Origin of the sequence: Streptomyces sp. NPDC001851, assembly GCF_040297165.1 — a bacterium.
In the GTDB taxonomy this organism is placed as follows: Bacteria; Actinomycetota; Actinomycetes; order Streptomycetales; family Streptomycetaceae; genus Streptomyces.
The window spans coordinates 57,672-170,569 of sequence record NZ_JBEOYR010000013.1 but is presented as its reverse complement, the minus strand read 5'-3'; the positions used below and the strand labels follow the sequence as shown (position 1 = coordinate 170,569).

Annotated in this window: 102 protein-coding genes, 1 tRNA gene and 3 pseudogenes (2 of these 106 cut by a window edge); 48 read left to right on the top strand and 58 right to left on the bottom strand. The window is 72.4% G+C overall.

The genetic code is table 11. The features are described 5' to 3' along the window. From pepN (ABT171_RS20895) to ABT171_RS20885, 3 genes are all read left to right on the top strand, one after another. Positions 1–1,796: the 3' portion of an aminopeptidase N gene (gene pepN / locus ABT171_RS20895; protein WP_351245866.1), read on the top strand. It extends 790 nt beyond the left edge of the window; the window shows 1,796 of its 2,586 coding nt (coding positions 791–2,586); its start codon lies off the left edge, out of view; it ends in the stop codon at positions 1,794–1,796. A gap of 207 nt (positions 1,797–2,003) precedes the next feature. Beyond that, positions 2,004–3,041: a hypothetical protein gene (locus ABT171_RS20890; RefSeq protein ID WP_351245864.1), complete on the top strand. Its 1,038-nt coding sequence runs from the start codon at positions 2,004–2,006 to the stop codon at positions 3,039–3,041. Between the two features lie 175 nt (positions 3,042–3,216). Next, the gene (locus tag ABT171_RS20885) at positions 3,217–4,020 is read left to right on the top strand and encodes an SGNH/GDSL hydrolase family protein (protein ID WP_351245862.1); all 804 of its coding nucleotides are present in this window, start codon (positions 3,217–3,219) and stop codon (positions 4,018–4,020) included. 17 nt (positions 4,021–4,037) lie between these two features. Here the strand turns inward: ABT171_RS20885 and ABT171_RS20880 are convergent, their stop codons facing one another. The 6 genes from ABT171_RS20880 to ABT171_RS20855 all read right to left on the bottom strand — a co-directional run bounded on the left by ABT171_RS20880 (position 4,038) and on the right by ABT171_RS20855 (position 10,416). Next, positions 4,038–5,231 carry a glycosyltransferase gene (locus ABT171_RS20880; protein WP_351246013.1) on the bottom strand — a complete coding sequence of 398 codons (1,194 nt, stop codon included), beginning with the start codon at positions 5,229–5,231 and terminating at the stop codon, positions 4,038–4,040. A gap of 151 nt (positions 5,232–5,382) precedes the next feature. Beyond that, positions 5,383–6,519 (bottom strand): serine hydrolase domain-containing protein, encoded by a 1,137-nt coding sequence (locus ABT171_RS20875; protein WP_351245860.1) that lies wholly within the window; start codon positions 6,517–6,519, stop codon positions 5,383–5,385. A gap of 95 nt (positions 6,520–6,614) precedes the next feature. Further along, a complete protein-coding gene (locus tag ABT171_RS20870; protein ID WP_351245858.1) occupies positions 6,615–8,378 on the bottom strand; it encodes a TIGR03767 family metallophosphoesterase in 1,764 nt (587 codons plus the stop codon). A 200-nt stretch (positions 8,379–8,578) separates the two neighbouring features. After that, positions 8,579–9,067 (bottom strand): NUDIX hydrolase, encoded by a 489-nt coding sequence (locus tag ABT171_RS20865; protein ID WP_351245856.1) that lies wholly within the window; start codon positions 9,065–9,067, stop codon positions 8,579–8,581. 9 nt (positions 9,068–9,076) lie between these two features. Continuing rightward, on the bottom strand, positions 9,077–9,967 hold the full coding sequence (locus ABT171_RS20860) for a pyridoxamine 5'-phosphate oxidase family protein (protein WP_351245854.1): 891 nt from the start codon (positions 9,965–9,967) through the stop codon (positions 9,077–9,079). Positions 9,968–9,969: 2 nt separating this feature from the next. Beyond that, positions 9,970–10,416 carry a VOC family protein gene (locus ABT171_RS20855; RefSeq protein ID WP_351245852.1) on the bottom strand — a complete coding sequence of 149 codons (447 nt, stop codon included), beginning with the start codon at positions 10,414–10,416 and terminating at the stop codon, positions 9,970–9,972. A gap of 113 nt (positions 10,417–10,529) precedes the next feature. On the opposite strand from ABT171_RS20855, the gene ABT171_RS20850 reads away from it, so the two are divergent. Then, the gene (locus tag ABT171_RS20850) at positions 10,530–11,072 is read left to right on the top strand and encodes a CGNR zinc finger domain-containing protein (RefSeq protein ID WP_351245850.1); all 543 of its coding nucleotides are present in this window, start codon (positions 10,530–10,532) and stop codon (positions 11,070–11,072) included. Between the two features lie 240 nt (positions 11,073–11,312). Further along, positions 11,313–12,332, top strand: coding sequence for an aspartate-semialdehyde dehydrogenase (locus tag ABT171_RS20845; protein ID WP_351245848.1), 1,020 nt, complete (start codon positions 11,313–11,315; stop codon positions 12,330–12,332). Between the two features lie 180 nt (positions 12,333–12,512). On the opposite strand, the gene ABT171_RS20840 is transcribed toward ABT171_RS20845, so the two are convergent. Continuing rightward, positions 12,513–12,992 carry a DUF1203 domain-containing protein gene (locus ABT171_RS20840; RefSeq protein WP_351245846.1) on the bottom strand — a complete coding sequence of 160 codons (480 nt, stop codon included), beginning with the start codon at positions 12,990–12,992 and terminating at the stop codon, positions 12,513–12,515. A gap of 112 nt (positions 12,993–13,104) precedes the next feature. On the opposite strand from ABT171_RS20840, the gene pepN (ABT171_RS20835) reads away from it, so the two are divergent. Then, positions 13,105–15,678: an aminopeptidase N gene (pepN, locus tag ABT171_RS20835; protein ID WP_351245844.1), complete on the top strand. Its 2,574-nt coding sequence runs from the start codon at positions 13,105–13,107 to the stop codon at positions 15,676–15,678. 80 nt (positions 15,679–15,758) lie between these two features. On the opposite strand, the gene ABT171_RS20830 is transcribed toward pepN (ABT171_RS20835), so the two are convergent. The 6 genes from ABT171_RS20830 to ABT171_RS20805 form a co-directional block, all read right to left on the bottom strand. Next, on the bottom strand, positions 15,759–16,520 hold the full coding sequence (locus ABT171_RS20830) for an SDR family NAD(P)-dependent oxidoreductase (protein WP_351245842.1): 762 nt from the start codon (positions 16,518–16,520) through the stop codon (positions 15,759–15,761). 69 nt (positions 16,521–16,589) lie between these two features. Then, positions 16,590–17,951, bottom strand: coding sequence for an RNA polymerase subunit sigma-70 (locus ABT171_RS20825; RefSeq protein WP_503075885.1), 1,362 nt, complete (start codon positions 17,949–17,951; stop codon positions 16,590–16,592). Positions 17,952–18,116: 165 nt separating this feature from the next. Beyond that, positions 18,117–19,025 (bottom strand): LysR family transcriptional regulator, encoded by a 909-nt coding sequence (locus tag ABT171_RS20820; RefSeq protein WP_351245838.1) that lies wholly within the window; start codon positions 19,023–19,025, stop codon positions 18,117–18,119. 17 nt (positions 19,026–19,042) lie between these two features. Continuing rightward, a complete protein-coding gene (locus ABT171_RS20815; RefSeq protein WP_503075884.1) occupies positions 19,043–19,957 on the bottom strand; it encodes a DMT family transporter in 915 nt (304 codons plus the stop codon). Positions 19,958–19,991: 34 nt separating this feature from the next. Continuing rightward, positions 19,992–20,921 (bottom strand): EamA family transporter, encoded by a 930-nt coding sequence (locus tag ABT171_RS20810; RefSeq protein WP_351245836.1) that lies wholly within the window; start codon positions 20,919–20,921, stop codon positions 19,992–19,994. Next, a complete protein-coding gene (locus ABT171_RS20805; protein ID WP_351245834.1) occupies positions 20,918–22,285 on the bottom strand; it encodes an MFS transporter in 1,368 nt (455 codons plus the stop codon). Before ABT171_RS20805 ends, ABT171_RS20810 begins: the two co-directional genes overlap by 4 nt. Positions 22,286–22,389: 104 nt before the next feature. Here ABT171_RS20805 and ABT171_RS20800 point away from each other — a divergent pair, with 104 nt between their 5' ends. Both ABT171_RS20800 and ABT171_RS20795 read left to right on the top strand, forming a co-directional pair. Then, positions 22,390–22,896, top strand: coding sequence for a MarR family winged helix-turn-helix transcriptional regulator (locus ABT171_RS20800; RefSeq protein WP_351245832.1), 507 nt, complete (start codon positions 22,390–22,392; stop codon positions 22,894–22,896). 38 nt (positions 22,897–22,934) lie between these two features. After that, entirely contained in the window at positions 22,935–23,105 is a 171-nt protein-coding gene (locus ABT171_RS20795; RefSeq protein ID WP_351245830.1) for a hypothetical protein, read from the top strand. A 499-nt stretch (positions 23,106–23,604) separates the two neighbouring features. Here ABT171_RS20795 and ABT171_RS20790 read toward each other — a convergent pair whose 3' ends face one another. Genes ABT171_RS20790 through ABT171_RS20780 form a run of 3 tightly spaced genes read right to left on the bottom strand, consistent with a single transcriptional unit; the run spans position 23,605 to position 26,263 of the window. Continuing rightward, entirely contained in the window at positions 23,605–23,880 is a 276-nt protein-coding gene (locus ABT171_RS20790; protein WP_351245828.1) for a hypothetical protein, read from the bottom strand. 58 nt (positions 23,881–23,938) lie between these two features. Next, positions 23,939–26,029 carry a 4-alpha-glucanotransferase gene (gene malQ / locus ABT171_RS20785; protein ID WP_351245826.1) on the bottom strand — a complete coding sequence of 697 codons (2,091 nt, stop codon included), beginning with the start codon at positions 26,027–26,029 and terminating at the stop codon, positions 23,939–23,941. Then, entirely contained in the window at positions 26,030–26,263 is a 234-nt protein-coding gene (locus tag ABT171_RS20780; protein WP_351245824.1) for a hypothetical protein, read from the bottom strand. It lies immediately after the preceding gene. 127 nt (positions 26,264–26,390) lie between these two features. Here ABT171_RS20780 and ABT171_RS20775 point away from each other — a divergent pair, with 127 nt between their 5' ends. Next, the gene (locus tag ABT171_RS20775) at positions 26,391–26,969 is read left to right on the top strand and encodes a hypothetical protein (protein ID WP_351245822.1); all 579 of its coding nucleotides are present in this window, start codon (positions 26,391–26,393) and stop codon (positions 26,967–26,969) included. Positions 26,970–26,984: 15 nt separating this feature from the next. Here the strand turns inward: ABT171_RS20775 and ABT171_RS20770 are convergent, their stop codons facing one another. Continuing rightward, entirely contained in the window at positions 26,985–27,521 is a 537-nt protein-coding gene (locus ABT171_RS20770) for an HNH endonuclease (protein ID WP_351245820.1), read from the bottom strand. 325 nt (positions 27,522–27,846) lie between these two features. Between ABT171_RS20770 and ABT171_RS20765 the strand changes: the two genes are divergently transcribed. The 8 genes from ABT171_RS20765 (at position 27,847) to ABT171_RS20730 (ending at position 37,461) form a co-directional block, all read left to right on the top strand. Then, positions 27,847–28,956, top strand: a complete 1,110-nt coding sequence (locus ABT171_RS20765; RefSeq protein ID WP_351245818.1) for a mechanosensitive ion channel family protein — start codon at positions 27,847–27,849, stop codon at positions 28,954–28,956. A gap of 134 nt (positions 28,957–29,090) precedes the next feature. Next, a complete protein-coding gene (locus ABT171_RS20760; RefSeq protein ID WP_351245817.1) occupies positions 29,091–29,711 on the top strand; it encodes a Uma2 family endonuclease in 621 nt (206 codons plus the stop codon). Between the two features lie 206 nt (positions 29,712–29,917). Continuing rightward, the gene (locus tag ABT171_RS20755) at positions 29,918–31,129 is read left to right on the top strand and encodes an ROK family transcriptional regulator (protein ID WP_351245815.1); all 1,212 of its coding nucleotides are present in this window, start codon (positions 29,918–29,920) and stop codon (positions 31,127–31,129) included. Between the two features lie 110 nt (positions 31,130–31,239). Next, positions 31,240–32,505, top strand: coding sequence for a 6-phospho-beta-glucosidase (locus ABT171_RS20750; RefSeq protein ID WP_351245813.1), 1,266 nt, complete (start codon positions 31,240–31,242; stop codon positions 32,503–32,505). After that, positions 32,496–33,482, top strand: a complete 987-nt coding sequence (locus ABT171_RS20745; RefSeq protein WP_351245811.1) for an N-acetylglucosamine kinase — start codon at positions 32,496–32,498, stop codon at positions 33,480–33,482. Before ABT171_RS20750 ends, ABT171_RS20745 begins: the two co-directional genes overlap by 10 nt. Before the next feature lie 173 nt (positions 33,483–33,655). Next, positions 33,656–35,089 carry a GlnX family signal transduction membrane protein gene (locus ABT171_RS20740; RefSeq protein WP_351245809.1) on the top strand — a complete coding sequence of 478 codons (1,434 nt, stop codon included), beginning with the start codon at positions 33,656–33,658 and terminating at the stop codon, positions 35,087–35,089. 14 nt (positions 35,090–35,103) lie between these two features. Beyond that, on the top strand, positions 35,104–36,135 hold the full coding sequence (locus ABT171_RS20735; RefSeq protein ID WP_351246009.1) for a glutamate ABC transporter substrate-binding protein: 1,032 nt from the start codon (positions 35,104–35,106) through the stop codon (positions 36,133–36,135). 51 nt (positions 36,136–36,186) lie between these two features. Beyond that, positions 36,187–37,461 carry a coiled-coil domain-containing protein gene (locus ABT171_RS20730; RefSeq protein WP_351245807.1) on the top strand — a complete coding sequence of 425 codons (1,275 nt, stop codon included), beginning with the start codon at positions 36,187–36,189 and terminating at the stop codon, positions 37,459–37,461. A 19-nt stretch (positions 37,462–37,480) separates the two neighbouring features. On the opposite strand, the gene ABT171_RS41925 is transcribed toward ABT171_RS20730, so the two are convergent. Further along, positions 37,481–37,792 carry a hypothetical protein gene (locus ABT171_RS41925; protein WP_503075883.1) on the bottom strand — a complete coding sequence of 104 codons (312 nt, stop codon included), beginning with the start codon at positions 37,790–37,792 and terminating at the stop codon, positions 37,481–37,483. On the opposite strand from ABT171_RS41925, the gene ABT171_RS20725 reads away from it, so the two are divergent. From ABT171_RS20725 to ABT171_RS20710, 4 genes are all read left to right on the top strand, one after another. Then, positions 37,758–40,184, top strand: a complete 2,427-nt coding sequence (locus ABT171_RS20725) for a serine/threonine-protein kinase (RefSeq protein ID WP_503075880.1) — start codon at positions 37,758–37,760, stop codon at positions 40,182–40,184. The two genes, ABT171_RS41925 and ABT171_RS20725, sit on opposite strands and share 35 nt — an antisense overlap. A 3-nt stretch (positions 40,185–40,187) precedes the next feature. After that, positions 40,188–41,537, top strand: coding sequence for a PP2C family protein-serine/threonine phosphatase (locus tag ABT171_RS20720; RefSeq protein ID WP_351245803.1), 1,350 nt, complete (start codon positions 40,188–40,190; stop codon positions 41,535–41,537). 108 nt (positions 41,538–41,645) lie between these two features. Further along, a complete protein-coding gene (locus ABT171_RS20715) occupies positions 41,646–42,986 on the top strand; it encodes a vWA domain-containing protein (protein WP_351245801.1) in 1,341 nt (446 codons plus the stop codon). Positions 42,987–43,021: 35 nt separating this feature from the next. Further along, positions 43,022–44,503 carry an FHA domain-containing protein gene (locus ABT171_RS20710; protein ID WP_351245799.1) on the top strand — a complete coding sequence of 494 codons (1,482 nt, stop codon included), beginning with the start codon at positions 43,022–43,024 and terminating at the stop codon, positions 44,501–44,503. A gap of 23 nt (positions 44,504–44,526) precedes the next feature. Here ABT171_RS20710 and ABT171_RS20705 read toward each other — a convergent pair whose 3' ends face one another. Continuing rightward, positions 44,527–45,504, bottom strand: a complete 978-nt coding sequence (locus ABT171_RS20705; RefSeq protein WP_351245797.1) for a methyltransferase domain-containing protein — start codon at positions 45,502–45,504, stop codon at positions 44,527–44,529. A gap of 79 nt (positions 45,505–45,583) precedes the next feature. On the opposite strand from ABT171_RS20705, the gene ABT171_RS20700 reads away from it, so the two are divergent. Continuing rightward, a complete protein-coding gene (locus ABT171_RS20700) occupies positions 45,584–45,988 on the top strand; it encodes a globin (RefSeq protein ID WP_351245795.1) in 405 nt (134 codons plus the stop codon). Positions 45,989–46,015: 27 nt separating this feature from the next. On the opposite strand, the gene ABT171_RS20695 is transcribed toward ABT171_RS20700, so the two are convergent. Genes ABT171_RS20695 through ettA form a run of 3 tightly spaced genes read right to left on the bottom strand, consistent with a single transcriptional unit; the run spans position 46,016 to position 48,774 of the window. Further along, the gene (locus ABT171_RS20695; RefSeq protein WP_351245793.1) at positions 46,016–46,693 is read right to left on the bottom strand and encodes a DUF8185 domain-containing protein; all 678 of its coding nucleotides are present in this window, start codon (positions 46,691–46,693) and stop codon (positions 46,016–46,018) included. After that, positions 46,690–47,103 carry an acyl-CoA thioesterase gene (locus tag ABT171_RS20690; RefSeq protein WP_351245791.1) on the bottom strand — a complete coding sequence of 138 codons (414 nt, stop codon included), beginning with the start codon at positions 47,101–47,103 and terminating at the stop codon, positions 46,690–46,692. Before ABT171_RS20690 ends, ABT171_RS20695 begins: the two co-directional genes overlap by 4 nt. A gap of 6 nt (positions 47,104–47,109) precedes the next feature. Beyond that, positions 47,110–48,774 (bottom strand): energy-dependent translational throttle protein EttA, encoded by a 1,665-nt coding sequence (ettA, locus tag ABT171_RS20685; RefSeq protein ID WP_351245789.1) that lies wholly within the window; start codon positions 48,772–48,774, stop codon positions 47,110–47,112. A gap of 243 nt (positions 48,775–49,017) precedes the next feature. Between ettA and ABT171_RS20680 the strand changes: the two genes are divergently transcribed. Beyond that, the gene (locus ABT171_RS20680) at positions 49,018–49,500 is read left to right on the top strand and encodes an HAD domain-containing protein (protein ID WP_351245787.1); all 483 of its coding nucleotides are present in this window, start codon (positions 49,018–49,020) and stop codon (positions 49,498–49,500) included. A 4-nt stretch (positions 49,501–49,504) separates the two neighbouring features. On the opposite strand, the pseudogene ABT171_RS20675 reads toward ABT171_RS20680, so the two are convergent. Continuing rightward, positions 49,505–49,624 (bottom strand): annotated as a pseudogene (locus ABT171_RS20675) (GntR family transcriptional regulator); the annotation flags it as partial. On the opposite strand from ABT171_RS20675, the pseudogene ABT171_RS20670 reads away from it, so the two are divergent. Next, a pseudogene (locus ABT171_RS20670) lies at positions 49,625–49,959 on the top strand (hypothetical protein). It abuts the pseudogene before it with no gap. A gap of 123 nt (positions 49,960–50,082) precedes the next feature. On the opposite strand, the gene ABT171_RS20665 reads toward ABT171_RS20670, so the two are convergent. Next, positions 50,083–50,457 carry a hypothetical protein gene (locus ABT171_RS20665; protein WP_351246007.1) on the bottom strand — a complete coding sequence of 125 codons (375 nt, stop codon included), beginning with the start codon at positions 50,455–50,457 and terminating at the stop codon, positions 50,083–50,085. A 155-nt stretch (positions 50,458–50,612) separates the two neighbouring features. On the opposite strand from ABT171_RS20665, the gene ABT171_RS20660 reads away from it, so the two are divergent. Further along, positions 50,613–51,884, top strand: a complete 1,272-nt coding sequence (locus ABT171_RS20660; RefSeq protein WP_351245785.1) for an alanine racemase — start codon at positions 50,613–50,615, stop codon at positions 51,882–51,884. A 285-nt stretch (positions 51,885–52,169) separates the two neighbouring features. Here the strand turns inward: ABT171_RS20660 and ABT171_RS20655 are convergent, their stop codons facing one another. Beyond that, positions 52,170–52,667, bottom strand: a complete 498-nt coding sequence (locus ABT171_RS20655) for a hypothetical protein (protein WP_351245783.1) — start codon at positions 52,665–52,667, stop codon at positions 52,170–52,172. 125 nt (positions 52,668–52,792) lie between these two features. On the opposite strand from ABT171_RS20655, the gene ABT171_RS20650 reads away from it, so the two are divergent. Continuing rightward, entirely contained in the window at positions 52,793–53,185 is a 393-nt protein-coding gene (locus ABT171_RS20650; RefSeq protein WP_351245781.1) for a hypothetical protein, read from the top strand. 189 nt (positions 53,186–53,374) lie between these two features. Here ABT171_RS20650 and ABT171_RS20645 read toward each other — a convergent pair whose 3' ends face one another. From ABT171_RS20645 to ABT171_RS20630, 4 genes are all read right to left on the bottom strand, one after another. Beyond that, positions 53,375–54,781, bottom strand: coding sequence for a Cys-Gln thioester bond-forming surface protein (locus tag ABT171_RS20645; RefSeq protein ID WP_351245779.1), 1,407 nt, complete (start codon positions 54,779–54,781; stop codon positions 53,375–53,377). Between the two features lie 267 nt (positions 54,782–55,048). Next, on the bottom strand, positions 55,049–55,531 hold the full coding sequence (locus ABT171_RS20640) for a single-stranded DNA-binding protein (protein ID WP_351245777.1): 483 nt from the start codon (positions 55,529–55,531) through the stop codon (positions 55,049–55,051). A 397-nt stretch (positions 55,532–55,928) separates the two neighbouring features. After that, positions 55,929–57,989, bottom strand: coding sequence for a YfjP family GTPase (locus ABT171_RS20635; protein WP_503075900.1), 2,061 nt, complete (start codon positions 57,987–57,989; stop codon positions 55,929–55,931). Positions 57,990–58,881: 892 nt separating this feature from the next. Further along, positions 58,882–60,492, bottom strand: a complete 1,611-nt coding sequence (locus ABT171_RS20630) for a dynamin family protein (protein WP_351245775.1) — start codon at positions 60,490–60,492, stop codon at positions 58,882–58,884. Between the two features lie 319 nt (positions 60,493–60,811). Here ABT171_RS20630 and ABT171_RS20625 point away from each other — a divergent pair. Next, positions 60,812–60,884 (top strand) — tRNA-Arg (locus ABT171_RS20625). A 176-nt stretch (positions 60,885–61,060) separates the two neighbouring features. Here the strand turns inward: ABT171_RS20625 and ABT171_RS20620 are convergent. Together ABT171_RS20620 and ABT171_RS20615 are read right to left on the bottom strand one after the other, a co-directional pair. Beyond that, positions 61,061–61,336, bottom strand: coding sequence for a hypothetical protein (locus tag ABT171_RS20620; protein ID WP_351245773.1), 276 nt, complete (start codon positions 61,334–61,336; stop codon positions 61,061–61,063). 71 nt (positions 61,337–61,407) lie between these two features. Beyond that, positions 61,408–62,178: a hypothetical protein gene (locus ABT171_RS20615; RefSeq protein ID WP_351245771.1), complete on the bottom strand. Its 771-nt coding sequence runs from the start codon at positions 62,176–62,178 to the stop codon at positions 61,408–61,410. Between the two features lie 509 nt (positions 62,179–62,687). Here ABT171_RS20615 and ABT171_RS20610 point away from each other — a divergent pair. From ABT171_RS20610 to ABT171_RS20600, 3 genes are all read left to right on the top strand, one after another. Further along, complete coding sequence (locus ABT171_RS20610) at positions 62,688–63,164, top strand: hypothetical protein (protein ID WP_351245769.1); 477 nt, start codon at positions 62,688–62,690, stop codon at positions 63,162–63,164. Between the two features lie 266 nt (positions 63,165–63,430). Next, positions 63,431–63,727, top strand: coding sequence for a hypothetical protein (locus ABT171_RS20605; protein WP_351245767.1), 297 nt, complete (start codon positions 63,431–63,433; stop codon positions 63,725–63,727). Between the two features lie 223 nt (positions 63,728–63,950). After that, positions 63,951–64,244, top strand: a complete 294-nt coding sequence (locus ABT171_RS20600) for a hypothetical protein (protein ID WP_351245765.1) — start codon at positions 63,951–63,953, stop codon at positions 64,242–64,244. A 169-nt stretch (positions 64,245–64,413) separates the two neighbouring features. Here the strand turns inward: ABT171_RS20600 and ABT171_RS20595 are convergent, their stop codons facing one another. From ABT171_RS20595 to ABT171_RS20570, 6 genes are all read right to left on the bottom strand, one after another. Then, positions 64,414–64,803 (bottom strand): hypothetical protein, encoded by a 390-nt coding sequence (locus tag ABT171_RS20595; RefSeq protein WP_351245763.1) that lies wholly within the window; start codon positions 64,801–64,803, stop codon positions 64,414–64,416. 342 nt (positions 64,804–65,145) lie between these two features. After that, positions 65,146–65,427, bottom strand: coding sequence for a hypothetical protein (locus tag ABT171_RS20590; RefSeq protein WP_351245761.1), 282 nt, complete (start codon positions 65,425–65,427; stop codon positions 65,146–65,148). Positions 65,428–65,573: 146 nt separating this feature from the next. Beyond that, complete coding sequence (locus ABT171_RS20585; protein WP_351245759.1) at positions 65,574–65,903, bottom strand: hypothetical protein; 330 nt, start codon at positions 65,901–65,903, stop codon at positions 65,574–65,576. Between the two features lie 173 nt (positions 65,904–66,076). Then, positions 66,077–66,322: a hypothetical protein gene (locus tag ABT171_RS20580; RefSeq protein WP_351245757.1), complete on the bottom strand. Its 246-nt coding sequence runs from the start codon at positions 66,320–66,322 to the stop codon at positions 66,077–66,079. A 359-nt stretch (positions 66,323–66,681) separates the two neighbouring features. Then, positions 66,682–67,548: a tyrosinase family protein gene (locus tag ABT171_RS20575; RefSeq protein WP_351245755.1), complete on the bottom strand. Its 867-nt coding sequence runs from the start codon at positions 67,546–67,548 to the stop codon at positions 66,682–66,684. Then, positions 67,532–68,029: a tyrosinase family oxidase copper chaperone gene (locus tag ABT171_RS20570; RefSeq protein ID WP_351245753.1), complete on the bottom strand. Its 498-nt coding sequence runs from the start codon at positions 68,027–68,029 to the stop codon at positions 67,532–67,534. Before ABT171_RS20570 ends, ABT171_RS20575 begins: the two co-directional genes overlap by 17 nt. 766 nt (positions 68,030–68,795) lie before the next feature. Between ABT171_RS20570 and ABT171_RS20565 the strand changes: the two genes are divergently transcribed. After that, positions 68,796–69,440: an LPXTG cell wall anchor domain-containing protein gene (locus ABT171_RS20565; protein ID WP_351245751.1), complete on the top strand. Its 645-nt coding sequence runs from the start codon at positions 68,796–68,798 to the stop codon at positions 69,438–69,440. A 113-nt stretch (positions 69,441–69,553) separates the two neighbouring features. Here the strand turns inward: ABT171_RS20565 and ABT171_RS20560 are convergent, their stop codons facing one another. Both ABT171_RS20560 and ABT171_RS20555 read right to left on the bottom strand, forming a co-directional pair. After that, the gene (locus tag ABT171_RS20560) at positions 69,554–70,426 is read right to left on the bottom strand and encodes a beta-1,6-N-acetylglucosaminyltransferase (RefSeq protein WP_351245749.1); all 873 of its coding nucleotides are present in this window, start codon (positions 70,424–70,426) and stop codon (positions 69,554–69,556) included. A gap of 168 nt (positions 70,427–70,594) precedes the next feature. Continuing rightward, a complete protein-coding gene (locus tag ABT171_RS20555; RefSeq protein WP_351245747.1) occupies positions 70,595–71,215 on the bottom strand; it encodes a PIG-L deacetylase family protein in 621 nt (206 codons plus the stop codon). A 312-nt stretch (positions 71,216–71,527) separates the two neighbouring features. On the opposite strand from ABT171_RS20555, the gene ABT171_RS20550 reads away from it, so the two are divergent. Genes ABT171_RS20550 through ABT171_RS20540 form a run of 3 tightly spaced genes read left to right on the top strand, consistent with a single transcriptional unit; the run spans position 71,528 to position 74,587 of the window. Next, positions 71,528–72,889, top strand: coding sequence for a sugar transferase (locus ABT171_RS20550; protein ID WP_503075899.1), 1,362 nt, complete (start codon positions 71,528–71,530; stop codon positions 72,887–72,889). A gap of 13 nt (positions 72,890–72,902) precedes the next feature. Then, positions 72,903–73,469, top strand: a complete 567-nt coding sequence (locus ABT171_RS20545) for a DapH/DapD/GlmU-related protein (protein ID WP_351245743.1) — start codon at positions 72,903–72,905, stop codon at positions 73,467–73,469. Beyond that, positions 73,466–74,587, top strand: a complete 1,122-nt coding sequence (locus tag ABT171_RS20540; protein ID WP_351245741.1) for a glycosyltransferase — start codon at positions 73,466–73,468, stop codon at positions 74,585–74,587. The genes ABT171_RS20545 and ABT171_RS20540 overlap by 4 nt, the downstream gene beginning before the upstream one ends. 42 nt (positions 74,588–74,629) lie before the next feature. On the opposite strand, the gene ABT171_RS20535 is transcribed toward ABT171_RS20540, so the two are convergent. Together ABT171_RS20535 and ABT171_RS20530 are read right to left on the bottom strand one after the other, a co-directional pair. Next, the gene (locus ABT171_RS20535; protein ID WP_351245739.1) at positions 74,630–75,871 is read right to left on the bottom strand and encodes a glycosyltransferase family 4 protein; all 1,242 of its coding nucleotides are present in this window, start codon (positions 75,869–75,871) and stop codon (positions 74,630–74,632) included. Between the two features lie 28 nt (positions 75,872–75,899). Then, positions 75,900–76,880 (bottom strand): NAD-dependent epimerase/dehydratase family protein, encoded by a 981-nt coding sequence (locus tag ABT171_RS20530; protein ID WP_351245737.1) that lies wholly within the window; start codon positions 76,878–76,880, stop codon positions 75,900–75,902. A 209-nt stretch (positions 76,881–77,089) separates the two neighbouring features. On the opposite strand from ABT171_RS20530, the gene ABT171_RS20525 reads away from it, so the two are divergent. Genes ABT171_RS20525 through ABT171_RS20505 form a run of 5 tightly spaced genes read left to right on the top strand, consistent with a single transcriptional unit; the run spans position 77,090 to position 83,814 of the window. After that, positions 77,090–78,568 (top strand): hypothetical protein, encoded by a 1,479-nt coding sequence (locus ABT171_RS20525; protein WP_351245735.1) that lies wholly within the window; start codon positions 77,090–77,092, stop codon positions 78,566–78,568. Next, positions 78,565–80,148 carry a YveK family protein gene (locus ABT171_RS20520; protein ID WP_351245733.1) on the top strand — a complete coding sequence of 528 codons (1,584 nt, stop codon included), beginning with the start codon at positions 78,565–78,567 and terminating at the stop codon, positions 80,146–80,148. The genes ABT171_RS20525 and ABT171_RS20520 overlap by 4 nt, the downstream gene beginning before the upstream one ends. Continuing rightward, the gene (locus tag ABT171_RS20515) at positions 80,145–81,689 is read left to right on the top strand and encodes a lipopolysaccharide biosynthesis protein (RefSeq protein WP_351245731.1); all 1,545 of its coding nucleotides are present in this window, start codon (positions 80,145–80,147) and stop codon (positions 81,687–81,689) included. Before ABT171_RS20520 ends, ABT171_RS20515 begins: the two co-directional genes overlap by 4 nt. Before the next feature lie 46 nt (positions 81,690–81,735). Further along, positions 81,736–83,289 (top strand): fibronectin type III domain-containing protein, encoded by a 1,554-nt coding sequence (locus tag ABT171_RS20510; protein ID WP_351245729.1) that lies wholly within the window; start codon positions 81,736–81,738, stop codon positions 83,287–83,289. A gap of 3 nt (positions 83,290–83,292) precedes the next feature. Next, positions 83,293–83,814, top strand: a complete 522-nt coding sequence (locus tag ABT171_RS20505) for an FAD synthase family protein (RefSeq protein ID WP_351245727.1) — start codon at positions 83,293–83,295, stop codon at positions 83,812–83,814. On the opposite strand, the pseudogene ABT171_RS20500 reads toward ABT171_RS20505, so the two are convergent. Beyond that, positions 83,698–84,405 (bottom strand): annotated as a pseudogene (locus ABT171_RS20500) (CDP-alcohol phosphatidyltransferase family protein); the annotation flags it as partial. The gene ABT171_RS20505 and the pseudogene ABT171_RS20500 sit on opposite strands and share 117 nt — an antisense overlap. 42 nt (positions 84,406–84,447) lie before the next feature. Here ABT171_RS20500 and ABT171_RS20495 point away from each other — a divergent pair. Then, the gene (locus tag ABT171_RS20495) at positions 84,448–85,815 is read left to right on the top strand and encodes a glycosyl hydrolase family 28-related protein (RefSeq protein WP_351245725.1); all 1,368 of its coding nucleotides are present in this window, start codon (positions 84,448–84,450) and stop codon (positions 85,813–85,815) included. 113 nt (positions 85,816–85,928) lie between these two features. Here ABT171_RS20495 and ABT171_RS20490 read toward each other — a convergent pair whose 3' ends face one another. Next, on the bottom strand, positions 85,929–86,231 hold the full coding sequence (locus ABT171_RS20490) for a hypothetical protein (protein ID WP_351245723.1): 303 nt from the start codon (positions 86,229–86,231) through the stop codon (positions 85,929–85,931). Positions 86,232–86,795: 564 nt separating this feature from the next. On the opposite strand from ABT171_RS20490, the gene ABT171_RS20485 reads away from it, so the two are divergent. Next, the gene (locus ABT171_RS20485; protein ID WP_351245721.1) at positions 86,796–88,313 is read left to right on the top strand and encodes a fibronectin type III domain-containing protein; all 1,518 of its coding nucleotides are present in this window, start codon (positions 86,796–86,798) and stop codon (positions 88,311–88,313) included. Between the two features lie 15 nt (positions 88,314–88,328). Here ABT171_RS20485 and ABT171_RS20480 read toward each other — a convergent pair whose 3' ends face one another. Beyond that, positions 88,329–89,471, bottom strand: a complete 1,143-nt coding sequence (locus ABT171_RS20480; RefSeq protein ID WP_351245719.1) for a glycosyltransferase — start codon at positions 89,469–89,471, stop codon at positions 88,329–88,331. Positions 89,472–89,727: 256 nt separating this feature from the next. Here ABT171_RS20480 and ABT171_RS20475 point away from each other — a divergent pair, with 256 nt between their 5' ends. After that, entirely contained in the window at positions 89,728–90,021 is a 294-nt protein-coding gene (locus tag ABT171_RS20475; protein WP_351245717.1) for a hypothetical protein, read from the top strand. Between the two features lie 121 nt (positions 90,022–90,142). On the opposite strand, the gene ABT171_RS20470 is transcribed toward ABT171_RS20475, so the two are convergent. From ABT171_RS20470 to iolC, 12 genes are all read right to left on the bottom strand, one after another. Continuing rightward, the gene (locus ABT171_RS20470; RefSeq protein WP_351245715.1) at positions 90,143–90,472 is read right to left on the bottom strand and encodes a hypothetical protein; all 330 of its coding nucleotides are present in this window, start codon (positions 90,470–90,472) and stop codon (positions 90,143–90,145) included. A gap of 92 nt (positions 90,473–90,564) precedes the next feature. Beyond that, positions 90,565–90,894, bottom strand: coding sequence for a hypothetical protein (locus tag ABT171_RS20465; RefSeq protein ID WP_351245713.1), 330 nt, complete (start codon positions 90,892–90,894; stop codon positions 90,565–90,567). 59 nt (positions 90,895–90,953) lie between these two features. After that, positions 90,954–91,286 carry a hypothetical protein gene (locus ABT171_RS20460; RefSeq protein WP_351245711.1) on the bottom strand — a complete coding sequence of 111 codons (333 nt, stop codon included), beginning with the start codon at positions 91,284–91,286 and terminating at the stop codon, positions 90,954–90,956. Between the two features lie 346 nt (positions 91,287–91,632). After that, positions 91,633–92,055: a hypothetical protein gene (locus ABT171_RS20455; RefSeq protein ID WP_351245709.1), complete on the bottom strand. Its 423-nt coding sequence runs from the start codon at positions 92,053–92,055 to the stop codon at positions 91,633–91,635. A 182-nt stretch (positions 92,056–92,237) separates the two neighbouring features. Further along, a complete protein-coding gene (locus ABT171_RS20450) occupies positions 92,238–93,092 on the bottom strand; it encodes an ABC transporter permease (protein ID WP_351245707.1) in 855 nt (284 codons plus the stop codon). After that, positions 93,089–95,737, bottom strand: coding sequence for a CocE/NonD family hydrolase (locus ABT171_RS20445; RefSeq protein ID WP_351245705.1), 2,649 nt, complete (start codon positions 95,735–95,737; stop codon positions 93,089–93,091). Before ABT171_RS20445 ends, ABT171_RS20450 begins: the two co-directional genes overlap by 4 nt. A gap of 115 nt (positions 95,738–95,852) precedes the next feature. After that, complete coding sequence (locus ABT171_RS20440; RefSeq protein WP_351245703.1) at positions 95,853–97,271, bottom strand: APC family permease; 1,419 nt, start codon at positions 97,269–97,271, stop codon at positions 95,853–95,855. Positions 97,272–97,572: 301 nt separating this feature from the next. After that, entirely contained in the window at positions 97,573–99,075 is a 1,503-nt protein-coding gene (mmsA, locus tag ABT171_RS20435; protein WP_351245701.1) for a CoA-acylating methylmalonate-semialdehyde dehydrogenase, read from the bottom strand. A 16-nt stretch (positions 99,076–99,091) separates the two neighbouring features. Next, complete coding sequence (gene iolD / locus ABT171_RS20430) at positions 99,092–100,969, bottom strand: 3D-(3,5/4)-trihydroxycyclohexane-1,2-dione acylhydrolase (decyclizing) (protein ID WP_351245699.1); 1,878 nt, start codon at positions 100,967–100,969, stop codon at positions 99,092–99,094. Next, on the bottom strand, positions 100,966–101,790 hold the full coding sequence (iolB, locus tag ABT171_RS20425; RefSeq protein WP_351245697.1) for a 5-deoxy-glucuronate isomerase: 825 nt from the start codon (positions 101,788–101,790) through the stop codon (positions 100,966–100,968). Before iolB ends, iolD begins: the two co-directional genes overlap by 4 nt. 7 nt (positions 101,791–101,797) lie before the next feature. Then, positions 101,798–102,667 (bottom strand): Cgl0159 family (beta/alpha)8-fold protein, encoded by an 870-nt coding sequence (locus ABT171_RS20420; RefSeq protein WP_351246003.1) that lies wholly within the window; start codon positions 102,665–102,667, stop codon positions 101,798–101,800. A 443-nt stretch (positions 102,668–103,110) separates the two neighbouring features. Then, entirely contained in the window at positions 103,111–104,061 is a 951-nt protein-coding gene (gene iolC / locus ABT171_RS20415) for a 5-dehydro-2-deoxygluconokinase (protein ID WP_351245695.1), read from the bottom strand. 305 nt (positions 104,062–104,366) lie between these two features. Between iolC and ABT171_RS20410 the strand changes: the two genes are divergently transcribed. Together ABT171_RS20410 and ABT171_RS20405 are read left to right on the top strand one after the other, a co-directional pair. Continuing rightward, the gene (locus ABT171_RS20410; RefSeq protein WP_351217265.1) at positions 104,367–104,567 is read left to right on the top strand and encodes a helix-turn-helix transcriptional regulator; all 201 of its coding nucleotides are present in this window, start codon (positions 104,367–104,369) and stop codon (positions 104,565–104,567) included. Between the two features lie 52 nt (positions 104,568–104,619). Further along, positions 104,620–105,183 carry a GNAT family N-acetyltransferase gene (locus ABT171_RS20405; RefSeq protein ID WP_351245693.1) on the top strand — a complete coding sequence of 188 codons (564 nt, stop codon included), beginning with the start codon at positions 104,620–104,622 and terminating at the stop codon, positions 105,181–105,183. Here ABT171_RS20405 and ABT171_RS20400 read toward each other — a convergent pair. Further along, on the bottom strand, positions 105,131–106,207 hold the full coding sequence (locus ABT171_RS20400) for a zinc-dependent alcohol dehydrogenase family protein (RefSeq protein WP_351245691.1): 1,077 nt from the start codon (positions 106,205–106,207) through the stop codon (positions 105,131–105,133). The genes ABT171_RS20405 and ABT171_RS20400 overlap by 53 nt on opposite strands. Positions 106,208–106,250: 43 nt before the next feature. Beyond that, complete coding sequence (locus ABT171_RS20395; protein ID WP_351245689.1) at positions 106,251–108,458, bottom strand: MMPL family transporter; 2,208 nt, start codon at positions 108,456–108,458, stop codon at positions 106,251–106,253. A 159-nt stretch (positions 108,459–108,617) separates the two neighbouring features. Between ABT171_RS20395 and ABT171_RS20390 the strand changes: the two genes are divergently transcribed. The 4 genes from ABT171_RS20390 to ABT171_RS20375 all read left to right on the top strand — a co-directional run. Then, entirely contained in the window at positions 108,618–109,292 is a 675-nt protein-coding gene (locus ABT171_RS20390) for a TetR/AcrR family transcriptional regulator (protein WP_351245687.1), read from the top strand. Positions 109,293–109,445: 153 nt separating this feature from the next. Continuing rightward, on the top strand, positions 109,446–110,396 hold the full coding sequence (locus ABT171_RS20385) for a PrsW family intramembrane metalloprotease (protein WP_351245685.1): 951 nt from the start codon (positions 109,446–109,448) through the stop codon (positions 110,394–110,396). A 74-nt stretch (positions 110,397–110,470) separates the two neighbouring features. Then, positions 110,471–110,710, top strand: coding sequence for a heavy-metal-associated domain-containing protein (locus ABT171_RS20380; protein ID WP_351245683.1), 240 nt, complete (start codon positions 110,471–110,473; stop codon positions 110,708–110,710). 82 nt (positions 110,711–110,792) lie between these two features. Further along, positions 110,793–112,898, top strand: partial view of a heavy metal translocating P-type ATPase gene (locus ABT171_RS20375; protein WP_351245681.1) — the 5' portion only. The gene runs 147 nt beyond the window's last position; the window shows 2,106 of its 2,253 coding nt (coding positions 1–2,106); the start codon lies at positions 110,793–110,795; its stop codon lies beyond the right edge, outside the window.

The window sequence follows — 112,898 nt, the reverse complement described above, 5'->3', positions numbered from 1 at the left end:
ACCAGGCGTTCGTGCCCGAGTACAACCTGGGCGCGATGGAGAACCCGGGTCTGGTGACCTTCCGCGAGGAGTTCATCTTCCGCGGGAAGGTGACGCAGGCGTCGTACGAGGGCCGGGCCAACGTCATCCTGCACGAGATGGCGCACATGTGGTTCGGCGACCTGGTCACCATGGAGTGGTGGGACGACCTGTGGCTGAAGGAGTCCTTCGCGGACTTCATGGGCGCGTTCGGATGCGTCGGCGCGACCCGCTTCAAGGACGCGTGGATCACCTTCGCCAACCGCCGCAAGGCCTGGGCGTACCGCGCGGACCAGCTGCCGTCGACGCATCCGATCACGGCGGACATCCGCGACCTGGAGGACGCCAAGCTGAACTTCGACGGCATCACCTACGCCAAGGGCGCCTCGGTGCTCAAGCAGCTGGTGGCGTACGTCGGCCAGGACGCGTTCCTGGAGGGCGCCCGCCGCTACTTCAAGCGCCACGCGTACGGCAACACGCGCCTGGGCGATCTGCTGGCGGTGCTGGGCGAGACCAGCGGCCGGGACATGAGCGCGTGGGCCGGCTCCTGGCTGCAGACGGCCGGGGTGAACGCGCTGACGCCGCAGGTGCTGCTGGACGCGCAGGGCCGGGTGGCCGAGCTGGCGGTGCTGCAGGAGGCGCCGGAATCGCACCCCGCGGAGCGTCCGCACCGGGTCGCGGTGGGCCTGTACCGGCGTACGCCCGAAGGCGCGCTGGAGCGGTACGCCCGCGTGGAGGCGGATGTGGAGGGCCCGCGCACGGTCGTCGCGGACCTGGCGGGTGCCGAGGCCCCGGAGCTGGTCCTGGTCAACGACGACGACCTGACGTACTGCAAGATCCGCTTCGACGACACCTCGCTGGCCACGCTGAAGGAGCACCTGGGCGCGCTGACCGACCCGCTGGCCCGTGCCCTGTGCTGGTCGGCGCTGTGGAACCTGACCCGGGACGCGCTGCTGCCGGCGCGGGACTTCGTGGATCTGGTGCTGCGGTTCGCGGGCCGCGAGTCCGTCATCGGGGTACTGCAGATGCTGCACACGTGGGCGAACTCGGCGCTGGTGCACTATGCCGCGCCCGAGTGGCGGGAGACCGGCGGTGAGCTGCTCGCGGAATGCGCGCTGCGTGAGCTGCGGGCGGCCGGGGCGGGCAGCGAGCACCAGCTGGCCTGGGCCCGGTTCTTCGCGTCCGTGGCCTGCGCGGAGCCGGACCTGAAGCTGCTGCGGGAGCTGCTGGACGGTACGTCGGCGGTGGAGGGCCTGGAGGTGGACCAGGAGCTGCGCTGGGCGTTCCTGGAGCCGCTGGCCGCGCACGGGGTGGCGGACGAGTCGGTGCTGGCGGCCGAGCTGGCCCGGGACGACACGGCGTCCGGCAAGCGGCACCAGGTGCGCTGCCTGGCCGCCCGTCCGTCGGCCGCGGTGAAGGCGCAGGCGTGGGCGCAGGTGGTGGAGTCCGACGCCCTCTCCAACGCCCTGGTGGAGGCGACGATCGCGGGCTTCGGCCAGCCCTCGCAGCGGGAGCTGACCGCGCCGTACGCGGAGAAGTACTTCGCGGCGATCGAGCGGCTGTGGCGGGAGCGGTCGATCCAGATCGGCATGGACGTCGTGCAGGGTCTGTTCCCGGCACTCCAGGACCGTCCGGAGACGCTTCGGGCGACGGACGCGTGGCTGGACGCGCACCGGGACACGGCGCCGGCGCTGCGCCGGCTGGTCCTGGAGGCCCGGGACGACCTGGCGCGGGCGCTGCGCGCACAGGAGTGCGACGCGGCGGCCGCCGGCCGTTGAGCATTGGCCTGGGCTTTCCCGGCCGGTGACCGTTACGAAATTCGGGCAAGAATAGCCGTAACCCCTGGTCCGCACCCGATCGGACCAGGGGTTTTGCTTCCCTACTCGGCACCCGAACACCTGACCTTTAGTCCCACCTTGTCCGTATTTCTCGACGGGCTTGTAACAACGGTTAAAGCGGGCACCCGGCGCGGGAACTTCGACGCCATGACGCACAACACCCCGCTCTCCCCCCGGCCCCTCCGCCACCTCTCCGAGGTCCACCGCCGCGTCCTGACGGCGGCTCAGCTCCGTGCCCACGGCGTGACGACGGCCGAACTGACCGAGCAGTGCCGCCCCGGCGGCCCCTGGCAGCTGCTGCTGCCGAACGTGGTCCTGCTGCACCCCGGACCGCCGACGAGCGAGGAGCGTCTGCACGGGGCGCTGCTGTACGCGGCCCGCGAGTCCACGCCGGGCGTCCCGGCCCAGCCGACGGCGGAGGAACCGCACCGCCCGGTCTACGCGGAGGCGATGATCACGGGCCTGGCCGCCCTCACCCTCCACGGCTTCTCGGCCACCCCGCCGCTGCTCTCCCTGGACCGCGTCGACGTCCTGGTCCCGCGGCTGCGCCGGCTGCGTTCCACGGGCTTCGTCCGGGTCCTGCGCACCCCCACGCTGCCCAGGCCCAGGTCGGTGACGGGACTGCCGGTGGCGCCGGTGCCGCGGGCGCTGGCGGACGCGGTGGCGGAACTGACGGACGCCCAGGCGGTACGGCGGCTGCTGACCGAGGCGGTACGCGGCGGCCACTGCGAACCCGCTGCGGTCGTACGGGAGTTGAGCCACGCCAAGCTGCTGAACCGCCCGCACGTGGTGGACGCGGTCGACGCGCTCGTGGCGGAGGGCCGCGCGATCGCCGAGGACCGGCTGTACCGGATGGTCGCCGAGTACGGGCTGCCCGACCCGGTCTGGAACGTCGACCTGCGCCTGCCCGGCGGCCCGCACCTCGGCGGCGTGGACGCGTACTGGCCCGACCAGGCGGTGGCGGTGGAGCTGGACACCCGGGCCCCCCGGCAGGACGACGACGCGCTGTGGTCGGAGTACGCCCGCAAGCGCGAACACCTGGAACGCCTGGGGATCACGGTCGTGTACATCACCCCGAGGAAGCTGCGGGACGGGATGGAACAGCAGGCCGCGGTGGTCCGTACTGCTCTGATGGCGTCGGCCGACCGCGACCCGGCCGCCTATGTCGTGGTGCTTCCCCGGTAGTGACGGCCGGGGAGGACACCAGGAGGGGAGAGGAGGGGCCGCCGGGCCGCAACCGGCGGCCCCTCCTCGTGCGTGCCCCCGTCCGCGACTTCTGCTGCGCCGACCGGGTGGGGGGTCACCGGAACGGACGAGCACGGCGGGCGGGCCCGGGCGGGCCCGCGATAGGAGGGGACTCATGAGACAGTCCCGAACAGCGGCGGGTGCCTGCTCCCTCCTCCTGGCGGCTGCCTGCGCCTTCGCCGACCCCGCGACGGCGGACGTGGCACTCGCGCCCACCGGCTACGTGGCCCTCGGCGACTCCTATTCGGCCGGCGTCGGAGCCGGCGACTACCTGTCCTCCGGCAAGGAGTGCAAGCGCAGCGCCCGGGCGTACCCGGTGCTGTGGGCCGAGGCCCACGCGCCGTCGTCGTTCACCTTCGCCGCCTGCAACGGCGCCCGGACGACCGACGTCCTCGCCGACCAGCTCGGCCACCTCAGCGCGCGCACCGGCCTGGTCACCCTCACCGCAGGCGGCAGCGACTCGGGCTTCGCCGCGGTCATGACGACCTGCGCGCTGGGCGGCGACACCCGGTGCCGGGCCGCCGTCTCCCGCGCCCGTACCGCGATGGACCGGACGCTCGCACGCGACCTCGACCGTCTGTACACCGCGATCGGAAACCGGGCGCCCGCCGCCCACGTCGTGGTGCTGGGCTATCCGCACCTGTACCACCTGAGGGGCACCTGCCGTCTGGGCCTCGCGGACAGGGACCGCGCCGCCGTCAACGACGCCGTGGACCACCTCAACGAGGTGATCGCCAGGGGCGCCGCCGCCCACGGCTTCACGTTCGCCGACGTCACCGCCGCCTTCGCCGGCCACGAGATCTGCTCGGCCAGCCCCTGGCTGCACGGCGTCGACGTGCCGGCGATCACCGAGTCGTACCACCCCACAGCACCGGGCCAGTCCCTCGGCTACCTCCCGGCCCTCACCCGGGTGTCGTGACCGGGCCCGGGGCGTCCCTAGAGCGGTCCGGGCAGCGTCGGCAGGTGCACGGTGCCGGTGTGGACGCCGTCCAGCAGTGCGGCGTACGCCGCGATCATGCGCGTACGGCTGAAGCGCTCGCGGCTCGCCGCCAGGGCCGGGGCGAGGCCGGCGCGATCGGCGACCGCCGCCGCCCAGGCCAGGGCGATGGCGTCCGGGTCCTGCGGGGTCACGAAACCGTGGCCCCGGACGATCTCCGCGCTGTCGCCCACGTCCGTCGTCACGGGCACGGCGCCGCACATCATGCCCTCGATCAGGCACAGCGGCGCCGCCTCCCCCGAGGCGGAGGTCAGCGCGACGACGTCGGCGCCGGCGTAGACGGTCTCCATGTCGCGGCGTACGCCGAGCAGGCGGATCCGCTCCGCGAGGTGCCGGTCCGCGCCGAACGCGATCTCGATGTCGGCCCACAGGGCCGGGTTGGTGTCGTTCATGCCGGCGCCGCACATCAGGACCCGGCCCTCGGGCTCGCGGGCGAGCCAGGCGCGGGCGGCGCGCAGCAGGAGCGGGATGTTCTTCATCGGGGCGTAGCGGGCCGCGAAGACGACCACCGGTGCGGCGGCCGGGATGCCCAGCGACGCGCGGAACGCCTGCCGGGCCGCCGCGTCCGGGCGGAAGCGGAGCAGGTCGACGCCGTTGGGGATGACGTGCAGCAGCCGGCCCGGGATGCCGGCGGCCTCATAGGCGGCCCGGGTGGACTCGGCGCAGCACACGCACGCGGCCACCGTGCCGTCGGCGATGGCGGCCTTCAGCTCGTCCAGGGCCGGGCCCTGGTTCTCCGGGTCCGAGCGGTGCAGGCAGACCACGACCGGACGGCGGGGCAGGCCGGCCTGGTTCAGCAGGGCCAGCGGCTGTTCCTTCAGGGAGAGGATCACATCGGCCCCGGCCATCGCCCGAGCCGTTTCGGCCATCTCGGGGCCGCTGAAATCGTTCGCCGCGAGCGCCCCGTCCACCAGGCCGGCGCTGCGGCCGAGCGAGGTGACGCCGATGCCGTCGGCGGTCAGCGCCCGGTAGCAGGCGTCGTCCTCCATGCGCTGCCGGGTGGCCTCGCGCCGGACCTCGCCGTGGATGCTGAGTACCTGGTGGGACTGGCCGCCCTCGGCCAGTCCCCGTATGACGTCGCTGTGCACGATCCGGGCTCCTCCGGAGAAGAAGCCCTCGTAGACCGACAGCACCCGCAGTCCGTGCCGCTGCCGCACGTGACCACCCGCCTTGCATAAATGATCGAGAAGATCGAGCCATCCCCGTCCAAAGCGGGTTAGCCGATATGAGGCGGTACGGACATTGCGTACGGGTTAACACGGAATGTCGCGCGTGAAACGGTGGCTAACAGAATTCCTTCTCGATCACGGCATCGGCGTCCCCCGACCAGTCACCGTTGAAATTCAGCGCCAGGGAATGCCGGCCGTCGGGCGTCGTCACCGCCGCAGAGGCGGAGCCGTGGATGCCTCCGCCATGCCCCCAGACATGAACGCCGCAGGTCAGCCGGGTGTCCATCAGGCCGAGGCCATAGCGGGCGTCCGGGATTCCCCTGGCCTCGACGGTGGTCTTCATTTCCTTCAGCTGCTCGGGCGGCAGGAGCTTTCCGCGGAGCAGGGCGCTGTAGAAGCGGTCGAGGTCGGCGGAGTCCGAGATCATTTCACCCGCGGCGGAGGCGAAGGACGGGTTGAGGGTGGTGACGTCGTACGCCGGGCTGTTCGGATCGGTGAATTTCGAGTAGGCGCGGCTGCTCGGCCGCGGCACGGTGACCTTCGTACCGGGCAGGGACGTGGCCCTCAGACGCAGGGGGCGGATGATGCGGCGCTCGATCTCGGTCGCGTACGAGTGTCCCGTGACCTTCTCGATCACCATGCCCGCCACCACGAAGTTGGTGTTGGAGTAGCGCCAGGACGTGCCCGGCGCGAAGGACGGCTCGTGCCGCATCGCGACCGCCACCAGTCGGCGCGGGCCGACGGTCTCGTAGCGGTGCCGGGCGAAGCCCGCCTCGGTGAAGTAGTCACGGCCGAAGTCCGCGTCCTCGGTGTAGTTGGCGATGCCGCTGGTGTGGTTCAGCAGCTGCCGTACGGTGATGTGCCGGCCGTCGTGACCGTGGCCGTGGACGACCCCCGGCAGCCACCTGTCCACCGTGTCGTCCAGGGACAGCCGGCCCTCCGCCTCCAGTTGGAGCAGAACGGTGGCGACGAAGGTCTTGGTGATGCTGCCGACGCGGTAGCGGTCGGCGGTGGAACGCGGCTCGCCCGTGCGCAGGTCGCCCACGCCGGCGGTGGCGGACCAGGTGCCGTGGGCGTCCTTCGCGGTGGCGGTCGCGCCGGGCACACCGGCCGCGACCGCCGCCTCGATGGCCTTGCGGGTGCCGGCGTGGCCGCCGTGCGCCCGCGTGCCGGTGGCGGCCACGGCCGGTGCCGCCAGGGCCGCCGAGACGAGCAGGGCGGTGGCGCCCACCAGGGTCGTGCGTACGCGCATGTCTTCCCCCAACCTGGAATGTTCGGTCCGGTCGGGGAAGAGAACCTGTGGCGGATGCGCGAAGGTTGCTTGCAGGTACCCCAGTTGAGTGAATTTCAGCCCTTCTTCAGCACCAGTTCCGTGTTCCGGTCGGCCGGGCCGCCCGCGAGGGTCTTGTTGGCGCCGGGGGCGTTGCAGGCCAGCTCGCGGTAGAGGGCGGCGAGGCCGGTCTGGGAGAGGTCGGCGTAGTCGGTGCGGTGCGGCGCGGCGGACTCGATCAGGGTGGTGAACACGGAGACCGTGCCGTCCTTGTTGTCGGTCAGCTCGATGATGCGGGCCAGGTGGGGGTAGTCGATGTGGGAGGCGGTGGAGATCTCCCAGAAGGACCGGCCGCCAAAGGCCTGGTGCGGGGTGATGACGTTCCTGTGGACGTGGCCGTTCACCCAGGCGAGGACACGGGGGTGGGCGGAGAGGACGGAGAGCACCTCGGCACCGGTGTGGCGCTTCTCGCCGGGGCGGGCCGGATCGGGGCGGGTGTTGTTCATGGAATCGCTGGTGTGGTGGCTGAAGACGACCGCGTAGGAGTCCTTGTTGTCCTTGAGCGTCCGGTCGAGCCACCTGAGCTGGGCGGTGCCGATCGAGCCGTTGTAATGGCCGCCGGGGTCGGTGGTGTCGAGGCTGATGCCGATGACGTCCTCGGAGACACGGAAGGCGTAGTACTGGGTGCCCGCGTCGAGGTTCGCCGAGGAGTAGCCGTGGCCGACCGGGCCGTGGCCCTGGTGGGCGGGGTCCAGGTGGGCCTTGAGGTAGTCGCCCTGGGTGTACGGGGCGCGCCGCTCGTCCGGGGTGACCGAGCGCATGGAGCGGGCGTGGGCCTTGAGGAAGTCGCGGTAGCCGACGCCCTTGGGGTCGGTGGCGTTGTTGATGCTCTCCAGGAGCTTCTTCGCGTCGGCGGCGGGGACGTCCATCAGCTTCTTCCCCCCGATGGCCGCCTCGGCGAGATAGGGGTCGCCGTGGGAGCCGTACGCGCCGAGCGGGAGGGCGTCGTGGTTGCCGACGGTGGAGTACCAGGGCAGGTTGAGGCCGGGGCTCCGCACCTCGCGGATCGCGGCGGCCAGGAAGCCCTGGAGGTGCGGGAAGCCGAGCGCCTTGTCGCCGTCCCGGGTGGTGGAGTCGGGCTGCCAGTACAGCTTCAGACCGCTGTTCTGCACGCCCTCGTAGTGCCTGGGGTCCCCGGAGTTGGGGCTGATGCGGCCACCGCTCATCACCTTCATGAACCACTCCAGCTCGGAGTGGGCGTTGTTGTCGGTGTTGTCGCCGGTGGTCATGACGAAGTGCAGCGGGGCGCCGGTGACCGGGGCGCCCCGCAGCGCGTTGACCCGCTCGACGAGCGAGACGGCGCCGGGCACGGTGAGCGCCTCGTGCGGGCGCCAGGAGTGCTGGTCGGCCGCGCGCAGGAACTCCCAGCGCAGGGGATGCTGAACGTCCATCAGGTGCAGGTCGGTGAACTGGACGAACGCGGCGAGGGTCGTACGGCGGCCCGCGCGGCCGGACCTGGGGGCGGCCAGCTCGCCGCGCACCACCCGCTGCCAGCCCGGGCCGTCGGCCAGACGCCGGTAGCCGGAGCTGTTCCGGGGGGTGGCGACGGAGGCGAGGGTGGTGCCCTTGGTGTACGGGGCGAGCGAGGCAGCGGCGGAGACCCTCCGGGAGGCGGCGACGGGTGCCTCGGCGGAGGAGGTGGCGGTGGTGGCGGCCCGGCTGTCGGCGGGGCGCACGGCGTAGCCGACGCCCGCGGAGAGCGAGACCGCTCCGGCGGCGGCGAGGACGGTACGGCGGTTGACCTCCGAAGCGGAGGTGGTGACAGAGCGTGAGCGCGACATGGCGCGATCTCCCCGAGTGCGAACGCGTCGGCAGTGGTCACGGGACGTCGCCTGCGCGAACGCCCCGCTCACTCTGGATGCTTGGTACCCGGGATGACCTGCGCGTGAACGCGGCGGCAACACGCAGCACCGATCGCCGTACGTGGATCACGGAGTACGGGACGCGGTCACGGAGTGGATTGCGCGTGGCCGAGGGGCGGTTACTCCTTGTTCATCTCCCGGGGTAGGAGACGGGTCCCGTCGACCAGATGGCCGTCCGCGGGGCGCTCCCGCCGCAGCCGCAACGCGATGTCCACCAGACGCACCCGGTTCAGGTCCGGGACGGCCGAAAGGTCCTGCCACGCGGCGAAATCGGTGGATCCGCCGACCTCGTACCGGAGTTCACCGCCGGTGACCTCTCCTTCGTAGAGGAGACGCAGGGCGTGGTGGGCGGTGGGGCGACGCAGCCCTCGGCGGGGGAAGAGATGGCGCCGGGAGTCCACGCCGAGGAGACCGGTCACCTCGATGCGGTAGCCGGTCTCCTCGGTGACCTCGCGGCGGACGGTGTCGTACGGATCCTCGCCGTGCTCCATGCCGCCGCCGGGCAGCACCCATTCGGGGGTTCCGTCGGGGGCTGGTGAACGAGCGAGCAGGATCTGTCCGTCCCGGACGCATACGGCGTAGGCCGCCACCCTCAAGTTCCGTCGCATCCCTGGACGTTAGCCCGGCACGTCCGGATTGGCCGGGGAATACTCGGGCGCGGACCAGCGCAGGGGCAGGGCGGCCGGGGCCCACCGGGCCTCGGTGAGCCTGAAGCGGACCCTGCGGTCGCCTCCGGCGGTGATGTCGGTGTGCGCCTCGCCGGTGAGCTGGAGGGTGGTGCCGGTGGTCCAGTCGAGGAAGAGGAGGCCGGCGCGGGGATCGGTGCGCAGGTTGCCGAGGGTGAGGAACATGGCGTTGCCGGGGTAGTCGGGCCAGGTCAGTTCGCGGGGTGAAGCGACCTGGACGAAGCCGGGGTTGCCGCCGCGGTGGCTGGCGTCGACTCCTGCGGAGTGGATCGTGGCCAGGAAGAAGGTGTCGGCCGAACGGATGAACTCCGTCGCCCGCGGGCCGAGTCCGGCGAGCCTGCGGGGGCTGCCCGGTGTGCGGTCGCCGACCGTCTCGTACGTCTCCCTGCGCTGGATGTGTCTGGGGCAGTTGGAGAACACCCGGTCGGCCTCGATGGCGAACCCCCGGGGTGTCGGTCTCAGCCGGCCGTTGAGACGCATGCGGCGACGGGTTCGGGGGTCCAGGGCGATGGTGCCGATGTGGCCGCCGGGGGCTTTGAGGGCCGCGGCGAGGGGGTCGGACCCGGGCCCGGCACCGGTGACGACGGACACCTGCCTCGGACCCGTGGCCCGGACGAAACCCGGTGCGCCCGTGAGCGCCGACGCCCACACCCTCCCCGTTCCCGGATCCGCCGCTCCCACCACCAGCAGCGGCTGGAGTTCCAGGAAGGCCGCCGCCACCGGCTTGATGTCCTGGCCGAGGGAGCGGCCCACGTGGTCGGCGCGGTCGCGTACGCCCATCAGTTCCTGCACGGCGAGTGAGCCCGCGTGATAGGCGCCCATGGCTAGAAGAAGCCGCAGGTCGGGGCGGAGGCGTGGGGGGCGGGGGCGCCGTCGGGGCCGAGCGGGGCGGCGATCTCCAGGCGGGTGCCGTCCGGGTCGTGGAAGAAGATCCCGCCCGAGGTCCCGCCCTCACGGTGGGCGACCACGCCGTCGTGGGCGAAGTGCACCCCGGCGGCCCGCAGCGCGGTCTCGTACTCCCGGACGCGGTCGATCGAGTCGACCGTGAAGGCGAGGTGGTGCAGTCCGGGGCGACCGCTGTCGTACGACCCCTGCGCCTGCTGCCAGAGCGTGACGAGCGGGGCGCCGCCGCTCTCGCCCAGCATCGCCCAGCGCTGGCCCTCCTCCTTGCCCTCGGCGAGCACGGTGAAGCCGAGGAGGTCGCGGTACAGGGCGAGGGAGCGGTCGAGGTCGGTGACGTTGAGACCTGCGTGCGCGATGCGCGGAGCCATGGTGTTCTCCTCCGAGGCGACTATCTAACCTTCTTTATCCACGTTAAGAGGTTAGAGACCCGACGGTCAACCGCTCACCTACAATTGAGTGGTTAGGAGAGAAGGAGTGCCCGATGACCGCCGCCCGCGACCCCAGGCCCCTCACCGGCGAGCCTCTCGCCCTCGACCTGCTCAACACCCGGTGGAACCGGGAAGGCGTCACCCAGGACCTGCTCGACGGCACCGCGGGGCTGGCGGTGTGGCTCGCGGGCAACGGGCTGGCCGGGACCCAGGCGCCCGACGCGGAGGTGCTGGAGCATCTGCGTGAGGCGCGCGAGGCGATCAGGGCCGCGGTGCACGGGTCACCGCGGGAGGCGGCGCCGCTCGTGGACGCCGTACTGGCGCACGGGCGGATCCGGGCCCGGCTGACGCCCGAGGGCCCCGCCGAGGAGCCGGAGTTCGCCGATCCGTCGTGGGGGCCCGCCTGGCTCGCCGCGCGGAACTACCTGGACCTGATCACGCGGGCCCCGGAGCGCATCCGGACCTGCTCCGGTGGCGGCTGCATCCTGCACTTCTTCGACACCTCACGGAACGGCACCCGCCGCTGGTGCTCGATGGCCGTGTGCGGCAACCGCGCGAAGGCGTCCCGGCACTACGCGCGCTCGAAGGAGAACTGACGGCGAAGGGGAACCGACGGCCGAAGGGGAACCGGCGGCGCCGACGCGCGGAGGCGTACGTCACACCGCCGTGTGGCCGTGCCCCGGACGGGCAGGGGCGGGACGGCACGGCAACCGTCGCCGGGGTGATCGCGTCCCACCCTTCGGGCACGCCGCGCAAAGAATTGGACAGGTGGACCGGGGTCGGCCGCATGATGGAAACGCCCCGGTCATGCAAAGAGACACATAGAGGGAGTCACTGTGAGGGTCGGAATCGTCGGAGCCACCGGTCAGGTCGGCACGGTCATGCGCAGGATCCTCACGGAGCGGAACTTCCCGGTCACCGAGCTGCGCCTGTTCGCCTCGGCCCGCTCGGCCGGGTCCGTGCTGGACGGCGTGACGGTGGAGGACGCGGCGAGCGCCGACTACACCGGCCTGGACATCGTGATCTTCTCCGCCGGCGGCGCGACCTCCAAGGCGCTGGCCGAAAAGGTCGCCTCCCAGGGCGCCGTCGTGATCGACAACTCCTCGGCCTGGCGCCGGGACCCCGACGTACCCCTGGTGGTCTCCGAGGTGAACCCGCACGCGGTCGCCGACCGTCCCAAGGGCATCATCGCCAACCCGAACTGCACCACGATGGCCGCGATGCCGGTCCTGAAGCCGCTGCACGAGGAGGCGGGCCTCGAAGCGCTGGTCGTCGCCACCTACCAGGCGGTGTCCGGTTCGGGTCTCGCGGGCGTGGCCGAGCTGCACGGCCAGGTGCAGAAGGTCGCCGCCGAGGCCGACAAGCTCACCCACGACGGCCGGGCGGTCGACTTCCCCGAGCCGAACGTCTACCAGCGCACCATCGCCTTCAACGTGCTCCCGCTGGCGGGTTCGATCGTCGACGACGGTCTGAACGAGACCGACGAGGAGCAGAAGCTGCGCAACGAGTCCCGCAAGATCCTGGAGATCCCCGCCCTGAAGGTCTCCGGCACCTGCGTGCGCGTGCCCGTCTTCTCCGGCCACTCCCTCCAGGTCAACGCCCGCTTCGCGCGCCCGCTCTCCCCCGAGCGAGCCACCGAGCTCCTCTCCGGCGCCCCCGGCGTGGCCCTGTCCGACATCCCGACCCCGCTGCAGGCGGCCGGCCAGGACCCGTCGTACGTCGGCCGCATCCGCCGCGACGAGACGGTGGACAACGGCCTCGCCCTGTTCATCTCCAACGACAACCTCCGCAAGGGCGCCGCGCTGAACGCGGTCCAGATCGCGGAGCTGGTGGCGGCGGAGCTGTCCGCCCAGTAGGTCACCCGCGCGGAAGGGGCGGTCACGGTCACGTGGCCGCCCCTTCCGCGCACCGGCCCGGGGTGAGCGCCGCCGGCCCGGCGAGAGCGGCCCCCGCCGGCCCGTGGACGGCATGCGGCGGGGCCGGCCGCGGGGCGCGGGGATCGCCGCCCCGGAGCCCCGCGGGAGGCCGGCGGCGGCTCAGCCCCGCCGTACCTCGTAGAGAAAGCACCCGAACTCCACCGCCCGCACCTGAACCAACGCCACCTCGGGGCCGGCGAAGGCGTCCGCGAAGGCCTCGTCGAAGCGCTCCGGGGGCTCCACCAGACGACCGCCCAGGATCCGTCCGTCCGCCGCGTACCGGCGGAGCACCCGGTGGGCGTTGGTGAAGGGCAGGCCGGTGCCGGACGGCCCCGGGCAGTCCCCGGCATGGATGAAGACCGGGCCCTGCTCGTCGTACGCGCCGGGATCGGCGCCCGTCTCCGCGGCCCAGCGGCGCAGCGGGGCGTACGAGACCAGGGCGATCCGCTCGCCCGGCGCGCTGTGGCGCAGGCAGCAGCGCAGCGGGGCGCCGCCCTCCTCGTCGGTGAGGGGAACCGGGGTGCGGCCCGCGTCGTCGGCGGTCCGCAGCTCCTTCAGCACCCGGGGCGGGACGGGACGCGGGGTGTGTGTCGTCGTCATGCGTCCAGCGTCCTGCCGCGGCGCCCCGCTGACCGGCGGGAACCGGACATCGCGTTCCCCGTGGGTCCCATGGAAGGATGGCGCAACCGACACATAACGAGGAGATGACCGCGTGCCTGGCACAAACCTGACTCGCGAAGAGGCGCAGCAGCGGGCCGAGCTGCTCACCGTTGACTCGTACGAGATCGATCTCGACCTCTCCGGTGCGCAGGAGGGCGGTACCTACCGGTCCGTGACCACGGTGCGCTTCGACGTCGCCCGCACGGGCGCGGAGTCGTTCATCGACCTGGTGGCGCCGGCCGTCCACGAGGTGGTCCTCAACGGCGACCAGCTGGACCCCGCCGAGGTCTTCAAGGACTCGCGGATCGCCCTGCCGGGGCTGCTGGAGGGGCGCAACGTCCTGCGGGTCGTCGCGGACTGCGCCTACACCAACACCGGCGAGGGCCTGCACCGCTTCGTCGACCCGGTCGACGAGCAGGCCTACCTCTACACCCAGTTCGAGGTCCCGGACGCCCGCCGCGTCTTCGCGTCCTTCGAGCAGCCGGACCTGAAGGCCACCTTCCAGTTCACCGTGCGCGCGCCCGAGGGCTGGACGGTGATCTCGAACTCGCCGACGCCCGAGCCCCAGGACAACGTCTGGGTCTTCGAGCCGACCCCGCGCATCTCGTCGTACATCACCGCGCTGATCGTCGGCCCGTACCACTCCGTGCACAGCGTGTACGAGAAGGACGGGCAGTCCGTGCCGCTGGGCATCTACTGCCGCCCGTCCCTCGCGGAGTTCCTGGACTCGGACGCGATCTTCGAGGTGACCCGGCAGGGCTTCGACTGGTTCCAGGAGAAGTTCGACTACGCGTACCCGTTCGCGAAGTACGACCAGCTGTTCGTGCCGGAGTTCAACGCGGGCGCGATGGAGAACGCCGGCGCGGTGACCATCCGCGACCAGTACGTCTTCCGGTCCAAGGTGACCGACGCGGCGTACGAGGTCCGGGCCGAGACCATCCTGCACGAGCTGGCCCACATGTGGTTCGGCGACCTCGTCACGATGGAGTGGTGGAACGACCTGTGGCTGAACGAGTCGTTCGCCACCTACACCTCCATCGCCTGCCAGGCCGCCGCGCCCGGCTCGCGCTGGCCGCACTCGTGGACGACGTTCGCCAACTCGATGAAGACCTGGGCGTACCGGCAGGACCAGCTGCCGTCCACGCACCCGATCATGGCGGACATCCGCGACCTGGACGACGTCCTCGTCAACTTCGACGGCATCACCTACGCCAAGGGCGCGAGCGTGCTGAAGCAGCTCGTCGCGTACGTCGGCGAGGACGAGTTCTTCAAGGGCGTGCAGGCTTATTTCAAGGCGCACGCGTTCGGCAACACGCGCCTGTCGGACCTGCTCGGCGCGCTGGAGGAGACCTCCGGCCGGGACCTGAAGACCTGGTCGAAGAAGTGGCTGGAGACGGCGGGCATCAACGTCCTGCGGCCCGAGGTGGCCACGGACGCCTCCGGCGTCATCACCTCCTTCGCCGTCCGCCAGGAGGCGCCCGCCCTGCCCGCCGGCGCCAAGGGCGAGCCGGTCCTGCGCCCGCACCGCATCGCGATCGGCCTCTACGACCTCGACGCCGGGTCCGGCAAGCTGGTGCGCACCGAGCGCGTCGAGCTGGACGTCGACGGCGAGCTGACGGCCGTACCGCAGCTGACGGGCAAGCGCCGCCCGGCGGTGGTCCTGCTCAACGACGACGACCTGTCCTACGCGAAGGTGCGTCTGGACGAGGAGTCGCTGGCCTTCGTCACCGAGCACCTGGGCGACTTCGACGCCTCCCTCCCCCGCGCCCTGTGCTGGGCCTCGGCCTGGGACATGACCCGGGACGCCGAGCTGGCCGCCCGCGACTACCTCGCCCTGGTCCTGTCCGGCATCGGGAAGGAGTCCGACATCGGCGTGGTGCAGTCGCTGCACCGCCAGGTGAAGCTCGCGATCGACCTGTACGCCGACCCGGCCGCCCGCGAGTCCCTGCTGGCCCGCTGGACCGATGCCACGCTGGCCCACCTGCGTGCGGCCGAGCCGGCGAGCGACCACCAGCTGGCCTGGGCCCGTGCCTTCGCGGCGACCGCCCGCACCCCCGAGCAGCTGGACCTGCTGGAGGCGCTGCTGGAGGGCACCCAGACCGTCGAGGGCCTGGCCGTGGACACCGAGCTGCGCTGGGCGTTCGTGGAGCGCCTCGCGGCGGTCGGCCGCTTCGACGAGGCGGAGATCGCGGCCGAGTACGAGCGGGACAAGACCGCGGCCGGTGAGCGGCACGCGGCCACCGCCCGCGCGGCCCGCCCGACGGAGGAGGCCAAGGCGGAGGCCTGGGCCTCGGTGGTCGAGTCCGACAAGCTGCCGAACGCCGTGCAGGAGGCCGTGATCGGCGGCTTCGTCCAGACCGACCAGCGCGAGCTGCTCGCGCCGTACGCGGACCGCTACTTCGAGGTCGTCAAGGACATCTGGGACGCGCGCTCGCACGAGATCGCCCAGCAGATCGCCATCGGCCTGTACCCGTCGGTCCACGTCTCCGAGGAGACCCTGGCCAAGACGGACACCTGGCTGGCCGCGGCCGAGCCGAACGCGGCCCTGCGCCGCCTCGTCTCGGAGTCCCGCGCGGGCATCGAGCGGGCGCTGAGGGCCCAGGCGGCGGACGCGGCGGCTTCCTAGCCGTCGCCACGGCCACGAGGGCGCCCGGCATCCGTGCCGGGCGCCCTCTGCCGTGCTCAGCCAGGGCACATCCCCCGTGCTCAGCCGGGGAACATCCCCCCGGTCACGTTCACGAACGTGCCGGTGATGCCCGCCGCGTGGTCGGAGGCGAGGAAGACGGCCGTGGCGGTGATCTCGGCCAGGGTGGGGTTGCGGCGGGTCATGCGCAGGCTCGCCAGGTGGTCGAGGATGCCGGCGACGTTCACGTTCGGGTCGACGGTGCGGAGCTTGTCCCCGCTGAGCGTCTCCGGGACACCGGCCGCCCACAGGCCCACCGCGCGCACCCCGCGCGGGCCCAGTTCCATGGCGAGGTTGCGCACCAGGGCGTCGGCGGCGGCGTCGGCCGGGCCGGTGCCGCCCATCATCGGACTGCCGTGCGCGGAGCCGCTGTTGAGGGTGAGGATCACCCCGGAGCCGCGCTCGGCCATGCGGCGGGCGGCGGCGCGGGCGGTGAGGAAGGCGGCGCGGGTGCCGTCGAGGACGGGGCGCAGGAAGTCGTCGGCCGGCATCTCCGTCAGCGGTGCGCCCTGGACGTCCCCGCGGCTGACGAGGTTGAAGGAGATGTCGATCGTGCCGACCCGGCCCGCGTGCTCCTCCACGGCCGCCTCGTCCAGCGCGTCCACGACCGCCGTCTCGGCGTGCCCGCCGGCCGCCGTGATCTCCTTCGCCACCGCGTCCAGAGTGTGGCGGGTACGGCCCACGAGGTGCACCCGCGCGCCCTCGCGGGCGAAGGCGCGGGCCACCGCACCGCCGATCGAGCCACCGGCGCCGTAGATGATCGCGGTCTTGTCGGTGAGCAGCATGGTGAACTCCCTGTCGGTGTGTCGTCACGTTCACCGGTACTGACGTACGGCGCCCCGCGCGCTCATCGCTCACAGCCGCAGCGGCAGCCCGAACGCCGGGAACAGGTGCGGTTCGAAGGAGGTGATCTCCGCGACGCGGTCCTCGGCGTCGAAGCGGAGCACGTCCAGGACCTGGGCGCGGTAGACGTTCGTACCGGGGCGGCGGACGTAACCCCCGGCCGCGAGCTGCCCGTTGGCGCGGGCGGGCAGGTGGCGCCAGTGGCCCAGGAACAGGGGGGACGCGGGGTCGAGGCTGGGGCGGAGGAAGGCGAGCAGCGCCGCGCGGCCCGTGAACCAGAACGGGTTGGGTGGCATCGTCAGCGTGACGTCCTCGGCCAGCAGCCCGGCCATCGCGTCGAAGTCCAGCCGCTCGGCGGCCGTCATGTACCGCTGGAGCGTGGCCCGCTGGGCGTCCGTGGGCGGGGTGGCCGTCCAGTCCGTACGGCTCGCGGGCAGATGCTCGCGCAGGGCCGGGCGGGCGCGTTGCAGCGCGCTGTTGACCGAGGCCACGGAGGTTTCGAGGGCCTGCGCGGTCTCGGCGGCGGTGAGTCCGAGCAGGTCGCGCAGCACGAGCGCGGCGCGCTGCCGGGCCGGCAGGTGCTGGAGCGCGGCCAGCAGGACCAGCTCCACGGTCTCGCGCGCCTCCGCGGCGCTGTCCGGCAGCTCGTCGTCCGGGCAGGGCTGCAGCCAGGTGATCCGGCCGGGCGGCTCGCCGGGGCCGTGGTCCATGCCGGGAAGCGGCTCGTAGTGCTGCGGGCGGCGGGCCGTACGGCGCTGGAAGTCCAGGCAGGCGTTGGTCGCGATGCGGTACAGCCAGGTACGGGCACCCGCCCGCCCCTCATAGCCGTCCCGGGCCCGCCAGGCCCGCAGGAACGTCTCCTGGACCAGGTCCTCGGCGTCGTCGTAGGAGCCGGTCATGCGATAGCAGTGGGCGCGGATCTCCCGGCGGTGCGCCTCCGTGAGCGCGGCGAAGGCGCTCTCGTCGAACGGCGGACCGGCGACGGTCGTCCCGCCTGATTCCGTCACGGGGGATTCCGTGACGGGGGATTCCGTGACGGAAACCGGGCTGCCGCCCCCGGGGGTTTCCGTCACGCCGGTCTCCGTGACGGATCGCTCCGCCGTCTCCTGCGCGAGCCGCGCGATCCGGCGCAGCCGGGCCACGGAGGCGGACAGCTCGGTCACGCCCGCGTACAGGGCGGAGGCCGGCCTCGGCACCAGCGCACCCGCCTGCCGGCCGACCGACTCGATCAGCTCCTCCAGGTCCCCGCCGCCCTGCCGCCCCCGGTACGCCCGCTGCCGGCAGGCCGCCGAGCAGTACACCGAGCTACGCCCCCGCCGACCGGCCCGCGCGGGAAGAGGACCGCCACAGCTGGCGCACGTGTCCACGGCCACCCCTCCCACCAGAACCACTCGCACTCCGGGTCAGCGATCCTCGCGCACCGGCACGGTCCCCGCCAGCCCGGGCGGCGGACGCGGCGGCCGAGTAGCCGCCTGTACGGCCATGGGGGGCGCCCAGTGCCACCACGGCGCCCCCAAGTTGTGAGGTCCAGTACGAGTTCACCCCCGATTGACACCGGCGGCCGCCGCCCCCAGCGCCTCCAGCACCCGGGCCACCGCCCGCCCCGTCTCCCCGCCCCTGCGCACCGCGGCCGTCACATGCCGCACCGGCCCGCCCGGGCCGAGGTCGCGCAGGACCACCCCGTCGCGGCGGCCCGCGGCCATGCGCGGGACCAGGGCCACTCCCATGCCGGCCGCGACCATGGCGAGGATCGCGGTCCAGCCGGAGGCCGAGTGGCCCTGGTGGGGGCTGAAGCCGGCCGCCTCGCAGGCGCGGCGGGTGATGTCGGACCAGGGGCCGCTGCCGCCGAAGATCCAGGGTTCGGCGGCGAGGTCGGTGAGGGTCAGGGCGGGGGCTGCGGCCAGCGGGTGGCCGGGGGGCAGGGCGACGTCCAAGGGGTCGGCCAGCAGGGGGACCTGGGTGAACCGGGCGTCCGCCGCGCTGGGGGCCGACGCCGCGAGGGACAGGGCGAGGTCGGCCTCGCCGGCGGTCAGCAGGTCGTAGGCCTCGGCGGCCTCCGCCTCTCGTACCCGGACCGTCACCCGGGGGTGCGTGGTCCGCAGGGCCTGTACGGCCGGTACGACCAGGGCGGGTACGGACGTCGGGAACGCGGCGACCCGGACCTCCCCCGCCTCCCCCTGGACGTACGCCGCCAACGCGGCCTCCGCGCGCTCCAGTTGCTCGAAGACCGGCTCGGTGTGGGCCAGCACCAGCCGGGCCGCGTCGGTGAGCCGGACCCGGCGGCCGCGCGCCTGGAGCAGGGGCACGCCGAGCTGCCGGGCGAGGTTGGTGAGCTGCTGGGACACCGCGGACGGGGTCATGTGCAGGGCCTCGGCCGTCGCGGTCACGGTGCCGCGCTCGCGCAGGGTGCGCAGGATCTGCAGCTTCCGGATGTCCCACTCGGCCATGCCGGGAAAGCTACACGTCACCTGCGGGATCCCGCGCCCAGCACCACCCCGCCCAGGATCAGCGCCATCGACAGCAGTTGCGGCAGGCCGGTCGTCTCGCCGAGCACGGCCCAGGACAGCAGGGCCGAGCAGGCCGGCTGGAGGTGGTAGACGATGCCCGCGCGGGTCGCGCCGATCAGCGCGACGGCCTTGTTCCAGGCGAAGAAGGCCACCGCGGAGGAGGCGACGCCGACGTAGAGGAGGGGCAGGACGGTGGCGGGGGTGGGGTGGAAGGAGCCCTGCACGGTCACGCTCACCGCCTGCGCGGGCAGCAGCAGGACCGTGCCGGTCAGGAAGGTGGTGAAGAGGAAGCCGGTGCCGCTCAGTCCGGCGGGCCGGCGGCGCAGCAGCGCGCTGTAGCCGGCGAAGCAGCAGGCGGCCGCGATCATCCACAGGTCTCCGGTGGCGAAGCCCGCGCCGCCGCCGACGAGCAGCGTCGCACCCGCGCAGGCGATGAGCAGCCCGGTGGTGCGGCGGGCACCGAGCCGTACGCCGCCCAGCCGTTCGAAGACCGCCATGAGCACCGGCGACGCGGCCATGATCATGCCCATGGTGGCGGCGGGCGCGGTCAGTCCGGCCTGGTTGACGAGGGTGTTGTACACCGCCACACCGAGGAAGGACGCGAGGAGGACGTAGCGGGCGTGGCGGCGGATCAGCGCCCGCTGCCGCCAGGCCTGCCGGGCGCCGAAGGGGGCTACGGCGAGCAGCGCGACGACCCAGCGCCAGAAGGCGTGCTGGACGGGCGGGACGCTGTCGTGCAGACCGCGCGAGGTGACGAAGCTGCCGGACCAGACGAGGGTGGCGAGGGCGGCGAGCGCGAGGCCTGCCGCGGGAGCGGCGCACGTGCGGGCGGACGGGGCGGAGGTGGTGGTCCTGGGCAGGACGGCTGCCACGGGGCTCCTTTCGGCGGCGGGTGTTCCGTGTCCCCTACCGTCGCAGCGCCGGATCCGTCAGGTCCATCGAATCTTTTCGACGATTCTTTTCAGCTGAACTGAAAGATCGGCGCCTGCCTCCGCCCAGCTGCCCCGCCAGCGCCGCGCCGAACGCCAGCGCCATGCCCGTCACCTGCACGGGGGTGAGCGTCTGACCGAGGGCCGCCCAGCCGACGACGGCCGCGGTCAGCGGGGAGAGCGGGCCCAGGAAGGCGACCTGGGGGGCGGTGAGCCGGTCGATGCCGCGGAACCAGAGCCAGTACGCCACCGCGGTGTTGGCCAGCGCGAGGTAGGCGTAGCCGCCGACGGCCCTGACGTCCAGGGCGGGCGGGGCGCCCTCGGCCAGGACGGCGACCGGCGCGATGAGCAGGCCGCCCGCGGTGAGCTGCCAGCCGGTGAGCGCCAGCGGGCCGACCCCGTCCGGCCGGCCCCACCGCTTGGTCAGGACCGTACCGGCGGCCATCGAGGCGGTGGCGGCGACGGCCGCGAGCACCCCGACGGCGTCGAGCGTGCCGGTCCCCTGGAGGACGACGAGGCTGACACCGAGCGCGGCGACGACGCCGGTGACGAGCGTGCGCGGGGCCGGTCGCCGCCCGAGCAGCAGCGCCGCGAGACCGACGACGAACAGCGGCTGCACCGAGCCGACGACGGCGGCCATACCGCCGGGCAGCCGGTACGCCGACACGAACAACAGCGGGAAGAAGGCACCGATGTTCAGCGCGCCGAGCACCGCCGACCTCCACCACCAGCCGCCGCGCGGCAGCACCCGGGTCACCGCCAGCAGGACGAGCCCGGCGGGCAGGGCGCGCAGCAGTGCCGTGAACAGGGGGCGGTCCGGGGGCAGCAGTGCCGTGGTGACCGCGTAGGTGGTGCCCCAGGAGACCGGGGCGAGCGCGGTGAGCAGGACGGTGCCGGATCGCCTCATGACCGGATCCCTTCGGGCTCGGCGACGACGGGAGCGGACGCGAGGGCCTGGACGGGGACGGTGGCCCGGGCCGGGGTGGGGGCGCCGGTGCGGACCACCGGCGTCGGCACGCGTACCGCCTCGGCCGGCCGCGGGCGCACCGCCTCCGCCGGCAGGTGGCGTTCCGCGCGGATCAGGAGGGCGGCGGCCACCGCCGAGGTCAGCACGAGGACGGCCCACGGTGCCCGGCCGTCCAGCGCGAGCAGGGACGTGAACAGGGAGGGCGCCACCGCCTTCGCCAGCGACCAGGACATCTGGTACGCCGCCAGGTACCGTCCGCGCACCGCCTCGGGCGCCGCCTCGACCGCGAGCACCTGGGCGGCGGGGCTGTGGATCAGCTCGCCGAGGGTGTAGACGAGGACCACGGCGACCATGGCGCCGCCCAGGACCGTGTCCGACGTCGGCCGCACGGTGCCGAGCACGATCAGCGCGGCGAAGGCGGCGGCGAACAGCGCCCCGCCCAGCGCCGCCGCGCGGGTGCGCCGGGCACCGGCCCTGCGGACCCGCGCACCGACACCGACCCCGGCGACCGCGCACAGCACGGTGTTGAGGGTGAAGGCGGTACCGGTGAGCACCGAGGGCCCGTGCAGCCACTCCACCATGAACAGCGGGAAGAGGACCGACAGCGCCGAATAGCTCAGCGCGTTCAGGAAGTTGGCGCCGGTGACGACCAGGAAGGACCGGTCGGCGAGGACGAGCCGGTAGCCGGCGCCGGCCCGGTGCGGGACCGGGGTCTCCTCCCCTGCCGCGGGCGCCGGCCGCAGGGGCCGCAGCAGCAGCGCGGCGAGCGCGAAGGAGAGGGCGTTGCCCCAGGCCGCGTACGTGTAGCCGGCGCTGCCCGCCAGGGAGATGACCAGTGTGGCGAGCAGTGCGCCCGCCCCGTTTCCGGCGTTCTGCAGCGCGCGCGTCGACGCCTGCAGCCGGTCCCGCCCCGTTCCGCGCGCCACCTCGCCGATCAGGGCCTGCTGGGCCGCCGGGAAGGCCCGGTCGGCGGCGGCGGTGACCAGGGCCACGGCCGCGAAGGCGGGGAGGGAGTGGGCGAAGGGGTAGAGGGCGAAGCCGGCGACCCGGACCCCGGACAGCACATACAGCACGCGCTTGGCGCCGTACCGGTCCACCGTCGTCCCGGCGAGCGGCAGTACGGCGATGCCCGCGAGGCCGGTGGCGGTGAGCACGGCGCCGACGAGCGTGAAGGACAGCCCGGTCACGGCGTGGAAGAAGACCAGCGTGAACGGGACGTACATACCGGTGCCGACGCCGTTGACGGCGGCGTTGAGCGGCAGCGCCCATGCGCCGGGGATGCGTTCGCTCTTCGGTGTTCCCATGCGTGCCCCCTGGAAGTGACTTGATGGAAAGTAGCTTAGCACTAAGCAACTTTCCATCAAGCTACTTTCTTGCTGGCGACCGTCCCGCACGGGATACTCGGCACATGAGTGCAGGCAAGGATTCCGTCGACGCGATCGTCGACCAGTGGGCGGCCGTGCGGCCCGACCTCGACTCCAGGGCGATGGAGGTCTTCGGGCGGATCTACCGCCTGGCCCGGGCCATGGGCGACCGCATGGAGAAGACGTACCAGTCGTTCGGCATCTCCCGCGGCGAGTTCGACGTCCTCGCGACCCTGCGCCGCGCCGGTGAGCCGTACACCCTCTCGCCGCGCCAGCTGTCGGGCACCCTCATGCTCACCACCGGCGGGATGACCGGTCGCCTCGACAAGCTGGAGAAGGCCGGACTGCTCCGCCGCTCCCCCGACCCGCACGACCGCCGGGGCCTGAAGGTGACGCTGACCGAGAAGGGGCTGGACGTCATCGACCGCGCGGTCGGCGCGGGCCTCGCGGTCCAGACGGAGGCTCTGTCGTTCCTCGACGACGAACAGGTCGGCCAGCTGAACGGCATGCTGAGGGAGTTGCTCGCGGGGACACTGGAGGCGCCGCACTGACCGCCGACGTGCGCGGCGGCCGTCGCGCTGGATCCGCGGTGCCGCTGCCGGTGGCCCGGCAGGTGCACCCCGACCCCGAGCAGGCCCGCACCCTGGCCGTACCGTGTGCCGCCGAGCCGCTCGGGCCGGCCCTGAGCCGCCATGTGCCGCGACCGCCGCCGGCCCGGAACCTGCCGGCCGGCGCGGGCCGACCGCACAGCGGTACCTGACGGCACCGAACCTCTCCGGCACCGGCCGGGGGCGAGGGCGGCGCCGTGTCGACCGGTGGCCGGCGAGGCGTGCGGGGACTTGCCGAGGTGCCGACGCGTCCGGAGCCGGAGCAGCGCGCGACCGGACGGCGCCACCGGGCGGCACGGCTCGGCGAGACGGCCGCGTCAGGCGGTGGCGCAGTCGGGGAGGGCGGGCTCCAGCCGGCCCGAACGGGGCGCCGACCGCGTCGGGCACATCACCGCGAGCGGCGGGATCGCCGCGTACGAGCTGCCCTCACCGTCGCCCGAACCGCACGGCATCGCCCCGGCCCCGACGGCGCTCTGTGGGCCGCCCCTGAGACGGGCGGAGTCGCGCGGGTGGCCCCGTGGGACACGCCGTGGCGACGGGCCGGTATCCCCTCGGCGGGAAAAACACCGAGGGCACCCGTCTCACCCGGGTACGGCGGTGTGCGCGTACCGGCGGGAGGAGGGCGCCCCCGGCGACAGAACCGGTGTCCGGTCAGGCCTTGGCCCGGGCCTCGGACTTCGCCTTGGACGAGGGGGCAATGACCCTGATCTTGGACTTGTCCAGCGCCATCACCAGTCCGGTGATGACCACGAACAGCGCGAGCGGGATCAGCACGTAGAGGCCCAGCGTCTGGATGACGCTCAGGCCATGGCCGGGGTCGTCGCCGTCGTCGCGGGTCAGCGCGAGCGCGGGGGACGACATGAGCAGCATCATCAGCGTCGTACCGGCGGCCAGGGCGCCGGCGCGCAGGGCGTTCTTCTTGTCCACGATCTCAAGTTAGCGAACCACCCGGAAGGCCGCGCGCGCGGGGTCCGGTACCGGGCGTTCACCCGTCTCCGAGCTGTGCGAACACAGCGAGCAGGGCGCGCAGCCGGGGTGCGGCCGTCAGTTCCTCCAGCGGCACCGGCCGGCCCTCGCGGTCCGCGATCGGCAGCCGCCAGTTCGGGTACTGGTCCCAGGTTCCCGGCAGGTTCTGCGGGCGGCGGTCGCCGACGCCGTCCGGGAGCCAGACACCGATCAGCCGGGCCGGGGTGCGCAGCAGGAAGCGGTGGACGGCGCGGATCTCCTCCTCCTCGTCGGTGCCGGGCGGCCCGGCGGCCGTCAGGTCCAGCAGGCCGAGGCTGCCGAGCAGGGCGAGCCACTCGGCGGTGTCGGCGACCGCCTCCGCGCGTTCCTCGACCGCCGGGCGGGTGAGCAGGCCCAGGCGGTCGCGCAGGTCGACGTGGTCGCCGGTGAGCCGGGCGGCGGTGGGCGGCAGATCGTGGGTGGTGGCGGTGGCCAGGCAGTCGGCGCGCCACCGGTCGGGCGGCAGCGGGCGGCCGTCGCCCTCCCAGTCGCGTTCGAACCACAGCACCGAGGTGCCGAGCACCCCGCGCCGCTGCAGGGTCTCGCGGACGCCGGGCTCGACGGTGCCCAGGTCCTCGCCGATGACGACGGCCCCGGCGCGGGTGGCCTCCAGGGCGAGGATCGCGAGCATGGCGTCGGCGTCGTAGCGGACGTAGGTGCCCTCGGTGGGCGGGCTGCCCTGCGGGACCCACCACAGCCGGAACAGACCCATGACGTGGTCGATGCGCAGGGCTCCGGCGTAGCGGAAGAGGGCGCGCAGGAGATCGCGGTAGGCGGTGTATCCGGAGGCGGCGAGGCGGTCGGGGCGCCAGGGCGGCAGACCCCAGTCCTGGCCGCGGGCGTTGAAGGCGTCGGGCGGGGCGCCGACGGACATGCCGGCGGCGAACACGTCCTGCTGCGCCCAGGCGTCGGCGCCGGCCGGGTGCACACCGACGGCGAGGTCGTGCACGATCCCGACCGGCATGCCGGCCTCGCGGGCGGCGCGCTGGGCGGCGCGCAGCTGGCCGTCGGTGAGCCAGGCGAGGCGGGCGTGGAACTCGATCCGGTCGGCGAGCTCGGCGCGGGCGCGGGCGGTGGCGGCCGAGCCGGGGTCGCGCAGGCCCTCGGGCCAGGTGTGCCAGTCGGAGCCGTGGGCCTCGGCGAGGGCGTACCAGGTGGCGTGGTCGTCGAGGGCCTGGCCGTGGGCGGCGCGGAAGTCGTCGTAGGCGGCCCGGCGGCCGGGGCCCAGGGGGACGGCGAGCACCCGTTCCAGTGCCTCCCGCTTCAGCTGCCACACCGCGTCGCGGTCGATGAGGGCGCCCTTGTCGAGGACGGCGGCGCGCAGCCGCCCGGCCCGCTCCAGCAGGCCGTCGAGCCGCTCGCGGTCCGCGACGTACGCGTACTCGGGGATGTCCTCGATCCGCAGGTGCACGGGGTCGGGGAAGCGGCGGGAGGAGGGGCGGTACGGGGAGGGGTCGGTGGGGGCGCCGGGTACGGCCGCGTGCAGTGGGTTGACCTGCACGAATCCGGCGCCGGCGGTGCGTCCGGCCCAGCCGGCCAGCTCGGCGAGGTCACCGAGGTCGCCCATGCCCCAGGAGCGGCGGGAGAGCAGGGAGTACAGCTGGACGAGGAGGCCGTGGGAGCGGCCGGGCGGGGCGGGCAGCCGGTCGGGCGCGACGACGAGGTGGGCGTGGCCGGTGCGGCCGTCGGGGGCGGCGGCGGTGAGGCGGTGCACGCCGAGCGGGAGGTTCCAGGTCCCGTCCCGCTCCTCCCCCTCCTCGGTCCGCACGCGCAGGCGGGTGCCGGGCGGCAGCGCGGCGAGGGCGGCGGGGCCCTGCGCGTCGCCGGCCCAGTGCACGACCGTGGGCGGCAGCAGGCGCTCGCGCAGTGCGCGTTCGCGGGCGGCGAGCCCGGTGCGTACGGCGTCGGGTCCGGCCGCGTCGACGCCGAGGGCGGCCAGCGCGGCGACCACGGCGGAGGCGGGGACCGGGACGCTGCGGCCCGGGGCGGGGCTGTAGGAGGTGGCGACCCCGTGCAGCTCGGCGAGCCGGGACAGCTCCGCGCCCGCGAGGTCCTCGAACGCCGCGGCCATCTACAACCCCGCGCCGAAGCCGTCGGACTCGCTGGTCAGCGGGGTGGCCTCGGCGAGCGGCGGCTCGCTGGTCAGGGGCTCGGCGTCGGGCAGGGGCGGTTCGCTGGTCAGCGGGGCCTGGGCGCAGGCGCTCTCGGCGCTGAAGACGCACAGCGGTGCCTCGGCGGTCGTGGCGGACGGCTCCGCCACGGGTTTCCACTGGGCCGGGATCGAGAGTCGAGCCGGTGCGGCCACGGGGGTCTCCTTCGGGTGGGTCGGTCGGTCGCGTCGGATGGTGCGGCTTTGAACGGGTTACGGCAGGCCTACCCCGAGACGGCGTCCGCACGCGCGGCCGTTTTCGGAGCACCCGTGAGGGCGGGCTGTGATCCGGCACCGGACCGGTGATCGGCAGAGAGGGCGTGAGACGGGTCCGCCCCCTGGGGGCCGGCGGGAGAGCGACGGGGGCGCCGACGGGGACGCGGCGCTGCCGCGGGCCGTCGCCGCGGGGGACGCGGCCGCGATGGCCGCGCCCGCCGGGACCACCGTGTTCGCGGTGTGGTCCGCCGGTCGGCTGGACAGCTATCGGGACCCCGACCGCCGGGTGCCGGTCGTGGCGCCGGCCCCGCTGCCGGACTCGGCCGTGACCGGGGGGAGCCGGTACAGCCCCTCGGCGGAGCTGGACCGTACGGCCGTACGCCCCTGGTGGCCGCGCCGCCTGGCCCGGCTCGTGCTGCCGACCGTCCTAGGCCTGTCTGACAATTCGAGCCGGCTGCCGGCCTCCGGCTGTGTCTCGGCCGTGTACAGGGGCGGCCACGGCGTGCAGGGGAGCGCGCCGACGGTGTGGGCGTGGCCGATGCAGCCGGGCGTGGAGAGGGGCGCGTGGGCGGCGGCGCCGGGCGCGTTCGCGCCGGGCGCCGCCCGGTACGCCGTGCGCGGCGCACGCCCTGGGGGACCCGGCTGAACACCGCCCCGGATCTCAGGCGGAGATGCCGTCGATCCGGGCCAGAGCGTCATCCGCACCATACGGCTGCAGATAGGGCAACCACCGTGGGTCCCGGTGCCCCGTACCGATGATCCGCCAGGCCAGCCCGGTCGGCGGAGCCGGCTTGTGCCGCAGCCGCCACCCGAGTTCGACGAGGTGGCGGTCGGCCTTGACGTGGTTGCAGCGGCGGCAGGAGGCCACCACGTTGTCCCAGACGTGCTTGCCCCCGCGGCTGCGCGGGATGACGTGGTCGACGCTGGTTGCGACGCCACCGCAGTACATGCACCGGCCGCCGTCGCGGGCGAAGAGCGCGCGCCGGGTGAGCGGAACGGGCCCCCGGTAGGGAACCCGTACGAATCGCTTGAGCCGGACCACGCTGGGTGCGGGGACTGTGACGGTCGCGCTGTGCATGAAGGCGCCGGATTCCTCCAGGGAGACGGCCTTGTTCTCCAGGACGAGGACGAGCGCGCGGCGGAGCGGTACGACGCCGAGCGGCTCGTACGACGCGTTGAGGACCAGGACATGCGGCACGGGTGCCTCCTTGGGCGTCGGCGGCGCGTGGCTCGCGCCGGGACGATCTGCAGTCAGTCTCCCCTCAGGCCTGGTGGAAGCGCCACCATCTCCCGGTAACGGGCTGGGAGTGTTTTCGACCACATCCGATTCATCCCCCGGATCATGGCCGGTTCAAGCCAGGTGAGCCCTGTCTCTCCTGCGCCCCTCCTTGGCTGATCCGCGCGGGGCACACACAATGCCCCGTTAGTGTGGTGGTCCTGTCCGTCCGGTGACCTTTTCGTGACCTTGAAGACCGTGACCACCCCGCCGGTACGGACCGCGCAGCACCTTGGAGGTACCTGCCGTGTCGTCCTTGCCCGCCGTCCTCGTGGCCGCCGGTGCGTCGCCGACCCCGTCCCCGTCACCCTCCCGGTCGACGCCGACCGTGCCGTCGATCCAGGACGCCCAGCAGAGCGCGACGAACGCGGCGAGCTGGGTCGAGCAGAACTGGTCGACCTGGCTCGCGATGGGCCTGCAGATCCTGCTGATCGTGGTCGTGGCGGTGGCACTGCGCGCGGCGGTGCGGCGGGCGATCACCAAGCTGATCGACCGGATGGGCCGCACCGCGCAGGCCGTGGACGGCACGGCGCTGGGCGGGCTGCTGGTCAACGCCGAGCGGCGGCGGCAGCGGTCGGCGGCGATAGGTTCCGTGCTGCGGTCGGTGGCGAGCTTCCTGATCATGGGCACGGCCGCGCTGATGGTGCTGTCCACCTTCAAGATCAACCTGGCGCCGCTGCTGGCGTCGGCCGGTGTGGCCGGTGTGGCGATCGGTTTCGGCGCGCGGAACCTGGTCACGGACTTCCTCTCCGGCGTGTTCATGATCCTGGAGGACCAGTACGGCGTCGGGGACGTGATCGACGCGGGGGTGGCCACCGGCGAGGTGATCGAGGTCGGGCTGCGGGTGACCAAGCTGCGCGGGTCCGACGGCGAGATCTGGTACGTCCGCAACGGCGAGGTCAAGCGGATAGGCAACCTCTCGCAGGGCTGGGCGACGGCGGGCGTGGACGTCACCGTGAGGTCGTCCGAGGACCTGGACCAGGTCAAGGCCACCCTCGACGACGTCGCCGAGCACATGAGCAAGGAAGAGCCCTGGAACGAGATGCTGTGGGGCCCCGTGGAGGTGCTCGGCCTGGACTCCGTCCTGATCGACTCCATGGTGGTGCGGGTGTCGGCCAGGACGATGCCGGGCAAGGCGCTGACGGTCGAGCGGGAGCTGCGCTGGCGGATCAAGCGGGCGTTCGACCGGGCGAGCATCCGCATCGTGGGCGGCGCGACGGCGACGGAGGACGTCGAGGACGTCCCGGACCCGACGGCGGCGGTGGCGGCGCCGTCGGTGTACGCCAACGCGGACTCCACGCAGTCGGTTGCGGCAGCACCCATCGTTTCCCAGCGGTCGGCACCTCCGGCGAAGTAGCGGAACGGTTCGGCACACACGTTCGAGTGAACAGGTGGGGCATTCCGGCGCCGAGGGCGCACGGGGTGCCCCATCGTTCTGCACGGGGCGCCCGGCGTGGGCTTAGCCTGGCATCAGTGCGACAAGGAGAAGCGATGAGCGCCGAACCGATCATGGAGCCGGTCATGACGCAGGTGGACCCCATTGACCTGTTGATCGCATTCGAAGAGGCCTCGCCGATGCCGATTCGACCGGAGTATGTCGAGGGTACGGTCATCGTGCCGCCGCAACCGAACGACAATCACAACCACGGCGCCGGGGAAGTGTTCTACCAGTTCCGGACAGCCGGATTCGGCCTTGTGGGTTTCGGCAACGGATATCGCGCCGCCCACGAGGACGGCAAGACCATGGCTTTGATCATTCCGGACTTCTACGTCCGCCGTCGCCGAGCTACAGAACTCGACGAGTCGTACCGCAAGGCCAACAAGGGCTGGTACCCCGTCGACATGATCGCCCTCGTCGGTGAAGTCACCTCCACCAACCACGAGACCGACACCGGCCCCAAGTTCCGCACCTACGCCGCTGCCGGCATTCCCGTCTACGTCCTGATCAACCGCCACTCCAGGACGGCCCACTGCTACACCGACCCGATCCTCCCTGGTGACGACCCCACCGAGGCGTACTACGCCACCGACACCAAGGTCACCCTCGGCGATCCCCTCCCCCTCCCAGCGCCGTACCCCACCCTCGACACCACCCCCTTCCTGGACCGCTGAACCCGAGGGCCCCCGGCTCCGAGACAACAACCCCGTCACCTCGGGGCCGCTGTCTATTGACGCCCCCTTCCTCCTGGGCATACGTTCCTCGCACCACAATAGGAAACTTTCCTAACAGTGATCTCCCCACGGCCGGTGATCAAGGCTGGACGCCGTGCCCGGGTCACTGAAGAGCTGAGTGGCTGGAAAGGCAGGTGTCGCACTCCATGGCAGGAACCGCCGGTACGCCGGGCACCCCGCGCGTGCTGCGCGCCATGAACGACCGTGCCGCACTGGACCTCCTGCTGGAGCACGGGCCGCTCTCGCGCACCCGGATCGGCAAGCTCACCGGCCTGTCCAAGCCCACCGCCTCACAGCTGCTGGCCCGCCTGGAGGCGGCCGGACTGGTCCGGGTGACCGGCACCAGCGAGGGCCGGCCGGGCCCCAACGCCCAGCTGTACGCCGTCAACCCCACCGCCGCGTACGCCGCCGGGCTCGATGTCACCCCCGACCGCATCCGCGCCGCCGTCGCCGACATCACCGGCCGGACGGTGGGCGAGTCCGAGCTGCCCACACCCGGGCGGCACCCGGCACAGCCCGTCGTCCAGCAGGTCGGCGACGCGCTCGACGGTGCCGTGAAGGCCGCCGGGCTCGCCCGGTCCGATGTGCACCGGCTGGTCATCGGCACCCCGGGCGCCTTCGACCCCCACACCGGCCGGCTGCGCTACGCCTCCCATCTGCCGGGCTGGCACTCCCCCACCCTGCTCGGTGACCTCGCGGCGGCGCTCCCCATGCCCGTCGAGTACGAGAACGACGTCAACCTCGTCGCCCTCGCCGAACAGCGGCTGGGGGCCGCCCGGGGCCACCGGGACTTCGTGCTGCTGTGGAACCAGGAGGGGCTCGGTGCCGCCCTGGTCCTCGGCGGCCGGCTGCACCGCGGCTGGACCGGCGGCGCCGGCGAGGTCGGCTTCCTGCCGGTGCCGGGTACGCCCCTGGTGCGCCAGGTGGCCAAGGCCAACACCGGCGGCTACCAGGAGCTGGCCGGCTCCCGGGCCATACCGGGGCTGGCCCGCGAACTCGGCATCGAGGACGTGCCGTCGGGGCCGTGCACGGAGGTCGCCGCCGAACTCGTCGCGCGTGCCGCCGACCACGCGAGCGGCCCCTACCGGACGCTGCTGCGGAGCTACGCGACACGGCTCGCCATCGGTCTCGCCTCGCTCGTCTCCGTCCTCGACCCCGAACTCGTCGTGCTCAGCGGCTCGGCGCTGACGGCCGGCGGCGAGGTGCTGCGCGCCCTCGTCCAGGCCGAGCTGGAGGAGCTGGCCGCGACCCGCCCCCGGCTGGTGGTCGGTCACGTCCAGGAACACCCCGTCCTGCGCGGCGCGCTGGAGTCCGCGCTCGTCGCCACCCGCGACGAGGTCTTCGACACCTCGCGCTGACCCCGGCGGCACCCCCTCCTGTCCCTCGGGGACACGGCTCCGCACGCGGTACAGGTGTCCGTACGCCTGGCGGAAGTCCCCGCAAGAACCAGCGAAGGGTCAACCCCGATATGAAACTCACCGTGGTCGGCGGAGGCTCGACCTACACCCCCGAACTCGTCGACGGCTTCGCACGCCTCAGGGACACCCTGCCCATCGGGGAACTGGTCCTCGTGGACCCGGCCGCCGAACGCCTGGAGCTGGTCGGCGGCCTGGCCCGGCGCATCTTCGCCCGGCAGGGCCACGGCGGCCGGATCGTCACCACCGCCGACCTGGACGCGGGCGTCGACGGCGCCGACGCGGTGCTGCTGCAACTGCGCGTCGGCGGGCAGGCGGCCCGGCAGCAGGACGAGACCTGGCCGCTGGAGTGCGGGTGCATCGGCCAGGAGACCACCGGCGCGGGCGGCCTCGCCAAGGCGCTGCGCACGGTCCCGGTGGTCCTGGACATCGCGGAGCGGGTCCGCCGTACCAACCCGCGCGCCTGGATCATCGACTTCACCAATCCGGTCGGCATCGTCACCCGCGCCCTGCTCCAGGCGGGGCACCGGGCGGTCGGGCTGTGCAACGTGGCGATCGGCCTCCAGCGGAAGTTCGCGGGGCTGCTCGGCGTGACGCCGGCGGATGTGCACCTCGCCCATGTGGGACTCAACCACCTCACGTGGGAAACCGGTGTGCGCCTGGGCGGCCCGGAGGGTGACGACGTCCTGCCGAGGCTCCTCGCCGACCACGGCGACGCGATCGCCGGCGACCTGCGCCTCCCACGCCCCCTGCTGGACCGCCTGGGCGTGATCCCCTCCTACTACCTGCGCTACTACTACGCCCACGACGAGGTCGTGGGCGAACTGCGCACCAAGCCGTCCCGTGCCGCCGAAGTCGCCGCGATGGAACGGGAGTTGCTGACGATGTACGGCGACCCGGCGCTGGACGAGAAGCCCGCGCTGCTCGCCAGGCGCGGCGGCGCCTACTACTCGGAGGCGGCCGTGGACCTGGCGGCGGCGCTGCTCGCCGGTGGTGGCAGCCCGTACCAGGTGGTGAACGCGTACAACCGGGGCACGCTGCCCTTCCTGCCCGACGACGCGGTGATCGAGGTGCAGGCGGCGGTCGGTCCGAACGGTCCGGTCCCGCTGCCGGTACCGGAGCCGGACCCGCTGTTCGCCGGGCTGATCGCCAACGTGACGGCGTACGAGGACCTGGCGCTCCAGGCGGCGCTGCGCGGCGGCCGCGACCGGGTCTTCCGCGCCCTGCTCGCCCACCCGCTGATCGGCCAGTACGGGTACGCCGACACCCTGACCGACCAGTTGATCGCACACAACCGGGAGCACCTCGCGTGGGCCTGACCTCGACCGTGCTCGCGGTGGACGCGGGCAACAGCAAGACCGACGTGGCCGTGGTCACCGCCGCCGGGGAGGTCCTGGCCACGGCACGCGGCGGCGGCTTCCGCCCGCCCGCGGTGGGCGTGCCGGCGGCGCTGGACGCGCTGGGCGAACCGGTCGCGCGGGCCCTCGCCGACGCGGGCGTCACGTCGGTGGCGCATGTGTCGGCCTGCCTGGCCAACGCGGATCTCCCCGTGGAGGAGGAGCGGTTGGCGACCGCGCTGGCGGAACGCGGCTGGGGTGCGTCCGTGGAGGTCCGCAACGACACCTTCGCGATCCTGCGGGCGGGCGTCGCCGAGCCGCGCGGGGTGGCCGTGGTGTGCGGGGCGGGCATCAACTGCGTCGGCATGCGCCCCGACGGCCGTACCGCGCGATTCCCGGCCCTCGGCCGTATCTCCGGTGACTGGGGCGGCGGCTGGGGGCTGGCCGAGGAGGCGCTGTGGCACGCGGCCCGCGCGGAGGACGGCCGGGGCGGCCCGACGGCCCTGGCCCGCACCCTGCCCGCGCACTTCGGCCTGCCCACGATGTACGCGCTGATCGAGGCGCTGCACCTGGAGCACATCCACAGACACCGCCGGCACGAGCTGGCTCCGGTGCTGTTCGCGACGGCCGCCGCGGGCGATGCGGTGGCCCGCGCGATCGTCGCCAGACTCGCGCAGGAGGTGGCCGTGATGGCCACGGTGGCGCTGACCCGCCTGGAGCTGCTCGACGAGGAGACGCCGGTGCTGCTCGGCGGCAGCGTCCTGACGGCCGGCCACGCCCTCCTCGACGACGGCCTCCGCGCCCTGCTGACGGCCCGTGCCCCGAAGGCCGACGTCCGCGTGGTGACGGCGCGCCCGGTCCTGGGCGCGGCCCTGCTGGGCCTGGACCGGCTGGGCGCGGGGGCGGCGGCGCGGGCGCGGGCGCGGGAGCACTGGGAGCTGTCCGGAAAACGCCCCTGAGCCAGCGGAACCGATCCGCCCCGGCCGGCGTGTTCATTCGCAGGGGGTGGTGCGCCGGGCACCGCGCGCCGCCGGACACACTGCGATCCGATCAAGATCCAGTGAAGGCCGGTGCGGATGTCAGTCCCGGCGGCGATACTTGGCGGCGAACGGATGACCATGGGGGAGGTCAGGTGACACACCCGCCGAAGAGCGCAGCACCGCCGATGGCGGGCCCCGGTGCGCCCGCCGCCCCCGGCATCCCCGCGCAGCCCGCCCGGCCGGCCCCCGCGGGCTCCCCCGCGCCGCCCGCCCGGCGGACCGCCTTCGCCGAGGGTGTCGACCGGCTGCGGACCGCGGCGACCACCGAGCCGGGGCGGCTGCGGATCATCGGGGCCGTCCTCGCGCTGCTGGTCGTGGCGTTCGGCGCGGTCACCGCCTGGCAGGCCAGTGAGCGGGCGGCCGCCGCCGACGACGTGCTGCACCGCAGCCAGCCGCTCAGTTCGGGCGCTGCGGACATCTACCGGTCGCTGGCGGACGCCAACACGGCCGCCTCCAGCGGGTTCCTGGCGGGCGGCCAGGAGACGGCCGCCGCCCGGGACCGGTACGAGAAGGACATCCGGACCGCCGCCGCGGGGCTGGTGACCGCCGCCGCCAACGCCGAGCCGGGCTCGGCCTCCGAGACGACGATCGCCAAGCTGAACAGGCTGCTGCCCGAGTACAAGGGCCTCGTCGAGCGCGCCCGGACGTACAACCGGCAGGGATATCCGGTCGGCGGCGCCTATCTGCGCTACGCCAACGAGAAGATGCAGAAGGAGATGCTCCCGGCGGCGGAGGATCTCTACACCAAGGAGAACGCCCGGCTCGACGCCGACTACGCGGACGCGACGCCGTATCCGTGGATCGCCATCGCGCTCGGTGTGCTCGCGCTGGCCGCGCTCGGCTGGGCCCAGCACCGCTCGTACCGGCGGACGAACCGCGTGCTCAACCACGGTCTGGTCGCGGCCAGCGCCGCCACCACGGTCGCCCTGCTGTGGCTGGTCGTCGGCCACGCGGTGGCCCGCGCGGAGCTGAACGGCTCCTACGACCACGGAGTCCGCTCGCTGACGGTGCTGCACGACGCCAGGATCGCCTCGTTGAAGGCGCGGGGGAACGAGAACCTGAGCCTGGTCGCGCGCGGCGCCGAGACGATCACGGTGGGCGGAAAGACGTACGACGCCTACTACCACGACTTCGACAAGGACATGGCCGTGCTCGGCAAGGGCCTGACCGGGGCGGAGAAGCTCGCCGACGACCAGGGCGGGCGTACGCCGGTGAAGGCGGCCGAGGGGAACATGGCGGTGTGGAAGCAGCGCCACGCCTCCGCCCGCAGCGAGGACGAGGACGGCAACTACCAGCAGGCGCTGGACAAGGTCATCGGCGCCAAGGGCGCCACCGGTGAGTGCTTCGACAGCGTCGACCGCAATCTCGCCCAGGCCATCGACCATGAGCAGGGCGAGTTCCAGCGGGCCGCCGGTGACGGGCGGGACGCGATGGCGGGGCTGCCGGTGGGCGCGGCCGTGCTCGCGGTGCTCGGCGCGGCCGTCGCGCTGGCCGGCATCGGGCGCAGACTCTCGGAGTACCGGTGACAGGGGGCATGACGATGTACGCGGCGCGTGTACGGGCCTCCCTGCGGGGCTGGGGCGGGGTCGGCGCGATGGCGGTGCTGTGCGCGCTCGCCCTCGCGTTCGCCCTGCTGCTGCCGTGCACCCAGAAGGCACCGGCCGAAGGCGGGGCCGGCGGGCAGCGGGTGGCCGCCGGCATCCAGGCCCGCGCCGGGGGCTGCGACGCCTCCGAGGCGCAGGACCAGACGCTGTCGCCGTCCGGTGCGGACGGCCCCACCATCGACGCGATCAAGGCCCGTACGGGCGCCAGGCGCAAGCTGATCGTCGGTGTCGACCAGAACAGCTACCACTGGGGCTACCGCAACCCGAACACCGAGGGCGCGGAGCTGGAGGGCTTCGACATCGACCTGGTGCACCGGATCGCGCAGGACCTCCTCGGCGACCCGGAGGCGGTGCAGTTCAAGGCGATACCGACCAGCCAGCGGATCTCCGCGATCCAGGACGGGCGGGTGGACATGGTCGTGCGCACGATGACGATCACCTGCGAGCGGTTGTCCCAGGTCGCGTTCTCGGCGCCCTACTTCAAGACCGGCCAGCAGGTCCTGGCGCCCAAGTCGTCGTCCATCACCGGCTACAACGACACCCTGGCGCACAAGCGGATCTGCACGGCCGCGGGTTCGACGGCGTACACCAAGCTGGACGCCGACCGGAAGAGCGGTGCCCTGCCCTCCTCCACGGACATCTCCACCACCGTCCCGAACCAGCTGGACTGCCTGGTCAGGCTGCAACTCGGCGAGGTGGACGCGGTGGTGACCGACGGCGCGCTCGCCGCCAGCCAGGCCGCACAGGACCCGACCGTCGAACTGAAGGGCCGGGCGTTCACGACCGAGTACTACGGCGTGGCGATGAAGAAGGACGCATCCGATCTGGTACGCCGGGTCAACCGCGTTCTGGTGGACTACCGCTCCAGCGGCTGGCAGGCGTCGTACGACACCTGGCTTTCGGCGACACTGGGGAAGGACCCGAGCGCGTCCAAGCCGCCCGCGCCGCGGTATCTGCGGACGAGTTGAGCCACATCCGACCGGAAGACCGGAACACTGAAACGCAGCGAGAGGTGATCGATGGGCGTCACGGACCCCGCCGGGCCGGTGATGGACCGGGACGAGGTGGACCGTGCGCTGGCGCGGCTCGGCCAGGAGCACGAGGCGATCGAGACCTCGCTGCTGGCGCTGCAGGACCACGCGGGCCGCAGACTCCTCGAAGGCGCCGAACTGACCGGCGTGACCAAAGAGCGCTGGCAGGCCACGGAAGCCCGGATCACCCTGCTCTGGGGGTACTTCGACGCCTACGCCGACGCGCTGCGCACCGCCCGCGAGATCCGCGCCCGGCGCCGCTGGTCCAGCCGTGAGGACCTGCAGGAGCTGACCGAGCTGCTGCGCGGGCAGTCCGTCACCGTCGCCGGGAACGGCCGGCTCAGCGAGTCCTTCTCACTGGCCGCGCTGGTCGACCGGATGAACGAGCTGTACGCGACGAGCCTGGACCTGGTCGTCGCCGCCGACGCGGTGTGGTCGGCGCTGCCCGCGCGGATCGATCTGCTCGCCGCGGAACTCCAGCGCACCCGGGCGCTCGCGCACTCCGTCGGCGTACGCCCCGGCGAGCACCCGGCGGGTGACGACCTGGAGCGGATCACGCGCACCCTGGCCAGGCTGCGGGAGGACGTCATCGCGGACCCGCTCGCCTTCTGGGTGCCGGCCGAGGGCAGTTCGGCGCCGGGCGGCGGCCGTCCGGACACCCTGGTGTACGACCGTGAGGCGCGCGCCCTGGAGGACGTGCGCCGGGAGATCGACGCCGTGCTGACCGTCCGGCAGGACGCGGAGGCGCGGCTGATCCGGCTGCGGGACGTGCTCTCGCGCGCGGACCGCACCCTCGCCGAGGCCCGCACCGCGCGCGGCGAGGTGCTGGCGAAGATCGCGGCGACCGAGGTGCCGGTGGTCAGCGGCCCGCCGACGGTGCTGCAGGAGCAGCTGGCGACGGCGGCCGAGTACCGTCGGCAGGCCCAGTGGCACCGGCTCTCCCCGCTCCTGGAATCCCTGGAGCAGAAGGCCGAGGACGAACTGCTGCGTGCCCGCGAGTCGTTGACCGCGGTCACCGCACCGCTCGCGGTCCGCGCCGAACTGCGCGGCCGGCTCGACGCGTACAAGGCGAAGGTGGCCCGGCACGGGCTCGCCGAGGACCCGTTCCTGGTCGAGCGGTACGACGCGGCCCGGCGGATGCTGTGGAGCGCGCCCTGCGACCTGCGGGTGGCCGAGCAGGCCGTGCTGCGCTACCAGCAGCTGGCGGCCGAGCTGCTCGGCGGCGCCGGTGCGCCCGAGGACCGCAAGGGGGAGCAGTCATGAGCCAGCCGGGACAGAGCTGTCAGCGGCCGGGCTGCGAGGGGTCGTACGAGGACGTCGGCGGCGGTGAGCTGTACTGCGACACCTGCGGCCTGGCACCGGTGGTGTCGGCTGGGGGTCCCCCGTCGGGGACGGGCATGGTCGGCTCGCTGCCCACCGGGCTGACCAAGGGCGCGGCGGACAGCGGCAGTTCCCGCAGCAGCTCGCCTACGTCCTCGCAGTCGTCGAGGTCGCGCCGCTCGGTGTCCGGCCGGCTCTCCCGGTCCCTGTCGGGCCGGTCCACCGGGCACTCGGTGTCGGTGCGCAGCTCCGGCTCCTCCTCCGGCCCGTCCACGCGCGGCCGGCTCGGCGCCGGGCTGGTGAACGTGCCGCAGGTGCCCCGGCCCGACCCGCGCGCCATGGTGCTGGAGAACCCGGAGGTGCCCGAGCGGAAGCGGTTCTGCTCGCGCTCGGCCTGCGGGGCACCGGTGGGCCGGGCCCGGGGCGACCGGCCGGGGCGCACGGAAGGTTTCTGCACCAAGTGCGGGCACCCGTACTCCTTCGTGCCGAAGCTGAGGGCCGGGGACGTGGTGCACGGGCAGTACGAGGTCGCCGGCTGTCTCGCGCACGGCGGGCTCGGCTGGATCTATCTCGCCGTGGACCGGGCCGTCTCCGACCGGTGGGTGGTGCTCAAGGGTCTGCTGGACACCGGTGACCAGGACGCGATGGCGGCGGCGATCTCCGAGCGGCGCTTCCTCGCGGAGATCGAGCACGCCAACATCGTGCGGATCTACAACTTCGTGGAACACCTGGACCAGCGCACCGGCTCCCTCGACGGCTACATCGTCATGGAGTACGTCGGCGGCAAGTCACTGAAGGAGATCGCCAACGCCCGCCGCACGCCGGACGGCCGGCGCGATCCGCTGCCGGTGGAGCAGGCGTGCGCGTACGGCATCGAGGCGCTGGAGGCCCTCGGCCACCTGCACAGCCGCAACCTCCTCTACTGCGACTTCAAGGTCGACAACGCCATCCAGACCGAGGACCAGCTCAAGCTGATCGACATGGGCGCGGTGCGGCGCATGGACGACGAGGAGTCGGCGATCTACGGCACGGTCGGCTACCAGGCGCCGGAGGTCGCCGAGGTCGGCCCGTCGGTGGCGAGCGACCTGTACACGGTGGGCCGCACCCTCGCCGTCCTCACCTTCGACTTCCAGGGCTACACGAACGTCTACGCCGACTCCCTCCCTGATCCCGACACCATCGACGTCTTCCGCCGCTACGAGTCCTTCTACCGGCTCCTGGTCCGCGCCACCGACCCCGACCCCGCCCGCCGGTTCTCCTCCGCGCAGGAGATGGCCGAGCAGCTGACCGGCGTGCTGCGCGAGGTGGTCTCCCTGCAGACCGGGCACGCGCGGCCCGCCCTCTCGACCCTGTTCGGCCCCGAGGTCAAGGTCATCGACCGGGAGGTGTTCCCCACGCTGGACGGGGACGTGTCCCTGCTGGGAGCGCGCGAGGTACGGCGCCGGAAGCGGACGACCACGGGCACGGGCACGCGGGGCGCGACGGCCGCTCCCGCCGGGGCACCGGGCCACGGAACCGGCGGGCTCACACCGGAGGCGGCCGGCTACGGAGGCCTGCCCGCACCGGGGGCGGCCGGAGCCCCGGCGACGGCGGGCGGCGCGCCCACAGCGGGCGCGGCCGGTCCCGGAAGCGGGGCATCCGCGGCGGGGGTTCACGGGTCCGGAGGCGCCGGGGGCGTCGTGGCGTCCGTGTCGCCCGGCGTCCCGGTGCCGCTCGCGGCGGCTCTCGTCAAGCCCGTCGACACCCCCGCCACCGCACTCGCCCTGCCGGTCCCGCTGGTCGACCCGGGCGACCCCAACGCGGGCTTCCTGGCCGGTCTGCTGGCCTCCGGGCCGGCCGAGCTGATCAGCGCGCTCGACGCGGCGCCCGCGCAGACCGTGGAGACCCGGCTCCGGCGGATCCGCGCCCGGCTGGAGAGCGGCGACCACCAGGCCGCGCTGATGAGCCTGGCCACCCTGGACGAGGAACGGCCCGACGACTGGCGGGTGGTGTGGTGCCGGGGTGTGGCCGCCCTGGTCACCGGCGACTTCGCGGGCGCCGCGCTCGCCTTCGACGCGATCTACGACGCCTTCCCCGGCGAGGCCGCGCCCAAGCTCGCGCTCGGCCTGTGCGCGGAGGTGCTGGGCCAACTGGACAACGCGGCCGAGTACTACCACCTGGTGTGGTCGACCGACCCGAGTTATGTGAGCGCCGCCTTCGGGCTCGCCCGGGTGCAGTTCGCGGCCGGGAACCGGCACGGCGCCGTGCGGACCCTGGAGTCGGTGCCGGAGTCCTCCATCCACTACACGGCCGCCCGGGTCGCCGCCGTCCGGGCGCGGCTCAGACAGCGCACCGCGACAGCCGGTGACGTACCGTTCCTGGACGACCTGACGGCCGCCGCCGGGCAGGTCGAGGCGCTGGACGCGTACGGCCTGGATCCGGCGCGGCGCGCTCGGTTGGCCGCGGAAGTGCTCGGCTCGGCGCTGGACTGGATACTCTCCGGGGGCCAGGGCACCCGGCAGGCCGCCGGCGGACGGGTGCTGCTGGGCAGCGGTCTGGACGAGCGGGGCCTCCGCTTCGGCCTGGAGCGTGCCTACCGCACGCTGGCCCGGCTGGCGCCCGGCGGCGAGGAGAGGATCGAACTGGTGGAACGGGCGAACCGTTACCGCCCCCGGACGTGGGTGTAGTTGATGTCGCAGATGCCCCAGCAGGCCGCACTGCCGAAGTGCCCGAGCTGCGCGGAGCCCGTCGAGTCGGGTGACCTCTTCTGCGGAGCGTGCGGGTACGACCTCTCCGTCGTACCCGAGCCGCCGCAGGACCATCCGACGCTCACCATGACCGGCTCCGCGACGGGCTCCCGCGGGGACGGCGTGGACTGGCCCGCCCCCGAGCCGGAGAGCTCCGGCGCCCCGCCGGCGGTGCATCTGCCGGCCGATCTGCCCGGCACCGACTCCGGCGGCACACCGCTGCCCGAGCACGCGTCCGGCCCTCAGGGGGGCGCGGGGCAGCAGACCGGTTCCGGGGTGTGCTTCGACCGGCCCGCCGAGCCCGAGGAGTACCCGCTGCAGGCGCCCGACCCGCGCGTGGCCGACAGCCCCGGGAACACAGCCGCGCCCGAGGAGCCCGCGCAGATGTGCGTGGCCTGCCGGGCGGGCCGGGTGGACAGCGACGGCTACTGCGAGAACTGCGGGCACGCCCAGCCCCGTGAACGCGACCACGTGGAGCGCGAGTCGGGCCCGGTGGCCGCCGTCAGCGACCGGGGCCTGCGCCACCACCGCAACGAGGACGCGTTCACCGTCGGCCGGACCACGCTGCCCGACGGCACCCCCGCCGTCCTGGCGATCGTCTGCGACGGCGTGTCCTCCGCGACCCGCCCCGACGACGCGTCGACGGCCGCGTCCCAGGCGGCCGGTGACAGCCTGCTGGCCGCCCTGCCGCGCGGCACGCATCCGCAGACGGCGATGCACGAGGCGATCGTCGCCGCCGCGCAGGCCGTCAACGCGCTCGCCGAGGAACCCGCCACGGCCCGCGAGCACGCCCCGCACCAGAACGCCCCGGCCTGCACGATCGTCGGCGCGGTGGTCACCGCCGGGCTGCTGGTCGTCGGCTGGGTCGGCGACAGCCGCGTCTACTGGGTGCCGGACGACCGCGGCGCACCGGCGGCCCGGCTGACCGAGGACGACTCCTGGGCCGCGCAGATGGTCGCCGCCGGCCTGATGAGCGAGGCCGAGGCGTACGCCGACGAGCGCGCCCACGCGATCACCGGCTGGCTCGGCGCGGATGCCTACGAACTGGAGCCGCACACCGCGTCCTTCAAGCCGGACCGGCCCGGTGTCGTGGTGGTGTGCACCGACGGCCTGTGGAACTACGCCGAGACGGCCGAGGAGATGTCCGAGGTCGTCCCCCCCGACGCGGCCGCGCGCCCGCTGCACAGCGCCCGGGTGCTGGTCGGTCACGCCCTGGACGGCGGGGGCCACGACAACGTAACAGTGGCCGTCGTACCGTTCCCGGCACCGCCCCAGGGGGCAGGATCGGCCTGAGGCCGCAGACGCGCGGACGCGCGGAAGCCTCAAAGGACCGGAGGGGACCGGTCCGTTCACAGTCATCGCCCTGTGCCATCAGGGCGGTCTAGGGGGATTTGAGTACGCATGGCCAATTTCGCGAAGTCGCATGTGCCGCAGTTCTCGATGGACGTCTACCAGAACGCGTACCTGCCCGAGGGCGGGCGCGAGGTCAACGCCATCGTCACCGTGACGGCGACCGGCGGCGGCACCGTCGGCAGCACCGTGGCCCCGGTGTACCCGCAGGGCCACGGCCCGTCCGCCGCGGTGGCGGTCATGGTCGACTGCTCCGGCTCCATGGACTACCCGCCGACCAAGATGCGGGGCGCCCGGGACGCCACGGCCGCCGCGATCGACGCCCTGCGCGACGGCACGCACTTCTCGGTGATCGGCGGCACGCATGTGGCCAAGGAGGTCTATCCGGGCGGCGGACGGCTCGCGGTCGCCGACCCCGCCACCCGCGAGCAGGCCAAGCAGGCGCTGAGGCGGCTCAGCGCGGGCGGCGGTACGGCCATCGGCACCTGGCTGCGCCTGGCGGACCGGCTGCTGAACTCGGCGGACGTCACCATCCGGCACGGCATCCTGCTCACCGACGGCCGCAACGAACACGAGTCGCCCCAGGATCTGAGGGCCGCGCTGGAGTCCTGTGCCGGACGGTTCACCTGTGACGCGCGGGGCGTGGGCACCGACTGGGAAGTGAAAGAAGTCACAGGGATCGCCTCGGCGCTGCTCGGCACGGCCGACATCGTCGCCGACCCGGCCGGCCTCGCCGCCGACTTCACGCGGATGATGGAGACCGCGATGGGCAAGGAGGTCGCCGACGTCTCGCTCAGGGTGTGGACGCCGGTCGGCACGGCCATCCGGTTCGTCAAGCAAGTCGCCCCCACCGTCGAGGACTTGACCGCCCGCCGCGCCGAGGCCGGGCCGCGTGCCGGGGACTATCCGACCGGGTCCTGGGGCGACGAGTCCCGCGACTACCACCTGTGCGTCCAGGTGCCGCCGGCCGGCCTCGGCCAGGAGATGCTCGCCGCCCGGGTCTCCCTGGTCGTGCCACAAGCGGACGGATCGGTACAGAACCTGGGCGCGCAGGGTCTGGTACGGGCCGTGTGGACCGACGACATGACGGCCTCGACCTCGATCAACCCCCAGGTCGCCCACTACACCGGGCAGGCCGAACTGGCACAAGCCATCCAGCAGGGGCTCGACCTTCGCAAAGCGGGCGATTTCGATGGGGCAACGGCCAAACTGGGGCGCGCTGTTCAGCTCGCCAGCGCCTCCGGGAACGCCGATACTGCGAAACTGCTTGCGAAGGTGGTGGACGTGGTCGACGCCGCGACAGGTACTGTGCGGTTGAAGACGAAGGTCACGGAGGCGGATGAGATGACTCTGGAGACCCGGTCCACCAAGACTGTTCGTGTAAAGAAGTGACCCAGTAGGACATCCGGAGAAGGGGAAGCGCCGACATGCCGACCTGCCCGAACGGACACCAGTCGGGTTCCGACGACTGGTGCGAGGTCTGCGGTCACCGCATGGCCGGTGCCGTACCTCCGCCCCCTCCGCCGCCCCCGCCCGCGGGCGGCTACGGCTTCCCGCCGCCGCAGGGCGGTCCGGCCGGCGGACGCCCGCCGGCCGCGTCGGCCCCGGAGCCGGAGCTGTGCCCGCAGTGCCGTACGCCCCGCGAGGGCGGCGCGCCCTTCTGCGAGGAGTGCCGGTGGAACTTCCTGACCAACACGGCCACCTCGTACACCCCGGCAGCGCCGCACTCGCCGCAGCCGCGGTTCCAGCCGCCGAGCGCGACGTACGGCGGCGGTGACGGATACGAGTACCGGGGCTCGCGGCCCTCGCAGGTGAACCGGCCCGCCGAGCCGATCCCGTCCTTCGGCAGCGAGCCGTCGGGCCCGACGCCGTTCGGCGGCGGCCCGGGTCAGGGTCCCGGTGCTCCCGGCGGGCCCGGTGGTTTTGGTGCTCCCCCCGGCTTCGGCGGCGGTCCGGGGCAGGGTCCCGCGCAGGGGCAGGGCCCGGCCGGCGGGCCCGCCGGTCCGCCGCCCTTCGGTCGTGAGCCGTCCGGCCCGTCCGGTCCGTCCGGCCCGTCGGCTCCGGGTGGCCCGTACGGCCGTGAGCCCTCCGGCCCCGGTGGCCCCCGGCCGCCCGCGCCGACCCAGGGCGGCCCCGGCACGCCCGGCCCCTCCGGCTTCGGCGGCGCCCCGTCGCGTCCGGTGCCCCCGCCGCCCGGCCCCACCCCGCCCACCGGTCCCGGCGGTGCCCCGCAGGCGTACCAGCAGTCCGGTCCGCCCGCGCCGCCCGCGTTCCCGCAGGAGACCGGCCGGCCCCCGGCCGGTGGTCCGCCCTCCGGCGGCCCGTCCTTCGGTGGCCGTGAGGACGACTGGGTGATCTCCCCGCCGTCGTCCGCCGGCCCCGCGGGACCGGGACAGCCGCAGGGTCCCGGCGGCGGGCAGGCCGGCGGATACGGCTACCCGCAGCCCGGCGCCGCACAGGCCCCGCCCGGCGGCCCCGGCTTCCCGCACCAGCCCGCGGGACCGGCCACCTGGACGGTGACCATCGGCCCGGACCGCGCGTACTTCATGGCGATGATGCACCGGTCCGGCCCCGAGGCCGCGGGTCTCAACCTGCCCGCGTACTCGCCCGAGCAGCAGCGCACGCTCAGCGGCAACCAGATCACCATCGGCCGCCGCCGGCACTCCACCGGCGACACCCCCGACATCGACCTGGCGGTGCCCCCGGAGGACCCGGGTGTCTCGCACCAGCACGCGGTGCTGGTGCAGCAGCCGGACGGCAGCTGGGCGGTCGTCGACCAGAACTCGACCAACGGCACCACGGTCAACATGTCCGAGGAGCCGATCCAGCCGTTCGTGCCGGTTCCGCTGCAGGACGGCGACCGGGTGCACGTGGGCGCCTGGACGACGATCACCATCCGGCGCGGCTAGCAGGGATCAGGTGCCGGCGGGAGTCAGGGCAGGGGCCAGGCGTACGGCCCCTCCGGCTCGTCCAGCCACGCCCAGGTGTGCTCGCCGGCGACCGTGACGCCGTACCGTTCGCGCTCCGGCGTGCCCTCGCGCTCCCACAGCGCGTAGGCCTCCTGCGGATCGAGGGTGCCCCGGGTCAGGGCGAGCAGGAAGCGGAACGTCTCCTGCTCCCGGGCCCGGGCCGGCAGCCCGGCGAGCGACACGCCCTCCGGCTGCGGCCTGCCCCCGCCGCGCAGCGGTACGAAGTAGGCGGCCGAGGACAGGAAACGGCCCTCGGCGTGTGCCGCGTCCCGCGCCGTGAGCGCGAGCAGACCGGTGGCCAGCGGGGTCAGGATCCGGGCGCCGGGACGGCACTGGGCGAGCCAGGCGCGCGGGACCGTGGACAGTTCACAGGTGGCGATGACCCGGTCGAACGGGGCGCGTTCGGGCACCCCGCGCGCGCCGTCGCCGGTGACGACGGCCGGGTGGTGTCCGGCCGCGGCCAGGTGCCTGCGGGCCGACTCGGTGATCTCCGGTTCCAGGTCGATGGTGGTGACGAGGTCGTCGTCGCCGAGCCGGTGGGCGAGCAGGGCGGCGTTGTAGCCGGTGCCGGCGCCCACCTCCAGGACCCGGTCGCCGTCCTCGACCGCCAGCGCGACCAGCATCAGGGCCATCAGGGAGGGCTGGCTGCTGGAGGAGACCAGCTCGCCGTCGCGCAGCCGGGTGGCGAGCGGTACGTCCGCGTAGGCGCCGCGCACCCAGCGGGCGCGGGCCTCGGGGTCGGGGCTCTCGCCCCAGCGGCGTTCGAAGCCGTGTGCACCGGCGACGTAGTAGTACGGCACGAACAGGTGCCGGGGCACCGCCGCGAACGTCTCCCGCCACACCGGGTCCCCGGCGAAGGCCCCGTCGGCGTCGATCTCCCGCACCAGCGCGGCCCGTGCGACGGCGGCCAGGCGGTCGGTCTCGGTGTCGTAGGCGCCCATGGCTCCACAGTAGGGCCGCGCCGCCTCCCTGGGTCCTAGGCCTTGAGTCCTGGGTCACCGGGTCTGAGACCATGGACGGGTGAATGAGATTCGGCGCGGCACGCTTCAGGAGCAGACCTTCTACGAGCAGGTCGGCGGGGAGGAGACCTTCCGCCGGCTGGTCCACCGTTTCTACGAGGGAGTCGCCGAGGACCCGTTCCTGCGGCCGATGTACCCGGAGGAGGACCTGGGCCCGGCCGAGGAGCGCCTCGCCCTGTTCCTGATGCAGTACTGGGGCGGCCCCACCACCTACAGCGACAACCGCGGCCACCCCCGGCTGCGCATGCGGCACGCCCCGTTCACCGTGGACCGGGCGGCGCACGACGCCTGGCTGCGGCACATGCGGGTGGCCGTCGACGAACTCGGTCTGTCCGAGGAGCACGAGACGACGCTGTGGAACTACCTGACGTACGCCGCCGCGTCGATGGTCAACACACCGGAATGACGAACGGCCGTCGGTGAACGGGCTGGTTCAGCGCACGCTGACGCCGAGGGGCCCCAGCCCGGCCCGCCGTACCGCGACGGACCCGTAGGGGGTGCGCAGCCGCAGCCACGGTCCGGAGGAGAACAGCCCGGTGTCGGCCGGATCGGCGCCCGGCCGCAGGAAACCCAGGGACTGGGCGGCGTGCACGGCCCGCACCGGAAGCCCGGTCCGCCCTATCTCCCGGGACCAGATGTCCCGCCCGATCCGGTCCAGCTCCGCGCGGGTACGGCCGTCCGGTGCCAGTTCCTGCGTACGGGACCGGAACTCGGTGACCGCCGCGGCGACGGTCGCCCGCAGCGTGTCCGGGGCGGGCAGCCCCGGCTCGGCCTGCCAGCCGCCGCGCGGCGGCAGCACCCCGGCCCACGGGGGACCGGTCACCGCGGCCGGTACGGCGGCGGTGGCCGCGCGTTCGTCCACGGACTCCAGGAACTCACCGGCGGAGACGGTCACGTCGAGGGTGACGTCGAGCCCGTTCTCGTACGGCTTCGCCAGCCGTACCGCGCGTACGGCCAGGACCTCGAAGGACGGCGGGCGGCCGAAGACGGCGAGCGCCGTGCCGGCCGCCTGCAGGCGCACCGCGGCTCCACGGTCGTAGTGGAGCAGCCGGGAGAGGAAGGCGGCGAGGTCGGCCGCCTCCGTCTCGTCGGCCAGGTGCAGCACCGTCATGCGGCGACGGCCTCCTCGTCGGCGTCGTCCTGGTACTTCCGCAGGAACTCCCGCTCCTCGGCGGTGATCCGGCGCGGCCGCTGCCCCTCGAAGTCGAACGGCACCACGACGGTGCGGGCGCGCACGTACACGGCCTCCTCGTCCTTCACCTCGTAGGAGACGGTGAAGGACGCGGCCTTGATCTCCGTGACCCACAGCTCGATGTCCACGGGCGTGGGCCGGTGGACGAGCTGCCGTTTGTAGTCGATCTCATGGCGCGCCACCACGGACCCCTGCTTGGACTCCTTGCCGCGGTGGGACAGGAAGTCGATGCGAGCCTCCTCCAGGTAGCGGAGGAAGATCGCGTTGTTGACATGTCCGTACGCGTCCATGTCCGACCAGCGCAGCGGGCAGCGGTAGATGTGGCGCAAGTTCGATCAGCCCCGGGTCAGCTTCTTGTAGGTGGCGCGGTGCGGACGCGCGGCGTCCGGTCCGAGCCGCTCGATCTTGTTCTTCTCGTACGACTCGAAGTTGCCCTCGAACCAGAACCACTTCGACTCACCCTCGTAGGCGAGGATGTGCGTGGCGACTCGGTCGAGGAACCACCGGTCGTGGGAGACGACCACGGCGCAGCCGGGGAAGTCCAGCAGCGCGTTCTCCAGGCTGCTGAGGGTCTCGACGTCGAGGTCGTTGGTGGGCTCGTCGAGGAGCAGCAGGTTGCCGCCCTGCTTGAGGGTCAGCGCCAGGTTGAGGCGGTTGCGCTCACCACCGGAGAGGACGCCGGTCGGCTTCTGCTGGTCCGGGCCCTTGAACCCGAACGCGGACACGTACGCCCGGCTCGGCATCTCGACCTGGCCGACGTTGATGTAGTCGAGCCCGTCGGAGACGACCTCCCACAGCGTCTTCTTCGGGTCGAGGTTCTCGCGGCTCTGGTCGACGTAGGAGATCTTGACGGTCTCGCCGACCTTGATGTCACCCGAGTCCGGCGTCTCCAGGCCCTGGATCATCTTGAACAGGGTGGTCTTGCCGGCGCCGTTCGGGCCGATGACACCGACGATGCCGTTGCGCGGCAGGGTGAAGCTGAGGCCGTCGACGAGGACCTTCTCACCGAAGGCCTTGCTGAGCTTGTCGACCTCGACGACGATGTTGCCGAGCCGCGGGCCCGGCGGAATCTGGATCTCCTCGAAGTCCAGCTTCCGCATCTTGTCGGCCTCGGCGGCCATCTCCTCGTACCGCGCGAGACGGGCCTTGGACTTGGCCTGGCGCCCCTTGGCGTTGGAGCGCACCCACTCCAGCTCCTCCTTGAGGCGCTTCTGCCGCTTGGCGTCCTTCTGGCCCTCGACCTTCAGACGGGTGGCCTTGGTCTCCAGGTACGTGGAGTAGTTGCCCTCGTACGGGTAGGCACGGCCGCGGTCGAGTTCGAGGATCCACTCGGCGACGTTGTCCAGGAAGTACCGGTCGTGGGTGATCGCCACGACGGTGCCCGGGTACTTGGCCAGGTGCTGCTCCAGCCAGTTCACCGACTCGGCGTCGAGGTGGTTGGTGGGCTCGTCGAGGAGCAGCAGGTCGGGCTGCTCCAGCAGGAGCTTGCAGAGCGCGACGCGGCGCTTCTCACCACCGGAGAGGTTGGTGACGGGCCAGTCGCCGGGCGGGCAGCCCAGGGCGTCCATGGCCTGCTCCAGCTGGGCGTCGAGGTCCCACGCGTTGGCGTGGTCGAGCTCCTCCTGCAGCTTGCCCATCTCGTCGAGCAGCGCGTCGGAGTAGTCGGTCGCCATGAGCTCGGCGATCTCGTTGAACCGGTCGAGCTTGCCCTTGACCTCGGCGACACCCTCCTGGACGTTCTCCAGGACGGTCTTCTCCTCGTTCAGCGGGGGCTCCTGCAGCAGGATGCCGACGCTGTAGCCCGGGGACAGGAACGCGTCGCCGTTCGACGGCTGCTCCAGGCCCGCCATGATCTTCAGCACGGTCGACTTACCGGCACCGTTCGGACCGACGACGCCGATCTTCGCCCCCGGCAGGAAGTTCAGGGTGACGTCGTCGAGGATCACCTTGTCGCCGTGCGCTTTGCGCGCCTTGCGCATGGTGTAAATGAACTCAGCCAAGAGAAACCGTCCGGCAGCTTGAAATCTGGCAGTGGGCAGATACACCCCATCTTGCCTGACGGCCAGCCCTGGACGGAAACCCGTTCCGCCCAGGGGCTGTGACCTGGGGGTTCCGGGACTGGCCGCGAGGGCTCGTCTGTCGCTGTCGGTCGCCGCTGGGCGGCGTCGGGCACCCTCGCACGGCCCGGGGACGGCCCAGGAAGCAGAGTCCCCGCCGCCACCGCGCCGGGCTATCGTGCCGCTGTGACCAGCGCAGCAGAGCGCCCCATCCTCTTCCTCGACGTCGACGGTCCGCTCATCCCGTTCGGGGCGTCGTACGGCTCCTCGACGTCCGTCGATCAGGGCAACCCGCTGCTTGATCGGCTGGACCCCGGCATCGGATCGCGCCTCCTCGCCCTGGACTGCCCTCTCGTGTGGGCCACGACGTGGATGGAGGATGCGAACGAGGCCGTAGCTCCACGCCTGGGACTGCCGAAGCTGCCCGTGGTGGAGTGGCCGGACGCCAGTGCCGACGACGGACCCCGCGGCCTGCACTGGAAGACCCGCCCCTTGGTCGAGTGGGCCGATGGTCGCCCCTTCACCTGGGTCGACGACGAAATCGGCGCCATGGATCGCTTGTGGGTCGACGCCCAACATCCTGGGCCGTCGCTGCTTCATCGCGTCGACCCGAGCAAAGGACTCGTAGACGCCGACTTCTCCACGCTCGCCGATTGGCTCGGCTGCTGAGGGCCATGCCGAGTATCGACGCTTCCTCGGCGGTCGCCTGCCTCGGCTCCGGCTGCTCCACGGCATGGCTGACGGTGACGCCGATCGGGGCCATACGGTTCACGACGCCTGCCCCGGCGTGCGGCTGGCACCGAACGAACCACGGCTCCTCCCGTGGTCGGGGCCGGAAGGAAGCCCTGCTGCCTGAACACCGACGACAGGGGCGGCTCCATGTCCGGCCTGGCGGACACCATCGAAGCGGTACAACTGGGAACGGCAGTCGAGCTGCTGCGGCATGCCTCGGACGCCGTCGATGACCACGATCGGGGTCCGGAGGAACTGCGACGGTTGGCCAAGGAACTGACCGGAGCGTTGCGAGACGTGCTCCGCGTCGCAATCAGCCGCGGTCGCCTTCTGGCGGTGGGCGACGCGCAACTTGCCGGTCTACTGATCACGGGTCTCGCTGGCCAGCGGGACTGACGAAGCCCACGGCTCTGAGCTGCTCAGAGCCGTGGGCTTCTGTCATCGTCGGTTGGCGTCGGCCGGCCTTGGACGGCCCAGGGCCGGCTGGCACCAACGCCGGTCGCACCAGGCCTTCCCGTGCTACTCGTCGATCGGGCGCACGAATTCCAGGGTCCACGTCTGCTGGAACTCAGGCCTGGGTGTGGCGAGTTCGATCTGCGCGCCGCGGTGGCTGGCGGACCAGGCGAGGCCCTTCTCCGAGATGATCTTGACGCCCCCGAGAACCGGCTCGAAGGTGAACCTCGCCCGCTCGCTGCTGGGGACGCTGTTGACCCAGAGTTTGTCCTCGGCGATCACCAGCCCCGCGGTCTCGTGGGCGGCGAGGCGAATCATGTAGGGCGCTCCCGGCTCCGGCTCGACGGGCTCGACGACCCACTCCTGTTCGATCGGGAGGGGATTGAGGCGGTCGGTGATGACGGGGGCGCCGTACTTCACGGCGTACTCGGTGGCAGTCACCAAGGAGCTCGGGCCAATGATGTGGGCGTGAAGCTTGTAGATGCCAGGTTTCAGTGGGATCGGAGGCATGGGCAGGATTCCCTCTCTCACGCTGCTGTGAATCAGTGACTTGCTGCCACCAATGCAGTCCCAACGTCACCATGCATCCAGCGCCCATGCACGAGGGGTTAAGCCAGGCTGGGTACGGCAGGCGCTGGGCTGTCACGTTCGGCGTATCGCTCGCCTTGGAGGTCGTCTCGATTGGTACGTGGGATCTGGGGCGATGGCCCAGTGGCCCTGGTCTGCCGACCTGTCATGATCATCTCGACGTGCTCCATGGCGGGAGGCAAGAGATGGCGATACTGCTGCCCGACGGGCTGGCCACGCCGGCGCTCGTGGTCGATCCGGATGTACTGGAAAGCAACATCGAGCGGATGGCCGAGGCTTCGCGGGTCCGAGGGTTTGCCCTGCGTCCGCACGCCAAGGCCCACAAGTGCGCGCAGATCGGGGACCTTCAGCTCCAGGCCGGCGCGCGCGGGCTGTCGGTGGCCACGATCGGCGAAGCCGAGGCATTTGCCCGGGTGGGCGTGGACGACCTGTTCATCGCGTACCCCGTGTGGCTCGATGTCGACAAGGCGCGGCGGCTGCGCCGGTTGGCTGACGACGCTGCTCTGAGGGTCGGCGTCGAGTCGGTCGAAGGCGCGCAGCGGCTGGGGAACGCCGTGCGCGGCAGCGCCCGGCCCGTCGAGGTACTTGTCGAGGTCGACAGCGGGAGCCGCCGCACAGGAGTGCAGCCTCACATGGCTGGTGAGGTGGGGAAGGCGGCCGCCGACGCGGGACTCGATGTTGTCGGCGTGTTCACGTTCCCGGGACACGGCTACGGTCACGACGCGCAGGCACGTGAGCGCGCCGCACGGGACGAGGAGCGCACGCTGGGCCAGGCCGCACAGGCGCTGCGGGATCTCGGGCTCGATGTCCGTACGGTCAGCGGCGGGTCGACTCCGACGGTGGGACAGTGGCGGCCCGGCGCGGTGAACGAGTTGCGGCCCGGTGTCTACGTCTTCAATGACGCCACACAGCTGGCCATCGGCACCTGCGGGGTGGAGGACCTGGCGCTGGTCGCCGCGGCGACGGTGATCAGCGTTCCCGCCCCGGACCGCTTCGTACTGGATGTCGGCAGCAAGGCCCTCGGCTCCGACCGGTCGTCGTGGGTGACGGGCCACGGCTACCTGCCCCGGTTCCCACAGGGATCCATCACCGGGTTGTGGGAGCACCACGCCGTGGTCCGCCTTCCGGAAGGCGTGAGGGGGCCACGCCTCGGGTCGGTGGTCGCTGTCGTCCCCAACCACATCTGCACGCCGGTGAATCTCGCCGATGAGCTGCTGGTCGTCCGAGACCGCAAGGTGATCGACCGCTGGCAGGTCACCGCACGAGGGGCCAATACCTGAGCATCACTTCAGGCGGGCCGATGGTGGGTCGTCGGTCGCCGTTGGACGGCCTCGGGCATCCTCGCAGGGCCCAGAGCTGCTCACGAGGAACCCGCCCGGTCGGCCGCGCGGCCGCCATCGATCGGTGCCGCGCCCCGTGGGCCGTGCTTCCGGCCCGCGCGAGTCTCGTGTGCGGCCAGGTGGGTCATGATCGAAATGCGGTCGGCGTAGGACGCCTCGACGATGGCGCTGAGGGGCGGAGCGCGAGGCGTGTCGTGTCGGCCGGGCGCTCCGCCGAGTCATGCGTCAGAGAAAGAGGAAACCATGACGGCAGCGACGGAGACTCCCACTCGTGAAAAGGCCGGAGTAGGCCAGGAAGAGTTCGGCGAGGAATCCGCCATCGGTCCGCTTCTGCTGGCAGCCTTGCTGTCCCGGCGTGAGGAGCGCGGAGAGGAACCGATCATCGAACACCCGCTCCTCCTCGCCGCGCTCGCGCGCCGCCGACGGGAAGGCGGAGAAGAGTCGATCATCGAACACCCGCTCCTCCTCGCCGCGCTCGCGCGCCGCCGACGGGAAGGCGGAGAGGAATCGATCATCGAACACCCGCTCCTCCTCGCCGCGCTCATGCACCGCCGACGGGAAGGCGGAGAAGAGTCGATCATCGAACACCCGCTCCTCCTCGCCGCGCTCATGCACCGCCGACGGGAAGAGGGCGGAGAGGAATCGATCATCCAGCACCCGCTCCTCCTCGCCGCGCTGATGCGCCGCCGACGTGAGGACCGCGGGGAACAGCTGATTCAGCATCCTCTCCTCCTTGCGGCGCTCATGCGCCGGTGAGCAGGAAAGAACGACGCTCTGCCCCCCGGTCCGGCACTCGCCGGCATCGGGGGGCAGGTCCCGTACGGCAACCGCAGACCTGGGGAAACACAATGGCAGCTGAGTCCGGAGAAAAATCGGAACGGGATCCCCTGGGGTCCTTCATCGACGAGATCTTCGAGGAGATCGTGCGCGATGCCGGGATCCCCCATACCGGCACCGGTGGCAGGCACGGAAAGGACCCATTGGCGGGAGCTCTGATGGATGCGGCCGTGGCACTCCTCTCCCAGCCGCCTTCCCGTTCTTCGGAGCTGGAACGGGTGCTGCTCGCGCAGGCCCTCGCGACCGCACTGGCAGAATCCCTCGCGCCCGCTCTGGCAGATGTGCTGGCCTCGGAGATCATGAAGGTGCTGAACCACCACGCGGCCTCCCAGAGAGGCGGCTCCCACGAAACCGTCGGCGGATCAGGCCCCAGCCACCGCTCTCCCGGCGGGGGCGGCCGGTAGCGGCCTGGTGACGCTGACAACCGAGGTCGACGGAACGGCTTAGGGCTGGAGCTGCTTTGGCGGGGTTGCCTGAAGCCGCGGGCCGGGCGCCCCGGCCACGGCGTCCCCCCTCTCCGTCCGTCGGGCGGCCGACGGCCGAGGGCAGGGCGATACAGGTCGGGGCAGCGGCGCCGGGACGGCGCCGGACCGTCAGTCGCCCGGCTGCTCGCGCTTGCGCAGCACCACCAGTACCGCGCCGCCGATCACCACGAACCCGATGGCCACGCCGGCGATCAGCGGGGTGATCGCGGAGCCGCCCGTCGCGGCGAGGTCGGTGCCGGGTGCTGCGGTGCCGCCTCCCACCGTGGCGGGGCTGGGGTCGTTGTGGACCTTGGCCGTGCGCGTCGTGATCGTGCCCTGCGTCCGGCAGTCGAGGACGCCGGTGAAGCGGTGGCTGAAGCCGTGCGGCCCGGTGATCGTGAAGTCGTAGGCCTGGTCCTCCTGGAGCGGGACGGTCACCGTGCGGGAGGCGCCCGCGGGGATGGTGTGCGCGGCGCCCATCAGCTCGAAGGTGAAGGGCTTGTCGCCCTTGTTGGCCGCGACGACGTCCACGCCGCCTCTGACGCAGTCCTTGTGGGCCGACAGCTCCGGTATGGCGCCCTCGGCCGCCCAGGTGGCGGTCGCGTTCGCGGAGACCGTGGACTCGCTGGAGCCGGCCAGGATCTGGGTCTGGCTGCGGCTGTCGGAGGCGAAGGCACGGCCCACGGGCACGGTGGTCGACGCCTGCACGGTCAGCTGGGCGGTGCCGGCGGAGGCGCCCCCGGGGATGGCGAAGTACAGCCGGCTGCCGTCCTTCGCGGTGCTGATCGCCTTGCCGGTCTTGTCGGTGATCCGCACCCCGCTGGTGGTCGCGTCCACCGGCGGGCTCACCGCGACCGTGCCCGCGTTGGTGTGCACGGTCACCGGTCCGAGCAGGCCGCCCGGCCGGCCGGAGACCGCGGGCGGGTCCAGGGTGAGCGAGGCCTGCGGTTCGCCGAGGTCGCGGGCGCTCTTCTGCAGGTAGTCGGCGAGCTTCTCGGCCTGCGGGTCGACGGCGTCGACCTTCGCGCCGTCGGAGTAGCGCCAGATGGCCACCTGGGTGCCGGCCGCCGCGTCCTGCTCGGTCAGGGTGCCGGCGCCCGCCTGGCGGGCGAGCGCGGCGAGGTCGTTGACCTGGGGGTAGGAGTGCTGCAGGATCCAGCCGATCCGGCCGGCGTCCTTGTTCGCGCCCAGCGAGGTGCCGCTCCAGGGCGTCTCCTGGTAGTGGGCGTCGCGCTGGGTGGGGTTGTGGAGGTCGACGCAGTACGTCTGCAGGGTGCCGCCGCCGTCGACGGACATCTCGAACAGGCCGGCCTCCACGCGCTGGTCGCCGCCGTCCCCGTGGATCACGGCCTCGCCGTAGGTCTTCAGGCCGTTGATCGTGGCCGTCGCCCCGCCCTGGCTCTGCGGTGTCTCGTCGGCCGCGGCTCTGCCGGCGCCGGACAGCGCGCCGGCCGCCACAAGGCCGGACACCGTCGCGGCGGCGGCCAGACGGCCCGCTCCGGCGGAACGGCGGAACCCAGAGAACGCAGCAAGCACAGAATTCCCCTTCGAGCAGGACCCGTTGGACGTGGGGGACGGTCCCACCAGCAGAATCGGCAGCCCCTAGGGGCACGCCCGGCATCCTATGGATCAGCGGGAGCCTCTCCGGCCGGTCGGATGATCCGATGGGTGATCCGATCCGCAATCGTTATCGCCGGGGCCGTCCATGAGCTGGGCATATCGACAAATCAACCCGTTCGTACGGGGAGTTCGCCAACCGGGCGGGCGGTGTCCTGGCCACGGTCGCTGTCGCGGCCTCTGACGTCACGTCACGGCAACGGGCTCGGGAGCCTGTTGGGCCGTGGCCCCGTCCGGTACGCCCGCGGGTCCGGGTGGCGGTGTCTCCCAGTTCGGCTCCGGCCGGTTCGCCGTAGCGGGTGCCTCCGGCCTGGCCGCGCGCTGGAAGACGGCCGTACCACGGGAGAGGTCGTGGCCGATCGCCACGGCGTCGATGTCGGCGGAGGCCCACTGCTGTTGCCCCTCGCGGACCTCCGTGCGCACCTTCAGCCGGCCCTGTACGACGACCGGCTGGCCGACCTCCACGCACGCGGCCACGTTGACCGCGAGCTGGCGGTTGGCCCACACCGTGAAGAAGTTGGTGTGCCCGTCCGTCCAGGTGCTCTTCTCCCGGTCCCAGTACCGCGCGGTCACCGCGAGCCGGAACCGTGCCGACGGGCCCGACGCCGCCTCCCGGTACATCGGCTGGGTCGCCACGTTGCCCACCACACAGACGACGGTCTCGTTCATGTCCTCGCTCCCCTCCCCCGCCCGGCGCGTCACGGCCGGGCGGACACACGTACGGGCCCGTCCCGTACGGCTGCGTCTGCCGCGCCGGCACGTACGACCGCCGTACGTGCCCACGCGTCCCGCCGATCGCGCGCCGCTTCCGCCGTCCCTCCGGCCGGACCCGCCGTGCGATCGCCGCGACCCCAGACTGCCTCCGCCGGGCCGGGCCCGCTGAGCGCTGTGGACGGCCATCCGCCTGTGGAAAACCCCGCCACCCGCACGGGTGACGCCCTCCCCCGCCACCGCCTTCACCCCCGGTGACCGGCACCGCTCTTCGACCGGCCGTCCGGGCGGGCCTTCAGACAGGCCTTCAGCTGGGCCTTCAGGCGGGCCTTCAGGCGGCTCTTCAGGCGGCTCTTCAGCCGACTCGCACGCCCGAGCCGGTCCGCGCGACCCGTGCGTACTGCTCGCGCACCTCCCGGTAGCGCAGCAGTTCCGCCGCCACCGGGTCGAGCACCCGGGCCCGGCCGCAGCCGGCGGCAGCCTCCCGCAGGCGCCGTTCCGCCTCCTGGCCGTAGCGCCGGGCCGGTCCTCTGGCCGCCATCCGGCAGCCCCACTCCACCAGCGGCCCGCCGATGATCCCGCAGAGCATCAGCAGCACCGGGACGCCGAGATTGGGCGCCATGACGCCGGCGATCTGGCCCGCCAGCCACAGGCCGCCCACGATCTGCAGCAGGGTCATGGACGCCTGGACCAGCACCGCCGCCGGCCACCAGCCCGGGCGCGGCGGCCGGCCCGGCGGCAGCCCGGCCCGCGCCGCCAGCTCGTCCAGCGCCTCCGACAGCCCCTGCGAGCCGCGTACGGCCGCCTCGCGCACCGCCTGCGCCCATGGCCCCGGCAGCCCGGCCGAGGCGCGGTCGGCCACCGTACGGACCGCCTGCTCGACGCGCTGCCGTGCCGTGGCCTCCTCGTCGGCCTGCGGGCGCACCGCGTGGCGGCCCGTCGTGGAGTCGCCGCGCCCTTGGTACCAGCGCCACAGCCGCAGCCAGGGCGTACCGCAGGCGCGGTTGGCGTTGCGCAGCCAGGCGCGCTCGGCGGCCTCGCCCGCCGCGGTGGCGCCCACCGCGTCCGCGAGCCGCGCCCCGAACTCCTCGCGTGCCTCCTCACTGAGGCCGACCCGCCGTTCGGCGGCGTAGACGGGCCGCAGTTCGGCCGCGGCGGCGTCCACGTCGGCCGCGACCCGGCGGGCCGCCGCGCCGCGCTCCGCGACGAACTGGCCGAGCGCCTCGCGCAGTTCACCGACGCCCTCGCCGGTGAGCGCGGACAGCGCGAGCACGGTCGCGCCCGGCTCGCCGTGCTCGCCGAGCGCGACGCCGTCCTCGTCCAGCAGCCGCCGCATGTCGTCCAGGACCTGGTCGGCGGCGTCCCCGGGCAGCCGGTCGACCTGGTTGAGGACGACGAACATGACCTCGGCGTGGCCGGCCATGGGCCGCAGATAGCGCTCGTGCAGGATGGCGTCGGCGTACTTCTCCGGGTCGACCACCCAGATCACCGCGTCGACCAGCTTCAGGATCCGGTCGACCTGCTCGCGGTGCTGTACGGCGGCGGAGTCGTGGTCGGGCAGGTCGACCAGGACCAGCCCGCGCAGCTCCGCCTCGGTCTCCGGGTTGTGCACGGGGCGGCGGCGCAGCCGGCCCGGGATGCCCAGCCGGTCGATCAGGCCCGCCGCGCCGTCGCTCCAACTGCACGCGATGGGGGCGGCCGTGGTCGGGCGCCGTACGCCGGTCTCCGAGATGGCCACGCCGGCGAGGGCGTTGAACAGCTGCGACTTGCCGCTTCCCGTGGCGCCCGCGATGGCGATGACGGTGTGCCGGCCGGAGAGCTTGCGGCGGGCGGCCGCCTCGTCCAGGACCCGGCCGGCCTCGGCGAGGGTGCGCTTGTCCAGCCGGGCGCGGGAGAGGCCGACGAGTTCGCGCAGGGCGTCCAGGCGGGAGCGCAGGGGTCCGTCGTACGCCAGGGGGGCCGGCGGGTTGGCGCCCAGGGCCCGGGTGGTGGTCTCGCGTTCGGCGGCGAGGGCGGCGGCCGCGGCGTCCGTGACACGCCGGGCGATGAGGCCGTCGTCCCACGTCTCCGTGGAGTCGGTGCCGGCGTGGGCGTCGGCGTCGGCGTGGGCGTCGGCGTGGGTGCCGGGACCGGTGCCGGTCCCGGTGCCGGTGTCGGGCGTGCGTCGGGGGGCCGCCTCGTCGCTGGGGCCGGGCTGCCGGGGCGTACGGTGCGGCGGGCGGGAGCGCTGCCCGCCACCCGCCTCGGCGCTCTGGCCAAGGGCGGCCCTGTCCCGGCCCGCGCCCTGGTCCGCCACCCGCGCATCGGCTCCCTTCCCGAGCGCGGCCCTGTCCCGCCCCACCCCCTCCGCCTCAGCCCCCGCGCCGAGCCCCGTCCTGCCCGGCCCCCGGTCCCCCGCGCCCGCGCTCTTCCCCAGGACAGACCTGCCCGGCGCCTTGTCCCCCACCCCCGCATCCGCGCCCTTCCCCAGCACCGGCCTCCCCGGCCCCCGGTCCGCCGCGCGCGCGTCGGGGCTCTTCCCCGACAGGGCCCCGTCCGGCCCCGCCAACCCCGCATCCGCATCCTGGCCGAGCGCGGACCTGCCCGACCGCCTGTCGGCCACGTCCGCATCCGCCCCCGTCCCCGTCCCCGTCCCCGGCACGGGCCTGACCGCGCCCTGGCCGGTCACACGCGCATCCGCACCCTTCCCCGGCACAGCCCCGTCCCGCCCCGCCAAACCCGCATCCACACCCCGGCCGAGCACAGACCTGCCCGCCCCACTGTCGGCCACGTCCGCACCCGTCCCCGTCCCCGTCCCCAGCACCGGCCTGCCCGACCTCCCGTCCGCCACGCGCGCGTCGGGGCTCCTCCCCGGCGCAGAGCCGCCCGCGCCCTGGTCCGCCGGGCGGGCCTCGTGGCCGGCGGGCGGTTCCGGCGGCATCGCGGGGGTCTGTGGACCGGGGCCCGCGTCCGCACGGCCCACGCGTGCGTGCCACCCCCGCTCGTGGTCCTCGCCCTCGGCCGCGCCCGCGTCACCGCCCCGGTCGTCGGTCTCGGCCGGATTCTTCGCCGCGTCCGCGTCCGCCGTCGAGGCGGGCGGTTCGGAGTTCCGGCCCGCGCCCTCGGGCCGGTTCCCGGGGGTGCCCTCCTCCGGCCGCCCGGCGCCGGCGTCGCCGGGCACGCCCGGGCTCGGGGGCGGCAGCTCCCCGCGCCGGTCGCCACGTTCCATTGGTCTCCTGACCTCGGCATCCATGGGACCGCTGTGCTCGGTACGCGCCATGCGGTCGGTGTGCTCCCTGTGCTCCTGATCAGTGGCGGCCGTCACCGGCTCACCTCTCCTTCTGCAGTACGGACAGCGCGGCGATGAGTTCGGCCTGTGGCCCGGGGTTGACGCCGAGGGCGTCCAGCGGGGCGAGGCGCCGCTCCCGTTCGGCGTGCATGACCCGGTCCACGCAGTCGGCCAGCAGGCGCGCCGCCCGGTCACGCAGCCGCAGCGCGCCATGGGCGCCGAGCTTGTCGGCCAGTCCCTCGCCCACGTTGCGCGTCCGGCGCCCGCCCAGCAGCGAGGTGGCGACGACGGCGGCGACGACCTCGGGGTCGGGTGCGGAGGTGCGCTCCAGTACCCGCACCTCGTCCTCCGCGTACTCCTCCAGCTCCCGCCGCCAGCGCCGTACGGCGAGGCCGATGCGGTGCTCGGCGCTCTCCGGGGAGTGGTCACGGCCGGCGAGGCTCGGGGCGTCGGCCGCCGGCTCGTGCCGCCAGGCCTCCTCGACCCGCTCGTCGGCGGCGGTGACGGAGCACAGCAGCAGGGCGGCCAGGCTCTCCACGAGCGCGTCGAGGAGTTCCCCGGGAGTGCAGTCCAGGGGGAAGGCCCGCCAGCGTTTGAGGGCGTCCCCGGCGAGTACGGCGCCGGCCTGCAGACGGCCGCGCACGCGCGCGTGCTCGCCGTCGTAGGCGGTCTCCACGGCGGCGGTGAGCCGCAGGGCGGCCGCGTACTGGGCGGCGACGGCGCTGGCCAGCTCGGGCATGCGCGACTTGAGCGAGTCGAGGAGGCCGTAAGCCGTACGGGCGATCACCTGCTGCCGGGCGGCGGGGTCCTGGGCGTGGTGCACCAGCCAGGTCCTCAGGGGCGCGACGGCGGTGGCGGGCAGCAGCCCGGCTCCCCACGCCGACTCGGGCAGCTCGGGCACGGTGAAGCGGGGTACGTCGCCCAGCCCGGCCTTGGTGAGCAGGGCGCCGTACTGCCGGGAGACCTCGTTGACGACCTGGTGGGGCACCCGGTCCAGGACGGTGACGAGGGTGGCGTCGTACTCCTTGGCGGTGCGCAGCAGGTGCCAGGGGACGGCGTCGGCGTAGCGGGTCGCCGTCGTCACCATGATCCAGACGTCGGCGGCGCAGATCAGCTCCGCGGCGAGGACCCGGTTGTCGGCGATCAGCGAGTCGATGTCGGGCGCGTCGAGGAGGGCGAGCCCGCGCGGGATGGTCTCGGTGGTCTCGATGCGCAGCTGGCGCGCGGGGGTCTCGCGATCGGGCAGCAGCAGGTCCTCGACGGGATCCTGCTGGTGCGCCCACACGCGCGTGAGCTCGGGGAGCACCCGCATCCCGCTGAACCAGTGATGATCGTCCGGGTGGCAGACGAGGACCGGCGTCCGGGTCGTCGGCCGCAGTACGCCCGCCTCGCTCACGCGCCGCCCGACGAGGGAGTTGACGAGCGTCGACTTGCCCGCGCCGGTGGATCCGCCGACGACGGCGAGCAACGGCGCCTCGGGCTCTCGCAGGCGGGGTACGAGATAGTCGTCGAGCTGCGCGAGGAGTTCGTCGCGGTTGGCACGCGCGCGTGCGGCCCCGGGCAGGGGCAGCGGAAAGCGTGTGGCGGCGACACTGTCGCGCAGAGCGGAGAGTGTGTCGAGCAGCTGAGGCCGTACGTCCAAGGTCACCACATGCGAAGAATGCCCAATTTTAGGGGAATTCTGAAGCATATAGACATGTCTGCGCGCCGAGGGGACGGAACGGACGGAAGGAATCATTGGGACACGGGCGCAGGCGAGGGATAACGAGTGCACAACACCCGGTGCGTCGGAGGCCAAAAGCGATGCACGAATCGCACCTGCCTGCGATTATCAGGACCGCTTCACCGAACCTCCACATCGAGCCACGGAGGGGAAGCGACAGGGACGGGGAACCGGGAGCCCTATCCTTGTCCCGGGCAACGTCAGGGATCAGCCTCTCGGGGCACCCGGCACGAGGCCACCACACCAGGCCCCCGTAGCTCAGTGGATAGAGCAGGCGCCTTCTAAGCGCTTGGCCGCAGGTTCGAGTCCTGCCGGGGGCGCCGGTTTCCGCCCTCCCCTCCGGGAGGGCGTCGCGTCGTTCAGGGCGACATCCGGTCACGGCGACATCCGGTCACGGCGACATCGGCTCAGGGCGATCAAGGCGACGCGGCCGCACACGGAAAAGCGCCGGACCCTCCCGGCGTTCGCGGGGAGGGTCCGGCGCTGTACGGGCGGGTCAGAGCGCCTTGCTGTTGCAGCCCATGTCCGAGCCGAGGTGGCTCTGCTGCGCGCCCGGGTTGCCTTCGCCGTTCAGCAGGTTGCCCGCCAGGCCGTTGACGGCGCCGACGCTGCCGAGCACATCGATGTTCATGTCGTGCGAGCGGCACTCGATGCCCTGCGTGACATCCAGGTCGTGTCCCGGCTCCCCGTGCGCGGAGGCGGGGTTGACGCCGAAGGTGCCGACGCTGCCGAGGACGGCGCCCACGAGGACGGCCTTGTGAAACGTGCGCATTACTTCTCCGATGGTCTGGCTGATGCGATCTGCGGCAGATCGAGAGGGGGCGGCGGAGCGCGGCTGAGCGATCAGCCGAGGCGGGGAAGGCCCAGCTGGCCGACCGGAGGCGCCGCGACCTGTCCGAGGCCGAGCCCGGGAACCTGCGGCGTGCCGGTACCCGCGACCAGCGGGTTGACGAGCGGGTTCACCTGGGGATTCACCTGGGGGTTCACCTGAGGCGCGACACGCGGCGGGGCCTCCGTGGCGCCGAACGTCTGGGGCACGGAGACCTGCGGGGCGACCCGCGGCATGACCTCCGGCGCGGACTGCGGGCTGACCTGGGGCATGACCTGCGCCGCCGGCTGCGGCGCGGCGACCTGCTGGGGAGCGGCCTGCGGGGCGTACGGCGAGTTGGAGGCCTGCGCGGAGCCACCCGACGTGGCCGTCGCGGCGGCGTAACCGGTCTGCTGCGGCGGCGCGGGCGGTGCGGGGGGCGCGGGGGGAGGCGGCATCATCGGCTGGACGTACGGCTGCGGAGCGGCGACCTGGGCCACGCCCCGCGAGTTGGCCGTCGCCGCGGCCTGCGGACCGCTCGGCGGGGGCGGCGCGTACTGGGGAACCGCGTACTGCGGTGGCGCGTACTGGGGCATGGCGTACTGCGGTGGCGCGTACTGGGGCGGCGCGTACTGCGGTGGCGCGTACTGGGGAGCCGCGTACGGCGCGGGGTACTCGGGAGCCGGCGCTGGAGCGGCACCACCGCCGTATCCGACGGGAGTGTCGGCATGGCTGACGCCGGCGCCGATGGCGGACAAGCCGCCGGCCGCCGCTACGACGAGCGCGGCCTTGTGAATCTTGCGCATGGAACCCTCGGCCCTTCAATACCTGAACAGGGAAATCCGTTGTATTCGGTGCGGTCGCGTGCTGCACTCAGCCCGATGTTCGTATGGTCGTACTGCGCCGTAACGGGGGTAACTACCGGGCTGCACACGGACTTACGCCAGAGCTGGCAGCGAACTCCCTTTACCCCTCCGTGATCCATGATCGCTGCCCTCTCCCAGCTGGCAACGACAATTGCCCCGCCCCGGTCACGGGACCCGGAACTCCGTCACCCATTTGCCATTGACGGACGGACGCCCGAGGTCAGGATTGCAGGGGATTCCGGAACGCGGCACCGAGGCGCACACCCCTGGGGCAAATGGGTGACCAGGGCCCGACACCCGTATCCGGCCGCGCACTTGTGTCGTTCCCCCCGGGGACAGAGCGATGGTCCATCGCAGCCGCCCAGGGCAGTGAGAACAGCAAGAGCTGCACCCAGACATCCGTATTCCGACACGTTCCGTGCACAGGTCAATGAAGGGCCGAGGGTTCCATGCGCAAGCTTCAGCAAGTCGCGCTCGTCGTCGCAGCAGCCGGGGGTCTGTCCGCCGTCGGCGCCGGCCCCAGCTCCGCCGCGGCTCCCGCCTACAACGGCTACAACGGCGCTGCGCCGCCCCCCGTTTCGCAGCTGGACGCCCAGGCCGACTCGGCCACCTCCGCCCAGGCCAGCACGCAGTCCTACGGAGGAGCGCCGCAGGCCCCGCAGCGCGGCGCGGAGGTCACCCCGCAGGTCAACCCGACACTGAGCCCGTCGATCAGCCCGCAGATCAGCCCGCAGGCCACCCCGGGGCAGGGCGACTCCTCGTCCCTGCAGAGCAACCTCTTCCGCCCGTCCCAGGAGTGCAGCCCCCAGTCCCTGCTCAACGCGGCCGTCCCGGTAGCCGTGCTCGCCGCCGCCGACACGCACGGCATCGACTGCGGCCAGTCCAACATGCAGTCGAACGCCCTCGCCCACGCGACCGCGCACTAGGCCCTTCGCCCTCGGACCGGCGCCGCGCACCAGGCCAACAGGCCTGGAAACACCGGTCGTTCCGCACACCGACGCCCAGCACGGGCCCTTCGGGGATCGCCCCGGAGGGCCCGTTCGCGTGCGTTGCGGCTTTCGGGTGCTTTTGCCCAGCGATCATCAAATCGGCGCGTCGCTGTCCGTTTTGAGCTATTTCTGATTAACCTCCCGTAACTGTAAGAAGTCGATCTGCCACAGATCGCAACTCACTTCACTCCACCGGAGATGACATGCACAAGCTTCGCAAGGCTGCCGTCCTGGTCGCGGCCGTCGGCAGCATCGCCCTCATGAGCGGCACCGCCCACGCCGGCCAGGACGGCTGGGGAGGCAAGGGCGGCGAGAAGAGCGACAAGTTCAGCGTCCTGCAGAGCTCCAACTGCAGGTCGCACGACCTGAACCTGGACGTCCTCGGCGAGGTCGGCATCCTCAACGGCCTGCTGGGCAACGCGCTCAACGGCGAGGGCGACCCGGGTGCCCAGTCGACCCACATCGGCTCGACCATGGGCTGCAACAACAGCGCCTTCTGAGCACACGAGCGCACGGGCGACTAAAAAGCGGGAAATAATACCGGCCCCGAGCCTCAGGCTCGGGGCCGGTTCCTTTTTTCGTACCCATGGGCATTCAGAGTGACAGGAATTCCGAATTCGGCGCGTCGCCGATTGGCCTTGGTTATTTCCTATTAACCTCCATAACCGTACGAAGTCGATCTGTCACGGATCGCATCCACTTCATCACCCCACCGGAGATGACATGCACAAGCTCCGCAAGGCTGCCGTCCTGGTCGCCGCCCTCGGGAGCATCGGGCTCCTGAGCGCCGGCGCCGCCCACGCCGACCAGGGCTGGCGCAAGGGCGGCGACAGCGACCGCTTCAGCGTTCTGCAGAGCACCACCTGCAGGTCGCACGACGGCAACGCAGACGTCCTCGGCGAGGTCGGCATCGCCAACGGCCTGGGCGGCAACCTGCTGAACGGCGAGGGCAACCCGGGGGCGCAGCAGTCGTCCCTCGGCTCGACCATGGGCTGCAACAACGCCGTCGGGAAGTAAGCAGAAAAGTCGGAAAGTAAGCAGTAAAGCAAGTAGGGATATTTCCCCGGTGTTCCGGCCACAGACCGGGGCGCCGGGGAATTCCATGCCGCCAGAAAACCCATGCGGTCGCATAAAGCCGAAATGCCGGACCGGGAGCGCTCCCGGTCCGGCATTTCCTGATCGTGCGTCAGAACCTGATGTGGGGCTTCTTGAACTTCAGCTGCGGCACCTGGGGCTTCTTGACCTGGGGCTTCTTGAAGCCCTTGGGCAGCTCCATTTTGTTGGAGCAGTCCACGGCCGGCCCGACGTTCTTGGTTCCGCCGCCCAGCAGGTCGTCGTCGGCGAACAGCACGCGCGGCCGGTCGTCGACCAAGCAGTCCCGCGTCTGCTTGATGGCGTGGGTGCCGCGCTTGTCGGCCTGGGTCTCGCTCTTGCGCACGCAGATGGTGTCGCCCAGAACGGTGTTCCGGCAATCGCTCCTGGGTTCATCGGCGTGCGCGTGCGCGGCGCCGACGCAGATCACGGCGAGACTTCCGACGAGTCCCGAGACGGTCGCGATCTTCTGCCGAGTGAACATGGCTTGCGTTCCTTTGCACTGGAGGCCCGGGCGCCGACGCCGTGGAAACGGCGCCCACCCGGGCCTTGGAGAGAACCGAACGCGGGACCCGGCGCCTTGACGCCTTGCCGGGTGCGTCCGGTGACGACACAGCCGCAGCCCGGACGCGCACCCTGAGGTGTCTGCCGCGCGTCCGGGCTGCCTTCGCCATGGGTTATTACTCAGCACACCGGCGAACAGTCCGAGTTGAACCAGGACAGGGACGTTCCGTTCGTGCGATGTGCATGCCGTGCTCCAAAGGGGCGTCGATGCGCTACGACCGCAGCGCGCTCAACGTGCGCATCGAGACCTTGGGGATTCTTCTTACTGCTGCTGCTGGCCGCCACCGTCGGTCGGCGCGGAAGCCGGAGCGGAGTACTGACCGTAACCCTCTTCGGGCGCGGAGGCTTCCTTGTGGCCGCCGTCACCCGGCTGGGGAGTGAAGTAACCACCCCACGTGGCCACGGCGTTGGCCGACGAGTTGGCCACCGCGTTGATCTGCGGAGGGGTGTCGTCGTAGCCGCCGGCGAAGCTGACGCCGACGCCGAGGGTGGACAGCCCCGCAACCGCCGCGGCTACGACTGCGGCGCGCTGAAACTTACGCATGGTTTGACCCTTTCTTACCCGGGCGGGAAGCCCTGGCTTGACTACTTAGTGTGAGCATATACACACCATCGGTAGCAATTTGGGATCTTTCCATACGTCGTGTCGGATTACAGGGGGAATTCCACCAGAAGGTTCCGTTCGCGGGCTCAGCCCAACAGGTCGGCAGCGTCCGGCTTGTCGGCCCGGTCGGGCGTCACGCTCCTGCAGGTCACCTCGGGCCCGATCCGCATCGTCCCGTTGCCGAGGGCGGCGGGCAGCAACAGGGGCTGCGTCGGCATGCAGTTCTCCTGGTGGGGGATGGCCCCGTTCTCGGGCAGTTCACCCTGGATCCGCTGGATGCAGCTGATGTTGCCCTGGATGTCGCGCGTACAGACCCCCGGACCGGCCATGGCGTACGGCTGGGCGAGACCGGCGCAGGTCACTGCGAGGCCGCCAACAAGCCCGGAAACGGCCGCGATCTTCTTCCTACTGAGCATGTGATGCGTTTCCTTTGTGAGGGGCGCCCGGACGCCGTGTGCCGCGAACCGGCCACGCCGGGCTCTGTCTTCGTCTTCGAGATCCAGGCAACCGGCCCGGCGTGCGCGGAACCCTTCGGGGAGTGACCCGAAGGGTTCCGCGGAAGGCGTCGCACGCGATGACGCCGTCGACCTCAGCCAGTGAAGGCGTTGTTGAACTGACCGCAGGTGGTGTCCATGGTCTGGGCGAGACCGAGCACGCCGACCGGGAGGTTGCCGTCGGCCACCGTCTGCGGGCTGCACTCCTGGTAGGGGCGGTAGAGGTCGTTCACCTCCAGCCCGCCGCTGCCGTGAGCGAAGGCGGTACCGGCGACGCCGCCGACGGCGGACAGACCGCCGGCCGCCACTGCTGCGATCACGACCTGCTGAAGCTTGCGCATGGAACCCTCGGCTCTTCTTGCTCGTACGTCGAGGCTGATTGCCTACCGTGACTGACCGAACACTAGCAGTAGCGATACTCGGTATTCCACTTTGGCGGATATCCGTGTCCAAAAGGGGACATGAGCCCGAATGCATTCCCCGATGATGACAACTGCCGCGGCGATACGGCGCGTTGTCGCCGTGTACACCAACACGAATGCAGCAAAAGGCAGTTGTATGACGAGAAGGTCGGCTCCGCGGACCGGATGCACCGGACGGTCCGTGCTGGGCGGCGAGTTCGGCTCAGCCGGGAAGATCGAACGTGCGACATCTCGAACGGCATGACGAACCGACCGGCATACACGGGAAGTTACCGGCCTCACTCGTACCGGTAGATCCCGCTCAGGTCCTCCAGCTGGTCCGGCGTCACGTCCCAGGGCGGCAGCCGCTCGTGCCGGGCCACGATCCGGCCGTGCTGGGCGTCGCGCGGGCCGGGCGGCTCGGCCGGGAGGTAGCGGTGCTCGCGGTGCCGCTGCTGCCAGCGGGTCCACTGGAGGTCGACGAAGGAGTGGTGCAGCCAGAAGACGGGGTCGTTGACGGAGGCGCCGCCGACCATCACTCCGCCCACCCAGCGGTGCACCCGGTTGTGGTTGTGCCAGGAGACACTGCCCCGGCCCTGCCCCCACCCCTCCAGCTTGTTGCGGAACCCTCTGGTGACCGTCGAGTCCCAGGGCGCCGTGTCGTAGACCGGGTCGGCCAGGGCCGACTCCAGGTCACGGGCGGTCGGCAGCTCGATCGGGTTGCGGGCGCGGCCGAGGTCGCGGGTGAGGTACTGCCGGTCGGTCACGCCCTCGGTGATCTTCCAGTGGCCCGCCCGGTAGGCGAACGGACCGGTCATCACCTGCCGGTCCGAGCGCCGCCCGTTGCCGCCCATCAGGTCGTCGGTCCACGGCAGCGACATGGCCGTGCGGTCACGGGTCCAGTCCCAGTACGGCACCGTCACCGACGCGTCCACCCGGCGCAGCGCGCGCTCCAGTTCCAGCACGAGCTTGCGGTGCCAGGGCAGGAAGGAGGGCGTCATGTGGGCGGTGCGCAGCCCGCGTTCACCGTCGGGGGTGTTGTACGTGATGTGCATCCGTACGAACTCGTCGTACTCACCGCGCCGTTTGATCTCCAGCAGGGCGTCCACGAACCGGCGCCGCTCGCTGCGGGTCAGCGCGCTGATGTTCTTACGCGTGTACACCATGCCCGCCTCCCCCGTGCTCCGGCCCGCCGCCCATCGGTCCCGGTGCCAGGTCGCGCACCTGCTCGTCGGGGCCCAGCTCGTCGACCGCTCCCCGGGCCGCGGCGAGCGGGGTCGCGTACGAGCGGTAGTGGTCGACCATGCTCAGCCAGCTGCCGTCGGCGCGGCGCATCAGGTGCAGGGGGCGGCCGTCGATCGTGACCGCCCACTGGGCGCCGGCGGCCCGGCCGGAGCCGCGGACCTCGACGCCGCGGATCTGGCGCCCCCGGTAGGTCTCGTCGAAGGCACCGGCCTGCCGGCCGTCGTCCGGGGTGTGCGCGGGCCGTCCGCAGGCCGTGGCCACCGGGGCGAGCGCCGCGCCGACGGCCGAGGCGAGCAGCCCCCGCGTCACGTCCCGCCGCGTTCTGCCCCGGGGCCGCGCTCCGCCCGCGACCGGCGTCCCGCGCTGCCCGCCTCCCGGCACTTCGCCGACGCCAAGAACCATCGTTCACTCCTCGTCCGGTCCGGTTGTCGATGCCGTAACCGACGGACGGCCCGGCCGGTCACCGACGTGCGGCCGGACCGGTGACCCGGGCGCCGGGCCGGGCGGGCGGAACGGCCCGGGTGGCGCGGCGGAACAGACGCGTGCCGGCGGCGGCCGAGGTCACCGCGGACCCTATCCGCACCGGACGGGACGGCCCCGGTGCGCGCTCACCCGGCCGGAGCACGGCGGCCGGTGCTCCACACGATCGGGGGACATGCGGGCCGGGCCTGACCGGGGCGCCGTAGGGGCGCCCCCCGACCCTGGTGTCGGGGGGCGCCCCTACGACTCTCGCCCCTGGGCCGCCGCTGCGGTACGGCCCAGGCCGGCACCTCGTCGGGACTTCCTTCGGTGGTGCGCCGGATCGCTGATGCGCGGGTTCCTGAGCCCACCCTGAGAGCACCCGTCGGCTTCGGCAACCGGAAAGGCTCATTCCGGTGAAGCACCCGTCCGTTCGGGGCACGGCGTGCGCACGGCGGCCGAGGCCGCTCACCGTCGGGCAGCGGCGGGCACGGGGGCCACAGGCGGGCATTCGGGTGAATTCTCCGGCATTCCACGCCTCTCGGTATCTTCGGGCCTTCATATCTCGTTCACAGTTCGCAGGTCGTGGCGAGTGTGAACGTGCGGCATCACGGTCCCCTGCGGCGACCTGCGGAACCCGGCAATCGAGAAGGCCGGATCAGCGGCCGACGCCGGCTTCCCCTTCCCGCCTGAGAGAAAGACAACGAGAGTGCGACAGACCCTGACCAAGGGATTGGTCGTGGCCGCCGCCGCGACAAGCGCCCTGACTCTGTCCGGCACATGGGCGTTCGCGGACTCCGGTCCGCAGGCGACAGGGGCGGACTCACACACGGTGCTGTCGGGCGATACGGCTCCCCAGCAGGCCATCCCCGGTGAGTCAAGTGCCCTGAGGGCGATCGCTCGCGCACAGGCCGCCGTGCGGCAGGCGCACAGGCAGCTGGGGTACATGGCCCCGGCTTCCGGCAGCCCCACGACGAAGGCGAGCGACGAGGGTTCCAGCTACGGCTCGGACGACAGCTCCAGCTCCACCGCCGGCGCCACCGCCAGTGCCAGCCCCGGTTACGGCTCCAGCTACGGCGACGACGAGCCGGGTTACGGATCCGACTGCGGCTGCTACGGCGAGGACACGCCCACGCCTCCCCCGACCAAGGCGGTCCCGCCGCCGCCCCGCAAGCACACCCCGGCCCCCAAGCCCGCCCCCGTGAAGGCACCGCCCGCGAAGCGGACTCCGCCGCCCCCGGAGCTGGCCAAGACCGGTACGGAGACCACCTCCGGAGCCATCGCCGCCAGCGGTGCGCTGCTGGCCGCCGGAACCGTCCTGTACCGGCGGGGCCGGGCCGCGGCCCGGCGGTAGCGCCCCGGGTGCCGGACGTCTCGCGCCCGGCACCCGCCGGCTCCGCTTCCGTCCGCCGCGCCGCCCGAGCCGGGAGCGCGGCGGACGGAACGAGCCTGCCCGCGGGCCCCGGCTCACGCTCGTCCGTCGAGGGCGTCGAGCAACTCCGCCGACCGGGGTGAGGCGACCTTGCGGGTGAAGAACATCCGGGAGGCTTCGATCGCCGGGAGGTCGGCGAGCGTCCTCGTGCCCTTGAGCAGCCGGTCCAGGTGGTGGAAGTTGGTGAAGTCGGCAGTGCCGCGCCCGGCCCGCGGCCGCAGGACCGGGTCCTCCACCTCCTCGCGCCAGCCGCTGTTCCAGACGAGCGTGTGGAAGAACATCTCGTCGGGCGCGTGGGTCGTACGGAACAGGTTCTCCCAGCGGGGGTCCTCCGCCTTGCCGAGCAGGTCCGCGACGCAGTCGGCGGTCAGCGCCGTCCACTGGCTGCCCGCCACCGGCTCGATGTCACCGAACACGGAGGGCCTGCGCCGGGGGGTCAGCTCCGAGATCCCCCTGCGCAGCAGTGCGCGGGGGAGGTAGGTCGGTCCCGGTCCGGTCGGCACGGCGTCGAGGCACCACCGCTTGAGGACCCGGCCGGCGGTGGTCCTGTCGTCGAGCACCGCGGCCGCCTTGCAGTGCTGCCGGAACGGCGCCGAGGCGAGGTGTGCGGCGAACGCGCGCACCGGCCGGGCGGGGTAGCACTGCCCGGACAGCAGAACGATGTGGTCGCAGGGCTGCGCGAGCTCCAGTGCCGTGCGGTAGAGGGCGAGCGTCGCGCGGACGACCGAGAAGCCTCCCCACCGGACGGCGACGCGGTCGCGGACGTACGTGGTGCGCGGCACCCCCGCGAAGTCGGCGGCGCACGAGCGTGCGTCCACGTGGACGACCACCGGGTACGGCGCCAGCCGCGCGACCAGCCGTGCGAACAACTGGGGCTCGGTGTGGGCGAGCACGGCAAATACCGGCATCGTTCTCTCCTCCCTCGGTCCACCGGCTTCTCCCCCACGGTGATCGCGGGGCCATGGGTCGCGGCGCGGGCTCGCTGGCGCGCGGGAGGGATGTCCCCCGAATGGCGCGTCGCCGAAGGCCGCACCGGCGCCATCCGGTGAATCCGGTGCGAGGGCCCCGCGGTGGCGTCACACGGCGGGGCCGAGCGGCATGGTGAAGCGCAGGGGCTGGAACATCTCGGCGTGGGTGCAGCCGACCCTGCTGCCGTGCAGGACGGCCCGTGCGCGGACCGCCTCGGCCCCCAGCTCCGCGCGGCTGCCGGTCTGTGAGGCGTGCGCCGCGAGGAGGGCGGTCTTCCGCTCGATCACCGGGCTGATGTCCACGCTGATGCCCGACGACAGCAGGGGGGACCGGGGAGACTCGTACAGCAGTACGTTGTCCAGGCGCCGAGCGGCGATCCGCAGGGCCTGGTGCGTCCTGACGTGGTCCTGGTGGATGTCCTCCGGCAGGTGTGCGTAGACCAGGTCGGGGCTCGCGTTCGCGATCTCCTCCTCCAGGCGGCTCACGAGCTCGCGCAGCGGTCCGAGTTGGCCGTCGGGCCGGTGCAGCATCACGGCCTTGGCGCCCAGGAGCTGTGCGGCGTGGTCCTGTTCGGCGGCGCGCACCACGGCGTCCCCGGCGAGGGCTCCGTCACTGACGACGACGAGGGTGATCGAGGCGCCGTGCGCCGCGTGCCGCAGGAGGGCACCTCCGCAGCCGAACTCGATGTCGTCCGGGTGAGCTCCGACCGCCAGCACCCTGTTCCACATAAGCGCCCCTCAGATGCGGCTGATGGTTCCTCAATGTCCTGATACTACATACATGATCCGATTCTCACACTTTCCTCACGCATACCCCTCGCACACCCTCGTCACCGACCACAACCTCGTACCGAATGACATTGTTTTGTGAAGAATGCCTGATATAAGTAGTGGCCGATGAGAGCGACCGGGGGCTTCTGAAGGAGAGGCATGGGGCGGTCCACCAACGCGGTGTCCGGGCAGGCGCCCTTCTCCACGCCGTACAAGACGCTGCACCGCGAAGGCACCCGGGTTCCCGGGTACGGCGCGCTCTCCGTCTGTGTGGATCTCGTCGGGGCGGCACTGCCCGTGCCGGCGGCGATCCTCCAGGGCCGGGAGCCGCGCGCGCTGCTCCTGGCCGCTGCCGCCGCCGCGTTGTGGCCGCTGATCGGGGTGGCGAGCAAGCGCTACGCGTCCGGGGTCGGGGCCGACGCGGCCGATCTGCGGGCCGTCCTGAGGGACTGGCTGATCCTGGTCGGCGCCCTGGCCGTGCTGCGCGTGCTGTGCGGACCGGACAACGGCCCCATCGAGGCCTTCACCGCGCTGCTGCCCGCGCTGGCGCTCACCGCGACCTGCCAGAAGGTGATCCGCCGCCGGCTGCGGGCCGCGCGCAGGGACGCCCGTGTACTGCACCGCGTCCTGGTCATCGGCGAAGGCCCCCTGGTGGACGCCGTGGTCGCGCAGCTCGCCCAGCGCACCGACCACGGATACGTCATCGTCGGCGCCTGCGCGGTGGGCGAGCATCCGGTGTCCTCGGGCGTCGCGGTGTGCGTACGGCTGGCCGGCGAAGCGCCGCAGCCACCGGAGACGGACGCGGCGGGGGTGCTCGGCGCCGTCGACGAACTGGCGGCCGACCTGGTCTTCGTGGCGGTGAGCCGCCATATGTCGGGCGAGCGGCTGCGCCGGCTGTCCTGGGCGCTGCACGACCGGGGCTGCCCCCTCGTCGTACTGCCCGGCATCGTCGACGTCGCACGCCGCCGGCTGCGGACGACCTCTGCCGCCGGACTGACGATGCTGCACATCGCACCGCCCGCGCGCCGCGGGATCCCGGCCCTGTTCAAGGCCGTCGTGGACCGGGTGGGCGCGCTGCTGCTGATCGTCCTGCTCTCCCCCCTGCTGCTGGGCGTGGCCCTGGCGGTGCGGCTCGGCTCGCCCGGTCCCGCCCTGTACCGGCAGACGCGCGTGGGCCGGTGCAACACACACTTCTCCATGTGGAAGTTCCGCACGATGGTGGTGGGCGCGGACCGGCTCAAGAGCGAGCTGGAAGAGGCGAACGAGAACGACGGGCACATGTTCAAGCTGCGCCGTGACCCGCGGATCACCCCCGTCGGACGCGTCCTGCGCCGCTACTCGCTCGACGAGCTGCCGCAGCTGTTCAACGTCCTGCTCGGCCATATGTCCCTGGTCGGGCCGCGTCCTCCGCTCCCCGAAGAGGTGGTCAAGTACAACCCGGTGGAGCGGCGCCGGCTCACCGTCAAACCGGGTCTGACGGGGCTGTGGCAGGTGAGCGGACGAGCGGACCTCTCCTGGAACGAGACCGTCGCGCTCGATCTGCGCTACATCGACAACTGGTCCCTGGCCGGGGACGTCAACGTGATGGCCCGCACCGTGCGAGCGGTACTGGACGGCCAGGGCGCCTACTGAAAGGTACAGCGTCATGGCAGCGACATGGTCTCTGCGCGGCTTCACCGGTGCCGGATACGACAAGGGGCGGCCCCTGCTCGTCCAGGCCGCCTGGTTCGCCGTCCAGCACCTCGTCTTCGTCAAGTGGTGGTGCCCGGACCGCTGGCGCCCGCCGCTGCTGCGGGCCTTCGGCGCCCGCGTCGGACAGCGGGTGCTGATCCGGCACGGCGTGCGGGTGCACTGGCCCTGGAAACTGGAGATCGGCGACGACGTGTGGATCGGCGACTCGGCCTGGATCCTCAACCTCGAACCCGTCACCATCGGCAGCGACTGCTGCGTCTCGCAGAACGCCCTGCTGTGCACGGGCAGTCATCTGCGCCGTTCCCCCACGTTCGAGTACGACAACGGCCCCATCCGCCTGGCTCCGGGCAGCTGGGTCGCCGCGCGGGCCGTCGTCCTGCGCGGCGTCACCGTGGGCCGGGGCGCCGTGGTGGGCGCCGGTGCCGTGGCCCACCGGGACGTGGCGCCGGGCACCGTCCTGACGGCGGGCTGCACGCAGCAGACGACCGCGTCCGCACCCGTGAAGGAGGTCAGGGCATGAGAGTGGTCCAGGTGGTCACGCTCGTCAGCGACGACGGGACCTTCGGCGGCCCGCCGAGCGTGGCACTCGCCCAGCTCCAGGAGCTGGCCGAACGCGGTCACGACGTACGGCTGGTGTCCTTGTGGCGGGGGACGGCGCCGGCTCCGCCGCGCTTCGGCGCCGTCCCCTTCGTCTCCCGCCGGGCGCGGACCGTCGTCCCGGGTCAGGGGTGCCTCGGCCTCATGCACCCCCTGCTGCTGCGGGACCTGTGGCGGGCCATGGGACGCGCCGACGCCGTGCACCTCCATGTGGGACGGGACCTCGTGTCCCTGGCCGCGCTCGCCGTCGCCCGGCTGCGGGGCGTCGACTTCGTCGTCCAGACGCATGGCATGGTCGAGCCCCGGACCGGTGTGGCCGCGCGCGTCTTCGACAGCGTCTACGTCCCCCTGCTGCGGCGGGCACGCCGCTGTCTCGTCCTCACCGAGCGGGAACGGCGGTCCCTGTCCACGGTCCTCGGCGCCGGGCACCCGCCGCTCGTGACGCTGGCCAACGGCATGCGGCTGTCCCCCCGGGCGCGGCACGCGCCGGCACGCGACACCCGCGAAGTGATCTTCCTGGCCCGGCTGCACCCGCGCAAACGCCCCGAGGCGTTCGTGGAGATGGCGGCCCTGGTCCACAAGGAGATCCCGGAGGCGCGGTTCACCCTCTACGGCGCCGACGAGGGATCGCTGGGGCAGGTGCACCAGCTCATCGCCGACCGGGGGCTGGCCGACGTGGTCCGCTACGGCGGCCCGCTGGAGCACTCCGCGGCGCTGGAGGCCTACCGCAGGGCGGCCGTGTACGTCCTGCCCAGCGTGCACGAGCCGTTCCCCATGACGGTTCTGGAAGCACTGGCCGAAGGGACGCCCGTCGTGTGCACGAGCAGCTGCGGCATCGCCGAGGAACTGGCGCACCGGCAGGCCGCGATGGTCACCGACGGCAGCCCGGAGGCCCTGGCCGAGGCGGTGAGCGCCCTCCTCACCGACGAACCCCTGCGGCACCGCCTGACCCACGCCGGCCACCGGGCCGTCGAGGAGACCTTCTCCATCCACGCGGTGGCGGACCGCCTGGAGGGCATCTACCGGGACCAGTCCCGGTAGAGACGTCGCTGCTGGTCCGGGGGGGGAGCGGGCGGCCGGGGGCTACCGGGCCGCGTCCGGCGGAGTGGTGCCGGGTGCCCCGCCGCGCCGGCCGGAGGTGGTGGCCGCCGTGCCGAGGATGTGCTCGAAGCGGGAGGCGGAGGCCTCCAGGGCGAACTCCCGCTCGGCCAGGACGCGGCTCTGCTTGCCCAGCGACGCGGCGAGTTCCGGGTCGGACAGGACGTCCCGGACCCACGCGGCGGCGCCCTCCAACGAGGACTCGTCCGGCGGGAAGACCGCCGAGCCGGCCTGCCGCAGCAGCTGCGCGGCCAGATTGTCCGCGGGCATCAGGCCGAGCACCGGCCGCCCGGCACACAGATACGAGAGGGTCTTCGACGGGACCGAGAACATCCCGGCGTCCCCTTCGAGGAGGACCACGAGTACGTCACCGGTGCCCAGGACCTCGGGCAGCCGCCGGTACGGCTGGAAGGGCAGCAGCGTCAGCTCGACCCCGCGCGCGGCGGCGGCCTCCTTGAGGACGGGCACGGCCGGGCCTTCGTTGACGACCACGAGACGCACCCGCTCGCCCCGCTGCCGCAGCCGCTCCGCCAGCCCCACCAGCAGCACGGGGTTGTGCTTCAGGCCCAGCGTGCCGGCGTAGAGCAGGGTTTTCACCTCGCTCAACCGGTGCTCGTCCGACCATGCGTTGGCCCTGGACACCGGGACGATCTCGTCCAGCGGCGCCCAGTTGGGGATCACCGTGACCTTGTCGGCGGTGCCCCACCGCCGGTGCACCTGCAGGAAGGAGTCGGCGATCACCACGATGGCGGCGGCCTGCCGTGCCGCCCACTTCTCGCCGGCGCCGAACACCTTCGCCGCGACGCCCATCGCGCCCGCGACATCGGCGGCGGCGAAGCGCTGGAGCGCGACCGCGGTGATGTCCTGGTGCCACAGCACCCAGGGGATGCGCAGCCGCTTCAGGACCGCCGCGGTCACCGCGAGGACCGGGACCGGCAGGTTGGACAGCAGCGCCACCTCGGGCCGGGCCCGTGCGACCTGCCGGCCCAGTTCCACGCCCAGCCGGGTCTCCTGCAGGAGTCGGTGCGCATAGGCCTGCTTCCTCAGCACCGTGCGCTCCCCGATGGTGGTGAAGCGCAGGCCGGCCACGTCCGCCCCGAGGTCGCCCTTGCCGCTGAGATAGGCCGCGCAGGTCGAGTGGACCACCGCGTGCCCGCGGCGTGCCAGCTCCCGGCTGAGCTGGGCCTGGAAGGGGTGACCGCTGTAGTCGTGAACGAAGATCCTCATCGGCTTGTCGCGTCCTCGCACCGTCGGCTCAGCCGTGCGAGCGCTTCACCTGGTCGTAGACCCAGGCGTAGGTCCTCTCCAGGCCGCTGAGCAGGGGGATTGAGGGTTCCCAGCCGTAGATCTCGCGGATCAGGGTGTTGTCGGAGTTGCGGCCGCGCACGCCCTGCGGGGCGTCGAGCCGGTAGCTGCGTTCGCAGCGGATGCCCGCGATCTGCTCGACGAGGCCGACGAGCTGATCGATGGTCACGAGCTCCGAGGAGCCGAGGTTGACCGGTACGCCGCTGTCGCCGCCCATGATCATCTGGGTGCCGTGCAGACAGTCGTCGATGTACATGAACGAGCGGGTCTGCTGTCCGTCGCCCCAGATCTCGATCCGGTGGTCACCGCTGAGCACGGCCTCGGCCACCTTGCGGCACACCGCGGCCGGCGCCTTCTCGCGGCCGCCGGCCCAGGTGCCGTGCGGGCCGTAGACGTTGTGGTAGCGGGCGACGCGGGTGGTGAACCCGTAGTCCTCCGCGTAGTGCCGGCACATGCGCTCCGAGAAGAGCTTCTCCCAGCCGTAGCCGTCCTCCGGCTGTGCCGGATAGGCGTCCTGCTCCTTCAGCGCGGTGACGTTCGGGTCCGTCTGCTTGCCGGCGGCGTAGACGCAGGCGGAGGAGGAGTAGAAGTACCGCTCGGCACCGGCCTCGTGTGCGGCCTGCAGCATGTGGGTGCTGGTGAGCACCGACATCATGCACGCGGCCTTGTTGTTCTCGATGAAGCCCATGCCGCCCATGTCCGCGGCCAGCATGTACACGTGCCGGGCGCCCTGGACGCCGCTGCGGGCGCCGTCGAGGAGCGAGAGGTCCGCGATCACGTTCTCGGCGTCCTCATGGACCTGGTGCCACTCACGCAGGGGCTTGATGTCGATGGAGCGGACCGTCAGCCCCTGGGCCAGGAGGGCGCCCACGAGGTGCCCGCCGATGAATCCCCCGCCACCGGCAACGACGGCGTCGACCTGCTTGTTCATGGACAACTCCTCTGGTGAAGGGGGGACCTGAGGGAGGGCCGGCCGTCCCGGCACCCGGCTTCCGCTCACCCAGAGTATTCATTTCCGCCCTATTTGCCCCGCATTGGCGCGCCCTGGGTGATTTATTACATTACGGCGCTATATATCGGCCAGTGAGGTTTCCGCAGCAGCAGTCGTCGACCAGAGAAGTCCCGGTCCGGGACACGGGTGTGCGCAGTGTGCCCGCGGTCTGTGTCTGGTCCCTCGCCCTGACGGTCCTGCTGCCGGTGCTGGTCCTGCGGCCGCTCAACGGGCCCGTGCCGCCCGCGCTCGTGCTGCAGGGTGTCGTCGTGGCGCACACCGGTGGCGCCCTCACCCGCGTGCTCACCGCACCCAGGGTCCGGCTCGTCGGTCTCGGCTTCTGGATGTTCTCCTACATCTGGTTCGGGCTGGCCCCGCTGCCGATGCTCACCTCGGACACCTACCCGTGGCCGTACCGGGCCGGCGCGGAAACGTCCTTGCGGGCCGTGGCGGTGGTCGAGCTGGGGCTGCTCGCCTACAGCGCCGGAACCGCCCTCGCCGCCCGGCGCGCGCACCTGTACGCCGCCCGGCCCGGCCTGCCGGAACGGCTGCTCGCCCGCAGCCTGGCCCCCTGGCGCGTCCTGGTGCTGTGCGGCTGCGCCCTGGCCCTGGCGGTGCTGCTGCTGCACGGCCAACCCGGCGGTGTCGGCGCCTACTTCACCAGCCGCCAGGCCGTCAACGAAACCGGCGCCCTGGACGGGGCGCCGGACGCCTTCCTGCAGCCGCTGCGCAGCTGGTCCCTGTCCGTGCCCGCGTTCTGGGGCCTGCTGGGCCTGCTGCGCCTGCCGCGGCTGCCGGACGGCGACCGCCTGCTGCGCGGCCTGCGGTGGCTGCTGCTGCCCCTGCTCGCCGCGGTGAACATCATCGTCAACAACCCCATCAGCAAACCGAGGTTCTGGGCCGGCACGGTGCTGCTCACCCTGCTGTTCAACGTGCCCCGGCTGGGCCGGCCCCGGGCCGCCCGCGCGCTCGCCGTCGCCGTACTCGCCACGGTGCTCGTCGTCTTCCCCTACAGCGACTACTTCCGCTACGACGACCGGCACCAGGTCTCCGTCGTCTCGCTGTCCGAGCAGTTCACCACCAAGGGCGACTACGACGCCTTCCAGCAGGTGCAGACGGGCCTCGACTACGCCCGCGAGAAGGGGATTTCACCCAGGCAGGCGCTCGGCCCGGTCTTCTTCATGGTGCCGCGCTCGGTGTGGCCGGGCAAACCCGACGACACCGGTATCGCGCTGGCGCAGTACGCGGGTTACGACTTCCTCAACCTGTCGGCGCCCTTGTGGATCGAGAGCTACCTGTGGGCCGGCCCGCCCGCGGTCGCCCTCGTGTTCCTGCTGCTGGGCGTGGCGGGACGCCGTATGGACGAGGTGCGCGAACGCCTGCTCGGCCGGCCCGGGACGCTGGCACTCCTGCTGGTACCCGCCTTCGCCTTCTACCAGTTGATGTTCCTGCGCGGCAGCCTGCTCGGCATCACGGGCCCGATGCTGCTGCTGCTGACCGTCCCGCTGCTGATCTCCGCGCCGGCCCGCCGGGCCGTGGGACCCGCCTCACCGGCGCTGCCGTCCGCCCCCGTCCCGCACGCCGCACCCTCGCCCGCCTCACCCTCGCACGCAGGAGGACACCTGTGACCGGCCCCATCCCCATCGACGACCGTTTCGACGAACCGGAACAGCTCCGCGAGCAACTGCGCCTGCTCCTTCGCCACCGCGTCGCGATGGCGCTGGGAGTCGCCCTGGGCCTGCTCGGTGGTCTGGCCGTGGCCTGGTACGGCGCCGGCACCTACAGCTCCGCCAGTGAGGTCCTCGTCCGCGCCGGCGCCGATCCGTTCGGCTCGGTCAGCGTGCCGGCCGACAACCAGATCAGCATGAGCACCGAGCAGCAGATCGCCGCCGGTGCCACCGTCGCCGTACGCGCGGCGCACACCCTGGGCCAGCCCGCCGGCCGGGCCGCCGCACTGCAGAAGCATCTGCGGGTCACCAACCCGGGCAAGTCCCAGGTGCTCCGCTTCGAGTTCACCGCCGGCACTCCGGGGCGGGCGGCGCGCGGCGCCAACGCCTTCGCCGAGGCCTATCTGGCCGACCGCGCCAGCCGTGGCGACGCGGCCGTACAGCGGGCCGTCGCCGGTATGAGACAGCAGATCACGGCGCTGACCCGGCAGGTGAAGAAGGAAGCGGCCGACGACAGCGGCGCCTCCCCCGCGAAGAACGAGATCAACAGCCTGCGCAAGCGCGTGTCCGAGATCAGCTCCCGCGACACCGACGGCGGCGACATCGTCCGCCGGGCCGCCGCGCCCGCCGGCCCCTCGGGCCCGGGGATGCGGACCCTGATCGTCCTCGGCCTGGCCGGCGGAGTCGTCCTGGGCATCCTGCTGGCCTGGCTGTGCTCGGCCCTCGACCGCCGGGTCCGGTCGGCCCGCGAGGTGCAGGCCGCCCTGCGCGCGCCCGTGCTGGGTGTGCTGCCCCACGAGCGCCGCTCGGCGGGCGCCTCGCTCACGGTCGGCCGTACCGGCGGCGCCCGTGCCCAGGCCTTCCGCTCGGTGGCCTACCGACTGGCGCGGACCGGGCTCTCCGGCGGTGGCGGCTGCCTCCTCGTGGTGGCCCCGCGGCGCCACGACACCGCCGGGGCGGTCGCCGCGAACCTGGCCGCGGCCTTCGCGGAGTGCGGGCGGCAGGCGGTGCTCGTGGACGCCGACCCCGACGCGCCCGGCCTCGCCACGCGCCTGCCGCTGGTGCCGGAGGCGGAGCGCGCCGGGCAGGAGACGCCGCTGCCCGAGGGCGGTGTCCTCGTCGACGCGGGGTCCGCGGGACGGTTCGCCCTCTGCTCCAGCGGCAGCACCGGCGTGCCCCTGCGGGCCGAGGTGTCCCGGACGATGGAGCAGGTGGCGTCCGGCACCGGCTCGCCCGTCACGGTCGTCGCCGCCGGGCCCCTGCTGGAGGACCCGAACTCCCTGGCCGTCGCGGAGGACTTCGGCGGTGTCCTGGTCGTCACCGGACGGGACACCCGGCGGGAGGACCTCAGGCAGGTGAGCGAACTCATCGGCTGCTCCGGTGGACGCCTGCTGGGTGCCGTGGTGGACGCCGGGCGCGCGCGGCGCGGCCTCACGACCGCTGTGCTCCGCCGCGTCAGGCCCCGTTCCCGGGCCGAGGGTGTCCTGCCGGCCACGCAGCGTGCGGGGCGGCACGACACCCTCACGGCCACCCGGGGATGACGGCGTCCGGGGCGGCGGCCCCTCCCGCCACCGCCGGGGCCGGTGCCCGCAGCACGGTCGCCGCCGCCGCACGGGGCGGGGTGTGGGGTGCGGTGGGTTCCGGTACGAACGCCGTGTTCGCCTTTCTGCTGGTCGGCCTGATCACCCGGGCGGTCGGAGCCCACGGGGCCGGAGCGATCTTCGCCGGTGTCGCCCTGTTCACCATCGCCAGCAACGTCTGCAAGCTCGGCGCCGACACCGGGCTCGTCCGCTACATCCCCGGTGATCTCGCCCTCAACGACGGCCGCTCGGTGGGCTCCCTGCTGCGCATGGCGGTGCTGCCGGCCCTGGCGGCCTCCACCGCGGCGGCCCTGGTGCTGCTGTGGTGCCCCGCGGTGGCGACCACCCTGCTGCCGCACCTGCCGCGCGCCGACGCGCTCCGGCTGATCCGGTTCTTCGGTCTGGTCCTGCCGGCCGCCACCGTCAGCCTGATCCTGCTCGGCGCCACCCAGGGATACAGCACCGTGGTGCCGTTCGTCTCCGTGGAGCAGATCGGCAAGCCCGTGCTGCGGGTGCTGATCGCGGTGCCCGTGGCGTACTGGGCGCCCGGGTTGCTGTCCCTGGCGGCGGCGTGGCTGCTGCCGGCGCTGGCCGGACTCGCCGCCGCGTGGCTGGGCCTGCGCCGCTGCCGGGCCCCTCACTCCGGGAGCGTCCCCGCGGGCGGAGCGGCCGTTTCCTGGCGGGAGTTCTGGGCCTTCTCCGCCCCCCGCGCGGTCTCCTCCGTCTTCGACATCAGCGCGGTCTGGGTCGGGGTCCTGCTGCTGTCGGCGCTGGCCACGGACGCCGAGGCGGGCATCTACACCGCCATCGGCCGTGTCGTCACCGCGGGCACCCTCCTCCAACTCGCCGTCCGGCTGGCCGTGGCACCGCAGCTCAGCCGGCTCCTCGCGGTCGGCGAGTTCGCCGAGGCGCAGCATCTGCACCGCACCTCGACCTGCTGGATCGTGCTGTTCTCCTGGCCGCTGTTCGTTCTGATCGCCGGGTTTCCCCGGACCGTTCTCGCGGTGTTCGGGCCGGAGTTCACGCGGGGGGCGCCCGCCCTGGTCATGCTGTGTGCCGCCGCCGTCGTCAATGTGGCCGTCGGCAACGCGCAGACCGTGCTGCTCATGGCGGGGAAGAGCTCGTGGCATCTGGCCTGCACCGCCGCGGCGTTCGCGGTGCAGCTCACCGTGGGCCTGCTCGCGGTGCCCCGGTGGGGCATCCTCGGCGCGGCCGTCTCCTGGGGTACGGCCATCGTGGTGGAGAACCTCTCGGCCGCCCTGCTGGTCCGGCTGCGCCTCGGCTTCAGGACGGTGGCCGCCGGTTACACACGTGCCCTCGGAATCGCCGCGGCGGTCTCGGTGGTGCCGGCGGGCGTGCACACCCTGTCGGGTGACACCCCGTCAGGACTCGCACTCAGCCTGACTGTCGGAATGTCCGTATTTGGTACTTTTTTGTGGCGATACCGTACGCCTCTGGGAGTAAGCGAGCTGGTCCAGGTGCTGCGCCGTCGCACCGTATGAGGCATCGCCCTCAACCTGCCCGCCCCCTTTCCTTCGAGGTGTCCCCTTGCGTCACAGCAAGCTCCGTAAGAAGGCGGTCACGGGTCCGGCTGCCGCAGCCCTCATGTGCGCAGGCGCCCTGCTCTGCTCCCCCGCGGCCGCGGTCACGCGGCACGACACGGCAACGCTCACCGCCGATCCCCTGGCCACCTGGCAGACGGACGGGATCGTCTGGTCCCTGGCCTACGCCCGCGGTGTCGTCTACGCCGCGGGCACCTTCGACGCGGTCCGGCCGCCCGGTGCCGCCCCCGGCACCCGGCAGATCCCGCGGCACAACTTCGCCGCGTTCGACGCCGCGACCGGCGCACTGCTGCCCTGCGCCCCCTCCTTCAGCGACGGCGCCGGCCCGTACGGCGCGGGCACGGTACGGGCCTTGAAGGCCTCCCCCGACGGACGGGTGCTGTACGTGGGCGGCTCCTTCGGCCACGTCGGGTCCACGGGAGTGGCCAACGCGGTGGCCCTGAACACCGCCGACTGCACCCTGCGCACGGACTTCCGGCCCGCGGTGTCCGCGACCGTCCGGGTCATCGAGACCACCGGCCGAGCGGTGTACCTGGGCGGCGACTTCGACCAGGTCTACGGCCGGCGCAGGGCCCGCGTCGCCGCCCTGACCCCCGCGGGCTCCCTGCTGCCCTTCCAGGCGAGCCTGGACCTGCCCGTCCGCGCCCTGTCGGCCGCGCCCGCGCAGCGCACCCTCCTGGTCGGAGGGGACTTCGGGTCGGTCAACGGCAGGCGGGCCCACGCCCTGGCCGCGCTGGACCTCACCACCGGGGCGACGGTCCGCACCTTCGCGGGCTGGCTGCCGTCCGGTTCGACGGTCAAGTCGATCGCACAGGACGGCTCCCGCTTCTACCTCGGCGCCGAAGGCGAGGGACTGGGCGTGTTCGACGGACGCATCGCGGGCCGGCTCCGCGACGGAGCCATGCTGTGGAAGGACACCTGCCTCGGCGCCACCCAGGCCGTGCTGCCCCACAACGGCGTTCTCTACAGCGCCTCCCACGCGCACGACTGCTCCCGGACACCCGGCGGGTTCCCCGAGCGGGGCGTCCGGCACACGCTCCTGGCGCAGTCGGTCACCGACCGGAGGATCCTGCACTGGTTCCCCGACACCGATGGCGGACTCGGGGAGGGAGTGGGCCCCCGCACCCTCGCCATGGCCGGCGGCACCCTGTGGGTCGGAGGTGAGTTCACCCAGGTCAACGACCGCCCGCAGCAGGGACTCACCCGCTTCGGCACCTCCGCCCCCACCAGCGCGCCCCAGAGCCCGGCCCTCGGGGTCCTGGCCGCGCGCCCGGGGAAGGTCACCATCGGCTGGCATGCCGTGTGGGACCGCAACACCGCTGTCCTGACGTACCGGCTCTACCGGGACGGACAGCTCGTCTCCCGGCAGGCCAAGGCATCCGCGGCCTGGGACCTTCCGGCCATGAGCTACACCGACTCGGTGGCCGCCGGCTCCCGCCACCAGTACGCGATCGAGGTGACGACCGGCAGCCGCACCTCGCCCCGGTCCGCGATGATCGTGACGGTGCCCGCGCGCGGTGACCGGACGAGCGGAGCGTGAGCTGTGACGGCGACACGCATCGGGTACGCGCCCGGCGTCTGGGACCTGTTCCACATCGGGCACCTCAGCATCCTGCGCGAGGCGCGCCGGCACTGCGACCGGCTCGTGGCCGGGCTGGCGTCCGACGAACTGACCAGGCGCCTCAAAGGCAGACCACCGGTGATCCCGCTGGCCGAGCGCCTGGAGATCGTCCGCAGCGTGCGCCACGTCGACGACGTCGTCGTGGAGACGCACGGGGACAAACTGCAGATCTGGAAGCAGGTCGGATTCCACGTCGTGTTCAAGGGCGACGACTGGAAGGGAACCACCAAATGGGACATCCTCGAACGCCGTTTCGCGACAGTCGGTGTCGACGTCGTCTACTTCCCCTACACCGTGCACACGTCCAGCACGCTACTGCGCAGGGCGCTGGAGCTGATGGAGCTCGCGGAACCACTTCACCAGGAAGGCCGCCATGAACAGGACATGAGCCACGAGGAGCACACAGTACAGGGCAAGGAAGAGGTCCGGACTGCCCAGAAATAGAAAGCAGACGCAGGTCGTGCCGTAGTCGACCGGCAGGAGCAGGACGGACCCCCACGCCGAGGCCGGACCACCGCCTCTTCCCGCCGCCACCCGCCCCTTGAGCTGCTGCGTGAGAATTCCGGCGAAGAAGATCACCACCGCGGCGAGCTGGAACAGCAGGGGGGCCAGCAGAAAGAGCGGACTGGGCAGGGCGAAGAAGCGGTAGAACGCCACCAGCACCACCAGGTGGAGGGTGACGACCCTGACGCAGTCCAGCACATGGTCCAGCCATTCACCCGACAACGTCGCGCAGCGCTGGCTCCGCGCGAGCTGACCGTCCGCGGCGTCCAGCGCGAAACCCACGGCAAGGGCCACGCCGACGCAGACCGACATCAAGGGCTCGGGCCTCAGCAGGGCCACCGCGGCCAGAGCCGGAAAAGTGAACAAGGCGCCGAGTAGCGTCAGCTGATCAGGGGTCGCACCGATCCGGGAGGCCAGCGCCGCCATCACACGGCCGGCCGGACGATTGACGAACCGGCTGTAGACCGACACCCCCTTCGCCGGTTTCTGTGCCGCCGACAGTTGCCTCAGCATTTCCGCGAACTCGGCCATAACCCTCCTTGGCGACACACCACGTGACAAAGGAAGGCAACTATGACAGAACAGGATGGCGAGATGGCCCGCAATCGTCGGCGTATTCTGCGCGGCGGAACATCACTGCTGGTCGCGGCAGCCCTGCCCGCCAACAGTGCGACCGCCAAAAGTGCGTCCTCCAGGCATGCGGACATCGGGCCGATGTCCTCGGTCAACGTCACCGATCTCGGTGCCGTGGGCGACGGACGCACCGACGACACGCAGGCGTTCGAGACCGCGTACACGCTCGCCGCCGCCCGCGTCCGCGACGGCGTGGGCCGGCTGGTGGTGGAGATCCCCGCCGGCGACTTCCTCATCACACGTCCGCACGCCCTGCTGAACGGCGTCGCCCCGCCGCGGCCCGCGAACGGTCTGCGTTTCGTCGGGGCGGGCAAGAACATGACCGCCCTCGTCTTCCGCCCGGAAACCGGCCCCGGCTCCTATCTGTGCCGGAACGAGGACAGATGGTCCAACCTCTCCTTCGAACGCATGCAGTTCCGCTCCGCCACCCCCGGCGCCTCCTTCTTCCGCTCCTACTCCACCGGCCAGGCCCAGGACTACCGGTTCACGGAGTGCGAATGGCTCGGCGAATGGGAGTACGGGCTGGCCCTCGACGGCACCAACACCAACTCGGAGATGCTGTGGCAGGCCTGCACGGTCGCCGGCAGCTACCGCAAGGCGTTTCTCTACTCGGGGCTCACAGGACGCAAGCAGGCCGCGCCGAACGACCAGGACCAGTTCCTGAACTACTGGTTCACCGACATGAAGGTCGAATACGAGTGGGGCAACTTCCTGGAGTTCCCCTACGGCGGATCCATTTCCTGCCGGGGCGGCTCCTACATCATCACCGGAAAACGCCCCCAGAGCACCGCCGAGTACGGCACCACCAGCACCTTCTTCCGCTTCCCGGTCAGCGAGCACCACGATTCGGTGCAGCGCTTCCACGCCCAGGACATCCGCTTCGAGGTGCGCGACCCGGACGTACGGATCATCGACTGCGTGTGGAGCAGCGGAACGGTCCACTTCACCGACTGCGACGACACCGCGAACGCCTTCAGGGACTTCTCCGCCGACATCCGTCCGCACCAGTACAGCGTGGGCCCGCGGGGGCCGCTGATCCGCTACGACTCCTGCCAGCTCGTGGGCCGGCACCAGTACCGGACGACCGACCGGCAGGACACCCAGCCGACCGTCGTCCGCTACGACATGTGCCTGCTGCGGAGCCGGCCGCAGGGCGAGTTCGCCGTCACCGACGGCCCCAGCGCCACCCCCGCCCCCTTCGTACGCTTCACCGACTGCATCGACGCCGACCCCGCCGGCGCCAGATCCGCGCCGGCCACGCCCGCCACCCCGCCCGCGTCCCCCGGTGACACCTCCCCCACGGACTGAACCCCGGCCGTCCGGCCGCCTGCGGCGTGTGGGGGCCCGGGACGTCCCGGGCCCCCACATCTGGGTACGGCGCGGTGGTGCGGCAGGGTCAGGCGATGCCGGGCGCCGCCGCGTCAGACGTACTTGGTGGGCTTGACGCAGAAGTCGACGCGGGTGATGGCCGGGTCCTTCCCGCCGGAGTCGGCCGGGGCGTGGAGTCCCGCGTCGGCCGCCGTGCCGTCGGGGAAGCCCGTCGAGCTGTCGTACTTGTAGACCTTGGCGCCGGTACTGCCGGTGACCGTGATCTGGACGACGGAACGGTGGGCGGCCGAGGGGATGCTGAAGCCGAACAACTCGCCCTGGGTCCCGTTGCTGACGGTGAGCTGGAGGTTTCCGTCGCCGGGGATCGCCACGGGTCCGGTCGTCGGGTTGGTCACGCTGAACGCGGTCGCGCCCGTCGGGCAGGTCCCCGGAGGGGGCGGGGGCGGGGTCGTCTGGCACGGTGTGCAGCCGGACGGGGGCGTCGTCGGCTGGCACGCCGAGCACCCCGATGTGCCGCTCGACTGGCAGGCCGAGCACGATGACGTGCCGGTCGTCGGGCACGACTTGCAGGCCTGCAGCACGCGGGGAACCGCGTGGGCCGACGCGGGGCCGGCGGCGATGCCGAACGCCACGGTCGCGGTCAGCCCGGCGCCGACGAGCCCCGCCCCCCAACTCCACCTTCGTGACTGCGTCTTCGCGCGGGCAGCTACTCGCATAACGAGCACTCCTCCTCAATGCCTGGTTACCTGACCTCCGGTACCCGATATCGGGCCGCCGGGCGTCCACCACACTGGCACGAATGGACTGTCGTTATGGATTACGACTCCTTTTCCTAGGCCATTTGAGCTTCAGTAAGGGCCTGAAGGGTGGAGCGCCCGCTTGTCGAATCCGGTGATACGCGGCCGGGTGTCTACTTTCGGAAAGCTTCTCGCCCCGTATCCCTCGACCCGGGATGTTCCATGCGTCTAAGGAAAACCACCTCCAGGACCGCCACCACGGCTTCCGCAGTGATCCTCCTTGCCGCCGCCTCGCTCACCACCGCTTCCGGCGCGCAGACCGACCACGAAAAGACGCTGACAGCCGCCCCGTTGGCGACCTGGCAGACCGACGGTGTCGTCTGGTCGGTCGAGTACGCACGCGGTGTCGTATACGTCGGCGGCACCTTCGACAGCGTCCGCCCGCCCGGCGCGAAGCCCGGTGAGAAGGAGGTCACCCGGAGGAACTTCGCGGCGTTCGACGCGGTCACCGGCAAACTGCTGCCGTGCGCCCACTCCTTCACCCAGGGCGCCGGCACCGTACGGGCGCTGAAGGCGTCGCGCGACGGCAAGGTGCTGTACGTCGGCGGGTCGTTCGGCAGGGTCGACGGCACCGGCGTGGCCAGCGCCGTCGCGCTGAACACGGCCGACTGCACGCTGCGCAAGGACTTCCGCCCCGCCGTGTCCGCGACCGTACGCACCATCGAGACCACGGACACAACGGTGTACCTGGGCGGTGAGTTCACCGTCGTGGACGGCAAGCCCAGGAAGCGTCTGGCGGCGTTCAGCCGGAGCGGCTCGCTGCTGCCGCTCAGCGCGGACATCGACGAGCCGGTCCGCGCGGTCCTGGCGGTGCCCGACCGCGGACAGCTGCTCGTCGGCGGCGCCTTCCACCACGTCAACGGCCGTCCGGAGCAGGCGCTGGTGTCCCTGGACCCGGCCAACGGCGCAACCCTGCGGTCCTTTCCGGACTGGATTCCGGAACGGTCCGCGGTGACGTCGCTGGCACGCAACGGCGACCGCTTCTACCTGGGCGCCGAGGGCTCGGGAACGGGGATCTTCGACGGCCGTATCGCCGGCCGGCTGTCCGACGGCACGATGGTCTGGAAGGACACCTGCCTGGGCGCCACCCAGGATCTCGTCGTGCGCAAGGGCGTGCTGTACAGCGCTTCCCACGCCCACTACTGCGGGCTGACGCCGGGTGGCTTCCCCGACGGGCCGCGCCGGCACTTCCTCGCGCAGTCGACCGACGACAGGCGCATCCTGCACTGGTTCCCGGACACCGACGACGGCATCGGTGAGGGGGTCGGCCCGCGGGCGCTCGCGCTGGCCGGCGACATCCTGTGGGCCGGCGGCGAGTTCACCGCGGTCAACGGCACACCGCAGCAGGGCCTGACGCGCTTCGGGACCGGCCCCCGCAACACGGCGCCGCAGGAGGCCCCCCGGCTCACGGGCGACACCTCCCGCACCGGAAGGGTCACCCTCACCTGGCGCGCCGCATGGGACAGGGACGACGCGGAGCTGACCTACCGGATCCACCGGGACGGGGTGCTCGTGGCCACGCGGAAGCAGCGGTCGACGGAATGGGACCGCCCGGACATGACGTACACGGACTCGGTCTCCCCCGGCTCCCACCACCGCTACACGATCGCCGTCACCGACGGAACCCACACGACGCCCCGGTCGGCGCCGCTCGACGTGACCGCGTCCGCCGCCGGGTGACCGGCCGGAGCAGGGTCACGTGGTGATGGACTCCCGGCTCTGGCTGGGGACGAACGGCGTGGTGCCGATGCCGAGCAGTTCCCGGTACACCCCGCTCGCCGCGTCCCTGGTCTGCCGGACGTCGTGGGCGGCGACCACATGTGCGCGGCCCTGTGCGCCCAGGGCCGCGCGCAGCGGAATACGGCGCAGCAGCGCCGTCAGCGCCCGCGCCAGCGCGTCGGCGTCCTCCGGCGGCACCAGGCAGTGCGGCAGATGGCCGGGCGGCAGGCTCTCGCGCACGCCGTCCACGTCCGTCACGAGGACCGGCCGGGCGCACGCCATGGCCTCCAGGAGGACGACCGCCCGGCCCTCCCGGCGGGACGGCAGGACCACCACATCGGCGGCCCGGTACCAGGGGGCGGCGTCGGCCGCCGGGCCGGCGAACTCCACCGACGCGGGCGCCGCCGCGCGCAGCCGCCCCGCGTCCGGACCGTCGCCCACCAGCACCAGCCGGGCGTCCGGCACCTGCCGTACGACGGCGGCCCAGGCCCGCAGGAGCACGTCCTGCCCCTTCTGCCGGCACAGCCGTCCCACGCACACGACGAGGGGGCCCGCCGCGGACCGGGCGATGCTCCCCTCCGGCCGGAACCTGCGGGTGTCGACGCCGTCGGGGACCATGAGCCACTGGGCGGTGATGCCGTGCCGTTCCCCGGTGCGCCGTTCCGCCTCGCTCACACACAGGACGCACGCCGCCCATCGCGCCCCGAACTGCTCCCAGCGCACGGCGGCGTGGGCCTTGACGCCGTCCGCGGTCTCGAACGACCACGCGTGCGGCTGGAAGACGGTCGGGAGCCGGCCGCGCACCGCGAGCCGGGTGGCGAGCCCCGCCTTCGCGCCGTGCACGTGCACCACGTCGGGACGCACCTCGCGCAGCACCCGGGCCAGCAGGGCCACTTCACCGGGGAGTCGAGGTCCGGGTGAACGGGTCGCGTTCCACGGAAGCACCCCGCAGCCCTCCGCGCGCAGCGCGTCCGTCAGTGCGCCGCCGCGCGGGCAGGCGACACTGACCCGCAGCCCCGCGGCGCGCTGCGCCACCGCCAGGTCCGTCACGAACCGTGCCACACCGCCCTGGACCGGCTGAGTGACGTGCAGGACGTGCGGCTCACGGGGAATGCGCATGACCGAGGCTTCCCTTCCGAAGAAACACTTGGGACCAGCGCAAAGCATCTAGTCCCTTTTTCCGCGGAGCCGTCAGCCGTGTCGGAGGAATTCACCTGCTTGGACCTGCGGCAAGCCGGCGTAATGCACAGATAATCCGACAAAAATTTCTGCACCGTCGTTCAGGATGTATGAATTCCGGGGAACTTGCGGTCAACGGAGTTTCCCGTGGCGCCCTTCTCTCGTTAGGCCAGCGGAAGCGAGAGAAAGGAACACAATGAAGAGTCTGAAGGCTGCCGCCATCGTTGTCGGCACCCTGGCCATGGCGGGCGCCGCGGCGCCGGCTTTCGCGGCGGACGTACCGGCGCAGGGTCTCATCGATGACGGGAAGACGGTTGCCCGGTCTCTCCCCAACGCGGCCGAGATGCCGACCGGCGCCCTGGCCAACGACGTCAAGCACGCGGCGGACGGCGTGAAGAAGTCGGGTGTCGTCAAGACCCCCGTCTTCGGCGGCGCCCTGCCGAACCCCCTCAACGGCAAGCCGCCCGCCGCGCTTCCCGTCTTGAAGTAGAAGACGCATCCGCTGGGCTTTTCAGGCCGGCTCCGGGGTTCCCGGAGCCGGCCTTCTCCGTGTGCGGGAAAAGCAGATGGCGGCCCGCCGGGCGTCGGCGGGCCGCCATGCTCCGGGCTGCTCAGAACAGCAGGCCACCGGCGTAGGGGGCCAGCTGCGACTGGTCGACCGCCGCGGTGTTGCAGGCGGCGTAGTGCGAGTTCGGCGCGGCGACACCGGCACCGCCGAGGACGCCGACGGAGCCGTTGGACCACGGCGCGATGCAGCGGCCGTCGACGAGCGAGCCGTTGGAGACGAGGATGCCCTGCTGAGGGGAGTTCACGACGACCGGGGACTCCGAGAAGCCGTTGCCACCGGTGACGGTGGTGGTGTTGTCGGCCGCAGCGGTGCCACCGGCCGCCAGGACGAGTCCCGCTGCCAGGGCGGACAGGGCCGTAACCTTCTTACGCATGGATGCGCCTTTCGGATGGGAGGGGCGGGTCGGGCGGGAACGTCTGGGACGTCCCCGCCCTGCTCCGGGATGGTTCGGAGCGCGAAGGGGGCTCAGAAGAGCAGGCCACCCGTGTACGTGGCACGCTGCGACTGGTCGACGCCCGCGGTGTTGCAGGCGGCGTAGTGCGAGTTCGGCACGATGGTCGCGGCGCCGCCGAGGACGCCGACGGCGCCGTTGGACCAGGGCGCGACGCAGCGCAGGTCGACGAGCGTGCCGTTGGAGACGACGGCACCCTGCTGCGGGGCGTTCACGACAACCGGGGACGACGAGAAGCCGTTGCCGCCGGTGACCGTCGTGCAGTTGTCGGCTGCGGCAGTGCCGGCGGCCGCGAGGACGACGCCCGCGGCGAGGGCGGAGATGGCCGTAACCTTGTTACGCATGGAGTGTCCTTTCCGGACTGCGAGGGGGTTCACCTGCTCGGGATGACTCGAAGCAGGGGTCAGAAGAGCAGGCCGCCCTGGTATGCGGCGCGCTGCGACTGGTCGACCGGCGCTGTGTTGCAGGCGGCGTAGTGCGAATTCGGCGCGATGGTGGCGGCGCCGCCAAGGACGCCGACGGCGCCGTTCGACCACGGCGCGATGCAGCGGCCATCGACGAGCGAGCCGTTGACGACAACCACGCCCTGCTGCGGGGCGTTCACGACGACCGGGGACTCCGAAAAGCCATCACCACCGGTGACGTTGGTCGTGTTCGAGTGGGCGGAGGCAACGCCAGCGCTGCCGCAGAGCGCGCTAAGGGCGAGTGCAGTGACGACCGCGAACTTCCTGGTCAACTCGGTTCCTTCCTGGATTCACGGTAAGCCGCGCTTACATAGCAAGAAACCGAAATATGCGGCGAAAAGTCACGCGGACACCGGGCATACCGGGCGGATTCCACCGGATGGCGGAACCGCAGCCGTGCACCGATGCATTCAGGCTGCACGGGCCCGGCGTCAGCGCCGACATGCGTCCGGCCCACTGGCAAGGAGGAATCCAGTGGGCCGGACAGGTTTGTGGCGTGTGTGCGGCACGACATCGGCGCCGGGGTGGGTGCGCGGCACTGCGGTGCCGGGTCTCTGGCGAGGGAACCGGATCAGAGTGTCAGAATCCTGGTCACGCCGACTCCTGGCGGTTTCCGCGTCACCCCTGATTGAGGAGGCTGCCGACCCCGGCACTGGTCGGCCCGTTCAACGGGTGGAGCTGGACGGATCCGGTTCCGAGCGGATTCTTCACCGGAATCGCGGGCTTCTTGTTGGTGCTGCGCCCCATACCGTCCAGGTATACGCCGGAGATTTTCGCGGCCTTGTTCTTGCCGGTGACCGACGACGCCTGGTTCTCGTCGAACGCGCTGCCCTTGGTGAGGCTGCCCTGCTTGGCCACTCGCATCACGGTGTCGGCCGCGGGCACGAGCGCCGGAGTGACCTCGGTCTGCGACATGAGGCCGAGCGGGCCGGTCGTTTCGCGAGCGGGCGCCTTGCCGGCGGCCGACGCGGCGACGGCGGAGCCACCCACGAGACTCGCGCCGATCGCCAATGCCGCAGTTGTGAAAACTGCCTTCTTCATGATTCACCTCACTTGAAGTTACCTCTGATCCGACAGACGCAGAACATAGCAGTCCGCAGTCCGCCAAAAGCGACGCACTACTCCATACGCATGAATGCCATGGGAGTGAAGGAGCGCATTCCCGGGGTTTATACAGAGGTATTCACATCTGGTCGGCGAATCGATTGATCCTATAAAGGGGATTACGACACCACGTCCTTGCGGGCGAACCCGCGGAAGGCCAGGGCGAAGAGCACGAGTGCATAGCTCAGGGAGATCGCCGTCCCCTGGATCATGCCGGTCCACTCCGGGTGCGGCTGGACGGTGTCGGCCCAGGCGAACTGCCAGTGCGCGGGCAGGAAGTCACGCCAGTGGCCGAGCGCGGTGACGGCGTCCAGGACGTTGCCGACGATGGTCAGGCCGACCGCGCCGCCCACCGCGCCGAGCGGGGCGTCGGTCTTCGTCGACAGCCAGAACGCGAGCCCCGCGGTGACCAGCTGGGACACGAAGACGTACGCCACGGTCACCGCCAGGCGCTGCAGCGCCGTACCGGCGTCCAGCGCGCCACCGGTGGGGATCTGCAGCGGGCCCCAGCCGTAGGCCGCCGTACCGGCGGCGAGGGCGACCACCGGGAGCAGGATCATCGCGGCGAGACTCAGTCCGAGCGCCACGACCAGCTTGGACCACAGCAGCCGGGCCCGCGGCACGGGCGCGGCGAGCAGATAGCGCAGGGAGGACCAGCTCGCCTCCGAGGCGACCGTGTCCCCGCAGAACAGGGCGACCGGGATGACCAGCAGGAAGCCGGCCGAGACGAACAGGTTCACCGCGGCGAAGTTGGCGCCGGACGCGGTGGCCGTGTCCATCAGGGTGATCTGGTTGTTCCGGCCGCCCGGATCACCGCCGACGGCGAAGGCGATCAGCAGCACGAACGGCAGGAGCGCGAGAATCGCGCCCATGACCAGGGTGCGGCGCCGCCCCAGCTGGCGGACCAGCTCGACCCGCAGGGGCAGGGTGTGCCGCGTCCGGTAACCGGAGGCGACCTCGGTGAGCGTGCTCATGCGGAACCTCCGATCAGGGTGAGGAAGGCGTCTTCCAGGCGGCGGTGCGGGCCGACCGAGGCGACCGGCACCTCCAGCCGCACCAGCTCCACGACCAGCCGCTCGGGAGTGCCGCCGGCTTCGAGCCGGATCAGCAGTCCGTCGTCCGTGCGCACCGCGGAGGCGACGCCGGGCAGCGCGGCCACCTTCTCCACGACGGGCTCCTCCACCGGCCCGCCGGTGCCGACGAGCAGGGTGTCGCCGGAGCCGACGATCTCGCCGACCGGACCGGCCTGGACGAGCCGGCCGCGGTCCATGACGACCAGGTGGGTGCAGGACTGCTCCACCTCGGCGAGGAGATGGCTGGAGACGATCACCGTACGGCCGCCGGAGGCGTAGCGGATCATCACCTCGCGCATCTCCCGGATCTGGGGCGGGTCGAGGCCGTTGGTGGGCTCGTCCAGGATGAGCAGGTCCGGCAGGCCGAGCATGGCCTGGGCGATGGCGAGGCGCTGGCGCATGCCCTGCGAGTAGGTGCGCACCGCGCGGGCGAGCGCGTCGCCGAGCCCGGCGATCCGCAGGGCCTCGTCCAGGTGGGCGTCCTCGGGCGGGCGGCCGGTGGCCTGCCAGTACAGCTCCAGGTTGGCCCGGCCGGACAGGTGCGGCAGGAAGCCCGCGCCCTCCACGAAGGCGCCGACCCTCGACAGCACGGGCGCGCCGGGCCGGACGGCGTGGCCGAAGACGCGGATCTCGCCGGCGTCCGGGGTGATCAGGCCCATCAGCATGCGCAGAGTGGTGGTCTTGCCCGCGCCGTTGGGTCCGAGCAGGCCGAGCACCTGGCCCTTCTCGACCCGGAAGGACAGCTCACGCACCGCGTACCGGTCGGTGGACTTCGCATACCGCTTGCTCAAGTCCCTGATCAGCAGCGGGACTTCGGCCAGCTCGGGATCGGGAGCGGGGCCGGCCGTACGGCGGCGGGCGGTGAGCAGCAGGGCGAGCGCGGCCCCCGCCGCGGCCACCGGAAGCCACCACACCCAGGCGGGCAGGGGTGCCGCGGCGGTGGTGACGGCCGGGGCCGTCGGCACGCTCAGGTCGCTCTTGAGGGAGACCGTGTAGGTGGCCGGGGCGGCCGGTGAGGCGTAGCCGAGGTCGGTGGAGGCGAGGACCAGGCGGAGCCGGTGGCCCTTCTGCACCTCGTGGTCGATCGCCGGGAGGGTGAGCGTGACGTCCCTGCCCGCCTTGGCGCCGGTCACCCGGAAGGGGGCGACGAGCTGGGCGGGCAGCACCTGCCGGGTGCCGTCGGGGCCGACGTCGTAGACCTTGCCGAACAGGACGGCGTCGTCGCTGGTCGAGGTGAGGTGGACGGTCGCGGTCGGGGTGCCGGTGATCTGCAGGTCGCGGGTGAGCGGCGCGGAGTCGAACTTCGCGTACTGGCCGGGGAAGTCGAGGGAGACGCCGAGGCCGAGCGCGGACAACTGGGTGAGGCCGCCGGAGCCGCCGAGGCCGGGCAGCGCGGAGACGCCGGGCGGGGTGGCGCCGGCCGGGTTGGCGAGGTGCTGGGTGCCGCCGGTCAGGGCGATGCCGCGCGGGTGGTCGCGCAGGCCGGGGTAGGCGGCGGCACTCGCGCCGCGCAACTGGGCCGTACCGTCGGTGGAGTTCACGCCTCCGGTGCGGGTGATCCGGAAGGCCGGGCCGGTGCCGGTGTCCTCGTCGCCCTTCAGATACCGGTCGAACCACGCACGCACGCGTGCCCGGCCCCGGCCGGTCTCCATGTCGCCGCCGTCATGGCCGCCCGCGATCCAGTCGACGTCCACGGGGGCGCCGTTCGCCCGGATCGCCTTCCCGGCCGCGTCGGACTGGGCGAGGGTGAACAGGGAGTCCGTCTGGCCCTGCATGAGCAGCGTGGGCACCTTGATGCGGGAGCCGACGGCGGACGGCGAGCGAGCCTCAAGTGTCCGGCGGGCGGCCTGGTCCGGGGTGCCGGACGCGGCGACCCTGTCGTACATCCGGCACAGCGCCGGCGTGAAGCGGGCGCAGCCGCCGCCGGTGTTGACGAAGACACCGGCCCACAGCTTCTTGAAGACGCCGCCCGGGAACAGGGCGTCCGCGAGGTTCCAGTAGGTGATGGCCGGGGCGATGGCGTCGACCCGGTGGTCGTATCCCGCGGCGAGCAGCGAGACCGCGCCGCCGTAGGAGCCGCCGGCCATGCCCACGCGCGGGTCGCCCGGTTTGTCGAGCCGGACCTGGGGCTGCTCGGCCAGCCAGTCGATGAGCCGGGAGACGTCGGCGACCTCGCCCTTCGGGTCGTTGAGCCCGATCTTCCCGGTGGACCTGCCGAAGCCGCGCGCGGACCAGGTCAGGACCGCGTAGCCGTCCCGGGCCAGGTCCTCGGCCTGCTCGCGCAGGTCGTCCTTGCTGCCGCCGAAGCCGTGCGCCAGCAGCACCGCGGGGTGCCGGCCGGCGGTGGCCGGGGTGAAGAACGACGTGTCCAGGCGGACGCCGTCCACCGCCATGACCTGGTCGGTCCGGTGCACCGGGGGCGCATCACCGGATGCGGCGGCCGTCCAGGTGCCGGCACCGGCCAGCACCACGAGGGCGGCCGCGGCGGCGAAAAGCCGGCGCGGCCCCTGGAGCAGCCCTCGCACCGAAGGCACCCGAAGATCCATGCACCCAACGGTACGGGCGGCCACCGGCAACCGGGGCAGCCGGTGGGCGGAATGCCGGGCCCTCCCCCGGGAGTACGGGGCGGGCCCGGCGTACCGCAGGCGTGGTACAGCGGCCTTACGCCACCGTCTCCTCGGCGCGCCGGACGTCCTCCGGCAGGGAGACCAGCCACCGGGTCTCACGGCGCGGGCGGAGGTAGAAGGCCCAGTAGAGGGTGGCGACGGCGGTGATGCCGCCGGTCCACCACAGGTACGACGGGTCCTGCTCGACCAGGATGTAGACGAGGACCGCGATCAGCAGGACCGGCATGGCCGGCCACAGCGGCATCCGCCACGCCTGCTTGCCGCCGTGCGCCCCGCGGCGGCCGAGCAGCGCGGCGATCGCGACCAGCAGGTACAGGCCGGTGACGGCGACCCCGGTGACGCCGTAGAGCGTGTCCAGGTTGACGAAGCAGAGGAAGGCGCCGGGGACGCCGACGACGAGGGTGGCGACCCACGGAGAGCCGAACCGGCCCAGCTTGGCCAAGGCCTTGTTGACCGGCGCGGGCCAGGCCTTGTCGCGGGCGGAGGCGAACAGGACGCGGGAGTTCTGGATGACCATGACGATGCCCGCGTTGATGATCGCGAGGGCGACGCACAGGCTGACGAAGGTGCCGACGGCCGAGTTGCTCCAGGCGATGACCATGCTGGAGATGTCGCCGCCGGTCAGGGCCTTGAGGTCACCGGCGCCCAGGGTGATCGCCACGACCGGCACCAGGATGACCACGCTGGAGATGGCGAGCGTGGCGAGGACGGTGCGGGCGACGCTGCGGCGCGGGTTCTCCAGCTCCTCGGAGAGGTAGACGGCGGTGGAGAACCCCTGGGTGGCGAAGAGGGCGATGGCGAGTCCGGAGAGCACCATCATGGCCGTGACCGGGTTGATGTGCGCGTGCTCGCCGGCCGTCTGGAGGGATCCCACGAGGCTGCCCGCACCGCGGTGGGCGTGGCTGAAGCCGAGCACGGCCACCACACCGGCGGCGACGACCTCCAGGACCAGGAAGATGCCGGTGATCCAGGCGTTGGCGCGCAGGTCCAGCAGACCGGCGAGGGTGGCCGCGATCATCACGCCGGCGCCCGTCAAGGCCGGGTCGAGGTGGATGACCGGGGCGAGGTAGTCGGCGGTGCCCATCGCGATGACCGGAGGGACGATCATCACGACGAGCAGCGACATCACGAAGGCCAGCCAGCCGGCGAGGCGCCCGGCCAGCGTGGAGACGATGGCGTACTCGCCGCCCGCGCTGGGGATGAGGGTGCCCAGCTCCGAGTAGCAGAACGCCACGGGGATACAGAGCAGCGCGCCGATGGCGATACAGAGCGCCGTCGCGGTCCCCAGGCCGGCGAACAGGTCGGGCACGATCACGAAGAGCGTGGAGGCGGGCGTGACGCACGAGAGGGTGAGCAGGGTGCCGCCGACGACGCCGATCGATCGCTTGAGCTTCTGGGGGCTGTCAGAAGCCTCTGTGACGGCTGTGTCGACAGGGGGGAGCGTGTCGGTCATGCGGCGGTTCCGATCGACTCGTGTGACTGAGGTGGGGGACGGGAGCGCTATCGCCTCCGGCGGATCGTCTGTGTTCACTCGTCCGCTCCCGGCGCTGCATAGAGAACCCCCACGAAAACCACCGCGTCAATGGGTGTTCACCTACGGAATCCGCAGGAAAATCGCGATCTAGAAACCGATTCCCGCGCCAAATGCTCCGCCTGTCGTGCCTTTTCCGGCCGTACGGGAACCGCAGCGGCCCGCCGCAAAAAAGTGAGGCCGTCCGTATGACGGACGGCCTCGGCGGCGCTTGCGAGGGCGCTCAGTGGTTGCGCGGGAAGCCCAGGTCCACGCCCGCCGGGGCGTCGGCGGGGTCGGGCCAGCGGGTGGTGACGACCTTGCCGCGGGTGTAGAAGTGCGTGCCGTCGTTGCCGTAGATGTGGTGGTCGCCGAAGAGCGAGTCCTTCCAGCCACCGAAGGAGTGGTAGCCGACGGGGACCGGGATCGGGACGTTCACGCCGACCATGCCCGCCTCGATCTCCAGCTGGAAGCGACGGGCCGCGCCGCCGTCCCGGGTGAAGATCGCGGTGCCGTTGCCGAACGGTGAGGCGTTGATGAGGGCCACGCCCTCCTCGTAGGTGTCGACGCGCAGGACGCACAGCACCGGGCCGAAGATCTCGTCCTGGTAGGCCCTGGCGCTGGTCGGCACCTTGTCCAGCAACGAGATGCCGATCCAGTGGCCGTCCTCGAAGCCCTCGACGGTGTATCCGGTGCCGTCGAGCACGACCTCCGCGCCCTCGGCGGCGGCGCCGGAGACATACGAGGCCACCTTGTCACGGTGGGCGGCGGTGATCAGCGGGCCCATCTCGGACGCCGGGTCGTTGCCAGGACCGATCTTGATCTTCTCCGCGCGCTCGCGGATCTTCTCCACCAGCGTGTCACCGATTGCGCCCACGGCCACGACCGCGGAGATGGCCATGCAGCGCTCGCCCGCGGAACCGTAGGCGGCGGACACCGCCGCGTCGGCCGCCGCGTCCAGGTCGGCGTCCGGCAGCACCAGCATGTGGTTCTTGGCACCGCCGAGGGCCTGCACGCGCTTGCCGGCGGCGGAGGCGGTGGTGTGGATGTAGCGGGCGATCGGGGTCGAGCCGACGAAGGAGACGGCCTTGACGTCCGGGTGCTCCAGCAGGCGGTCGACGGCCACCTTGTCGCCGTGCACGACGTTGAAGACGCCGTCCGGCAGCCCGGCCTCGCTCAGCAGCTCGGCGATCCGGATGGACGCCGACGGGTCCTTCTCGCTCGGCTTCAGCACGAACGTGTTGCCGCACGCGACGGCGATCGGGAACATCCACATCGGGACCATCGCCGGGAAGTTGAACGGCGTGATACCGGCGACGACACCGAGCGGCTGGCGGATGGACGAGACGTCCACCCGGCTCGCGACCTCCGTGGACAGCTCGCCCTTCAGCTGGACGTTGATGCCGCAGGCCAGGTCGACGATCTCCAGGCCGCGCGCGACCTCGCCGAGCGCGTCCGAGTGCACCTTGCCGTGCTCGGCGGTGATCAGCTCGGCGATCTCGTCGCGGTGGGCGTCCAGCAGCGCCCGGAACCGGAAGAGGATGGCGGTCCGCTGGGCCAGCGACGACCGGCCCCAGGTGGCGAAGGCGTCCTTGGCGGCCCCTACCGCCGCGTCCACCTCCTCGACCGACGCGAACGCGACCTTCGTGGTGACCGCGCCGGTCGCCGGGTCGGTGACCGGCCCGTACGTGCCCGACGCGCCTTCGACGGTCTTCCCGCCGATCCAGTGGTTGACGATCTTCGTCATGCCCAGAGACTCCTTCTCACAGATGGCGGCGTCGGGTCGAGACGTGCCGTTCGTACAGCTCACGGGCCTTGACCGCCGACGGTCGGGTCGCGGTCTCGGCCACAGGAACATCCCACCAGGCCTGCGCCGGAGGCGCGCCCGACACAGTGTCGGACGTTTCGGTCTCCACGTAGACACATGTGGGAGTGTCGGCGGCCCGCGCCTTCGCGAGCGCCCCGCGCAGGTCCCCTACGGTCCTCGCGCGCAGCACCCGCATGCCGAGGCTGGCCGCGTTCGCGGCGAGGTCCACGGGCAGCGGGGCGCCGGTGAAGGTGCCGTCGTCCGAGGTGTAGCGGTAGTCGGTGCCGAACCGCTCGCCGCCCACCGACTCCGACAGCCCGCCGATGGACGCGTACCCGTGGTTCTGCACCAGCAGCACCTTGATGGCGATGCCCTCCTGCACGGCGGTCACGATCTCCGTCGGCATCATCAGATACGTGCCGTCGCCGACGAGCGCCCATACGTTCCGCTCGGGTGCGGCGAGCTTCACGCCGAGCGCGGCCGGGATCTCGTAGCCCATGCAGGAGTAGCCGTACTCCAGGTGGTACTGGTCCGCCGACCGCGCCCGCCACAGCTTGTGCAGGTCGCCCGGGAGCGAGCCGGCCGCGTTGATGATGATGTCGGACTCGTCCACCAGGGCGTCCAGGGCGCCGACGACCTGCGGCTGGGTCGGCCGTACGTCGGTCTCGCCGGCCTCGAAGCAGGCGTCGACGCGCTGCTCCCAGCGCTCCTTGTCCTCGGTGTACTCGGCGACGTACCCGTCGGGCACCTTGTGCCCGTGCATCACCAGCGCTTCCGTCAGCTCGCCCAGGCCGCTGCGGGCGTCCGCGACCAGCGGGAGCCCGGCCAGCTTGTGGCCGTCGTAGGGGGCGATGTTGAGGTTGAGGAAGCGGACGTCCGGGTTCTCGAAGAGGGTGCCGGAGGCCGTGGTGAAGTCGGTGTACCGGGTGCCGACGCCGATCACCAGGTCCGCGGTGCGGGCCAGTTCGTCGGCGGTCGCGGTGCCGGTGTGGCCGATGCCGCCGACGTCCTGCGGATGGTCGTAGCGCAGAGAGCCCTTGCCGGCCTGGGTGGAGGCGACCGGGATGCGGGTGGCCGAGGCGAACTCGGCGAGGGCCGCCTCGGCGCGGCTGTGGTGGACGCCGCCGCCCGCGATGACCAGCGGCCTGCTCGCGGCGCGGACCGCCCGCACCGCCTCGGCCAGCTCGGTCGGGTCCGCGCCCGGCCGTCGTACGGTCCACACGCGCTCGGCGAAGAACTCCTCCGGCCAGTCGAAGGCCTCCGCCTGCACGTCCTGCGGCATCGCGAGGGTGACCGCGCCGGTCTCCACCGGGTCGGTGAGCACCCGCATCGCCTGCAGAGCGGACGGGATCAGGGCCTCCGGGCGGGTGATGCGGTCGAAGTACTTCGACACCGGGCGCAGGGTGTCGTTGACCGACACATCACCCGCGTACGGCACCTCCAGCTGCTGCAGGACCGGGTCGGCGGGGCGGGTGGCGAAGACGTCGCCGGGCAGGAGCAGCACCGGGAGGTGGTTGACGGTGGCCAGCGCGGCGCCCGTGACCAGGTTGGTCGCACCCGGGCCGATCGACGTCGTCACCGCGTGCGTGGACAGGCGGTTCGACTGGCGGGCGTAGCCGACGGCCGCGTGCACCATGGACTGCTCGTTGCGGCCCTGGTGGTACGGCATCACGTCCTGGTACTCGATCAGCGCCTGGCCGATCCCCGCGACATTGCCGTGGCCGAAGATGCCCCAGGTGGCGCCGATCAGCCGCCGCCGCTCGCCGTCGCGTTCGGTGTACTGGGCGGCGAGGAAACGGACGAGTGCCTGGGCGACGGTCAGCCGGATCGTCATCGGTAGCCCCCTGTGCTCTCTACGTGGTCGGGGTGGAAGCAGATCCGCCACTCCCGGGTCTCGCCCGGACCCGCCATGACGTTCAGGTAGTACATGTCGTGCCCCGGCTGGGCGATGGACGGGCCGTGCCATCCGTCGGGGACGAGGACGGCGTCGCCGGAGCGGACCTCGGCGAGGACGTCCGCGCCGCCCTCGCGCGAGGGGAACACGCGCTGGTAGCCGAGACCGTCCGGGCCGTCGATCTCGAAGTAGTAGATCTCCTCCAGCTCGGACTCCTCGCCGGGCCGGTGCTCGTCGTGCTTGTGCGGCGGGTACGAGGACCAGTTGCCGCCCGGCGTGATCACCTCGACGGCGATCAGCCTGTCGCAGTCGAAGGAGTCGGCGGAGGCGAAGTTGCGCACCCGGCGGGCGCATGTGCCGCTGCCGCGCTCCTCGACGGGGACCTCCGGCGCGGGGCCGTAGCGGGCGGGGAGTCGTCGCTCGCACTTCGCTCCTGCCAGGGCGAAGCGGCCTCCCGCGCCGGAGGCGATCTGGACCCGGGTGTCCCGGGGCGCGTACACGAAGTCGGACACGTTCGCGAACACGCTGTCCCGTCCCAGGAGTTGGAACTCGTTATCCTCAATTTGTACGGTACATCCGCCTTGTAGCGGAAGCACGATCCACTCACTGTCCCCGGTGGTGAAGGTATGGCTGCCGCCGGGCGCCAACTCGACGACACGCAGGCTGCTGTGCGTCCAGCCGGCCTCCTTGGGGCCGATGTCGACGGCGTAGTGGGCGTTCGCGGTGGCGCCCCGGGGCAGGTGCAGGTCGGTGCTGGTCATACGGCCCTCACAGCAGTCCTACGGCGGTGTCCACGGCGGCGGCCACGTCGCCGTCCGCCGGGTACAGCAGTGAGCGGCCGACCACCAGGCCGCGCACGGTGGGGAGTTGCAGCGCGCCGCGCCACTTCTCGTACGCCTTCTCCTGGTCGCCCGCGACATCGCCGCCGAGGAGCACGGCCGGGAGGGTGGAGGTCTCCATCACGCGGGCCATGTCGTCGGGGTTCTCGGTGACGGGCACCTTCAGCCAGGTGTAGGCGGAGGATCCGCCGAGGCCGGAGGCGATGGCGATGGACTTGGTGACCGCGTCGGCGGACAGGTCGTTGCGCACCGTTCCGCCGGACGTGCGACGGCTGATGAACGGCTCGACGAAGACCGGCAGCCGGCGCGCGGCCATCTCGTCGATGGCGTGGGCGGTGGACTCCAGGGTGGTCAGGGAGCCGGGGTCGTCGTAGTCGATGCGCAGCAGCAGCTTGCCCGCGTCGAAGCCGAGCCGCTGGAGGTCCTCGGGGCGGTGCCCGGTGAAGCGGTCGTCCAGCTCGAAGCTGGCCCCCTGCAGTCCGCCGCGGTTCATGGAACCCATGACCACCTTGTGGTCGAGGGCGCCGAGCAGCAGCAGGTCGTCCAGGATGTCGGCGGTGGCGAGCACCCCGTCGACGCCGGGCCTGGACAGTGCCAGGCACAGCCGTTCCAGCAGGTCGGCGCGGTTGGCCATGGCGAGCTTGCGGTCGCCGACACCCAGCGCGCCGCGGGCCGGGTGGTCGGCGGCGACGATCATCAGCCGGCCGCGGTCGTTCAGCAGCGGGCGGCGGGCCCGGCGGACGGCGGCCTCGGCGATCGCCTCGGGGTGGTGGGTGCGGATACGGACGAGTTCGGCCACGTCGACACGGAAGCCCGGGGAGCCTGCGGCGCGCTCGCGGTGGGGGGCTGTGGTGGCGTCGGCGCCGGTGCCTGCGGCGCTTTGGCGACGGGGGGCTGTGGCCGCATCGGAGTCAGCATCTGCGGCCCCCGGGCGGTGGGAGACCACGGCCGCCTCGGAGCCGGTGCCTGCGGCGCGCTCGCGGCGGGGGGCTGTGGTGGCGTCGGCGCCCGCGCCTGCGGCACCCTCCCGGTCGGGGACCACGGCCGCATCGGAGTCCGTGCCTGCGGCACCCTCCCGGTCGGGGACCACGGCCGCATCGGAGTCCGCGCCTGCGGCACCCTCCCGGTCGGGGACCACGGCCGCATCGGAGTCCGTGCCTGCGGCACCCTCCCGGTGGGGGGCTGTGGTGGCTTCGCGGCCCGCGCCGCCCTCGGTGCGGGTGCCTGTGACCCGGCCGGCCCTCACAGCACCGCTCCGGCGTCGAGCGCGGCGGCCACCTCGTCCGGGGTGGGCATCGCGGAGGAGCACTCCAGGCGGGAGGCGACGATGGCGCCGGCGGCGTTGGCGTGCCGCATGATCGTCTCCAGGTCCCAGCCTTCGAGGAGGCCGTGGCAGAGGGAGCCGCCGAAGGCGTCTCCGGCGCCGAGGCCGTTGAGGACGTCGACCGGCAGCGGCGGCACCTCGGCCGAGTCGCCGTCGCGGCTGACGGCGAGCACGCCCTTCGGCCCCTGCTTGACGACGGCCATCTCGACGCCGGCCGCAAGGAGCGCCCTGGCCGCCGCGTGCGGGTCGCGCACGCCGGTGGCGACCTCCACCTCGTCCAGGTTTCCGACGGCGACGGTCGTGTGTTTCAGGGCCTCGGCGTAGAAGGGCCGGGCCTCGTCGGGATGGGCCCAGAACATGGGCCGCCAGTCGAGATCGAAGACCGTCGTGCCCGCCTTCGCCCGGTGGGCGAGCGCCGCGAGGGTGGCCGTACGGCTGGGCTCCTCGCTCAGGCCGGTACCGGTGACCCAGAAGACACGGGCCGCACGGATGGCGTCGAGGTCCAGCTCATGGGCGTCGATCTCCAGGTCGGGCGCCTTGGGCTGCCGGTAGAAGTAGAGCGGGAAGTCGTCCGGCGGGAAGACCTCGCAGAAGGTGACCGGGGTCGGCAGCCCGGGGACCGGGGTCACCCAGCGGTCGTCGACGCCGAAGCCGCGCAGCGCCTCGTGCAGGTAGGCGCCGAACGGGTCGTCGCCGGTGCGGGTGATCACGGCCGTGTGCCGGCCGAGCCGGGCCGCGGCGACCGCGACATTCGTCGCCGACCCGCCGAGGAACTTGCCGAAGGACGACACCTGGGCGAGCGGGACACCGGTCTGCAGCGGGTAGAGGTCCACTCCGATCCGCCCCATGGTGATCAGGTCGTAGGCCATCGGCTTCCCTTCGTCGTGGCTCTCCCCGGCTTTCTAGCCCCGCACGCCGAGCCCTGTCAATGTTTTGTCCAGACATTCGGACCAGAGGTCGCCTGTACCTGGCGGCAGCCGTGTCACAAACACCTCGTTCGCGTCACACATGTCACAAGTACGCCGCTGTGCGTCACACCGTCTCGACAGGCACTGTCCCGCGGTCACTCTGCGTCGTTCACCGGACACAGGCTTGGTGATCGCCAGCGCAGCGCCCGGCTCCCCCGACGACCGCCCCCGGTCGCCGCTGCGGCGCGTGCAGGGAGGTGCGACTCATGACCGACCAAAGGCTCTGGTCCTACAAGGAGATCGCGGCGCACATCAGAGTGCAGCCGGACACCGTACGGTCCTATCGCAAGCACGGGCTGCTGCCCCCGCCCGACCACGTGGAGGGCGGCAAGCCCTACTGGTACGCCGACACCGTCCGCGCCTGGGTCGCCTCCCGGCCCGGCAACCGCGGCCGCCGGCCGGACTGATCTGCCCGTTATTCGACTGCGCCCCATCTGCCGGGTGGGGCACAGTCACGCCATGAGCTTCTCCGTCAAACCCACCCTGACCGGCCGGAAGACCGTCCTGCGGCCCTTCACCGAGGCCGATGCCGGCATCATGGGGCAGATCATCGCCGACCCCGAGGTCATCCGTTTCACCTTCGAGCCGTCCACCGAGCTCACCCGGGAACGGCTCCGGTCCTGGTACGGCTCCCGGGCCACCGCCCCCGACCGTCTCGACCTCGCCGTCACCGACCCCGAGACCGGGGAGGTCCTGGGCGAGGCCGTCCTGTACGACTACGACCCGACCGCCCGGAACTGCACCTTCCGCACACTCATCGGCCCCCGGGGCCGCGGCCGGGGCATCGGCACCGAGGCCACCCGGCTGCTCGTCGGACACGGCTTCGAGCAACTCGGCCTGCACCGCATCCAGTTGGACGTGTACGGCCACAACGCACGGGCCCGGCGGGTCTACGAGAAGGTCGGTTTCGTGGTCGAGGGCGTACGGCGAGAGGTCCAGCAGCGGGACGGCGCCTGGGCCGACGAGGTGATCATGTCGATCCTGGACCGGGAGTGGGCCGCTGCCGGTTCCACGGCTCGATGACCGTGACCCCCGCCCCCGGTGCCGCACCCATCGCCGCGAGGGCCGCCGGTGTCGCGTCGAGCGTGATGACGGACGTCACCAGGAGGCCGGGGCGCAGGACGCCGGAACGGACCAGGCCGAGCATGCCGGGGTAGGCGTGGGCGGCCATGCCGTGACTGCCGAGGAGTTCCAGCTCCAGGGCGATGGCGCGGGCCATCGGTACGGGGGTGGTGCCGTCGGCCGAGGGCAGCAGCCCCACCTGGACGTGCCGGCCGCGCCGGCGCAGGCCGTTCACGGAGGCCGCGCAGGTGGCGGCCGAGCCGAGGGCGTCCAGGGAGAGATGGGCTCCGCCGCCGGTCAGCTCACGGACGGCGGCGGCCGGGCCGGCGACACCGGTCGCGTCCACGCACTCCGCGGCGCCGGCCCTCCGTGCCAGGTCGAGGGCTTCCGGTGACACGTCGACGGCGACCACGCGCGCCCCCGACGCCGCCGCGATCATCACGGCCGACAGTCCGACCCCGCCGCAGCCGTGCACCGCGACCCACTCCCCCGCCGCCACCCGGCCCCGCTGCACCACCGCGCGGAAGGCGGTGGCGAAGCGGCAGCCGAGGGCGGCGGCGGTGGAGTACGCCATGCCGTCCGGGATCGCCACCAGGTTGACGTCGGCGTGGTCGAGCGCGACGTACTCGGCGAAGGAGCCCCAGTGGTGGAAGCCGGGCTGGGTCTGGCGTTCGCACACCTGCTGGTCGCCCGCGGCGCAGGCCGGACAGGTGCCGCAGGCGCAGACGAACGGCACGGTGACCCGGTCGCCGGGCCGCCACCCGGTCACGCGGGGGCCCACTGCCTCGACGACACCGGCGAGTTCATGCCCGGGCACGTGCGGCAGCGTGATGTCGGGGTCGTGGCCCATCCAGCCGTGCCAGTCACTACGGCAGAGGCCCGTCGCCTCGACCCGTACGACGACTCCGTGGTCGGCCGGTCGGGGGTCGGGCACCTCTCGCACCTCGGCGGGGGCGCCGTATCGTTCGAAGACAACGGCTCGCATGCGCGCTCCTTTCGGGAACCTCCACGGAGATCCATGGGAAGGACTAGGTCCTTCGAGGGGCACCCTCGCTGACACCGAACCGTTCGTGGAAGCGCCGCAACGGCGCCGGCGCCCACCAAGTGGCCCTCCCCGTGAGCCGCATGATCGCCGGTACCAGCAGGCTCCGGACGACCATCGCGTCCATCAGCACGGCGAGCGCGATGCCCAGGCCGAGCATCTTCGTGTTGGTCACCCGGGACGTGCCGATCGCAACCATCACCACCGCGAGGATGACCGCCGCCGCGGTGATCAGCCCGCCGGTGCGCTGGACTCCGTGCCGTACCGCCGCGTCGTGGTCGCCCGTGCGGTCGTACTCCTCCTTGATGCGGGAGAGCAGGAACACGCCATAGTCCATGGAGAGCCCGAAGGCCACGCAGAACATCAGCACGGGCAGGGTGGTCTCGATGGAGCCGGAGCTGGTGAAGCCGAGGGCTCCGGACAGATGGCCGTCCTGGAAGACCCAGACCACGGCGCCGAACATGGCGGTCAGGCTGAGCGCGTTGAGCACCACGGCCTGCACGGGTATCAGCACGCTTCCGGTGAGCAGGAAGACCAGCAGGAGGGTGACGACGGCGATGAAGCCGGCCGCCCAGGGCAGGCGCTGGGCTATCGCGTGCTTGGTGTCGACGAGGACGGCGGCCGTGCCGGTCACCTTGGTGCCGAAGGGGGCGTGCAGGGCGCGCAGGTCGCCGACCAGGCGCTGGGCCGCCTCGTCCACGGCTTCTCCTCCGGGCTGCACCGTGAAGTAGGCGGAGTTCCCTTTGACCAGCGGGCCGTCGACCCGGGCCACCTCGGGCAGGGCGGCCATCTGCTGCTTGTACGCGGCGTACTGGGACTCGGTGGCCCTGCCCTCGGCGAGGACCTCCAGGCCGCCGCCGGGGCTGCCGGGGAAGCCTTCCCTGATGTGCTCCTGCACCACGTGGGACTCGGCGGTCGAGGGGAGCTGGCGGTCGTCGGCGGTGCCGAACTTCACGCCCAGGAAGGGCAGCCCGAGGGTGACCAGCAGGACGGTGGTGCCGAGGGCGAAGAGCGGGGCGCGGCGCATCACCAGGCCGGCGGTCCGCGCCCAGGCCGTCCCGTCGGCGGGCTCCGGGCCGCGGCGCCGGCGCAGGAGGCGGCGCAGGTCCAGGGAGTTGACCCGGTGGCCGAGCAGGACCAGTGCGGCCGGCAGCAGGATCAGGGCGGCGGCCGCGGCGAGCAGGACCACGGCGATGCCGGCGTAGGCGAAGGACCGCAGGAAGTACTGCGGGAAGACCATCATGGCGGCCAGGGACACCGCCACCGTGAGGGCGGAGAAGAACACCGTGCGCCCGGCCGTGCGCAGGGTCGCGCCGACCGCGGTCGAGGGGTCGGCGCCCGTGGACAGTTCCTCGCGGTAGCGCCGGACGATGAACAGGGCGTAGTCGATGGCCAGGCCGAGACCGAGGGCCGTGGTGAGGTTGAGCGCGAAGACGGAGACGTCGGTGAAGGCCGTGAGGCCGCGCAGGACGGCGTTGGTGCCGAGGATGGCGACGATGCCGATGCCGAGCGGCAGCAGGGCCGCGACGGCGCTGCCGAAGACCATCACGAGCAGGACGAGGGTGATCGGCAGGGCGATCAGCTCGGCGCGGGTCAGATCCTCCTTGATGATCGTCTGCATCTCGTGCCGGACGGCGACGATGCCGCCGAGCTTCACCCGGACCGGGCCGTGCGTGCCCCGGTAGCGGGGCGCGACGCGGTCGAGGGTCCGGCCCATCGCGGTCTCGTCGCCGGTGATGCGCGCGGCGATCAGCGCCTCGTGGCCGTCCTTGGCGCGCAGGGCCGGTGACCTGCTCTGCCAGTAGGAGCCGACGCCGGTCACGCCCTTCTCCCCCGCCAGCCGACCGGCCAGGTCGCGGGCCTCGGCGGCGACCGCCGGATCGTCGACCGAGGCGCCGCCCGAGTCGACCAGGAGCAGCAGGTTCGGCTGGGAGGCGGGGAACGCGCGCTCCAGCGCCTTGGTCGCGTACGTCGACTCGGCGGCCGGGTCCTCCCAGCCTCCGCTGCCGAGGCGGTCCGCGACCCCGCTGCCGGCCAGCACGGCGAGCGCGGTGAGCAGCAGGGCCACCAGCAGCGACAAGCGCGGCCGCGCGGTGACCACGGGGGTCCACCGGAGGGTGTGCCGGCCGGTGCGGGGCGGAGCCTCTTCCGGCGCCGCCTCCGCTGTCCGCGGTGGCGTGTTGACTTCGGTCATCGTGCGGTGTCCCCTTCACCACGAACCGTGCCCGCACGGACGGCGGCACGGAGGAGTCGTTGCCATAAACTGGCAAACACGAGACATCGCTCGCGTTTCTCAAGAATGCGAGCGACCACTCGCGTTTGTCAATGACCTTGGGAGAGCTGGGGATAACGCGTGTCCGACACCTCTGAGAAGGAGCAGTCGCAGGAGGCGGGGCAGCCGCGGGAGAAGGAGCAGCCCCGTCGTCGGCAGGCCCGCGGGGAGCGCCGTATCGCCCAGCTGCTCGAAGCGGCCGCCCGGGTCTTCTGCACCACCGGGTACACCGCCGCCAGCACCAACGCCATCGCCCGCGAGGCCGGCGTTTCGCCGGGCACGCTCTACCAGTTCTTCCCGAACAAGGAGGCGATCGCGATCGAGCTGGGCGACCGGCTCGTGCACGAGATGCGGGCGGCCTACGGCGAGGCGCTGGGCCCCGTCGACCCGGCCACCCCGCTGGAGCAGGCCATCGGGTCCGCCATCGACCGGTTCATCACCTTCAACACCGAGCACCCGGTCTTCTTCGCCCTGATGCACGGCCCCGACATCCCGGGCCGGATGGCCGAGCAGCACGACCAGCTGCACACCACCGTGCTCGGCCGGATCGAGGGCCTGCTCGCCTCGCTCATGCCCGGCGCCACCCCGGCCGACGTCACCCGCACGGCGCATGTCTGCCTCGGTGTCTACAAGGCCGGCCTGGAGCTGGTCCTCGCCCACGCGGGCGCCGAGCGGGCGGCCTACGTCCAGGAGATCAAGGACGTCCTGATCCGCTATCTGGAACCGCTGGTGGGCGACCGGCCGGCCCGCGCATGACGCCGGATCCGGTGCGACCGGACGCGGTGCGGCCAGGGCGGGCCCCGGAAGCCCTCCCGGAGGGGTGAACCCGGGAATCACCCGGACTGCGACACCCGGCACATCTGCCTAGAGTGCGGATAAATCGCCCAGCAGCTGTCCGAGGGAACTCCCGTGAGCCACTCCCCGCCTCCCGGCGCGCCCAAGGCCCGCATACCCGGCCCCCAGCAGCCGCCACCGCCGTACCCGCGCATTCCCGCCGGCCTGTGGCGGCGCTGCCTCGGCGGCGGGTTCGCCCTGTGGGCGCTGACCGCGTGGGTCACCTACGAGACGCGGAACGGCGCGCCGCTGCCGACGCTGATCCTGCTCGGCGGCTTTCTCGTACCGGTCGCCTTCGTGCTGTGGGCGTACGAGCGGCACGGCCGCGACCTGGGCGTCAGCGCGGTCCTCGGCTGCTTCCTGGCCGGCGGGGCCCTCGGCGCGCTCGGGGCCTCGCTGACGGGGTCGTATCTGCTGCGCCCCTCCTTCGGGATGTTCGCCGGGGCCGGCCTGACCGAGGAGGCGGCCAAGCTCGCGGCACTGGTGCTGGTGCTGCGCGGGCAGCCGGGCATCCGCGGACTGCGCGCCGGACTCGTGCTCGGCGCGGCCGTCGGCTTCGGCTTCGCGGCCCTGGAGAGCGTCGGATACGCCTTCACCGCGGCCGTCTCCGCCGAAGGCATCGAACTGCGCGCACTGCTGGAGACGGAGTTCCTGCGCGGGGTGCTCGCCCCCCTCGGGCACGGCCTGTGGACCGCGATCGCCGGCGGCGTACTGCTGTCCCGGCGCCGCCTGACCGGACGCTTCCGGTTCGCCACGCCGATGGCCGGCACCGTCCTGGGCGTCTCCCTGCTGCACACGCTGTGGGACTCCACGCAGGGCATCGCGATCTGGATGGCCGCCCGGCTGACGGGCACCGGCATACAGGGGCGGCTGTTCACCCAGGGGTACCTCGTCCGGCCGAGCCCCGGGCAGGAGCACCTCTTCACCCTGTTCTCGGTCGGCGGACTGGCCCTGGTGGCCCTGGCGGGCGTCGGGTGGGCGCGCTCGCTGGCTCGCCGGGACACACCTTGGAGAAATACCCCCTAGGGGTATAGTGTGGAGAGCGTGGGGCTCCCCCGTGAACCCCACCGGCCCCACACACCTCGACGAGGAGTAACGACATGACCGCCCACACCGACACCCCGGCCTCCGTCACCACCGTCTACAAGGTGACCGGCATGAGCTGCGGCCACTGCGAGGGCTCCGTCTCCGGCGAGATCTCCCAGATCCCCGGCGTCAGCTCGGTGAAGGCCGTCGCGTCGACCGGCGAGGTGACCGTCGTCTCCGACGCCCCGCTGGACGACGAGGCCGTGCGCGCCGCCGTGGACGAGGCCGGCTTCGAGCTGGCAGGCAAGGCCTGAACACCACCCCTTCCCCGACCGGGCCGCGCCGACCAGCTGATACTGGATCCGTACGGCCCGGTCCGATGTCTGGAGTCCGGACATGACCAGCACCACCGCAGAGACAGCCATAGCCACGGGTACGGCCTCCGAGGTCGAGCTGCTCATCGGCGGGATGACCTGCGCGTCCTGCGCCGCCCGGGTGGAGAAGAAGCTCAACCGGATGGAGGGCGTCAGCGCCACCGTCAACTTCGCCACCGAGAAGGCGAAGATCGCCTTCGGCGAGGGCGTCCAGGTGGCCGACCTGATCGCCACCGTGGAGAAGACGGGGTACACCGCCGAGGAGCCCGCACCGCCCGAACCCGCACCCGAGGCGGCACCGGAACACCCCGGACAGGACCCCGAACTCGGCGCCGTGCGCCACCGCCTGCTCGTCTCCGCGCTGCTCGCCGCGCCCGTGGTCCTGCTCGCGATGGTCCCGGCGCTGCAGTTCGACAACTGGCAGTGGCTCTCCCTGACCCTCGCGGCACCCGTCGTCGTCTGGGGCGGCGCCCCCTTCCACCGGGCCGCCTGGACCAACGCCCGGCACGGCGCCGCCACCATGGACACCCTGGTCTCGGTCGGCACGCTGGCCGCGTTCGGCTGGTCGCTGTGGGCGCTGTTCTTCGGCGACGCGGGCATGCCCGGCATGCACGACGCGTTCCGCTTCACCGTCTCCCGTACGGACGGGACCTCCACCATCTACCTGGAGGTCGCCGCCGGAGTCGTCGCGCTGATCCTGCTCGGCCGCTATCTGGAGGCCCGCTCCAAGCGGCGCGCCGGGGCGGCCCTGAAGGCCCTGATGGAGCTGGGCGCCAAGGACGTGGCGGTACTGCGGGAGGGCCGCGAGGTGCGAGTCCCGGTGTCGTCCCTGGCCGTCGGCGACCGGTTCGTCGTCCGGCCCGGCGAGAAGATCGCCACGGACGGCACGGTGGTCGAGGGCGTCTCCGCCGTCGACGCGTCCATGCTGACCGGCGAGTCGGTGCCGGTGGACGTGGCACCCGGCGACCGGGTCACCGGCGCCACGGTCAACGCGGGCGGCCGGCTGGTCGTCGAGGCCACCCGGGTCGGCGCCGACACCCAGCTCGCCCGGATGGCGAAACTGGTCGAGGACGCGCAGAACGGCAAGGCCGAGGTGCAGCGGCTCGCCGACCGGGTCTCCGCCGTCTTCGTGCCCGTGGTCATCCTCATCGCGCTCGGCACCTTCGGCGTCTGGCTGGCCGTCACCGGTGACACGGTCGCCGCGTTCACCGCCGCCGTCGCCGTCCTGATCATCGCCTGCCCCTGCGCGCTGGGCCTCGCCACGCCGACCGCGCTGATGGTCGGCACCGGCCGCGGCGCCCAGCTCGGCATCCTCATCAAGGGCCCCGAGGTCCTGGAGTCCACGCGCCGCGTCGACACGGTCGTCCTCGACAAGACCGGCACCGTCACCACCGGCCGGATGACGCTGCAGGCGGTCCACGTCGCGGACGGCGAGGACGAGAAGGAGCTGCTGCGGCTCGCCGGTGCCCTGGAAGACGCCTCCGAGCACCCCGTCGCCCGCGCGATCGCCGCGGGCGCCGAGGAGCGGGCCGGACGGCTCCCCGAGGTCCAGCACTTCGAGAACGTCCCCGGGCGGGGCGTACGCGGGCGCGTGGACGGCCGTGAGGTGGCCGTGGGGCGCCTGTACGACGAGCTGCCACCGGAGCTGGCCCGCGCGGCACACGAGGCCGAGCAGGAGGGCCGTACGGCCGTCGTGGCCGGCTGGGACGGACGGGCCCGCGGGGTGCTGGCCGTCGCGGACGCGGTCAAGGAGACTAGCGCCGAGGCGGTACGGCAGCTGCGCGCGCTGGGCCTGCGGCCGGTGCTGCTCACCGGGGACAACCGCACGGTCGCCGAGGCGGTCGCGCGCACCGTCGGCATCGACCCGGGGGACGTGTTCGCCGAGGTGCTGCCCGAGGACAAGGTGGACGTCGTACGACGGCTGCGGCGCGAGGGGCGGACCGTGGCGATGGTCGGCGACGGCGTCAACGACGCGGCCGCGCTCGCCACCGCCGACCTGGGCCTGGCCATGGGCACCGGCACGGACGCGGCGATCGAGGCCGGCGATCTGACGCTGGTGCGCGGCGACCTGCGGGTGGCCGCCGACGCCATCCGGCTGTCCCGGCGGACGCTGGCCACCATCAAGGGC

Bases quoted from the DNA above. Each gene is read 5' to 3' on its own strand.
- ABT171_RS20820 (WP_351245838.1), bottom strand. From the start codon at position 19,025: ATGGCCGAGTGGGACATCCGGAAGCTGCAGATCCTGCGCACCCTGCGC.
- ABT171_RS20870 (WP_351245858.1), bottom strand. From the start codon at position 8,378: ATGTCGCGCTCACGCTCTGTCACCACCTCCGCTTCGGAGGTCAACCGC.
- ABT171_RS20730 (WP_351245807.1), top strand. From the start codon at position 36,187: ATGGGCGTCACGGACCCCGCCGGGCCGGTGATGGACCGGGACGAGGTG.
- ABT171_RS20865 (WP_351245856.1), bottom strand. From the start codon at position 9,067: ATGCGACGGAACTTGAGGGTGGCGGCCTACGCCGTATGCGTCCGGGAC.
- ABT171_RS20455 (WP_351245709.1), bottom strand. From the start codon at position 92,055: ATGAAGAAGGCAGTTTTCACAACTGCGGCATTGGCGATCGGCGCGAGT.
- ABT171_RS20410 (WP_351217265.1), top strand. From the start codon at position 104,367: ATGACCGACCAAAGGCTCTGGTCCTACAAGGAGATCGCGGCGCACATC.
- ABT171_RS20545 (WP_351245743.1), top strand. From the start codon at position 72,903: ATGGCAGCGACATGGTCTCTGCGCGGCTTCACCGGTGCCGGATACGAC.
- ABT171_RS20830 (WP_351245842.1), bottom strand. From the start codon at position 16,520: ATGCTGCTCACCGACAAGACCGCGATCATCTACGGCGCCGGTGGCTCG.
- ABT171_RS20395 (WP_351245689.1), bottom strand. From the start codon at position 108,458: ATGACCGAAGTCAACACGCCACCGCGGACAGCGGAGGCGGCGCCGGAA.
- ABT171_RS20620 (WP_351245773.1), bottom strand. From the start codon at position 61,336: ATGCGCACGTTTCACAAGGCCGTCCTCGTGGGCGCCGTCCTCGGCAGC.
- ABT171_RS20610 (WP_351245769.1), top strand. From the start codon at position 62,688: ATGCGCAAGCTTCAGCAAGTCGCGCTCGTCGTCGCAGCAGCCGGGGGT.
- ABT171_RS20555 (WP_351245747.1), bottom strand. From the start codon at position 71,215: ATGTGGAACAGGGTGCTGGCGGTCGGAGCTCACCCGGACGACATCGAG.
- ABT171_RS20540 (WP_351245741.1), top strand. From the start codon at position 73,466: ATGAGAGTGGTCCAGGTGGTCACGCTCGTCAGCGACGACGGGACCTTC.
- ABT171_RS20585 (WP_351245759.1), bottom strand. From the start codon at position 65,903: ATGCTCAGTAGGAAGAAGATCGCGGCCGTTTCCGGGCTTGTTGGCGGC.
- ABT171_RS20580 (WP_351245757.1), bottom strand. From the start codon at position 66,322: ATGCGCAAGCTTCAGCAGGTCGTGATCGCAGCAGTGGCGGCCGGCGGT.
- ABT171_RS20885 (WP_351245862.1), top strand. From the start codon at position 3,217: ATGAGACAGTCCCGAACAGCGGCGGGTGCCTGCTCCCTCCTCCTGGCG.
- iolB (WP_351245697.1), bottom strand. From the start codon at position 101,790: ATGACCAGCACCGACCTGCACCTGCCCCGGGGCGCCACCGCGAACGCC.
- ABT171_RS20570 (WP_351245753.1), bottom strand. From the start codon at position 68,029: ATGGTTCTTGGCGTCGGCGAAGTGCCGGGAGGCGGGCAGCGCGGGACG.
- iolD (WP_351245699.1), bottom strand. From the start codon at position 100,969: ATGACGATCCGGCTGACCGTCGCCCAGGCACTCGTCCGTTTCCTCGCC.
- ABT171_RS20400 (WP_351245691.1), bottom strand. From the start codon at position 106,207: ATGCGAGCCGTTGTCTTCGAACGATACGGCGCCCCCGCCGAGGTGCGA.
- ABT171_RS20615 (WP_351245771.1), bottom strand. From the start codon at position 62,178: ATGCGCAAGATTCACAAGGCCGCGCTCGTCGTAGCGGCGGCCGGCGGC.
- ABT171_RS20710 (WP_351245799.1), top strand. From the start codon at position 43,022: ATGCCGACCTGCCCGAACGGACACCAGTCGGGTTCCGACGACTGGTGC.
- ABT171_RS20560 (WP_351245749.1), bottom strand. From the start codon at position 70,426: ATGCCGGTATTTGCCGTGCTCGCCCACACCGAGCCCCAGTTGTTCGCA.
- ABT171_RS20595 (WP_351245763.1), bottom strand. From the start codon at position 64,803: ATGTTCACTCGGCAGAAGATCGCGACCGTCTCGGGACTCGTCGGAAGT.
- ABT171_RS20860 (WP_351245854.1), bottom strand. From the start codon at position 9,967: ATGGGCGCCTATCACGCGGGCTCACTCGCCGTGCAGGAACTGATGGGC.
- ABT171_RS20485 (WP_351245721.1), top strand. From the start codon at position 86,796: ATGCGTCTAAGGAAAACCACCTCCAGGACCGCCACCACGGCTTCCGCA.
- ABT171_RS20760 (WP_351245817.1), top strand. From the start codon at position 29,091: ATGAGCGCCGAACCGATCATGGAGCCGGTCATGACGCAGGTGGACCCC.
- ABT171_RS20445 (WP_351245705.1), bottom strand. From the start codon at position 95,737: ATGGATCTTCGGGTGCCTTCGGTGCGAGGGCTGCTCCAGGGGCCGCGC.
- ABT171_RS20535 (WP_351245739.1), bottom strand. From the start codon at position 75,871: ATGAGGATCTTCGTTCACGACTACAGCGGTCACCCCTTCCAGGCCCAG.
- ABT171_RS20855 (WP_351245852.1), bottom strand. From the start codon at position 10,416: ATGGCTCCGCGCATCGCGCACGCAGGTCTCAACGTCACCGACCTCGAC.
- ABT171_RS20590 (WP_351245761.1), bottom strand. From the start codon at position 65,427: ATGCGTAAGTTTCAGCGCGCCGCAGTCGTAGCCGCGGCGGTTGCGGGG.
- ABT171_RS20655 (WP_351245783.1), bottom strand. From the start codon at position 52,667: ATGCTGAATCAGCTGTTCCCCGCGGTCCTCACGTCGGCGGCGCATCAG.
- malQ (WP_351245826.1), bottom strand. From the start codon at position 26,029: ATGGCCGCGGCGTTCGAGGACCTCGCGGGCGCGGAGCTGTCCCGGCTC.
- ABT171_RS20720 (WP_351245803.1), top strand. From the start codon at position 40,188: ATGTCGCAGATGCCCCAGCAGGCCGCACTGCCGAAGTGCCCGAGCTGC.
- ABT171_RS20735 (WP_351246009.1), top strand. From the start codon at position 35,104: ATGTACGCGGCGCGTGTACGGGCCTCCCTGCGGGGCTGGGGCGGGGTC.
- ABT171_RS20650 (WP_351245781.1), top strand. From the start codon at position 52,793: ATGGCAGCTGAGTCCGGAGAAAAATCGGAACGGGATCCCCTGGGGTCC.
- ABT171_RS20575 (WP_351245755.1), bottom strand. From the start codon at position 67,548: ATGGTGTACACGCGTAAGAACATCAGCGCGCTGACCCGCAGCGAGCGG.
- ABT171_RS20705 (WP_351245797.1), bottom strand. From the start codon at position 45,504: ATGGGCGCCTACGACACCGAGACCGACCGCCTGGCCGCCGTCGCACGG.
- ABT171_RS20695 (WP_351245793.1), bottom strand. From the start codon at position 46,693: ATGACGGTGCTGCACCTGGCCGACGAGACGGAGGCGGCCGACCTCGCC.
- ABT171_RS20810 (WP_351245836.1), bottom strand. From the start codon at position 20,921: ATGAGGCGATCCGGCACCGTCCTGCTCACCGCGCTCGCCCCGGTCTCC.
- ABT171_RS20515 (WP_351245731.1), top strand. From the start codon at position 80,145: ATGACGGCGTCCGGGGCGGCGGCCCCTCCCGCCACCGCCGGGGCCGGT.
- mmsA (WP_351245701.1), bottom strand. From the start codon at position 99,075: ATGACGAAGATCGTCAACCACTGGATCGGCGGGAAGACCGTCGAAGGC.
- ABT171_RS20875 (WP_351245860.1), bottom strand. From the start codon at position 6,519: ATGCGCGTACGCACGACCCTGGTGGGCGCCACCGCCCTGCTCGTCTCG.
- ABT171_RS20750 (WP_351245813.1), top strand. From the start codon at position 31,240: ATGAAACTCACCGTGGTCGGCGGAGGCTCGACCTACACCCCCGAACTC.
- ABT171_RS20715 (WP_351245801.1), top strand. From the start codon at position 41,646: ATGGCCAATTTCGCGAAGTCGCATGTGCCGCAGTTCTCGATGGACGTC.
- ABT171_RS20660 (WP_351245785.1), top strand. From the start codon at position 50,613: ATGCACGAGGGGTTAAGCCAGGCTGGGTACGGCAGGCGCTGGGCTGTC.
- ABT171_RS20805 (WP_351245834.1), bottom strand. From the start codon at position 22,285: ATGGGAACACCGAAGAGCGAACGCATCCCCGGCGCATGGGCGCTGCCG.
- iolC (WP_351245695.1), bottom strand. From the start codon at position 104,061: ATGGCCTACGACCTGATCACCATGGGGCGGATCGGAGTGGACCTCTAC.
- ABT171_RS20475 (WP_351245717.1), top strand. From the start codon at position 89,728: ATGAAGAGTCTGAAGGCTGCCGCCATCGTTGTCGGCACCCTGGCCATG.
- ABT171_RS20470 (WP_351245715.1), bottom strand. From the start codon at position 90,472: ATGCGTAAGAAGGTTACGGCCCTGTCCGCCCTGGCAGCGGGACTCGTC.
- ABT171_RS20440 (WP_351245703.1), bottom strand. From the start codon at position 97,271: ATGACCGACACGCTCCCCCCTGTCGACACAGCCGTCACAGAGGCTTCT.
- ABT171_RS20800 (WP_351245832.1), top strand. From the start codon at position 22,390: ATGAGTGCAGGCAAGGATTCCGTCGACGCGATCGTCGACCAGTGGGCG.
- ABT171_RS20380 (WP_351245683.1), top strand. From the start codon at position 110,471: ATGACCGCCCACACCGACACCCCGGCCTCCGTCACCACCGTCTACAAG.
- ABT171_RS20600 (WP_351245765.1), top strand. From the start codon at position 63,951: ATGCACAAGCTCCGCAAGGCTGCCGTCCTGGTCGCCGCCCTCGGGAGC.
- ABT171_RS20890 (WP_351245864.1), top strand. From the start codon at position 2,004: ATGACGCACAACACCCCGCTCTCCCCCCGGCCCCTCCGCCACCTCTCC.
- ABT171_RS20605 (WP_351245767.1), top strand. From the start codon at position 63,431: ATGCACAAGCTTCGCAAGGCTGCCGTCCTGGTCGCGGCCGTCGGCAGC.
- ABT171_RS20640 (WP_351245777.1), bottom strand. From the start codon at position 55,531: ATGAACGAGACCGTCGTCTGTGTGGTGGGCAACGTGGCGACCCAGCCG.
- ABT171_RS20450 (WP_351245707.1), bottom strand. From the start codon at position 93,092: ATGAGCACGCTCACCGAGGTCGCCTCCGGTTACCGGACGCGGCACACC.
- ABT171_RS20405 (WP_351245693.1), top strand. From the start codon at position 104,620: ATGAGCTTCTCCGTCAAACCCACCCTGACCGGCCGGAAGACCGTCCTG.
- ABT171_RS20755 (WP_351245815.1), top strand. From the start codon at position 29,918: ATGGCAGGAACCGCCGGTACGCCGGGCACCCCGCGCGTGCTGCGCGCC.
- ABT171_RS20530 (WP_351245737.1), bottom strand. From the start codon at position 76,880: ATGAACAAGCAGGTCGACGCCGTCGTTGCCGGTGGCGGGGGATTCATC.
- ABT171_RS20840 (WP_351245846.1), bottom strand. From the start codon at position 12,992: ATGACGACGACACACACCCCGCGTCCCGTCCCGCCCCGGGTGCTGAAG.
- ABT171_RS20850 (WP_351245850.1), top strand. From the start codon at position 10,530: ATGACCGCCGCCCGCGACCCCAGGCCCCTCACCGGCGAGCCTCTCGCC.
- ABT171_RS20480 (WP_351245719.1), bottom strand. From the start codon at position 89,471: ATGCGCATTCCCCGTGAGCCGCACGTCCTGCACGTCACTCAGCCGGTC.
- ABT171_RS20495 (WP_351245725.1), top strand. From the start codon at position 84,448: ATGACAGAACAGGATGGCGAGATGGCCCGCAATCGTCGGCGTATTCTG.
- ABT171_RS20465 (WP_351245713.1), bottom strand. From the start codon at position 90,894: ATGCGTAACAAGGTTACGGCCATCTCCGCCCTCGCCGCGGGCGTCGTC.